The organism is Ruegeria sp. SCP10, from assembly GCF_040329495.1.
GTDB lineage: Bacteria > Pseudomonadota > Alphaproteobacteria > Rhodobacterales > Rhodobacteraceae > Ruegeria.
On the sequence record NZ_JBDZYF010000001.1, the window covers coordinates 564,173 to 675,612 of the forward strand.

At 56.6% G+C, this 111,440-nt stretch carries 118 protein-coding genes, 1 tRNA gene, 1 other RNA gene and 1 pseudogene (1 of these 121 cut by a window edge); 71 read left to right on the forward strand and 50 right to left on the reverse strand.

Translation table 11 applies throughout. The features are described 5' to 3' along the window. On the reverse strand, positions 1-754 hold the 5' portion of the coding sequence (locus ABLN87_RS02860; RefSeq protein ID WP_353007375.1) for a LysR family transcriptional regulator. 155 nt of this gene lie to the left of the window's left edge; only the first 754 of its 909 coding nucleotides appear in the window; its start codon is at positions 752-754; the stop codon falls past the left edge of the window. A gap of 169 nt (positions 755-923) precedes the next feature. Between ABLN87_RS02860 and ABLN87_RS02865 the strand changes: the two genes are divergently transcribed. The 10 genes from ABLN87_RS02865 to ABLN87_RS02910 all read left to right on the forward strand — a co-directional run bounded on the left by ABLN87_RS02865 (position 924) and on the right by ABLN87_RS02910 (position 12,367). Further along, a complete protein-coding gene (locus ABLN87_RS02865) occupies positions 924-4,343 on the forward strand; it encodes an indolepyruvate ferredoxin oxidoreductase family protein (RefSeq protein ID WP_353007377.1) in 3,420 nt (1,139 codons plus the stop codon). A 78-nt stretch (positions 4,344-4,421) separates the two neighbouring features. Next, positions 4,422-5,300: a lysophospholipid acyltransferase family protein gene (locus tag ABLN87_RS02870; RefSeq protein WP_170536929.1), complete on the forward strand. Its 879-nt coding sequence runs from the start codon at positions 4,422-4,424 to the stop codon at positions 5,298-5,300. 8 nt (positions 5,301-5,308) lie between these two features. After that, the gene (locus ABLN87_RS02875; protein WP_353007381.1) at positions 5,309-6,118 is read left to right on the forward strand and encodes a glutamate racemase; all 810 of its coding nucleotides are present in this window, start codon (positions 5,309-5,311) and stop codon (positions 6,116-6,118) included. A 94-nt stretch (positions 6,119-6,212) separates the two neighbouring features. After that, the gene (argC, locus tag ABLN87_RS02880) at positions 6,213-7,241 is read left to right on the forward strand and encodes an N-acetyl-gamma-glutamyl-phosphate reductase (protein WP_353007384.1); all 1,029 of its coding nucleotides are present in this window, start codon (positions 6,213-6,215) and stop codon (positions 7,239-7,241) included. A gap of 7 nt (positions 7,242-7,248) precedes the next feature. Continuing rightward, positions 7,249-7,695 (forward strand): cytochrome c maturation protein CcmE, encoded by a 447-nt coding sequence (ccmE, locus tag ABLN87_RS02885; RefSeq protein WP_353007387.1) that lies wholly within the window; start codon positions 7,249-7,251, stop codon positions 7,693-7,695. A gap of 149 nt (positions 7,696-7,844) precedes the next feature. Next, on the forward strand, positions 7,845-8,456 hold the full coding sequence (locus ABLN87_RS02890) for a holin-associated N-acetylmuramidase (RefSeq protein ID WP_353008371.1): 612 nt from the start codon (positions 7,845-7,847) through the stop codon (positions 8,454-8,456). Then, positions 8,447-9,025, forward strand: a complete 579-nt coding sequence (locus tag ABLN87_RS02895; protein ID WP_353007390.1) for a holin family protein — start codon at positions 8,447-8,449, stop codon at positions 9,023-9,025. The genes ABLN87_RS02890 and ABLN87_RS02895 overlap by 10 nt, the downstream gene beginning before the upstream one ends. A 75-nt stretch (positions 9,026-9,100) precedes the next feature. Then, entirely contained in the window at positions 9,101-11,065 is a 1,965-nt protein-coding gene (locus ABLN87_RS02900; RefSeq protein ID WP_353007393.1) for a heme lyase CcmF/NrfE family subunit, read from the forward strand. After that, the gene (locus ABLN87_RS02905; RefSeq protein WP_353007396.1) at positions 11,062-11,517 is read left to right on the forward strand and encodes a cytochrome c-type biogenesis protein; all 456 of its coding nucleotides are present in this window, start codon (positions 11,062-11,064) and stop codon (positions 11,515-11,517) included. The genes ABLN87_RS02900 and ABLN87_RS02905 overlap by 4 nt, the downstream gene beginning before the upstream one ends. Positions 11,518-11,590: 73 nt before the next feature. Continuing rightward, positions 11,591-12,367, forward strand: coding sequence for an enoyl-CoA hydratase-related protein (locus ABLN87_RS02910; protein WP_353007399.1), 777 nt, complete (start codon positions 11,591-11,593; stop codon positions 12,365-12,367). Between the two features lie 6 nt (positions 12,368-12,373). Here the strand turns inward: ABLN87_RS02910 and bmt are convergent, their stop codons facing one another. Then, positions 12,374-13,387, reverse strand: a complete 1,014-nt coding sequence (gene bmt / locus ABLN87_RS02915; RefSeq protein ID WP_353007402.1) for a betaine--homocysteine S-methyltransferase — start codon at positions 13,385-13,387, stop codon at positions 12,374-12,376. Positions 13,388-13,511: 124 nt separating this feature from the next. Continuing rightward, complete coding sequence (locus tag ABLN87_RS02920; RefSeq protein ID WP_353007404.1) at positions 13,512-13,832, reverse strand: DUF1476 domain-containing protein; 321 nt, start codon at positions 13,830-13,832, stop codon at positions 13,512-13,514. Positions 13,833-14,018: 186 nt separating this feature from the next. Between ABLN87_RS02920 and purC the strand changes: the two genes are divergently transcribed. From purC to ABLN87_RS02955, 7 genes are all read left to right on the forward strand, one after another. Further along, on the forward strand, positions 14,019-14,774 hold the full coding sequence (purC, locus tag ABLN87_RS02925; RefSeq protein ID WP_353008372.1) for a phosphoribosylaminoimidazolesuccinocarboxamide synthase: 756 nt from the start codon (positions 14,019-14,021) through the stop codon (positions 14,772-14,774). A gap of 142 nt (positions 14,775-14,916) precedes the next feature. Continuing rightward, a complete protein-coding gene (locus ABLN87_RS02930) occupies positions 14,917-15,582 on the forward strand; it encodes a MarC family protein (protein ID WP_353007406.1) in 666 nt (221 codons plus the stop codon). A 114-nt stretch (positions 15,583-15,696) separates the two neighbouring features. Continuing rightward, positions 15,697-15,927, forward strand: coding sequence for a phosphoribosylformylglycinamidine synthase subunit PurS (purS, locus tag ABLN87_RS02935; RefSeq protein WP_117872765.1), 231 nt, complete (start codon positions 15,697-15,699; stop codon positions 15,925-15,927). Positions 15,928-15,952: 25 nt separating this feature from the next. After that, complete coding sequence (gene purQ / locus ABLN87_RS02940; RefSeq protein WP_353007408.1) at positions 15,953-16,621, forward strand: phosphoribosylformylglycinamidine synthase subunit PurQ; 669 nt, start codon at positions 15,953-15,955, stop codon at positions 16,619-16,621. 36 nt (positions 16,622-16,657) lie between these two features. Beyond that, positions 16,658-18,436 carry a sensor histidine kinase gene (locus ABLN87_RS02945; protein ID WP_353007410.1) on the forward strand — a complete coding sequence of 593 codons (1,779 nt, stop codon included), beginning with the start codon at positions 16,658-16,660 and terminating at the stop codon, positions 18,434-18,436. Between the two features lie 11 nt (positions 18,437-18,447). Next, the gene (locus ABLN87_RS02950; protein ID WP_353007413.1) at positions 18,448-19,782 is read left to right on the forward strand and encodes a sigma-54-dependent transcriptional regulator; all 1,335 of its coding nucleotides are present in this window, start codon (positions 18,448-18,450) and stop codon (positions 19,780-19,782) included. 513 nt (positions 19,783-20,295) lie between these two features. Further along, positions 20,296-23,025 (forward strand): Rne/Rng family ribonuclease, encoded by a 2,730-nt coding sequence (locus tag ABLN87_RS02955; protein ID WP_353008373.1) that lies wholly within the window; start codon positions 20,296-20,298, stop codon positions 23,023-23,025. A gap of 59 nt (positions 23,026-23,084) precedes the next feature. Here the strand turns inward: ABLN87_RS02955 and ABLN87_RS02960 are convergent, their stop codons facing one another. Continuing rightward, complete coding sequence (locus tag ABLN87_RS02960; protein ID WP_353008374.1) at positions 23,085-23,318, reverse strand: sulfurtransferase TusA family protein; 234 nt, start codon at positions 23,316-23,318, stop codon at positions 23,085-23,087. 105 nt (positions 23,319-23,423) lie between these two features. On the opposite strand from ABLN87_RS02960, the gene ABLN87_RS02965 reads away from it, so the two are divergent. The 4 genes from ABLN87_RS02965 (at position 23,424) to ABLN87_RS02980 (ending at position 27,744) form a co-directional block, all read left to right on the forward strand. Continuing rightward, entirely contained in the window at positions 23,424-24,176 is a 753-nt protein-coding gene (locus ABLN87_RS02965; protein ID WP_353007416.1) for a cytochrome c biogenesis CcdA family protein, read from the forward strand. Positions 24,177-24,231: 55 nt separating this feature from the next. Beyond that, positions 24,232-25,446: a hypothetical protein gene (locus ABLN87_RS02970; protein WP_353007418.1), complete on the forward strand. Its 1,215-nt coding sequence runs from the start codon at positions 24,232-24,234 to the stop codon at positions 25,444-25,446. Beyond that, on the forward strand, positions 25,443-26,792 hold the full coding sequence (locus ABLN87_RS02975; RefSeq protein WP_353007421.1) for a cytochrome P450: 1,350 nt from the start codon (positions 25,443-25,445) through the stop codon (positions 26,790-26,792). The genes ABLN87_RS02970 and ABLN87_RS02975 overlap by 4 nt, the downstream gene beginning before the upstream one ends. Before the next feature lie 70 nt (positions 26,793-26,862). Next, entirely contained in the window at positions 26,863-27,744 is an 882-nt protein-coding gene (locus tag ABLN87_RS02980) for a fructose bisphosphate aldolase (protein WP_353007424.1), read from the forward strand. 3 nt (positions 27,745-27,747) lie between these two features. Here ABLN87_RS02980 and ABLN87_RS02985 read toward each other — a convergent pair whose 3' ends face one another. The 4 genes from ABLN87_RS02985 to fumC are packed head-to-tail and all read right to left on the reverse strand — an operon-like array spanning position 27,748 to position 30,198. Beyond that, the gene (locus tag ABLN87_RS02985; protein WP_353007426.1) at positions 27,748-28,350 is read right to left on the reverse strand and encodes a DNA-3-methyladenine glycosylase I; all 603 of its coding nucleotides are present in this window, start codon (positions 28,348-28,350) and stop codon (positions 27,748-27,750) included. Positions 28,351-28,409: 59 nt separating this feature from the next. Beyond that, positions 28,410-28,631 (reverse strand): ribbon-helix-helix domain-containing protein, encoded by a 222-nt coding sequence (locus ABLN87_RS02990; protein ID WP_170536890.1) that lies wholly within the window; start codon positions 28,629-28,631, stop codon positions 28,410-28,412. Then, positions 28,628-28,804 carry a DUF4169 family protein gene (locus ABLN87_RS02995; protein ID WP_353007429.1) on the reverse strand — a complete coding sequence of 59 codons (177 nt, stop codon included), beginning with the start codon at positions 28,802-28,804 and terminating at the stop codon, positions 28,628-28,630. Before ABLN87_RS02995 ends, ABLN87_RS02990 begins: the two co-directional genes overlap by 4 nt. After that, the gene (gene fumC, locus ABLN87_RS03000; RefSeq protein WP_353007432.1) at positions 28,804-30,198 is read right to left on the reverse strand and encodes a class II fumarate hydratase; all 1,395 of its coding nucleotides are present in this window, start codon (positions 30,196-30,198) and stop codon (positions 28,804-28,806) included. The genes ABLN87_RS02995 and fumC overlap by 1 nt, the downstream gene beginning before the upstream one ends. A 205-nt stretch (positions 30,199-30,403) precedes the next feature. On the opposite strand from fumC, the gene ABLN87_RS03005 reads away from it, so the two are divergent. Further along, positions 30,404-30,967: a hypothetical protein gene (locus ABLN87_RS03005; protein WP_353007435.1), complete on the forward strand. Its 564-nt coding sequence runs from the start codon at positions 30,404-30,406 to the stop codon at positions 30,965-30,967. Positions 30,968-30,995: 28 nt separating this feature from the next. Here the strand turns inward: ABLN87_RS03005 and ABLN87_RS03010 are convergent, their stop codons facing one another. The 8 genes from ABLN87_RS03010 to ABLN87_RS03045 all read right to left on the reverse strand — a co-directional run bounded on the left by ABLN87_RS03010 (position 30,996) and on the right by ABLN87_RS03045 (position 36,514). Continuing rightward, a complete protein-coding gene (locus ABLN87_RS03010) occupies positions 30,996-31,454 on the reverse strand; it encodes an SspB family protein (RefSeq protein WP_353007438.1) in 459 nt (152 codons plus the stop codon). A 76-nt stretch (positions 31,455-31,530) separates the two neighbouring features. Next, the gene (gene chrA / locus ABLN87_RS03015; protein ID WP_353007442.1) at positions 31,531-32,784 is read right to left on the reverse strand and encodes a chromate efflux transporter; all 1,254 of its coding nucleotides are present in this window, start codon (positions 32,782-32,784) and stop codon (positions 31,531-31,533) included. Further along, on the reverse strand, positions 32,781-33,596 hold the full coding sequence (locus ABLN87_RS03020) for a sulfurtransferase/chromate resistance protein (RefSeq protein ID WP_353007445.1): 816 nt from the start codon (positions 33,594-33,596) through the stop codon (positions 32,781-32,783). Before ABLN87_RS03020 ends, chrA begins: the two co-directional genes overlap by 4 nt. Positions 33,597-33,725: 129 nt before the next feature. Next, positions 33,726-34,157: an ester cyclase gene (locus ABLN87_RS03025; RefSeq protein WP_353007448.1), complete on the reverse strand. Its 432-nt coding sequence runs from the start codon at positions 34,155-34,157 to the stop codon at positions 33,726-33,728. A 102-nt stretch (positions 34,158-34,259) separates the two neighbouring features. Continuing rightward, positions 34,260-34,607: a transfer-messenger RNA gene (gene ssrA, locus ABLN87_RS03030) on the reverse strand. A 36-nt stretch (positions 34,608-34,643) separates the two neighbouring features. Beyond that, positions 34,644-35,006: a DUF4345 family protein gene (locus ABLN87_RS03035; protein ID WP_353007451.1), complete on the reverse strand. Its 363-nt coding sequence runs from the start codon at positions 35,004-35,006 to the stop codon at positions 34,644-34,646. 2 nt (positions 35,007-35,008) lie between these two features. Next, entirely contained in the window at positions 35,009-35,671 is a 663-nt protein-coding gene (locus ABLN87_RS03040; protein ID WP_353007454.1) for a TenA family protein, read from the reverse strand. A 111-nt stretch (positions 35,672-35,782) separates the two neighbouring features. Beyond that, the gene (locus ABLN87_RS03045; RefSeq protein WP_353007456.1) at positions 35,783-36,514 is read right to left on the reverse strand and encodes a FadR/GntR family transcriptional regulator; all 732 of its coding nucleotides are present in this window, start codon (positions 36,512-36,514) and stop codon (positions 35,783-35,785) included. A gap of 86 nt (positions 36,515-36,600) precedes the next feature. Here ABLN87_RS03045 and ABLN87_RS03050 point away from each other — a divergent pair, with 86 nt between their 5' ends. The 18 genes from ABLN87_RS03050 to ABLN87_RS03135 all read left to right on the forward strand — a co-directional run bounded on the left by ABLN87_RS03050 (position 36,601) and on the right by ABLN87_RS03135 (position 52,796). Continuing rightward, a complete protein-coding gene (locus ABLN87_RS03050) occupies positions 36,601-37,392 on the forward strand; it encodes a DUF2182 domain-containing protein (protein WP_353007458.1) in 792 nt (263 codons plus the stop codon). A 4-nt stretch (positions 37,393-37,396) separates the two neighbouring features. Continuing rightward, entirely contained in the window at positions 37,397-38,101 is a 705-nt protein-coding gene (locus tag ABLN87_RS03055) for a DUF1326 domain-containing protein (RefSeq protein ID WP_353007460.1), read from the forward strand. After that, positions 38,101-38,628: a DinB family protein gene (locus ABLN87_RS03060; protein ID WP_353007462.1), complete on the forward strand. Its 528-nt coding sequence runs from the start codon at positions 38,101-38,103 to the stop codon at positions 38,626-38,628. The genes ABLN87_RS03055 and ABLN87_RS03060 overlap by 1 nt, the downstream gene beginning before the upstream one ends. Then, positions 38,629-39,732: a dimethylsulfoniopropionate demethylase gene (locus ABLN87_RS03065; RefSeq protein ID WP_353007464.1), complete on the forward strand. Its 1,104-nt coding sequence runs from the start codon at positions 38,629-38,631 to the stop codon at positions 39,730-39,732. A 104-nt stretch (positions 39,733-39,836) separates the two neighbouring features. Next, on the forward strand, positions 39,837-40,832 hold the full coding sequence (acuI, locus tag ABLN87_RS03070; protein ID WP_353008375.1) for an acryloyl-CoA reductase: 996 nt from the start codon (positions 39,837-39,839) through the stop codon (positions 40,830-40,832). 179 nt (positions 40,833-41,011) lie between these two features. Continuing rightward, entirely contained in the window at positions 41,012-41,575 is a 564-nt protein-coding gene (gene frr / locus ABLN87_RS03075) for a ribosome recycling factor (protein WP_353007466.1), read from the forward strand. Between the two features lie 9 nt (positions 41,576-41,584). After that, complete coding sequence (locus ABLN87_RS03080; protein WP_353007469.1) at positions 41,585-42,316, forward strand: isoprenyl transferase; 732 nt, start codon at positions 41,585-41,587, stop codon at positions 42,314-42,316. After that, positions 42,313-43,110 (forward strand): phosphatidate cytidylyltransferase, encoded by a 798-nt coding sequence (locus ABLN87_RS03085; protein WP_353007471.1) that lies wholly within the window; start codon positions 42,313-42,315, stop codon positions 43,108-43,110. Before ABLN87_RS03080 ends, ABLN87_RS03085 begins: the two co-directional genes overlap by 4 nt. Further along, positions 43,110-44,282, forward strand: coding sequence for a 1-deoxy-D-xylulose-5-phosphate reductoisomerase (gene dxr, locus ABLN87_RS03090; RefSeq protein ID WP_353007473.1), 1,173 nt, complete (start codon positions 43,110-43,112; stop codon positions 44,280-44,282). The genes ABLN87_RS03085 and dxr overlap by 1 nt, the downstream gene beginning before the upstream one ends. Positions 44,283-44,286: 4 nt before the next feature. Beyond that, positions 44,287-45,639 carry an RIP metalloprotease RseP gene (gene rseP / locus ABLN87_RS03095; protein ID WP_353007475.1) on the forward strand — a complete coding sequence of 451 codons (1,353 nt, stop codon included), beginning with the start codon at positions 44,287-44,289 and terminating at the stop codon, positions 45,637-45,639. A 79-nt stretch (positions 45,640-45,718) separates the two neighbouring features. After that, positions 45,719-45,847 carry a hypothetical protein gene (locus tag ABLN87_RS03100; RefSeq protein WP_353007477.1) on the forward strand — a complete coding sequence of 43 codons (129 nt, stop codon included), beginning with the start codon at positions 45,719-45,721 and terminating at the stop codon, positions 45,845-45,847. Positions 45,848-45,974: 127 nt separating this feature from the next. Beyond that, a complete protein-coding gene (gene bamA / locus ABLN87_RS03105; protein WP_353007479.1) occupies positions 45,975-48,335 on the forward strand; it encodes an outer membrane protein assembly factor BamA in 2,361 nt (786 codons plus the stop codon). Between the two features lie 6 nt (positions 48,336-48,341). Continuing rightward, positions 48,342-48,926, forward strand: a complete 585-nt coding sequence (locus tag ABLN87_RS03110) for an OmpH family outer membrane protein (RefSeq protein ID WP_353007481.1) — start codon at positions 48,342-48,344, stop codon at positions 48,924-48,926. A gap of 77 nt (positions 48,927-49,003) precedes the next feature. Then, on the forward strand, positions 49,004-49,477 hold the full coding sequence (gene fabZ / locus ABLN87_RS03115; RefSeq protein ID WP_353007483.1) for a 3-hydroxyacyl-ACP dehydratase FabZ: 474 nt from the start codon (positions 49,004-49,006) through the stop codon (positions 49,475-49,477). Then, on the forward strand, positions 49,474-50,259 hold the full coding sequence (gene lpxA / locus ABLN87_RS03120; protein ID WP_353007485.1) for an acyl-ACP--UDP-N-acetylglucosamine O-acyltransferase: 786 nt from the start codon (positions 49,474-49,476) through the stop codon (positions 50,257-50,259). The genes fabZ and lpxA overlap by 4 nt, the downstream gene beginning before the upstream one ends. A gap of 4 nt (positions 50,260-50,263) precedes the next feature. Then, entirely contained in the window at positions 50,264-51,058 is a 795-nt protein-coding gene (locus tag ABLN87_RS03125) for an LpxI family protein (protein ID WP_353007488.1), read from the forward strand. After that, the gene (gene lpxB / locus ABLN87_RS03130; protein ID WP_353007490.1) at positions 51,058-52,215 is read left to right on the forward strand and encodes a lipid-A-disaccharide synthase; all 1,158 of its coding nucleotides are present in this window, start codon (positions 51,058-51,060) and stop codon (positions 52,213-52,215) included. The genes ABLN87_RS03125 and lpxB overlap by 1 nt, the downstream gene beginning before the upstream one ends. Further along, a complete protein-coding gene (locus ABLN87_RS03135; protein WP_353007491.1) occupies positions 52,215-52,796 on the forward strand; it encodes a cadmium resistance transporter in 582 nt (193 codons plus the stop codon). The genes lpxB and ABLN87_RS03135 overlap by 1 nt, the downstream gene beginning before the upstream one ends. Here the strand turns inward: ABLN87_RS03135 and mnmA are convergent. Beyond that, complete coding sequence (gene mnmA / locus ABLN87_RS03140; protein ID WP_353007493.1) at positions 52,793-53,938, reverse strand: tRNA 2-thiouridine(34) synthase MnmA; 1,146 nt, start codon at positions 53,936-53,938, stop codon at positions 52,793-52,795. The two genes, ABLN87_RS03135 and mnmA, sit on opposite strands and share 4 nt — an antisense overlap. Before the next feature lie 128 nt (positions 53,939-54,066). Between mnmA and ABLN87_RS03145 the strand changes: the two genes are divergently transcribed. From ABLN87_RS03145 to ABLN87_RS03165, 5 genes are all read left to right on the forward strand, one after another. Beyond that, a complete protein-coding gene (locus tag ABLN87_RS03145; RefSeq protein ID WP_353007495.1) occupies positions 54,067-54,360 on the forward strand; it encodes a DUF1153 domain-containing protein in 294 nt (97 codons plus the stop codon). 84 nt (positions 54,361-54,444) lie between these two features. Next, on the forward strand, positions 54,445-55,161 hold the full coding sequence (gene ctrA / locus ABLN87_RS03150; RefSeq protein ID WP_353007498.1) for a response regulator transcription factor CtrA: 717 nt from the start codon (positions 54,445-54,447) through the stop codon (positions 55,159-55,161). 123 nt (positions 55,162-55,284) lie between these two features. Continuing rightward, positions 55,285-57,411, forward strand: a complete 2,127-nt coding sequence (gene ligA / locus ABLN87_RS03155) for an NAD-dependent DNA ligase LigA (protein ID WP_353007500.1) — start codon at positions 55,285-55,287, stop codon at positions 57,409-57,411. After that, entirely contained in the window at positions 57,408-59,498 is a 2,091-nt protein-coding gene (gene recG / locus ABLN87_RS03160; RefSeq protein WP_353007502.1) for an ATP-dependent DNA helicase RecG, read from the forward strand. Before ligA ends, recG begins: the two co-directional genes overlap by 4 nt. Before the next feature lie 112 nt (positions 59,499-59,610). After that, complete coding sequence (locus tag ABLN87_RS03165) at positions 59,611-59,733, forward strand: hypothetical protein (RefSeq protein WP_353007504.1); 123 nt, start codon at positions 59,611-59,613, stop codon at positions 59,731-59,733. A 187-nt stretch (positions 59,734-59,920) separates the two neighbouring features. On the opposite strand, the gene ABLN87_RS03170 is transcribed toward ABLN87_RS03165, so the two are convergent. Both ABLN87_RS03170 and ABLN87_RS03175 read right to left on the reverse strand, forming a co-directional pair. Next, on the reverse strand, positions 59,921-60,559 hold the full coding sequence (locus ABLN87_RS03170; RefSeq protein WP_353007506.1) for a MarC family protein: 639 nt from the start codon (positions 60,557-60,559) through the stop codon (positions 59,921-59,923). A 60-nt stretch (positions 60,560-60,619) separates the two neighbouring features. Further along, positions 60,620-61,072, reverse strand: a complete 453-nt coding sequence (locus ABLN87_RS03175) for an iron-sulfur cluster assembly scaffold protein (protein WP_353007508.1) — start codon at positions 61,070-61,072, stop codon at positions 60,620-60,622. A 48-nt stretch (positions 61,073-61,120) separates the two neighbouring features. On the opposite strand from ABLN87_RS03175, the gene hisI reads away from it, so the two are divergent. Continuing rightward, a complete protein-coding gene (hisI, locus tag ABLN87_RS03180) occupies positions 61,121-61,510 on the forward strand; it encodes a phosphoribosyl-AMP cyclohydrolase (protein ID WP_353007511.1) in 390 nt (129 codons plus the stop codon). Positions 61,511-61,561: 51 nt separating this feature from the next. Here hisI and gluQRS read toward each other — a convergent pair whose 3' ends face one another. The 4 genes and pseudogenes from gluQRS to ABLN87_RS03200 form a co-directional block, all read right to left on the reverse strand. Next, positions 61,562-62,443 carry a tRNA glutamyl-Q(34) synthetase GluQRS gene (gluQRS, locus tag ABLN87_RS03185; protein WP_353007513.1) on the reverse strand — a complete coding sequence of 294 codons (882 nt, stop codon included), beginning with the start codon at positions 62,441-62,443 and terminating at the stop codon, positions 61,562-61,564. Then, complete coding sequence (locus ABLN87_RS03190) at positions 62,440-63,054, reverse strand: class I SAM-dependent DNA methyltransferase (RefSeq protein ID WP_353007515.1); 615 nt, start codon at positions 63,052-63,054, stop codon at positions 62,440-62,442. The genes gluQRS and ABLN87_RS03190 overlap by 4 nt, the downstream gene beginning before the upstream one ends. Positions 63,055-63,091: 37 nt before the next feature. Next, the gene (gene trmFO, locus ABLN87_RS03195; RefSeq protein ID WP_353007517.1) at positions 63,092-64,432 is read right to left on the reverse strand and encodes a methylenetetrahydrofolate--tRNA-(uracil(54)-C(5))-methyltransferase (FADH(2)-oxidizing) TrmFO; all 1,341 of its coding nucleotides are present in this window, start codon (positions 64,430-64,432) and stop codon (positions 63,092-63,094) included. Positions 64,433-64,689: 257 nt separating this feature from the next. Next, a pseudogene (locus ABLN87_RS03200) lies at positions 64,690-65,484 on the reverse strand (enoyl-CoA hydratase); the annotation flags it as partial. 49 nt (positions 65,485-65,533) lie between these two features. Here ABLN87_RS03200 and ABLN87_RS03205 point away from each other — a divergent pair. After that, a complete protein-coding gene (locus tag ABLN87_RS03205) occupies positions 65,534-65,977 on the forward strand; it encodes a PaaI family thioesterase (protein WP_353007519.1) in 444 nt (147 codons plus the stop codon). A 60-nt stretch (positions 65,978-66,037) separates the two neighbouring features. Here the strand turns inward: ABLN87_RS03205 and ABLN87_RS03210 are convergent, their stop codons facing one another. Further along, entirely contained in the window at positions 66,038-66,265 is a 228-nt protein-coding gene (locus ABLN87_RS03210) for a DUF1127 domain-containing protein (RefSeq protein WP_353007521.1), read from the reverse strand. 99 nt (positions 66,266-66,364) lie between these two features. On the opposite strand from ABLN87_RS03210, the gene ABLN87_RS03215 reads away from it, so the two are divergent. The 5 genes from ABLN87_RS03215 to ABLN87_RS03235 all read left to right on the forward strand — a co-directional run bounded on the left by ABLN87_RS03215 (position 66,365) and on the right by ABLN87_RS03235 (position 70,334). Then, positions 66,365-67,768, forward strand: coding sequence for a PLP-dependent aminotransferase family protein (locus ABLN87_RS03215; protein WP_353007524.1), 1,404 nt, complete (start codon positions 66,365-66,367; stop codon positions 67,766-67,768). Positions 67,769-67,781: 13 nt separating this feature from the next. Further along, positions 67,782-68,303: a GNAT family N-acetyltransferase gene (locus ABLN87_RS03220; RefSeq protein ID WP_353007527.1), complete on the forward strand. Its 522-nt coding sequence runs from the start codon at positions 67,782-67,784 to the stop codon at positions 68,301-68,303. A gap of 150 nt (positions 68,304-68,453) precedes the next feature. Further along, positions 68,454-68,912: a 50S ribosomal protein L13 gene (gene rplM / locus ABLN87_RS03225; RefSeq protein WP_039536983.1), complete on the forward strand. Its 459-nt coding sequence runs from the start codon at positions 68,454-68,456 to the stop codon at positions 68,910-68,912. Positions 68,913-68,918: 6 nt separating this feature from the next. After that, positions 68,919-69,404: a 30S ribosomal protein S9 gene (gene rpsI / locus ABLN87_RS03230; RefSeq protein WP_010440030.1), complete on the forward strand. Its 486-nt coding sequence runs from the start codon at positions 68,919-68,921 to the stop codon at positions 69,402-69,404. A 210-nt stretch (positions 69,405-69,614) separates the two neighbouring features. Next, positions 69,615-70,334, forward strand: a complete 720-nt coding sequence (locus ABLN87_RS03235) for a class I SAM-dependent methyltransferase (RefSeq protein ID WP_353007530.1) — start codon at positions 69,615-69,617, stop codon at positions 70,332-70,334. 38 nt (positions 70,335-70,372) lie between these two features. On the opposite strand, the gene ABLN87_RS03240 is transcribed toward ABLN87_RS03235, so the two are convergent. The 9 genes from ABLN87_RS03240 to ABLN87_RS03280 all read right to left on the reverse strand — a co-directional run bounded on the left by ABLN87_RS03240 (position 70,373) and on the right by ABLN87_RS03280 (position 79,372). Beyond that, on the reverse strand, positions 70,373-71,533 hold the full coding sequence (locus ABLN87_RS03240; RefSeq protein ID WP_353007533.1) for an ABC transporter substrate-binding protein: 1,161 nt from the start codon (positions 71,531-71,533) through the stop codon (positions 70,373-70,375). Positions 71,534-71,825: 292 nt separating this feature from the next. Next, on the reverse strand, positions 71,826-73,712 hold the full coding sequence (locus ABLN87_RS03245; RefSeq protein ID WP_353007535.1) for an AMP-dependent synthetase/ligase: 1,887 nt from the start codon (positions 73,710-73,712) through the stop codon (positions 71,826-71,828). A gap of 5 nt (positions 73,713-73,717) precedes the next feature. Beyond that, positions 73,718-74,491 (reverse strand): ABC transporter ATP-binding protein, encoded by a 774-nt coding sequence (locus ABLN87_RS03250; RefSeq protein WP_353007537.1) that lies wholly within the window; start codon positions 74,489-74,491, stop codon positions 73,718-73,720. Then, on the reverse strand, positions 74,488-75,252 hold the full coding sequence (locus ABLN87_RS03255) for an ABC transporter ATP-binding protein (protein ID WP_353007540.1): 765 nt from the start codon (positions 75,250-75,252) through the stop codon (positions 74,488-74,490). Before ABLN87_RS03255 ends, ABLN87_RS03250 begins: the two co-directional genes overlap by 4 nt. Beyond that, a complete protein-coding gene (locus tag ABLN87_RS03260) occupies positions 75,249-76,346 on the reverse strand; it encodes a branched-chain amino acid ABC transporter permease (RefSeq protein WP_353007543.1) in 1,098 nt (365 codons plus the stop codon). The genes ABLN87_RS03255 and ABLN87_RS03260 overlap by 4 nt, the downstream gene beginning before the upstream one ends. A gap of 3 nt (positions 76,347-76,349) precedes the next feature. Beyond that, positions 76,350-77,225, reverse strand: coding sequence for a branched-chain amino acid ABC transporter permease (locus ABLN87_RS03265; protein ID WP_353007546.1), 876 nt, complete (start codon positions 77,223-77,225; stop codon positions 76,350-76,352). Between the two features lie 69 nt (positions 77,226-77,294). After that, the gene (locus ABLN87_RS03270) at positions 77,295-78,323 is read right to left on the reverse strand and encodes an alcohol dehydrogenase catalytic domain-containing protein (RefSeq protein ID WP_353007549.1); all 1,029 of its coding nucleotides are present in this window, start codon (positions 78,321-78,323) and stop codon (positions 77,295-77,297) included. A 196-nt stretch (positions 78,324-78,519) separates the two neighbouring features. Beyond that, positions 78,520-79,065: a hypothetical protein gene (locus tag ABLN87_RS03275; protein ID WP_353007552.1), complete on the reverse strand. Its 546-nt coding sequence runs from the start codon at positions 79,063-79,065 to the stop codon at positions 78,520-78,522. Positions 79,066-79,282: 217 nt separating this feature from the next. Continuing rightward, positions 79,283-79,372: transfer RNA gene (locus tag ABLN87_RS03280), tRNA-Ser, on the reverse strand. Positions 79,373-79,495: 123 nt separating this feature from the next. Between ABLN87_RS03280 and ABLN87_RS03285 the strand changes: the two genes are divergently transcribed. The 10 genes from ABLN87_RS03285 (at position 79,496) to ABLN87_RS03330 (ending at position 87,462) form a co-directional block, all read left to right on the forward strand. Beyond that, a complete protein-coding gene (locus tag ABLN87_RS03285) occupies positions 79,496-80,338 on the forward strand; it encodes a DUF2059 domain-containing protein (protein ID WP_353007554.1) in 843 nt (280 codons plus the stop codon). After that, the gene (locus tag ABLN87_RS03290) at positions 80,338-81,138 is read left to right on the forward strand and encodes a DUF2059 domain-containing protein (protein WP_353007556.1); all 801 of its coding nucleotides are present in this window, start codon (positions 80,338-80,340) and stop codon (positions 81,136-81,138) included. The genes ABLN87_RS03285 and ABLN87_RS03290 overlap by 1 nt, the downstream gene beginning before the upstream one ends. A gap of 208 nt (positions 81,139-81,346) precedes the next feature. Beyond that, positions 81,347-82,006 (forward strand): 50S ribosomal protein L21, encoded by a 660-nt coding sequence (locus ABLN87_RS03295; RefSeq protein ID WP_353007558.1) that lies wholly within the window; start codon positions 81,347-81,349, stop codon positions 82,004-82,006. A gap of 11 nt (positions 82,007-82,017) precedes the next feature. After that, complete coding sequence (rpmA, locus tag ABLN87_RS03300; RefSeq protein WP_039535512.1) at positions 82,018-82,287, forward strand: 50S ribosomal protein L27; 270 nt, start codon at positions 82,018-82,020, stop codon at positions 82,285-82,287. Positions 82,288-82,370: 83 nt separating this feature from the next. Beyond that, complete coding sequence (locus tag ABLN87_RS03305) at positions 82,371-82,874, forward strand: GNAT family N-acetyltransferase (protein WP_353007562.1); 504 nt, start codon at positions 82,371-82,373, stop codon at positions 82,872-82,874. Further along, entirely contained in the window at positions 82,871-83,479 is a 609-nt protein-coding gene (locus ABLN87_RS03310; protein WP_353007565.1) for a LysE family translocator, read from the forward strand. The genes ABLN87_RS03305 and ABLN87_RS03310 overlap by 4 nt, the downstream gene beginning before the upstream one ends. Beyond that, positions 83,476-84,012, forward strand: coding sequence for a GNAT family N-acetyltransferase (locus ABLN87_RS03315; RefSeq protein ID WP_353007568.1), 537 nt, complete (start codon positions 83,476-83,478; stop codon positions 84,010-84,012). The genes ABLN87_RS03310 and ABLN87_RS03315 overlap by 4 nt, the downstream gene beginning before the upstream one ends. 37 nt (positions 84,013-84,049) lie before the next feature. Next, the gene (gene obgE / locus ABLN87_RS03320) at positions 84,050-85,084 is read left to right on the forward strand and encodes a GTPase ObgE (protein ID WP_353007571.1); all 1,035 of its coding nucleotides are present in this window, start codon (positions 84,050-84,052) and stop codon (positions 85,082-85,084) included. Further along, positions 85,072-86,178, forward strand: coding sequence for a glutamate 5-kinase (gene proB / locus ABLN87_RS03325; RefSeq protein WP_353007574.1), 1,107 nt, complete (start codon positions 85,072-85,074; stop codon positions 86,176-86,178). The genes obgE and proB overlap by 13 nt, the downstream gene beginning before the upstream one ends. A gap of 21 nt (positions 86,179-86,199) precedes the next feature. Continuing rightward, complete coding sequence (locus ABLN87_RS03330; RefSeq protein ID WP_353007577.1) at positions 86,200-87,462, forward strand: glutamate-5-semialdehyde dehydrogenase; 1,263 nt, start codon at positions 86,200-86,202, stop codon at positions 87,460-87,462. Here the strand turns inward: ABLN87_RS03330 and ABLN87_RS03335 are convergent. Then, entirely contained in the window at positions 87,459-88,055 is a 597-nt protein-coding gene (locus ABLN87_RS03335; protein WP_353007580.1) for a histidine phosphotransferase family protein, read from the reverse strand. The genes ABLN87_RS03330 and ABLN87_RS03335 overlap by 4 nt on opposite strands. 43 nt (positions 88,056-88,098) lie before the next feature. Between ABLN87_RS03335 and ABLN87_RS03340 the strand changes: the two genes are divergently transcribed. From ABLN87_RS03340 to tsf, 5 genes are all read left to right on the forward strand, one after another. After that, positions 88,099-88,281, forward strand: coding sequence for a DUF3553 domain-containing protein (locus ABLN87_RS03340; RefSeq protein WP_050602459.1), 183 nt, complete (start codon positions 88,099-88,101; stop codon positions 88,279-88,281). A 100-nt stretch (positions 88,282-88,381) separates the two neighbouring features. Then, positions 88,382-89,137: a GNAT family N-acetyltransferase gene (locus tag ABLN87_RS03345; protein ID WP_353007583.1), complete on the forward strand. Its 756-nt coding sequence runs from the start codon at positions 88,382-88,384 to the stop codon at positions 89,135-89,137. Continuing rightward, entirely contained in the window at positions 89,124-89,999 is an 876-nt protein-coding gene (locus tag ABLN87_RS03350) for a lysophospholipid acyltransferase family protein (protein WP_353007586.1), read from the forward strand. Before ABLN87_RS03345 ends, ABLN87_RS03350 begins: the two co-directional genes overlap by 14 nt. A 186-nt stretch (positions 90,000-90,185) precedes the next feature. After that, entirely contained in the window at positions 90,186-90,986 is an 801-nt protein-coding gene (rpsB, locus tag ABLN87_RS03355) for a 30S ribosomal protein S2 (protein WP_353007589.1), read from the forward strand. Between the two features lie 76 nt (positions 90,987-91,062). Beyond that, a complete protein-coding gene (tsf, locus tag ABLN87_RS03360; protein ID WP_353007591.1) occupies positions 91,063-91,938 on the forward strand; it encodes a translation elongation factor Ts in 876 nt (291 codons plus the stop codon). Positions 91,939-92,276: 338 nt separating this feature from the next. Here the strand turns inward: tsf and ABLN87_RS03365 are convergent, their stop codons facing one another. The 3 genes from ABLN87_RS03365 to ABLN87_RS03375 form a co-directional block, all read right to left on the reverse strand. Further along, positions 92,277-93,032, reverse strand: a complete 756-nt coding sequence (locus ABLN87_RS03365) for a LuxR family transcriptional regulator (RefSeq protein WP_353007594.1) — start codon at positions 93,030-93,032, stop codon at positions 92,277-92,279. Continuing rightward, positions 93,029-93,478 carry a type II 3-dehydroquinate dehydratase gene (gene aroQ, locus ABLN87_RS03370; RefSeq protein WP_353007596.1) on the reverse strand — a complete coding sequence of 150 codons (450 nt, stop codon included), beginning with the start codon at positions 93,476-93,478 and terminating at the stop codon, positions 93,029-93,031. Before aroQ ends, ABLN87_RS03365 begins: the two co-directional genes overlap by 4 nt. A 123-nt stretch (positions 93,479-93,601) precedes the next feature. Further along, positions 93,602-94,603 (reverse strand): NADPH:quinone oxidoreductase family protein, encoded by a 1,002-nt coding sequence (locus tag ABLN87_RS03375; RefSeq protein WP_353007598.1) that lies wholly within the window; start codon positions 94,601-94,603, stop codon positions 93,602-93,604. Positions 94,604-94,726: 123 nt separating this feature from the next. On the opposite strand from ABLN87_RS03375, the gene ABLN87_RS03380 reads away from it, so the two are divergent. Further along, the gene (locus ABLN87_RS03380; RefSeq protein WP_353007601.1) at positions 94,727-95,545 is read left to right on the forward strand and encodes an SDR family NAD(P)-dependent oxidoreductase; all 819 of its coding nucleotides are present in this window, start codon (positions 94,727-94,729) and stop codon (positions 95,543-95,545) included. Positions 95,546-95,558: 13 nt separating this feature from the next. After that, positions 95,559-96,587, forward strand: coding sequence for a phosphotransferase family protein (locus ABLN87_RS03385; protein ID WP_353007603.1), 1,029 nt, complete (start codon positions 95,559-95,561; stop codon positions 96,585-96,587). 27 nt (positions 96,588-96,614) lie between these two features. On the opposite strand, the gene ABLN87_RS03390 is transcribed toward ABLN87_RS03385, so the two are convergent. Continuing rightward, positions 96,615-97,220 carry a 2-hydroxychromene-2-carboxylate isomerase gene (locus ABLN87_RS03390; RefSeq protein ID WP_353007606.1) on the reverse strand — a complete coding sequence of 202 codons (606 nt, stop codon included), beginning with the start codon at positions 97,218-97,220 and terminating at the stop codon, positions 96,615-96,617. A 167-nt stretch (positions 97,221-97,387) separates the two neighbouring features. Between ABLN87_RS03390 and ABLN87_RS03395 the strand changes: the two genes are divergently transcribed. After that, on the forward strand, positions 97,388-98,620 hold the full coding sequence (locus ABLN87_RS03395) for a serine hydrolase domain-containing protein (protein ID WP_353007608.1): 1,233 nt from the start codon (positions 97,388-97,390) through the stop codon (positions 98,618-98,620). Between the two features lie 49 nt (positions 98,621-98,669). Further along, a complete protein-coding gene (locus ABLN87_RS03400; RefSeq protein WP_353007610.1) occupies positions 98,670-99,533 on the forward strand; it encodes an acyl-CoA thioesterase in 864 nt (287 codons plus the stop codon). Here ABLN87_RS03400 and ABLN87_RS03405 read toward each other — a convergent pair. The 12 genes from ABLN87_RS03405 to ABLN87_RS03460 all read right to left on the reverse strand — a co-directional run bounded on the left by ABLN87_RS03405 (position 99,530) and on the right by ABLN87_RS03460 (position 111,331). After that, positions 99,530-100,297 (reverse strand): SDR family oxidoreductase, encoded by a 768-nt coding sequence (locus ABLN87_RS03405; protein WP_353007612.1) that lies wholly within the window; start codon positions 100,295-100,297, stop codon positions 99,530-99,532. The two genes, ABLN87_RS03400 and ABLN87_RS03405, sit on opposite strands and share 4 nt — an antisense overlap. 157 nt (positions 100,298-100,454) lie before the next feature. Then, complete coding sequence (locus tag ABLN87_RS03410; protein ID WP_353007614.1) at positions 100,455-101,684, reverse strand: acyl-CoA dehydrogenase; 1,230 nt, start codon at positions 101,682-101,684, stop codon at positions 100,455-100,457. A 131-nt stretch (positions 101,685-101,815) separates the two neighbouring features. After that, entirely contained in the window at positions 101,816-102,505 is a 690-nt protein-coding gene (phoB, locus tag ABLN87_RS03415; protein ID WP_170536733.1) for a phosphate regulon transcriptional regulator PhoB, read from the reverse strand. A 12-nt stretch (positions 102,506-102,517) separates the two neighbouring features. After that, positions 102,518-103,219, reverse strand: a complete 702-nt coding sequence (phoU, locus tag ABLN87_RS03420; protein ID WP_353008377.1) for a phosphate signaling complex protein PhoU — start codon at positions 103,217-103,219, stop codon at positions 102,518-102,520. A 25-nt stretch (positions 103,220-103,244) separates the two neighbouring features. Then, on the reverse strand, positions 103,245-104,042 hold the full coding sequence (pstB, locus tag ABLN87_RS03425) for a phosphate ABC transporter ATP-binding protein PstB (protein WP_353007616.1): 798 nt from the start codon (positions 104,040-104,042) through the stop codon (positions 103,245-103,247). Between the two features lie 13 nt (positions 104,043-104,055). Next, positions 104,056-105,387 (reverse strand): phosphate ABC transporter permease PstA, encoded by a 1,332-nt coding sequence (gene pstA / locus ABLN87_RS03430; protein ID WP_353007618.1) that lies wholly within the window; start codon positions 105,385-105,387, stop codon positions 104,056-104,058. Next, on the reverse strand, positions 105,384-106,856 hold the full coding sequence (gene pstC, locus ABLN87_RS03435; RefSeq protein ID WP_353007620.1) for a phosphate ABC transporter permease subunit PstC: 1,473 nt from the start codon (positions 106,854-106,856) through the stop codon (positions 105,384-105,386). Before pstC ends, pstA begins: the two co-directional genes overlap by 4 nt. Before the next feature lie 86 nt (positions 106,857-106,942). Beyond that, entirely contained in the window at positions 106,943-107,983 is a 1,041-nt protein-coding gene (locus ABLN87_RS03440; RefSeq protein WP_353007622.1) for a substrate-binding domain-containing protein, read from the reverse strand. Positions 107,984-108,185: 202 nt separating this feature from the next. Next, positions 108,186-109,232: a sensor histidine kinase gene (locus ABLN87_RS03445; RefSeq protein ID WP_170536724.1), complete on the reverse strand. Its 1,047-nt coding sequence runs from the start codon at positions 109,230-109,232 to the stop codon at positions 108,186-108,188. A gap of 28 nt (positions 109,233-109,260) precedes the next feature. Continuing rightward, positions 109,261-109,785: a gamma carbonic anhydrase family protein gene (locus ABLN87_RS03450; protein WP_353007625.1), complete on the reverse strand. Its 525-nt coding sequence runs from the start codon at positions 109,783-109,785 to the stop codon at positions 109,261-109,263. After that, complete coding sequence (gene gmk / locus ABLN87_RS03455) at positions 109,785-110,423, reverse strand: guanylate kinase (RefSeq protein WP_353008378.1); 639 nt, start codon at positions 110,421-110,423, stop codon at positions 109,785-109,787. The genes ABLN87_RS03450 and gmk overlap by 1 nt, the downstream gene beginning before the upstream one ends. Before the next feature lie 17 nt (positions 110,424-110,440). Continuing rightward, positions 110,441-111,331, reverse strand: a complete 891-nt coding sequence (locus ABLN87_RS03460) for a YicC/YloC family endoribonuclease (protein ID WP_353007627.1) — start codon at positions 111,329-111,331, stop codon at positions 110,441-110,443. Positions 111,332-111,440: the final 109 nt, after the last annotated feature.

The following is a 111,440-nucleotide window of genomic DNA, read 5'->3' on the forward strand; positions in this document are numbered from 1 at the left end:
GCAGCAAATGCGGGAAGTCCTGGGTCACGTAATCAGGTAGAACACCAATTCCCAGATTATGCAAAACCCCCTGAAGCACACCAAAGTAGTTGTTCACAGTCAAAAGTGACCTCGGATTGTAGGTCATCAGGTGCTGCACCATCGAGGCACTAGCACCCACCTGGGGGGCCGCGGGCGTTTGACAGATCAGGCGATGATCCTTGATGTCCTCCAGCGCATTCAACATCCCGCCATGTGTTTCGATGTATTCCTGTGTTGCATAAAGCATCATCTGAACGGTCATAAGGCGTTTGCGTACCAGATCAGCTTGGCTGGGCTCTTTCATGCGAATGGCCACGTCCGCTTCGCGCATGGGCAAGTCCAGTACACGTTCTTCCAACATGAGGTCGATGTTCAGATCGGGGTATTCCTCGTAAAGCTTGGGTAGGCGCGGGGCGAGCCACAATGTGCCAAAGCCAAAGGTCGTGGTAACGCGCAAAACGCCAAACACTTCTTCTTCACTGTCGCGGATACGGGCAGCTGCTGTATCAAGACGTTTGGACATGGCGGAGGTGGCGTCGAACAGCAACTCACCCTGTTCGGTCAGGATCAGGCCGCGGGCATGGCGGTGAAACAGGGTTGCGTCGAGTGATTCTTCCAAAGCGCGGATTTGTCGGCTCACGGCGGATTGAGACAAATTGAGCTTGTCGCCCGCATGGGTCAGGCTGCCCGCGTCCGCAACTGCGTGAAATATTCTAAGCTTGTCCCAATCCATCGCCGCAACTTTCGTTATCCTCGGGAAGACCTATATGAAATAGGTAACAAGTTCCACAAACAAACCACGAAATGCTTAGGTTTCAGTGGATAAACTCTATACAGGTCAGCAATTATGACCTAATATGCGCGAAGATAAAGCACACTGATCTGACGAAGGGAGACGTCTGATGAGTCAGCCACAAATTTCGCTGAATGACCGGTTCGATCTTGAGAAATCACCTGTTCTATTGAACGGGACGCAGGCGCTTGTGCGGCTGATGTTGATGCAGAAGGCACGCGACCAGCATACGGGCCTAAATACAGCGGGTCTGGTGACAGGGTATCGTGGTTCGCCGCTCGGGGCGGTCGATCAGCAGATGATGCGCGCTCAAAAATATCTGACCCAGAGCGATGTAACTTTTCAATTCGGATTGAACGAGGATCTGGCCGCGACTGCGCTATGGGGCAGTCAGCAGGCGGGTCTGCGTGGCGATGGCAAATACGATGGGGTTTTTGGCCTTTGGTATGGCAAGGGTCCGGGCGTTGATCGGTCCGGCGACGTGATGCGCCATGCGAATATGGCGGGCACTGCACAGCATGGCGGTGTGCTGATGGCCATGGGCGACGACCACACGGGCGAAAGCTCGACCGTGTTGCACCAATCGGAATGGTCTCTGGTCGATATGTATATGCCGGTGGTCAGTCCGGCAGGCGTTCAGGAAATACTGGATTACGGCATCTATGGCTTTGCGCTTAGTCGCTTTGCCGGTGTCTGGGTCGGGTTGAAGACCATGAAAGACACGATCGAGGTTACCTCGGTTGTGGATGGCAGGCCGGATCGGATGCAACTGGTGATGCCTGAATTTGATATGCCGGAGGGTGGGTTGAACATCCGGCTGGGCGATACACCGCATCTGCAAGAGGCGCGGGTCATTGATTACAAACGCTTTGCGGCCGAGATGTTCTGCAGGGCCAACAAGCTGGACAAACGGGTTTGGGGCAAACCAGGTGCCAAGGTCGGGTTCGTCGCGGCAGGCAAAAACTGGCTGGACCTGACCCATGCGCTGTCGCTGCTGAATATCGATGAAGCCGAAGCTGAGCGTCTGGGCATCACGACCTACAAGATCGGTCAAACCTTCCCGCTGGATATGACCAGCTTCCATGAATGGGCCGAGGGGCTGGACCTGATTGTGATCGTTGAAGAAAAACGAAAACTTATCGAGGTTCAGGTCAAAGAGGCCATCTTTGACGATCGGCGTGGTCGTCGGGTCTATGGCTGGTACAAAGGTGGTGCGGGCGCGCTGCATCGGGAAGAATTGTTCCCGACCCGAGATGCGCTTGATCCGATCATGATTGCCGAGAAGCTGGGCGAGATTCTGATCGAAGAAGGCCGCGACACAGACGGGGTGCGCGCCGGTCTGTCAAAACTGTCCGAGGCGCGCCGGGCCGACAATGCACAGGAAATCGCAACGCGTCTGCCGTACTTCTGTTCGGGCTGTCCGCATAACAGCTCGACCAAAGTACCCGAAGGCAGCCGCGCCTATGCGGGCATCGGTTGCCACTACATGGTGCAGTGGATGGATCGAGAGACGACCGGTTTCACCCAGATGGGGGGTGAGGGCGCGAACTGGATCGGTGAAGCACCGTTTTCGACCACCAAACACGTGTTCCAGAACCTGGGCGATGGGACTTATAACCATTCGGGCGTTCAGGCGATCCGAGCGGCGCTGTCGGCGGGGACCAACATGACGTTCAAGATCCTGTTCAACGACGCGGTCGCTATGACCGGTGGGCAGGGGAACGAAGGTGATCTGACCGCCGAGCGGATCGTCGCTGAGGTAAAGGCCATGGGCGTTCAGCATGTCGCACTTGTCTATGACGAAAAGGAAGACGTGAACCTGAGCGCGTTGCCTGCGGGCGTGGAAAGCTTTGAACGCGCAGAGTTGATGAAGGTTCAAGACCGGTTCCGCGAGATCGAGGGTGTCTCGGTCATCGTCTATGTGCAGACCTGTGCTGCCGAGAAACGTCGCAGGCGGAAGCGAGGCGAATTCCCAGATCCGGACAAGCGCGTGTTTATCAACACCGATATCTGCGAGGGCTGCGGCGATTGTGGAGTGCAGTCGAACTGTGTTTCGATTGTACCGAAAGAGACCGAACTGGGCCGTAAACGGGCGATTGATCAATCCAGCTGTAACAAGGATTTCTCGTGCTTGAACGGGTTCTGCCCATCTTTCGTCACGCTGGAAGGTGCGAAAATCCGGAAAGAGGCAACGAAACAGCTTGATCTGCCTGATCTGCCTATGCCTGATCTGCCCGAGATCGACGGGACGCATAATGTCGTCATCACTGGTGTTGGCGGCACGGGTGTTGTCACGCTTGGGGCCGTCCTGGCGCAGGCTGCGCAAATCGACGGTAGAGGCGCCGGCATGATGGAGATGGCCGGTCTTGCCCAGAAAGGCGGCGCTGTGCATATCCATTGCCGTCTGGCCAACAGGCCCGAGGATATCAGTGCCATTCGTGTGGCCACTGGTGAGGCGCATGCGCTGATTGGCGGCGATCTAGTTGTCTCTGCCGGGGCCAAGACTTTGGGCCTGACACGGACGGGTCAAACCGGCGCCGTAGTGAACAATCACGAAACGGTGACAGGTGATTTCACCCGCGATACCGAGTTCCGTATCCCCAGCGATCAGTTGGAACTGGCGTTGCAGGCACGTCTGAAGGATGGGGTGAGCCTGTTTGACGCGACCGATCTGGCCAAAACCGTCATGGGGGATTCGATCTACTCAAATATGATGGTGTTCGGGGCCGCTTGGCAGCGGGGCATCTTGCCGGTTAGCCATTCGGCAATCTTGGCTGCGATCGAACTGAACGGCACAGCGGTCGAACGGAACAAACGCGCCTTTGATATCGGCCGTTGGGCGGTTCTGTTTCCGGCTGATGTTCAATCGATCCTGTCTCGGTCTGTTGCTGAGATGCCAAAGACTCTGGATCAAATGATCGATTTCAGGGCCCAGCATCTGACCGATTATAAATCGGCTCGTCTGGCTAAACGCTACCGCAAGCTGGTCGATGACATTCAGGATGAAACGGTGCGTGAAGCCGTTGCAAAAGGCTATCATAAGCTGTTGTCCTACAAGGATGAATATGAAGTTGCACGGTTGTTGCTGAGCAGTCGCGACAAGGCCACGGCAGAGTTTGACGGCGATTTCAAAATGACCTTCCACCTGGCTCCTCCGATCCTGGGCGGGACGGATGGCACTGGCAGACCCCGCAAACTTGCCTTTGGCGAATGGATGATGGGGCCACTGAAATTGTTGGCGCGGATGAAAACGCTGCGCGGCACGCCGCTGGATATCTTTGGCTATACAGCCGAACGACGGATGGAGCGTGCGCTGATCAAGCAATATGAAGATGATATGAAACAGGTTCTGCCTCTTCTGTCGCAGGACACGCACGACGCCATCGCCGCCCTAGCGCGTTTACCGCTGGAAATCCGAGGTTTCGGCCCTGTTTTGCTGGAAAATGAGGCCAAAGCCGCCAAACGGCGCGAAGAATTGCTGGCAAGCATCCGCAGCGGAGGCCCCGAACTGCGCGCTGCGGCGGAATGAGGCGTCACAAATCTGTCACAAGAGCTAGGCAAAAGTGCCGCTTAATTTATAGTGCAGGCGAAATACCGGAGATCTTAGATGCCCTCGCGTCGTCATGCTGTTCGTGACATTTCTTATGCCCATTCTGCCGAAACCAAGGGTGGCCGGATGGTCATCAAGCTTATGGAAAACACGACTGGTCGGATCCGTCTGATCAAACGTGCGGATGGGTACGAAAAAGACGTCGCCAGCGGGCGTGACTTCTGGGCCGTCATGGTTGAACGCTATGGTCTGACACTGGATGTCGTTGGCGGGGCGCTGTCGAACATCCCCAAAGACGGTCCACTGATCCTGATTGCCAACCATCCCTATGGCATCCTGGACGGGTTGATGATGGGTCACATGCTGTCCGAGATGCGCGGCGATTTTCGCATTTTGGCGCATCGGGTGTTTCGCAAAGCCGAAGAGCTGAACCGCATTATCCTGCCGATCTCGTTCGACGAGACGAAAGAGGCGATGAAGCTGAACCTCGAAACCCGCAAAACTGCGCTGAACTATCTGAGCGATGGCGGGGCGATAGGCATTTTCCCGGGCGGGACGGTGAGCACGGCAGTCAACCCGTTCGCCTATCCGATGGATCCGGGTTGGCGAGGGTTCACCGCGCGGATGGTGGCCAAATCAAATGCGACCGTAGTGCCGGTATTCTTTGACGGCCACACCTCGCGCCTGTTCCAGATCGCCAGTCATTTGCACAATACATTGCGCATGGGGCTTTTGATCAAAGAGTTCAAGAAACGCGTCGATACCCCGGTAAAAGTAGTGATTGGCGAGCCGATCGGGCGTGATGTTCTGGACCCGCTTGGCAAGGATACGCGCAAGATGATGGATTTCCTGCGCAAAGCCACGTATGAGCTGTCTCCGAAGCCGTTGAAGTCTTATGACTACGGCTATGAATTCGAGGAACGGCATCGCGCCTGAAGGGGCAAATGGCAGTAGGCATCTTTGATTCCGGTTTGGGCGGTCTGACCGTCTTGAACGCCGCGCAGAAACACCTGCCGGACGTTGATTTCTTGTATTATGCGGACAGTGCGCATGCGCCTTATGGCGTGCGCGATTCCGACGATATCTATCAGCTGACCCGTAAGGCCGTGCACGACCTGTGGGATCGCGGCTGCAATCTTGTGATTCTGGCCTGCAACACCGCAAGTGCGGCGGCGCTGCGGCGGATGCAGGAGGCCGGTGTGCCCGAGGGCAAGCGGGTTCTGGGCGTCTTTGTGCCCCTGATCGAGGCGCTGACAGAACGGCAATGGGGCGACAATTCACCCCCGCGTGAAGTGGCCGTCAAGCATGTGGCGCTGTTCGCAACACCAGCCACCGTATCCAGTCGCGCGTTTCAGCGGGAATTGGCGTTCCGGGCGATTGGTGTAGATGTCGAGGCGCAGGCCTGCGGCGGTGTGGTCGATGCCATCGAAGATGGCGATATGATCCTGGCCGAAGCGCTGGTGCGCAGCCATGTGGATGCGCTGAAGCGGAAGATGCCAGACCCTCAGGCCGCCATTCTGGGCTGTACACATTACCCGTTGATGGCCGAAACCTTTCAGGCGGCTTTGGGCCCGGATGTGCAAGTGTTCAGCCAGGGTGATCTGGTTGCCGAAAGCCTGGCGGACTATCTGCAGCGCCACCTGAATATGCTGGGCGAGGGCGCTGGCGGGTTCCTGACCACGGGTAAGCCGGGTTTTGTCAGCGACCGTGCGACCCAGTTCCTCCGACGACAAATCACGTTCGAGGCGGCCTGACCTAGGTCAAGGCGCATCCTTTCCGGAATTCTGAATATAAAGACCGTCACATCGGCGGTCACATCCCGTGACACATGAAAAGAAGAGGTCTGATATGACCCATAAAATCGCAATTCTGGGTGCCTCTGGATATACCGGCGCTGAACTGGTGCGGCTGATTGCAGAGCATTCGAATATGGACATCGTTGCCCTGGCCGCCGAGCGCAAAGCCGGGCTGTCTATGGCGCAGGTCTTCCCGCATCTGCGCCACATGGACCTGCCGGATCTGTGCAAGATCTCGGAAATCGATTTTTCTCAGATCGATCTGTGTTTCTGCGCCTTGCCGCATAAGACCAGTCAGGAGGTGATCCGGGAACTGCCAAAAAACCTGAAGATTATCGACTTGTCTGCAGATTTCCGGCTGCAGGACCCGGATGAGTATGAGAAATGGTATGGTAACCCACACAGCGCGTTGGAGCATCAGGAAGAAGCTATTTATGGACTGACCGAGTTCTATCGGGATGACATCCGCACTGCGCGGCTGGTTGCTGGCACGGGGTGCAACGCGGCAACCGGGCAATATGTGCTGCGGCCGCTGATTACTGCCGAAGTGATTGATCTGGATGATATCGTTCTGGACCTGAAATGCGCAGTGTCCGGGGCAGGGCGGTCGCTTAAGGAAAACCTGTTGCATGCTGAATTGAGCGAGGGCGCAAATGCCTATGCTGTCGGAGGCACGCATCGGCATCTGGGGGAGTTTGATCAGGAGTTTTCCAGACTTGCTGGCCGGACCGTGCATATACAGTTTACGCCCCACCTGATCCCGGCCAATCGGGGTATTCTGGCGACCAGCTACCTAAAGGGCGATCCGCTAAGCGTCTATGAAACGCTTGTGAAGGCCTATGCGGACGAGCCTTTCATCGAAGTGCTGCCAATGGGCGAGGCTCCATCGACCCACCATGTGCGCGGCTCGAATTTCTGCCATATCGGTGTGGTCGCTGATCGGATCGAGCGGCGTGCGATCGTGGTTGCGGCATTGGATAACCTGACAAAAGGTAGCAGTGGTCAGGCCTTGCAGAACGCCAATCTGATGTTAGGTGAGGACGAAACCAAAGGCCTGATAATGGCCCCGCTTTTCCCGTGAGGACGGTATGAAATCGCTCAAGAAACGTCGTCGGATACAGGTTATTCTGGTCGCGGTGGTTGCTTTGGCGGCCTCAACGGCGTTGATTGGGTGGGCCTTACAGGATGGGATCAATTTCTTCCGGTCGCCAAGCGAAGTGATCGCCGAGCCGCCCGAGCCTACGGAAGTTTTCCGGATTGGCGGCCTGGTCGCGGAAGGCTCGATCCAGCGTGGGCAGGGCGAGACTGTGCGCTTTGTCATCACCGATGGTGGTGAAAGCGTGCCTGTGGCCTTCACCGGTGTATTGCCCGATCTGTTTTCGGAAAACCAGGGGATGGTTGGGACCGGGCGTTACGTGAACGGTGTGTTTGAAGCGACTGAAATCCTGGCCAAACATGACGAGACCTATATGCCGAAAGAAGTGATGGACGCGCTGAAAGAACAAGGCGTTTATCAAGAGCCCAGCGACAGTTGAACGCAGCGCTGCTCGTGCCTCCGGCGGAGGTATTGTTGAACAGAAGAACAGGGGGCGTTGCGCGCAAGGGCGAGCAGCGCCCTGTGTTGTTTGAGGATATTAAGCTTACTGACGGACCGTTTCACCTGACAGAGCATTCGGGGGACGACATGCAGACGGTTCGGGATATAGCGACAGAGATTGTAGCGCGCGAAGGTGGATTTGTGGATGATCCGGATGATCCCGGTGGTGCGACGAATTACGGTGTGACCATTCACACCATGCGGCGCTTGGGACTTGATCTGACGGGTGACGGGCAGATTGACACACGCGACGTGAGGGCGCTGAGCAAGCAACAAGCAATCGATATCTTTGTACGGCATTACTTTGAAAAACCTCGGATTTCAGAGTTGCCCGTGGTACTGCACGCGTCGGTTTTTGACATGTATGTCAATGCGGGCAGCCAGGCCGTGAAAATCCTGCAGCGTTTGTTGCGCGAAATGGGGTTTGACGTCGCAGTGGACGGCGTGATCGGTCCGCAGACCACGCGCGTCTGCGCGCAGGCGGCCCTGCCGGGGGAGTTAGCCTTGCGCGATGCATATGGGGTGGCGCGACGGAATTACTATTTTCGTTTGGCCGATCGCAGGCCTGCCTCGCGCAAATATGCGCGTAGCCGTGCGGGAGGCAAAGGGGGGTGGATCAAACGCGCCGAGGAGTTCCTTTCTTCGAAGTACCACCTGAGCGAAGCGCAGTTTCAGGAAAGGGTCGCAGCATGGGGCTGATATCGGGCATTCTGGGTTTTCTGTTTGGTGGCGGGCGCAATGTTGTGCGTGAAACGGCAGAGGTTTTTCGGGAAAACGCCGAAGAGGGTGCGCAACGGGCATTGACGGTTCAAAGCCAGGCGATGGCGCAGTTCGGGGCAGAGTTTCAGGTGCCGCGCAAGGGCAGTTTTGACCGATTTATGGATGGTTTGAACCGTTTGCCCCGCCCAGCGCTGGCGTTGGGGACGTTGGGCTTGTTTGTGGCTGCAATGATTGATCCTTTGTGGTTTGCGGCCCGGATGCAGGGCATTGCGCTGGTGCCGGAACCGCTATGGTGGCTTTTGGGTGTGATCGTTTCGTTCTATTTCGGAGCGCGCCATCAGGCCAAGGCGCAGGAGTTGCAGCGTGAGATTTCGGATACGATGATGCGTGCACCCAAGGTGCTGGCCAATCTGCGCAGCCTGGCTCAGATGCGCAGTGACAGCCCAGGCATTGCTGATCCGGGTCCGGATGCGGGTTTGCAGATTGAGGTCGCACAAGCGGATGAGAATCCGGCCTTGACCGAATGGAAACGGCTGAGGCACGCCTGAGCCGCGACACTATGTTCGGAAGAATTGGGCGAAAGTGATTGGCGCAGCACGTAGCTGAGCGATATATCCTGAGGCATGATTACAGAGCTTGGTCACTTCACCCTCATCCTCGCCTTTATGATTGCCATCGTTCAAAGCGTGGTCCCCCTGATCGGGGCCGCGAAACGCTGGACCGGATGGATGGTCTTTGCCGAACCTGCGGCGATCTCTCAATTTCTGCTGACGGCGTTTTCCTTTGGGGCGCTGGTCTGGGCATTCACAACCTCGGACTTCTCGCTTCGGATCGTGGTGGAGAACAGTCATTCGGCGAAACCGATGATCTATAAGATCAGCGGAACCTGGGGCAACCACGAAGGATCTATGCTGTTATGGGTTCTGATCGTGACCTTGTTCGGGGCCATGGCGGCGCTGTTTGGCGGCGGGCTACCACCTACCTTGAAAGCGCGTGTTCTGGCGGTTCAATCGGCCGTCGCCGTAGCGTTTTTTGCGTTTATTCTGTTTACATCGAACCCATTTGATCGGCTGGCAATTGCGCCATTTGATGGGCGTGATCTAAACCCGCTGCTGCAGGACCCCGGCTTGGCGTTTCACCCGCCGTTTCTGTATCTGGGATATGTGGGCCTGAGCATGTCGTTCAGTTTTGCCGTTGCAGCACTGATCGAAGGTCGGGTTGATGCGGCCTGGGGTCGGTGGGTTCGGCCGTGGACACTGGCGGCCTGGGTGTTTCTGACGATTGGTATCGCACTTGGGTCCTGGTGGGCCTATTACGAGCTTGGCTGGGGCGGGTTCTGGTTCTGGGACCCGGTTGAAAACGCCTCGTTCATGCCCTGGTTGCTGGCGGCAGCATTGTTGCATTCGGCCATCGTTGTTGAAAAACGTGAGGCGTTGAAAAGCTGGACCATTCTTCTGGCGATCATCGCCTTCGGATTCTCGCTGATTGGAACATTCATTGTCCGCTCGGGGCTTCTGACATCGGTCCACGCCTTTGCCACCGACCCGGAGCGGGGTGTGTTCATTCTGATGATTCTGGTCTTTTTCACCGGCGGTGCGCTGACCCTGTTCGCGGCCCGCGCCCAGACGATGGAGGCCAAGGGTGTTTTTGGCGTCGTCAGCCGCGAAAGCGCGCTGGTGGTAAACAATGTCCTGCTGGCGGTCAGCTGTTTCGTGGTCTTCGTGGGAACGATGTGGCCAATGGTCGCCGAGATGATGTTTGACCGGACGCTCTCGGTCGGGCCGCCGTTTTTCAACTTTGCCTTCACTCCCTTCATGGTGCTGCTGGGGCTAGTTCTGCCAATCGGTGCATTGCTCCCTTGGAAGCGCGGCAGACTTGGAAAAACCGCATGGTCTTTGCGCTATGCGTTCCTGCTGGCGCTGGCTTTGGCGCTGCTGGTTTGGGCCATGCAGACAGGCCGCAGCGCGCTGGGGCCTGTGGGGTTGTTTCTTGGGGTCTGGATCACCTGCGGCGCAATCATCGATCTTTGGAGCCGCACGGGCCGAGAGGGCAGCCTCAGGCGCTTGTTCCGCCTGCCCGGTGCGGATTGGGGTAAGGCGATTGCCCATACCGGTTTGGGTGTCACGATCTTTGCGATTGCTGGCCTGACCGCGTGGGAGGTTGAAGACATCCGTGTTGCCCAGCCCGGAGCACCTTTTGAAGTTGGACAGTTCACCCTGACGCTGGAAGATGTGCGGCGTGTTCAAGGGCCGAACTATTTCTCGACCATGGCCGATATCTCGGTCGAGACAAACGGTCGGTCCTTGGGAATGCTGCATCCTGAAAAGCGGGATTATCCGGTTGCACGTATGCCCACGACCGAAGCCGCGATTGACTATCGCATTTGGCGAGACCTCTATGTGGTGATCGGGGACCAACAGGCCGATGGGGGTTGGGTGGTGCGGACCTATATCAAACCTTTCGCCAACTGGATTTGGGCAGGATGTATCTTGATGGCGTTGGGTGGCGTTTTCAGCCTGTGCGATCGGCGCTTTCGGGTGGCTGCTGGCGCACGTAAGACGCCTGCGTCCGGGGTGCCTGCGGAATGAAACGCCTGATACTGATCCTAATTCTGTGGGCTGCCCCGGCATATACTGTCCAGCCCGATGAAGTTCTTGATGATCCGGTTCTTGAACAGCGGGCACGTGATCTGAGCGCCGAATTGCGGTGTCTGGTCTGCCGGAACGAAAGCATTGATGAAAGCAACGCGGATCTGGCTCGCGATCTGCGTCTTTTGGTCCGCGAGCGTCTGGTTGCCGGAGATACTGACGAAGAAGCGATGGCCTTTATCGTCGACCGATATGGTGAATACGTGCTTCTTAGGCCGCAAATTTCAGGCGCCAACCTAGTGCTGTGGCTTGCAGGGCCGTTCATGTTGTTGGCTGCAGCGGGCATGGGATGGGCGTTTGTCCGCAATCGGTCAAGGGCTCAAGCAGTTGAGGCTGATGATACGCTCAGCGATGAAGAAAAAGAGCGGCTGCGCAAGATTCTCGACGGCTGACGTTCGGTTCCACTTTCCCTTGTTGTTCGAATAGGTCAGGGTTCGCAAAACCTGGCGCGAGGGGAGGCTTTACATGAATTACGAAACGATCCTGTTGGATATCACTGACGGTCTGGCCGTTCTGACATTCAACCGCCCGGACAAAATGAACGCACTGACCACTCAGATGCGGGCAGAGATCACCCATGCGATGAAAGAGGCTGCTCGCAATGCGCGCTGCGTGGTGCTGACAGGGGCTGGACCGGCTTTTTGCTCGGGTCAGGATCTTGGCGACGCCTCATCAACCGGAAAAATCGACCTGGAGCGGTCCTTGCGCGACGAATATGAACCGATGCTCGAAGCGATCCACGATTGCCCGGTGCCAACCATTGCAGCAGTAAACGGCGCGGCTGCGGGGGCAGGGGCAAACCTTGCCTTATGCGCCGATGTGGTGATCGCAAGTGAAAGCGCATACTTCCTGCAGGCCTTTGCCCGGATCGGCCTGTTGCCTGATGCTGGTGGCACCTGGTTCATGCCGCGCCAGATGGGTTTGGCCAAGGCCATGGGCGCAGCGCTTTTTGCCGAAAAGATCAGTGCCCGTCAGGCCGATGACTGGGGCCTGATCTGGGAAGCGGTCGCCGATGATGATTTCGCCGCGCATTGGCGCAAGCGCGCCGAGTATTTGGCGAATGGCCCAACGGCTGGCTTCGCGGCCATAAAAACGGCCCTGCGCGGTACATATGAAAACACGCTGACCCAGCAGCTCAAGACCGAGGCGAGCTTGCAAGGTGAATGCGGGCGCTCGCGTGACTTTGCCGAAGGTGTGGTGGCCTTTCTGGAGAAGCGCCCCGCCAAGTTCGAGGGGCGCTGAGCGCAATCAGGCCCGGCGGCGCCGACGCGTGCGCCGTTCCGGGGCCGCTTCCTCTCCAGTACCGTCCGAGGCCGACGAAAATGGCCCCAACGCATCGGTGATCTGATCCAGCGTCGGGCGTTCGGCCCTTGGGGTCGTATCCAACGCCTCGCGCATTTTCGCGACATGGGCAGGCATTGTGCCACAGCAACCGCCGATGATCTTTGCGCCCGCATCCCGCGCCATGACGGCGTACTGGGCCATCAGATCAGGCGTTCCGTCATACTTGATGCTGCCATCTACATATTTCGGGATGCCTGCATTCCCTTTGGACACCAGCGGGCGCTGAGTGCCCTGCGCTACAAATCCCAGAACGGTGCGCATAATATCCGATGAGCCGGTGCCGCAATTGGCCCCAAAGGCCAGTGGCGGGTTCTCAAAAGTTTCAACCAGCTGCGCCAGATCGGCGGAGGTTACGCCCATCATCGTGCGACCTGCAGTGTCAAAGCTCATGGTGCCGCACCATGGCATGTCGGCCAGTGCAAAGGCCTCGGCCGCCGCGCGAAATTCTTCTGGGGCGCTTATGGTTTCGACCCACAGGACATCTGCGCCGCCTTCTTTCAATGCGGCGGCCTGCTCGTGAAACATCTCGACCGCGTCGCTGTGCGACAGGCTGCCGACCGGTTCCATGATCTCGCCCGTTGGTCCGACAGAACCGGCCACAATAACGGTGCGCCCGGACGCATCGGCCACTTCGCGGCCAAGCTCGGCCCCGATCCGGTTCAACTCGGTCACGCGGTTCTGCGCATCATGCAGTTTCAAACGCGCCGCTGTTCCGCCGAATGTGTTGGTCAGGAACAGATCGCTGCCAGCATCGACCCAGCCCTGATACAAAGCCTTGATTTTTTCAGGTGAATCCACGTTCCAAAGCTCGGGCGCATCACCCGATTGCAGACCCATGTTGAACAGGTTGGTCCCCGTTGCACCATCGGCCAGAATTATGTCGGCGGTGTTTAGAAGGTCGGTGAGCGCATTTGTCATGAGAGAAGCCCGAAAATTGGCGCAAAGCGCCATTATGAATAACAGGCGCCCCGTGTCACATGACCGGGGCGTCGAATCAAATTCATAATACTCATGAACATCATGAGCGGTGCTGCAAAGAGACTTAGATGTCGGCCTCGGCCACCACTTGTTCTTTGGCTTCGACCAGAAGTTCCGCCATCTTTGCGCGAATTTTGGCTTCATCGGCAAGATCGCCCAAGTAGCCTTTGACCGCATTGACGACGTCATCTTCGTTGACGTGCTTCAGGTCGGTTTGAACCAGCTCCTGACCGTATTTGCGCGCCTGTTCTACGGTTTCGCCTTTCAGGGTCGAGGCCCAGACAGCCATGAACCGGTTGCGGCGCATACGGGCGATGAACTGCATTTTTTCGTCATGCGCAAATTTCGTTTCAAACGCATTTTCACGTTCGTCAAAGGTGGTCATGAGACAGGGACCTCTTGGGTTGCGATTACTCTGTTGATGATATGACCATACGGCAGCACGGGTGCAAGGGATTTGCGCTGTGTCAAAGTCTCGCTGCCTTGCAAACTTGCGGGGAAGGGGGGCATGGACTATGAGGGCGCCAACCGGCGGGACTCATTCCCACTGCTCAGACTGGAAAGGTCGCTTATGGCGCGTCGCAAGAAAATCTACGAAGGCAAAGCCAAGATTCTGTATGAAGGTCCTGAACCGGGGACAATCGTGCAGTATTTCAAGGATGACGCCACCGCGTTCAACGCGGAGAAGAAGGACGTGATCGACGGTAAGGGCGTTCTGAATAACCGCCTGTCTGAATTCTTCATGAATGGTCTGAACCAGATCGGTGTGCCGACCCATTTCATCCGTCGCCTGAATATGCGGGAACAGCTGGTGCGCAATTGCGAAATTGTGCCGCTGGAAATCATCGTGCGCAACTATGCTGCCGGGACCATGTCGAAGCGTCTTGGCATCGCCGAAGGCACGCAGCTGCCGCGCCCGATTGTCGAATATTGCTACAAAGACGATGCTCTGGGTGATCCTTTGGTCACCGAGGAACATATCGCCGCCTTTGGCTGGGCCAGCCAGCAGGATATGGAAGATATCCTTAGCCTTGCCCTCCGCGTGAACGATTTCATGAGCGGTGTCATGATGGCCGTTGGCATTCGACTGATCGACTTCAAGATCGAGATCGGCCGCGTCTTTGATGGTGACTATCAACGATTGATCGTCGCCGATGAGATCAGCCCCGACAGCTGCCGCCTGTGGGATATTGAAACAGGCCAGAAACTGGACAAAGACGTCTTCCGCCGCGATCTGGGCAATCTGACAGATGCCTATTCCGAGGTCGCGCGTCGTCTGGGCGTTCTTCCCCAAAGCAATGTGACCAAGCCGACGCTGATCAACTAAGCGATATTGGTCTGAATTCCATGAAGGCGCCGCTTATCCTTAGCGGCGCTTTTTCTGTTTCAGAACGTTTGACAGCTTATGCGTTCCTGATCATGTTTGGATGCAAGCAGCCAAATAGCTTGCGATCGGGGTGATCTAACGCATGACGGAATTGTTCGATCAGGCAGTTTTCCTGAAGTTCCTGGCCGCTGTGCTGGCAATTTTTAACCCGCTCTATAACATTCCGATCTTTCTGAGCATGACCAAGAACTGTTCTGCAGCGGAACGGCGTCATGTTGCGATTGTTGTTGCGATTTCTGTCACGATAATCGCGTTGGCCGCCGTGCTGACAGGCGAAAGAATCCTTGGGATTTTTGGAATAGATGTCCCGTCTTTCCGGATCGCGGGCGGTATCATCATTTTCGGAATAGGTATGTCGATGCTGAAGGCCGAGGATCGCACCCCTGGCGATCAGGCCGCCGTAGCGGACGGACATCAAAGAAAGCTGAACTTTGCTGTTGTTCCGCTGGCGATCCCTTTGACCATCGGACCCGGCACGATTGCAATTACCATTGTGTTTTCGCATCAGCTGTCTGACGGTAAGGAAATCCTGACGCTGGGTGCTGCCATATTGATTGCCTGTGCAATTGTCGGGTTGGGATTGTTGTTCGCAGACCAAATCTCGCGCCTTGTAGGCGAGACGATGATCAACGTTGTGACCCGTATCATGGCGATATTGTTAATGGCCGTTGCGGTCGAGATGGTTTTGACCGGCACATTCCATGCGATTGATGCGCATTATCCTGCATTGTCCAAGGGTGACGGCTAGGGCACCACCTGCGGCAAACTGCGGATCATACAGGGTTGTTCAACGCACCCAACCACGCTATCCCCCGCGCAACGGAATAGGGCCGACCTGCGGCCCCCAGGTGGAGTTGCGAAAATGAAAGCACGGGTGCATGTGATGCTCAAGAATGGGGTGCTTGACCCCCAGGGCGAGGCGGTGCGGCACGCACTAGGCGCCATGGGCTTTGATCAGGTCGAAGGCGTTCGGCAGGGCAAGGTGATCGATCTGGAGCTTGCAGACGGCGCGACCGAGGCGGATGTGACCGAGATGTGTGAAAAGCTGTTGGCTAATACGGTCATCGAGCGTTACGAGATCGAACTGGTCTGATCCAGGCTCATAAGGAGGGTTTGCCATGCGCGCTGCCGTTATCGTCTTTCCCGGATCGAATTGCGACCGGGATCTTGCTGTGGCTTTCAAGCAAGCCGGTTTTCAGGTCGATATGGTCTGGCACAAGGATGCGACGCTGCCTGACGGCGTTGATATCGTCGGTGTTCCGGGCGGATTCTCCTATGGCGACTATCTGCGCTGTGGAGCCATCGCGGCCCAGTCGCCGATCTGTCAGGCGGTGGTCGATCACACCAAACGCGGCGGGTATGCAATGGGGGTCTGTAACGGCTTCCAGATCCTGACCGAAACCGGAATTCTGCCGGGCGCATTGCTGCGAAATGCGGGCCTGAAATACATCTGCAAGACCGTGGGCCTGAAAGTTGAAACCAGCAGCAGCCCGTTCACCGAAGGCTACAACGCAGGTGACGTGATCGGAATCCCGATTGCCCATCATGACGGCAACTATTTCGCCGATGACGATACATTGTCCACGCTGCGGGACCAGGACCGCGTCGCGTTCACCTATACCGAGAATCCGAATGGCTCGGTCGGGGATATCGCGGGCATCCTGTCGGAAAATCGCCGCGTTCTCGGCATGATGCCGCATCCGGAACGGGCCGCGGATCAGGGGCATGGTGGCACCGACGGTACGGCATTGTTCCGCGCATTGTCGGGCGTCCTGTCGCCAGCGTGACTTGAGGTCAGATCATAGCGCGCGTACCTTCTGGGGATGAGTACAGAGGTTCGCACTGGCTGGTCCAAACTTCTACGACCCTTTCGCGGCGCGCCGCTTGGTTGGCGATTGCGACTGGCCGTTTTTGTCCTATTGGCCGCCACGGTTGTAACGGTCTGGACAACGAACCGTTTGCTGACGGATCGTTTTACCCAAGATACGCGAAATCGGGCCGAGCTCAGGCTGACACTCGACTCGGGCAACCTAGTCAGTGAGCTACGCCGCAATGCCATTGTGCCGCAATTGTTGGCACGCGATCCGACGCTGATTTCCGCCCTGCGCTCCAGCGACTATACGCTGTCGACCCAGCGCCTGATTTCATTTGTGGAAGAGATTGGCGCTGCGTCGCTGATGCTGCTTGACAGTGATGGGCGGTCAGTTGCCGCCACTGATCGCAACCGTTTGGGCGAGGCACATCGCAACGCGCCTTATTTCGTTGATGCGATACGGTCAAATTCGACGATTTTCTCGGTCATCCCGCGTGAGGCCGGTGGCTATAGTTTTGTCTATTCACGCCGTATCCAGGGCAACTCGGACATACTCGGCGTGATCGTGGTCGAGGTCGATCTGCAGAAGTTCGAAACTGCCTGGGCGCGGATTGCACATGCGGTGCTGGTCACTGACAGCGCTGGCAACATCATCCTGTCGACCGAACCACAATGGCGCGGGTTGGATGAAGAGGCGGCGATGCTGCGCCAACCACCGCTCAGCGCCATTCAACGCGCGATCCGCGTGACCACGGATTGGACCGCGCTGCCACCGGATGCCTATCTTCAGGGTGAGGCGGTGATGCGGATGGAAAAACGCATTCCGTTTCGCGGCTGGCAGATGACATCCTTCACCACATTCGAGTCGGTGCGCGAGCGGGTGAACAGCGTTTTGGCGCTCGAGATTATGGGATTTGCGATTCTTCTGGCGCTTGCCTTCTATGCGCTCAGCCGTCGGGCCACCTTGCGGATGACGCTTTTTCAGCGCGAGTCGGCAGAGCTTCGCGCATTGAACACAAGGCTACAGCGGGAAATTGCTGAGCGGGAACGGGTTGAAAAGACGCTGGATTTGGCCGAACAGACGCTTGCCCAAAGCTCGAAATTGGCGGCATTGGGAGAGATGTCAGCAGCGGTGAGTCACGAGTTGAATCAACCGCTGGCTGCAATGAAAACCTATCTGGCGGGTGCGCGGCTGCTGTTGCGCCGAAACCGGCCCGAGGAGGCATTGGCCAGCTTTGGCCGCATCGACGGTCTGATCGAGCGGATGGGCGCGATTACCCGGCAACTAAAATCCTATGCACGCAAGGGGGCGGATGCGTTTTCGCCCGTAAATCTAGGGGAGGCGCTGGCCTCGTCGCTGTCGATGATGGAGCCGCAGTTGCGGCAAAGACATGTTAAGATCACTCAGATTCTGCCCGAGGAGCCCGTGCTGGTGAACGGAGATCGGATGCGGATCGAACAGGTCATGGTCAACCTGTTGCGCAATGCTCTGGACGCCACCAAATCGGTGGCAGAGCCGGATGTGGAGATCATCCTGGCGGCGGGAGATATGGCGGTGCTGACCGTGCGCGACAATGGCTATGGGATCGATGACATCGAGAATCTGTTCGAGCCGTTCTATACTACCAAGCAGCCTGGCGATGGCGTCGGGCTGGGGCTTGCCATCTCGTCCGGGATCGTGAACGACCATGGCGGACGGCTGACTGCGCGCAACGGCCAGCACGGCGGCGCGGTGTTTGAAATGCAATTGCCCATCTTGGGCAGCGACGGCCTTGAGGCCGCAGAATAAAAGGGAAGACTATGGCCCAAGCCATGAAGATCGCCATTGTTGATGATGAACAGGACATGCGCCAGTCGATCAGCCAATGGCTGGCATTGTCAGGGTATGACACCGAAACCTTTGCCAGCGCTGAGGATGCGCTGAAGGTTCTGGGGCCAGAGTATCCGGGTATTGTGATCTCGGACATCAAGATGCCCGGCATGGACGGCATTCAATTGCTGAAGAAGCTGATGGGGGCAGACAGCACTCTACCGGTCATCATGATCACTGGCCATGGGGATGTCCCGATGGCGGTTGAGGCGATGCGCGTTGGCGCGTTCGATTTCCTTGAGAAACCCTTTAACCCGGACCGCATGTCGGAATTGGCTAAGCGGGCCAGCAATGCCCGCCGTCTGACCTTGGACAACCGAGCCCTGCGCCAAGAGCTATCGGGTGGTACGCAGATCATGAATAAGCTGATCGGCGCCAGCCCTGTGATGGAGCGTTTGCGCGAAGATATTCTGGATCTTGGTCAAGCCGATGGCCATGTGCTAATCGACGGTGAAACCGGGACGGGTAAGACCCTTGTTGCGCACGCTCTGCACGCGGTGGGCAGCCGGGCGGGCAAGAAATTCGTTCTGGTCTCCTGCGCGGCGCTGGAAGAAGAGGCTTTGTCCAAACGCCTGTTCGGGCCGATGATGCCCGAGGACGCGCAACTGCCCGCGATTGAAGAGGCGCGCGGTGGAACACTGGTTCTGGAAGACGTCGAAGCGCTGAGCGACACGCTGCAGGCGCGCCTGCTGAGCGTGATGAACGAACAGGGCACCCCGGCAGAAACGCGGATCGTTGCCATTTCGAACCTCCAGGAGGCCGGTAAGACCTCGGAAGATGTGCTGCGGCCTGATCTGTTCTATCGGCTGGCGGCCTTGCGTATCACCATGCCGCCACTGCGGCAGCGGGGCGAAGATATTCTAACGCTGTTCACGCGCCTGAGCGAGCAGTTTGCCGAGGAATACGGCTGCGAGGCACCGCAGGTCAGTGCGCAGGAAGCCGCACAATTGTTGCAGGCCCCGTGGCCGGGCAATGTACGTCAATTGATCAACATCGCCGAACGCGCCGTGCTGCAATCGCGGCGTGGGTCGGGCACGATTGCGTCATTGCTGATGTCGGATCACGAGGAAATGCAGCCGGTGATGACCACCGAAGGTAAGCCTTTGAAGGAATATGTCGAAGCGTTCGAGCGGATGCTGATCGACAACACCATGCGCCGCCACAAGGGGTCGATCGCGTCGGTAATGGAAGAGCTATGTCTGCCACGCCGGACGCTGAACGAGAAAATGGCGAAGTACGGGCTTCAACGGTCGGATTATTTGTGAGCAAGGGGAGGGGGGTCAGCCCCCTCTTGAGCCTTACTGCCCAATTCACCCTCCAGGTATTTGTAGCCAGATGAAGAGATCCTGCACAGCGTTTGTGTGCGGGATGCAGTTTGCCCATTGTGTTTTCCACAGGACTGCTTTTATTGTGTCCGGACGGGCCGGACCTTTTTCGTGTCTTTAAGTCCCGATTTTTTGAGTTTCGCTGTTTTGCCGAAGGTGAACGTTGGTTTTCATCGCAAAGCAGACCGATTGTGCCCCTTTCCCCGGGGCAGTGGAGTGCCTGAGCCCGATGCGTCGGGCGAAAGGAATAAATGGGCAGGCAGCGGTGAGCCGCGCCTGTCGGAGAAGAACCGCGATGACGCGCGCGCAACGTTTGAGAAACCGGGCAGGGGGCCAGAGCGCCAGACCCTGCCGCGCGCCGTCTGATATCGCCCTGACAAGACACCTTCCCAAATGCGCCTGTCCGCCTGGACGGGTCAGGACAACGCGTTTGGCGCGGTGCACCAAGGACACATGGCTAAGAAAATGCTTATCGATGCCACCCACGCGGAGGAAACCCGCGTCGTGGTGGTCGACGGAAACAAGGTCGAGGAGTTCGATTTTGAATCCGAAAACAAGCGCCAGCTTGCTGGCAACATCTATCTTGCAAAAGTAACCCGGGTCGAGCCGTCACTGCAGGCGGCCTTTGTGGATTATGGCGGGAACCGGCATGGATTCCTGGCGTTTTCCGAGATTCATCCTGACTACTACCAGATCCCCGTCGCTGACCGTGAGGCGCTGATGGAGGAAGAGCGCGCCTATGCTGAGGCCATGAAGGCGCGGGATGAGGCGGAAGAGGTCAAGCCGAAAAAGCGCCGCCGCTCGCGCGCCAAAGCGGCGGATGTGAAATCCGATGATGCGGTTGAGTCGATTGAAGTGTCGAACGAACCGACCGGCATGGAAACCATCGACCTGGAAGAGGGTGAAGAAGCGGACCTGGCGGTTGAGGAAGGAACCTCGCCGGCGGATCGTGTCGCCGAAAAACCCGTCGAAGAACCGGTTGATGAGGTTGAGACCTCCGATGATGCGGTTGCCGAGGAGGTAGCGCAAGAGGGCGTGGAAGACACTGCGCCGGAAGAAGCATCTGAGGCCGAAGCAGAAGCTGTGGTTGAAGAGACCGTGGAACCTGAACAGGTGGAGCCTTCCAACGAGATCGAAGAGGCGAAACCTGACTCTGATACCGATGAAGGTGAAGAGGGTGAAGCACTGACGGACGCGGCTGAAAAAGACGCATCCATCGAATCTGTGGCTGACGAGGATGACAGCGAAGATATTCGCCCGCCGCGTAAGCCCCGCCCGCGCCGGTACAAAATTCAGGAAGTCATCAAAGTCCGTCAGGTTCTGCTGGTACAGGTCGTGAAGGAAGAACGCGGCAACAAAGGCGCGGCTCTGACCACCTACCTGTCTCTGGCAGGGCGCTATTGTGTTCTGATGCCGAACACAGCCCGTGGCGGCGGCATTAGCCGTAAGATCACCAACGCACCTGATCGTAAGAAACTGAAGGAAATCGCTGCTGAGATTGATGTACCAACAGGCGCTGGATTGATCATCCGGACCGCAGGAGCCAAGCGTACAAAATCCGAGATCAAGCGCGACTATGAGTATTTGCAGCGTCTCTGGGAGCAGATCCGCGAGCTGACGCTCAAATCCATCGCGCCTGCGAAAATCTATGAAGAAGGCGATCTGATCAAACGGTCGATCCGAGATCTGTATAACCGTGACATTGATGAGGTTCTGGTCGAAGGCGAGGGTGGGTATCGCATCGCCAAGGACTTCATGAAGATGATCATGCCGTCGCACGCCAAGAACGTGAAACGGTATGAGGACGCGCTGCCTCTGTTCGCGCGCTATCAGGTGGAAAGCTATCTGGCGGGGATGTTCAACCCGACCGTTCAGCTGAAATCCGGTGGCTACATCGTGATCGGCGTGACCGAAGCGCTGGTAGCGGTCGATGTGAACTCAGGCCGGGCGACCAAGGAAGGCTCGATCGAGGAAACGGCGCTGAAAACCAACCTTGAGGCTGCCGAGGAAGTGGCACGCCAGTTGCGTTTGCGCGACCTTGCCGGTCTGATTGTGATCGATTTCATCGATATGGACGAGCGCAAGAATAACTCGGCTGTCGAGAAGCGCCTGAAAGACAAGCTGAAAACCGACCGTGCGCGCATTCAAGTGGGCCGTATTTCGGGTTTTGGACTGCTGGAGATGTCGCGCCAGCGTCTGCGCCCCGGCATGCTGGAGGCGACCACGCAGCCGTGCCCGCATTGTCATGGCACCGGTCTGATCCGCTCGGATGACAATATGGCGCTTTCGATTCTGCGTCAGATCGAAGAGGAAGGCACCCGTCGCCGCTCGCGCGAGGTTCTGGTGCGTTGCCCGGTTGGCATTGCCAACTTCCTGATGAACCAGAAGCGCGAGCATATCGCTCAGATCGAGGCCCGCTATGGTCTTTCGGTCCGCGTTGAAGGGGATTTGCATCTGGTCAGCCCGGATTTCTCGATGGAGAAATTCAAGACGGCCAGCCGGATTGTGCCCGAGGCGACAGCCCCGGTCGTATCTGTTGATGCGTCGCTGATGGATATGGTTGACGAGACCGATGGGGACGAGGTCGAGGACGAAACCGTTCAGGTCGAAGAAGAGGTCAAGCCCAAGCGCAAACGCCGCCGCCGTCGCCGCAAGAAGGGTGGAAATTCTGCCGAGCAACAGGATGGCGAGACTGACGCGTCCGAGGCAACGCCCGAAGAGGTAACGCCGGAAGACATCCCAGCAGAAAGCGTTCAGGAAGACCCAGAGGCCACAGGCGAAGAGGAAAAAACCGCCAAGCCGAAACGCCGCCGGTCGCCGCGTCGCAAGAAAAAAGACGACGAACCCGTTGCGGCAGAGGTTGAGGTGGCGGATGCCGAGGTTCAGCAAGACCCTGAAGTGCAAGCGGCTGAGGAAGCGTCGGTTGAACCGTCAGAGCCTGCGACAGAGCCCGATGTAGCTGAGGTAGCAGTCGAGGAAACACCTGCACCGGCAGAGCCCGAACCGGAACAGGCTGAACCCGAAGTAGCCGCTGAAGAACCGGCAGCGGTGGAAGAGGTTGCAGAACCCGTTGCCGAAGAGGTTCAGGCCGAACCCGTTCTGGAAACGGTGGCAGAAGAGCCAGAGCAACCAAGCGAACCTGCTAAGCCCAAGCGGCGCGGTTGGTGGTCGCTGGGCAGCTAAACGAAATACGAAAAGGCGGGCCTGGTGCTCGCCTTTTTCGTTACCTCTTCGGGGCGCGATCAGCCTTGTTTCTGGATCAGATAGACCTGATGCCCGTTCTCTTCGCCTTGCGAGACCAGTTTGTGACCAGACTCAGTACAGAAATGCGGAACATCGATGATTGCGGCCGGGTCATCGGCCAATACGCGCAGCACCGCTCCGCCGGGCATGGATTTCAGCCGTTTCCGTGCTTTCAGCACAGGCAGGGGGCAAAGCAGCCCAAGCGCATCAAGGGTCTCGGTTGGATTTGACATAAGGGTCAGATATTTCCACTTTGCCATGGTGTCCAGCGCGCAACCACGAGGTTGTGACCGAATGGCCCCGTGACGAAGCCGCTTTCATACCATATGTGCAGGTCTATGTTCGGAATAGATATCATCGACGCGGGACTTCTGCCTGCCATGTTCATCGCCATGATCGGCGGGTTGATCAGCTTTCTCTCACCCTGCGTTTTGCCGATTGTGCCACCCTATCTGGCCTATATGAGCGGTGTGACCATCAACGAGATGCAGGATGAGGCGCGGGCCCGACGCAAGGCGACGCTGTCTGCGCTGTTTTTTGTGCTGGGTCTGTCGACCGTCTTCTTGCTGCTTGGGTTCACTGCATCGGCCTTTGGGGCGTTTGTTCTGAAGAATCAGGAGCTTTTTGCCAAAGCTTCCGGCGCGGTGGTGATCATCTTTGGGCTACATTTCCTGAACGTGTTCCGTATCCCGCTCTTGGATCGTGAGGCGCGAGTCGAAACTGGTGATTCCGGAGGGTCCGTATTTGGGGCCTACATTCTGGGTCTCGCCTTTGCCTTCGGGTGGACACCTTGCATTGGACCGCAGCTTGGCGCGATCCTGTCACTGGCCGCATCTGAGGCCTCGGTCGCACGCGGCACGCTTCTTCTGGGCGTATATGCGGCAGGTTTGGGCATTCCATTTCTGCTGGCAGCGATGTTCCTGAACCGCTCGATGCATGTGATGAACAAGATCAAACCCTATATGGGCACGATTGAAAAGGTGATGGGCGGGCTGTTGCTGTTTGTTGGCATCATGTTGATCACCGGTCTGTTCACCGAATTCAGCTGGTGGCTGCTGGAAACTTTCCCGGCGCTGGCGGTACTGGGCTGATCCATCTTACCTTGGCCGCAATGCTGCGTTAAGCTGCGCAGCAGAAGGTAAGGTCATGAGCAGTCAGACAAAACAGCCACAGGTGCGCAGGCGGCGGGTGTTCTACATCCCCGGCTACGACCCGATTCCTGCCAGGCGCTATCGTGAGCTGTATCGGACCGAATCCCACCAACAGGCTGCGATTTCAGGATATGACATCTCTATTGCACCGAAATCGGGTGAGGGGCCGTTTGGCTGGCATGTCACCTCAACTCAGGATGGGGTTGAGGTGCAAACGGACATCGTGGTTCTGGTCTGGTCTGACATCGTGCGCGACAGCATGTCCGGGTCGATCCTGGGGACCTACCTACAGCTTGCCCGCACGGCCTGGATTTATATCTCAACCGGAACGCTGCGACGTCTTCGTAAGCTGAGAAAAGGGCCAGTGATAGCAGCGCTTTATCCTGTCGGGATGCTGCTGTTACAACTGTTTGCCGCATTGGGTGTTGTGGCCGGAGTAACGGCATTACTGGGGATTTGGATTGGCGTTTGGGCGCTGTTGCCCGCGCTCGCCTTGGCCTATGCGCTGCTGCGCTGGTTCCGCCAGATCGACAACCGCTTGTTTGCTTACTACCTGATGCATGACTACGCCTATTCCGCGCGGTCGAATGGGGAAACGCCAACGGAACTACAAAGTCGTCTGGATGAGTTTGCGGGGCTGATCCGCGCATCCTTGAAAGACGATGTGGATGAGGTTCTTGTCGTTGGCCACAGTTCCGGGGCGCATCTTGGCGTGTCGGTATTGTCCGATGTTATCCGTGGCCGAAAGGAAGCGTCGCATGGTCCAGCGTTATCATTCCTGAGCCTGGGGCAGGTGGTCCCGATGGTTTCTTTCCTACCTGATGCAGCGAAATTGCGGGGTGATCTGCGGTTTCTTTCGACGCAAGACACGGTGACATGGGTGGATGTCTCGGCCCCCGGTGATGGGTGTTCCTTTGCGCTTTGTGATCCGGTCGCGGTCAGCGGCGTTGCCGGGCCGAATAAGATCTGGCCTTTGGTCCTGTCGGCAGCCTTTACACAAACGCTTTCACCTGAGCGCTGGCACGCGCTGCGTTGGAGGTTTTTCAGGCTGCATTTCCAATATCTCTGTGCTTTTGATCAACCTGGCACCTATGACTATTTCCGCATCACCGCTGGGCCACAGTCGCTGGGTGCGCGATTTGCGGGGCGGCAACCGTCTAAAACGCGGATCGAAACCCCGGTTTCCAAGTACAGAAACGTTAGCTCATGACGCCGCCCAAGCCAAAATCCCGCCCGGATCGCGTTTCGCTGTGGCGTTACCTGAAACTGTTTCGGCAGGATTTGCTATCAGCGCAGCCTCAGCGCCTTTATCGCGCCTGGATGGCTGAGTTTCGTACGCCGTTCTTTCGATCCTACATGATCAACCAGCCTGATCTGATTGATACAGTCCTTAAGAAAAGACCAGATGATTTTCCAAAATCCAGTCGGATCAGCGAAGGGCTGCGGCCGTTGTTGGGTAACTCAGTATTCCTGACCAACGGCGAGACCTGGAAACGGCAGCGGCGCATTATTGATCCGGCCTTCGAGGGCGGTCGTCTGAAAGACACGTTTCCAGCCATGCGAGAGGCTGCCGAGGCCTGCGTAGAAAGACTGCGCGACAAAACAGGCCAGCAGATCGAATGTGAAGAAATCACCAGCCACGCCGCAGCCGATGTGATTTTTCGCACGTTGTTTTCTGTGCCAATCGAGAACGAAATCGCCACTGAAGTCTTTCAGAAATTCCGCGCCTATCAGCGGGCGCAGCCTTTGTTGAACCTGGCCGCTTTTGTGCCTTTGCCACACTGGTTGCCCCGGTTTCATTCCAGGAACACCCGCCGAAGTGCACAGGATATTCGCTCACTGATTGGTCGGCTGACAGCCGAACGGGCGAACGCGATCGAACAGGGCCGGGCACCAGATGATCTGGCCACGAAGATCATGACCACGCCTGATCCCTATACGGGTAAGCGGTTCAGCACAGATGAGATGGTCGATCAGGTGGCCATATTCTTTCTGGCAGGGCATGAAACCAGCGCCTCTGCCCTGGCGTGGACGTTATACCTGATGGCGCTTTATCCCGAGTGGCAGAACAAGGTTGCATCCGAGGCACAGGCGCTGGACGATCACACATTCGCGGCGATGTCACGCCTCAAGATCAGCAGGGATGTCTTCCGCGAGGCGCTGCGCCTTTATCCACCCGTCCCGATGATGGTGCGGCAGACTACGTGCCCCGAACAGTTCCGAAACCGCGAGGTCCGTAAAGGCTCACAAATCGTCATCAGCCCCTGGCATCTGCACCGGCAGGAGAGGTTATGGGACAATCCGGATGCGTTCGACCCCGCCCGCTGGAGCACAGAGAATGGCAAGACCTGTCAGCGAGAGGCTTACATTCCGTTCTCATCCGGCGCCCGCGTTTGCACAGGTGCCGGCTTTGCGATGGTTGAAGGGCCGCTGATCCTGTCCATGCTGCTACGCGCCTACAAATTCGAAACAATCCCCAGCAAAACACCTGTTCCCGTCGCACATCTGACCGTCAGATCAAAGGATGGCATCTGGTTGCGTATGGTTGAGCGCTAACAAACTACCATCCCCTCACGCCGTACTGTATTCGAAGGACAACGGAATCAGTTTTGAACGGGAATGCATTATGTCCAAAGCAGAACAGCGCGCACAAATGACAGGTGGCGCAGGGTTTATCGCAGCACTGGATCAAAGCGGCGGGTCGACACCAAAGGCGCTGGCGCTTTATGGCGTGGAAGCCTCGGACTACGGATCGGACGCCGAAATGTTCGGCGAGATCCAGAAGATGCGTGCGCGGATCATTCTGGCGGATGATTTCACCAAGGACAAAGTGATTGGTGCGATCCTGTTTGAACGCACGCTGGGTGAGCAGATCGAAGGCCGCAAAGTGGCTGACTACTTGTGGTCGGTCAAAGGCATCGTGCCGTTTCTAAAAATCGATAAAGGTTTGGAAGATCAGGCAAATGGTGTTCAGTTGATGAAGCCAATTCCCGGTCTGGCAGAAACTCTAGGCAAGGCTGAAGGTGTGTTCGGGACCAAGGAACGCTCGGTCATTCACGAAGCAAATGCCGAAGGTATCGCAGCTGTGGTTGCTCAGCAATTCGACGTAGCACGCGAAGTTCTGGCCGCCGGAATGGTTCCCATCATCGAGCCCGAGGTGAACATCCATTCCGAAACCAAGGCCGAGGCCGAAGACATTCTGAAGACAGAGATCATCAAGAACTTGGACCAGCTGGGCGAAGGCCAGGATGTGATGCTGAAACTGACGATACCCAGCGCTGCGGGTCAGTATGATACGGTTGCGGATCACCCGCGTGTCGTACGTGTTGTCGCCCTGTCTGGCGGTTACTCGACCGAACAGGCCTGTGATCTGCTGGATCAAAACAGCAAGATGATCGCGTCCTTCTCGCGCGCGTTGACCGAAGGGCTGTCTAAGCAACAGACTGATGCGGAATTCAACGCAGCCCTGGGCGGGAACATCGACAGGATTTTCAAAGCTTCCTGCTAAGCCTCAGACGGGTTTGACAAAATCGCGGCGCGTCTGCGCCGCTTTTTCCCGGAAGGCACAACCTTCTGCGTGATCGTTAACTAGCCCCATCGCCTGCATAAAAGCGAAGACGGTGGTTGGACCCACGAACTTCCACCCGCGTTTCTTCAAATCCTTCGACATGGCGATGGATTCCGCTGATGTTGAGGCGGTTTGCGGCGGCGGAGGGGTTTCTGGCTCGAACCGCCAGACATAGGCCGCAAAGGAGCCTTCAGAGGCGACCAGCTCCTGCGCCCGACGCGCGTTGTTGATGACAGCCTCAATTTTGCCGCGATGACGGATGATGCCGGTGTCCTGCAGCAGACGTTCGACATCCGCATCAGAAAACGCGGCCATCTTGTTGAAATCAAAGCCACAAAAGGCTGCGCGAAAATTCTCGCGCTTGCGCAGGATCGTCAACCAGCTGAGACCGGACTGAAAGCTTTCGAGGCAGATCTTTTCGAACAACCGTTGGTCATCGGCGACCGGGTAACCCCATTCATTGTCGTGATAGTCCAGATATTCTGGCGCGGACATGCACCATGTGCACCTGGCTTTCCCGTCTGGCCCGATCAATGTCTTGCTCATGAATGTACCCTTTTTGTTCCATCTCAACGCTACACCTAGTAGGGCGCGGCTGGCAAGGATCAAAGCTTATTGCGGTACCAATTCAGGATGAAAACACGAATGGCCGAGGCAAGACCCGTTTCTGGATCCCGGTCAACATCAATCTCGGCGGCCAAGGCGTTGATTGGTTGATCTTTTTCAAGTGCGATATCGCGAAAGGCTCGCCAGAATTCATCTTCCAAAGACACCGATGTCCGATGTCCTTTGAGGGTCAGAGAGCGTTTGACAGGCCGACCGCTCATTCATCCAACTCGTGATTGTCGAGGTCGCGTTTCTGCTTGTCTTGCCGCAGTTTCAAGACGTCTTTCTCGGCTTTGCTCCGCCCAAAGGAGACAGAGTTCTGGTCCGCGCGGGCCTTTTTCTCGGCCCGCGCTTTTTCCTTTCGATACCGGTTCAGATTGACCGGCTTGCCCATCAGTCTTTCGGACCGATCATTTGCTCGGGCCGGACAACCGCATCAAAGGTTGCCTCGTCCACAAAGCCCAGCGCGATGGCTTCTTCCTTGAGGGTGGTGCCGTTCTTATGCGCGGTTTTCGCAACCTTGGTGGCGTTGTCATAGCCGATGGTCGGCGCCAATGCGGTCACCAGCATCAGCGATTCCTTCATCAGCTTGTCGATCCGCGGCTCGTTGGCCTTGATGCCCAGCAGCATACGCTCGGTAAAGCTGTCGGCGGCATCGCCCAGCAGTTGGATCGACTGCAGCAGGTTATAGGACATCATCGGGTTGTAGACGTTCAGCTCGAAATGACCCTGAGATCCCGCAAATGTCATGGCGGCGTTGTTGCCCATCACATGGGCTGCGACCTGTGTCAGTGCTTCGGCTTGTGTCGGGTTTACCTTGCCCGGCATGATCGACGAGCCGGGCTCATTTTCAGGCAGGATCAACTCGCCTAGACCGGATCGGGGGCCAGAGCCGAGGAAGCGAATGTCATTGGCGATCTTGTAGCAGCTGCCCGCAATCGTCGCCAAAGCGCCGGACATGAAGACCATGGCATCATGGGCGGCCAGCGCCTCGAACTTGTTGGGCGCTGTCACAAAGGGCAGGCTGGTGATCTCGGCCATGTGGCCGGCAACGGCTTCGCCCCAGCCGTTTTGCGTATTCAGCCCGGTGCCAACCGCCGTACCGCCCTGCGCCAGTTCATAAATCCCCGGCATCGCGGCATGAACGCGGGCGATTCCCTGACGGATCTGATGGGCGTAACCGCCAAATTCCTGACCTAGCGTCAAAGGCGTCGCGTCTTGCGTATGCGTCCGTCCGATCTTGATGATGTCTTTGAATTCCGTGGCCTTCTGTTCCAGGCCCGAAGCCAGCTTCTCAAGACCCGGCAGCAGCACATCGCGTACGCTCATGGCCGTGGCGATATGCATGGCGGTGGGGAATGTGTCGTTCGACGACTGGCCCATGTTGCAGTGATCGTTCGGGTGAACCGGGTCTTTCGAGCCGATAACGCCGCCCAAAATCTCGATGGCTCGGTTGGCGATGACCTCATTCGAGTTCATGTTGGACTGCGTGCCCGAGCCGGTCTGCCAGACGACCAAAGGGAAGTTGTCGTCAAACTTGCCTTCAATCACCTCACCTGCGGCCTGAATGATCGCATCGGCGATCCTGGCATCCAGTTTGCCGGTCGCTTTGTTTTCCATCGCACAGGCTTTTTTGATCACGCCCAGCGCACGCACGATGGCCACCGGCTGTTTCTCCCACCCGATGGGGAAGTTCATGATCGAGCGCTGCGTCTGCGCGCCCCAATATTTATCGGCAGGAACCTCTAGCGGGCCAAAGCTGTCAGTTTCGGTGCGGGTCTGAGACATCGGGTACTCCGTCTGGTATGCAGTCGTATGCCGTTTAGCTGCCATATGCTTATGGCGCAATCGGCCAGTTGCGCGCACCTTAGACCGATGGCTGCCAAAGGTATAGCGCCGGACTGCGTCATTTTGTTCTTGCAACAAGGGATTGTGGCATTGTGCAGCGATCATGCTTAGCTAGAATAAACAGGCTTCGGTTGAGGAGGACGAGATGCCCGGTACCCAACGGTTTGTGCCCTTGAAATCCATGGCGGCGGTTTTGGTTGCAACGCTATGGCTTGGGCTGCTGAGCATTGCTGCCCATGCCGCCAACATCGAGCCCTTTGTCGGGGACTATATCGGATCGGCGAATGTGGTGGATGCGGATGGTACATCAACCCCCCGGGATATGAGCGTTTCCATCCACGACACTAAAAACGGGTTCAATGTCAGCTGGAAAACCATCACCTACAAGGCCGATGGACGGGTGAAAGAGCAGAAATTCTCGATTGATTTCCAAACCTCAGACCGGCCCGATGTGTTCTCAGCTGCGATGAAACGCAATGTATTTGGCCATGAGGTGCCACTTGACCCGATGCAGGGTGAACCTTTCGTCTGGGGCCGGATCGAAGGTGATACTCTGACCGTGTTTTCGCTGTTTATCGACGAATCCGGTGGGTACGAATTGCAACAATATGACCGGACATTGGCCGAAGGCGGGCTGAACCTGTCATTCTCGCGCTTTATCGATGGAGAAAAGTCGCGATCGGTCGAAACTTTCCTGAAAAAGCAATAAACCCCGCGTTGCGGCGGGGTTTTGAGGATTATTTGCGGAAGCTGTCCAGCGAGACCACATCCGCGTCGTGATGTTCTTCGGGTTCTTCAACCTCGATCGTCTCTTCGACCAGTTCATCCTCGTCCAGCTCATCCTCGGGGCTTTCAAACCGTAGGCCAAATTCAACCGAAGGATCAACGAATGTCTTGATCGCGGCGTAAGGGATATACAGCGGTTCGGGCGCGTCACCGAAATTCAGTGTGATGGCAAAACCGGTATCCCCGACCTCAAGGTTTTCGAACCAGTGCTGCATGACAATTGTCATCTCTTCGGGATAGCGCTCATGCAGCCATTCCGCGATTTGCACACCCGGTTCGCGGGTGTCAAAGGTAATGAAAAAGTGGTGAGCACCGGGTAGCCCGGTTTCCGACACGTCGGTCAAAACGGTTTTGATGAGACCGCGCATGGCAGTGTGCATCAGGTTTCCATAGTCAATGTCTTGCGACATGGGGCATCCTCGAAAGTGGTCGTCCCCAGCATAGGCGTTTTAACCGGAAACGAAAGGGCAGGAATCGCCGGATTGATCAGAGCAGATGAAAGCAAATTCCCGCGACCATCATCAGCGTCAACACCGTGGCCATTCCCAGATTTGCCCTAAGAATCAACACCCCAGCTACAAAAGTGAGCAACAGCGCGGTGAAATTCAGTGATCCGAAACCTGGAACAGGAAGCGAAAGTGGGCCCCATTGAAACTGGGATATACCATGAAACAAGACGTTCAGGGCAAACCATAGTGACAGGTTCAGAATCACGCCTACGACCGAGGCCGTGATTCCATGCAGCGCTGCGGCCAGCCGTGGCTTTGTCGCAAGCCGGTCCAGATAGGGGGCGGCTAGGAAAATCCAAAGAAAACAGGGCACAAATGTTGCCCATAGCGCCACCGCACCTGCGGCGAGTGCCAACGAAAGCCCACCGCTGATTTGCCCCGTCAGCATCGCCACAAACTGGGTAACCAGGATCAGCGGGCCAGGGGTGGTCTCTGCAAGTCCCAGCGCATCGATCATTTGACCCGTGCTGATCCAGTTGTATTGGTCCACGACGGTCTGGGTCATGTAGGCAAGTACAGCATAGGCCCCGCCAAAGGTTACAACGGCCAAGCGAGCAAAGAACCAACCCAAATCGCTCAGCAATTGCTGCCCGGAGAGCGACAGCGCGATCAGTGGGCTTAACCACAGGGTCAGCCAGATCGCTGCAGTGCGAAAGGGATTGGCAATTGCTGGGGCAGGTGCCGCTTGTTCTTGCGACGCAGCACCTTTGAATGAGGCATAGCCCCAACAAGCTGCTGCCAGAATAATCAGCGGAAACGGTATGTTGAACAGGAATATCCCCAGAAAACCCAAGCCTGCGAGAACGCGGTGCTCGGTGTCATTCAAAGCCTTGCGCGACAGGTTTCGCAGGGCTTGCAGAACGATAACGATCACGGTGGTCTTGATCCCGAGAAACCCTGCCTGAACCAGTGGCAGATCGCCAAAGGCTGCATAAAGCGTGACAAAAACCGCGATCACTAGGGCTCCTGGTAGCACAAACAGCGTTCCAGCGATCAATCCACCCATGACCCCGCGCAACCGCCATCCAGCATAGGTGGCAAGCTGCATAGCTTCGGGGCCCGGAAGCAACATGCACAGCGATAAGGCGCGCAGATAGGTTTGTTCATCCAACCAAGACCGGCGTTCGACCAGTTCCTGATGCATCAGCGAGATCTGCGCGGCTGGACCACCAAAGGACAGCAGCCCGATCCTGCCGAACACGCGTATCAGATCGCGGTGTGTTGGCGTCATGACTTCTGGTCCGTTGGCCAATCATGGGTTTCATCAAACCCGTCACGGGCCCAACGGTATAAGGCATCGTAAAGATGCATTCCCGCCTCAAGGTTTTGGTGATCGTCTCGGTATTGCCGGGACAAACCAACCGAAACCGCCAGTAAGCCAGCGGCCTCAGGTGCGAGGTCGTGGCGATTTGTATCAGCCGCCCGAACCACAGTCGAAAGCCGGTCCAGTGCATCCGATCGCAAGCATAGCTTGTCGAGTATGGTGTCGAACGTGCAGCGGTCGCCTTGATGGCTCCATTCTGTGTTTTCAACATCAAACGGCGTCGCGTTGAACTTTTCCGCGACGCTTTCCACTTCGGAGGGCGCGACGAATAAAAACCTTGCTTTCGGGTCAACAAAACGTCGGATCAGCCAGGGGCAGGCGATACGATCTATCTTTGGTCGGTGCCGCGTGACCCAGACAGTATGTCCATCTATTGAGGGCGGCAAAGATTCCGCTGGGATACGCAGATTTCCCGGCAATTCCCGCCAGGCGTATATGCCACCTTCAAGATACTCAGCTTTGCAACCCTCGCTACGCAGCCACGAAACGATACCTTGGCTGAGTTTCTTGCCCTTTTGGCAGATAATCACGCTGTGATGGTTCCCAACACGTGTTATCAGGCCGTCAATATCGGAAGCCGGATGTCGGCCCGATCCGGGGATCAGAAACGGGTCGGCCTCAAAATCTTCGTCTACGCAGATATCGATAAGCACCGGGGCTTGAGGTGTTCCGATCAGACGCAACAGTTGCTTGGGGGTAATAGAGTTCGGCGATGCCATGGCATGTTTCCTTGCAATCTCGGATACATGCGAAACTTGGGCTGGCGCCTCACGGGGCGTTCGCAATCTTACCCCATGGCCCTTGCTAACGTGCAAGCAACCAAAGGGTCAAGATTGTACGGCGGTGACTTAGGCCCAATCCAACCGTTGGCCGGTCATACAAACGGGCAGCGTATCCTGTGGAAACTGACCAAGTTGTTCGAAAAGCGAGACAAAATCAAACTGATTATAGGCTTCGACCATCTTGTCACCTTTAAAGCGCGCCATGACTTGGCCTGTCACCTCCAGCGGTGCGCCATTGTCGGCGCGGAAGGTTTTGACATGCAGGATCGCCGATACCCAGTTACCGTTTTCGATGATTTTGGGCATTTCGACAGAAATCTCACCCAGAACATGCCGAAATGCCATAACGAGATCGCGGAAGTCATCCGCGCCGACCTGCATTTCAGGGATCAACCCTTCTGCCATTGTATCCGGTGCGAAATACTGATCGATCGCGTCGGTATTTCCCTGTTCCCAAACCTCAGCATACCATGCTTTCAGGATATCAGTGTGAGTCATCCCGGCTCTCCTATCTGTTTGGGACGACCATGAGCAAAAGGGATGAAGAAACTCTAAATCTTTGCAGAAAAAGAATTAAACTCAGACATAAGGTGTTTAGGAAATGCAGGTTTCTGTTGCCAGGTACCTGCGAACCCCGCCTTACGCGGCTAGGCGCAAGGGCTTAAGTTTCGGTCTTGCTACTGCTTACGCAGCAACTGCAACCGGAGCACGATTGTCGTTTGCAATTGTACTAGTTTCGCCGATAACGGTGGCAGACAGCCGAGACAAAGCTAACCCCTTTAGACGTTCGTCGATCCTATTTCGGCCCCAAAATCCCCAAACGAAGGATGGTTGGTGGAGCCGCCGGGTACCGCCCCCGGGTCCGATCCGCTTATTACGAGCGCGTTTATGTCCATAGTCCCGAAGGACATACCCTATATAGGTGAGGTTTCTTCGGGTTGCAAATCCCGAATAAATGAACGCTGATCATTATTTAACAGTGTGTTACGCAGTTTTGTTGAAGTTCGCTGCAATCAGCCAGATCGCCAACACAAGCTCGATTCCACCAAACGTCGCGGCTTTAACAAACGGTGGGTTGTCCAGCACAAGAGACACGAACCGACCCAATGCAGCCCCGGCATAGATCACGCCCAGCATGGTATAGGCCATCGGCGTGTTCAACCAGATCACCGCGATCCCGGTAACAACAAACAACCCGCCGACCGAGGCGCGCATCTCGCTTAACCCCATTGTGCTGCCCGTTGGCACCAGATCCAACGCGTTGGCTGTGTAGGCCGGAGCCAGAAATCCAAAGAGACCAAAGCCGATCGTCAAAACAGCGGCCAGAATGTTAAGTGTTGAAACCATGATTATTCCTCAGGAAGCGCCGCATATGAGGCGTCAAAAAACGATACCTCCAACTCGACCGCGCGATTGAACAACTGTGTCACCTCTGCCTGCGCATTCGCGTCAAGTGTGGGCCAAACCTTGTCTAATTGACTGCGCAGATATTCGACAACACCTTCAAACTCTTCTCCTGCATGTAGAGTGATCCACTCCGCATACCAGAAAGGCAATTCCGTATTGGGGGGATTCACAGGTGTGGCCCAGCTTAGATAAACCCATTCAGCCACGACAAGCACCGCAAGCATGTTTTCATATTGGCCTGAAGCCGCCGCACGCGCCATCAGCTCCTGAAAAGCTCGCGTGGCAGGGGCAGGTTTGTCGGATGGCTCAGTTCCAAGTGCCTCCATCGCGCGCAGGAAATATGTATTCTCTGGACCGGTAATAACCGCCAGAAACTGCGCGGCCGGTACACTGTCAGCCAGGCTCGGTGCATGTGCGATTGCACTTGCCAGAAGGCGAACAAAGCCGTCGACGAATTGATAGTCTTGCTGCAAATACCAACGCATCTTATGGGCGGGCAATGTGCCTTGGGCCAGTTCGCGGGTAAATGCATGATCGGTTGCCGCCTCCCATAGTTCCAGCTGACCCTGACGCAATGACTCTGTCGGGCGAATAGGGTTTTGCATGTAGGAAGCTCCTTGTATCAAACGGCGCAGTGAAAGCCGGTTTTCAACAGGATTACAAGGCGGGTAACCAATGATCTATGCTTAGGAAAGCCGATTTGAACAAAGCTTAGTTTAGGCTGGCTTGCGCTTGCGTTCGGCCACATCCTGAGCCAGTTGCCGTGTATAGGTTTCCAACTCAACCAATGCGAAATCGACGGTTTCGGCGTCCTTGGCTTCCAGCGCATCTGCGATTTTTGTGTGGTAGGCGATGATCGCTTCGCGGGATCGGGCCGTAAAAGTGATCATGTTCATCAGGGGCTGCATAGCCTCAACCGCACCGGCCAGTTGATAAGACAGAACCGGATTGTCGGCCCCATCGACAAGCGCCCGGTGAAAGGCCACATCTGATGCGCAGAATGCTTCGTCTGTCAGGCCGGGCTGGGCTTGTCGAAAAATCTCGGCCCGCATCGTGGCCAATTGATCCGCTGTGCGGCGCGTAGCCGACAGGGGCGCACAGGCCCGTTCTAGCGCGTACCGAGCCTCGCACGCCGTATCGAACCGCACCGCATTCATCGACAAAAGCAAAGTCGAGGTGGTGATCTGCTGAGAATACGCATCCTCAAAGCTGAGCCGATTAACAAATGCTCCGCCCGTCGCCCCGCGTTGCGTGCGGATCAGTGATTGCGCTGCCAGTCGTTTCAATGCCTCACGCACTGTGGGGCGTGACACCTGAAACTGCTCGGCCAGTTCCGCCTCAGAAGGCAGGCGTTCATCGACGATCAATTGGCCGGAGACTATAGCGTCCCGTATGGCCTGTGCGATTTGCGCAGATAGATCAGCCGGTTTCTGAGGATCGATTTTCATAATTACTTGCCCGAAAGTCAGATTTTATTTGTCTGACATTTAAAAGTCTGACATTTGAAAAGCAAGGACTGAGTCGGGAGGAGCGCATGAGTCGCGCGGTTCTACGCACTGGAATGTGGCTGGGCTTTTACGCAGCCATTCTGTGGGCGTGGTGGATGATGTTCTCGATGAGTCGCGAGATGGATCTGGATTGGATCGGTCGGCCCGGCCCAATGGGACAGGCCATGGCGGCGATGGACCCGCGGATGGACATGTATATGCCCATGGCCGAGTTCGGGCCGTTGTTCTGGATGTGGGCCATCATGATGGCAGCGATGATGCTGCCGACGCTGGTGCCAACCCTGCGCAGTTACGATGATCTGATACACAGCGCCAATGGAACGCGTGCCGGATGGCTGGGCGTTCTGACCGGATTTGGGGTCGTTTGGGTGGGATTTGCGGCTCTGATCACCGGAATTCAGCTGGTTTTGCTGTTCGGCGGGGTGGTCGATATGCTCGGGATTGCCAAATCCGGCTGGGTCGCCGGTGGGCTAATGATTGTCGTCGGCGCATTCCAGTTCTCGCGCGTGAAAGAGGTGTGCCATGGGGTGTGCCACGCGCCCATGACTTACTTTCTGGGACATTGGAAAACAGGCTTTACGGGCGGTTTGCGTATGGGCTTGGGCCTGGGCACGTTCTGTGTTGGATGTTGCTGGGGCTTCATGGTGCTTGGCTTTGTGGGCGGCGTCATGAGCTTGCTTTGGATGGGGCTAGCGACGGTGTTCATGGTGTTGGAGAAGTTGCCCCAGATCGGGCATCGCGTGACGCGGCCCATGGGTTTTCTATTGATTGCAGGTGGTGTGCTGTTGCTGGCGTTCCCCTTGAGCTACGGAGGATAAGCGAATGGCTAAGAACAGAAAGATTGATGCCGACAGGCTGCCGATCAGCCAGCGGATCGACAGTCGAATGCCCAATCCCAAGCGGCGCGAGATGAGCCCGACGGAGTGGAGCATTAAAGGCGAGCTGATCCTAAACTGTTCCTGTGATGTGTTTTGTCCTTGTGTGGTGTCATTGGGCGCACATCCCCCGACCGAGGGCCATTGCCACGCGTGGATGGGCGTGATCATCGACGAAGGCCATTACGAGGGCGAAGACCTCAGCGGTTTGAACGTGGGTCTGCTGGTCGATATTCCCGGTCGCATGGGTGAGGGGCAATGGAAGGTTGCCGCCTATGTCGATGAGCGCGCCAGCGGCAAGGCCTATAACGGGTTGCTGCAGATCTTCAGCGGTCAAGCGGGCGGCACCACCGGCCTGTTTACCATGCTGGTGAGCGAGATTATCGGGGCTGAGCGTGCTCCGGTCCAGATCGAACGCGATGGCACCAAGCGCCGGATTGTGATCGGTCGTAAAATTCAGGGCGAGATTGAAATGCTGGGCGGGAAAGACCCCGAACATCCGGTGATGGTCTCGAATTCGAAGTACTGGATGGGTCCGGACATCATCGTTGCACGCGGAGTCAAATCGAAGGTTCGGGACTATGGTCGCGTTTGGGATTTCGGGGGCAAATCCGCCGAGATTTGCCCGATCGACTGGCATGGACCAAAGTGATGATCACCGGAGCCTATGCCCGCGAAATGGCGCGGTATAATCATTGGCAAAACAACCAGTTGTCAGAGTTCCTTGAGGCGCTGACCGAAGAAGAGTTGACCCGCGAACGCGGCGCGTTTTTTGGTTCAATCCTGGGTACCGCGAACCATCTTCTCTGGGGCGATTGGATCTGGATGTCACGTTTCGACAAGGGCGATGGACCCGAGGCCAATATCCATCGTCCCGGCGGCGGGATCCATGAAAGCGTGTATCTGTGCCCTGATCTGGAAAGCTGGCTAAGCCTGCGAAACCCTATGGACACTCGTATCTCAGACTGGGCAGAGACGCTGGGCAATGATCCCATATCAGGGCCATTTACCTGGTATTCAGCGTCAAAAGAGGCCGAAGTTACATTGCCTTATGCGCAATGCATCATGCACTTTTTCAACCATCAGACGCATCACCGCGGTCAGTTACACAAGATGCTGACCGAGACCGGCTCTGGCGCGCCGGTCAGCGATCTGTGTTTCATGCCAACGGAGGGCTGAATGCCGCAAATATCATTGTCTCGCCGTCTGCGGCGCACACCATTCTCGGAAGGTGTTACGGCTGCAGGGGTCAAAGGCTATACGGTCTACAACCGTATGCTGTTGCCGACGGTGTTCGAAAGCGTCGAGGCAGACTACCATCATCTTAAGTCCCACGTTCAAGTCTGGGATGTCTCCTGCGAACGACAAGTGGAATTGCGCGGACCGGATGCGGCGCGGTTGATGCAGATGCTGACACCGCGCGATCTGCGGGGCATGCTGCCGGGGCAGTGCTATTATGTGCCTATCGTGGATGAGACCGGCGGCATGCTGAACGATCCGGTGGCGGTGAAACTGTCTGAAGATCGTTGGTGGATATCCATTGCCGACAGCGATTTGCTGTTGTGGGTCAAAGGCTTGGCCAATGGCTATCGGCTGGACGTGCTGGTGGATGAGCCCGACGTATCACCTCTGGCCATTCAGGGTCCCAAGGCAGACGAGCTGATGGCGCGGGTGTTCGGGGACCGGGTGCGTGATATTCGGTTCTTCAAATTCGATATGTTCGAATTCGAAGGACGCGATTTGGCCGTCGCCCGCTCGGGCTATTCCAAGCAGGGCGGGTTTGAGATTTATGTTGAAGGCGGCGATATCGGGATGCCTCTGTGGAACGCGCTGTTCGACGCGGGCGAAGACTTGCAGGTGCGCGCCGGCTGCCCGAACCTGATCGAACGGATTGAGGGCGGGTTGTTGTCTTATGGCAATGACATGACGGACGACAACACGCCGCATGAATGTGGGTTGGGCAAGTTCTGTAACACGCATACGGCCATTGGCTGCGTGGGCAGGGACGCTTTGTTGCGCGTTGCCAAAGAAGGTCCGGTGCAGCAGATTCGCCCGATTGCGATTGAAGGTGATGCGGTGCCTCCCTGCGTGGAACCGTGGTGTGTTTTTTCAGACGGAAAGCAGGTTGGTCAGGTGACATCCTCTGCATGGTCTCCTGATTTCACGACCAATGTTTCGATTGGGATGATGCGGCTAAGCCATTGGGACACTGGGACCAAGCTTGAGGTGGAAACGCCTGATGGGATGCGGAACGCAACAGTACAGGGTCATTTTTGGATCTGACATGGGGAAGGGGGCTCTGCCCCCGTCGCTGCGCGACTCCCCCGGGATATTTTGGGCCAGGTGAAGTGATGGACCGGTCGAGAGAAAGCGAAAGGATTATGAACATGTTCAATGCGTTGGTGATGGACAAGGATGAAGAAAGCGGACTGGCGAGCGCGACGGTTAAACAGCTTTCAACCGAGGATCTGCCGCATGGTGAGGTGACCGTTGCGGTGGAATACTCGACGGTGAACTACAAGGACGGGTTGTGCCTGTCACCCAAAGGCGGTGGTCTGGTCCGGAATTACCCTCATGTACCGGGGATCGACTATGCCGGGACGGTCGAGGCCTCGTCGGATAATCGCTACAAGCCGGGCGACAAGGTTGTTTTGACTGGTTGGCGCGTGGGTGAGGCTCATTGGGGCGGATTTTCGCAAAAAGCCAATGCGCGGGCCGATTGGCTGGTTCCCTTGCCCGATGGTTTGGATGCCCGGCAGGCGATGGCAGTGGGTACGGCGGGTTTTACCGCGATGCTGGCTGTTATGGCGCTGGAAGATCATGGGCTGCAACCGGGCCATGGGCCTGTGCTGGTAACCGGGGCCGCGGGGGGTGTCGGATCAGTGGCGACCGCGATCCTGGGACAGCTTGGCTATGAGGTTGCGGCTGTGACCGGGCGACCTGAGACCGCGGATTATCTGAAATCGTTGGGGGCAACGACGATTGTTCCGCGCGAAGAGCTCAATGAAACCACCAAGCGCCCGCTGGAAAGCGAAACCTGGGCCGGGTGTGTTGACGCCGTTGGCGGTGACATGCTGGCGCGTGTTTTGGGTCAGATGAAATATGGCTGTTCGGTTGCGGCTGTGGGTCTGGCAGGCGGTGCGGCGCTGCCAACGACGGTGATTCCCTTCCTGCTGCGAGGTGTGAACCTGCTGGGCATCGACAGCGTGATGCAGCCCTATGACAACCGCGTTCGGGCCTGGCAGCGGATCGCGACCGATCTGCCGATAGAGAAGTTGGAGGCGATGGTGCATGCAGCAACCCTGTCTGATCTGCCAACACTTGGGGCAGATATTCTCAAAGGTCAGGTCAAAGGGCGCGTTGTGGTCGACGTGAACGCCTGATGTAAGACAGCAGCGAGGGTGGGTCAGGTTATCTGCCTGCCCTTGCTGATCAAAAGCTGGCGAAAAGGACCGAGAGTCTGCTGGTCATTGCCGCAATTCCTGCCCATGATTGCTATACATCCCAAATGCGATGGCGTAAGACCCATCCAAACAGCACTTGAAGACGGGGAGTGAGCAGCATGTCTGACGACTTCGAACTGGACACCGATGATCTGAAGCGCCGCATGGATGGCGCTATGTCCAACCTCAGAACCGAATTTGCCTCTTTGCGGACCGGTCGGGCCTCGGCTTCGATGCTAGAGCCGGTGATGGTCGACGCTTATGGGTCGATGACACCGATCAACCAGGTGGGAACGGTCAACGTGCCAGAACCGCGTATGGTGACGGTGAATGTCTGGGACAAGGGCCTCGTGGGCAAGGTGGAAAAAGCGATCCGCGAAAGTGGTTTGGGGATCAATCCCCAGCTGAATGGCACGATCATCATGCTGCCGATCCCGGAATTGAACGAAGAACGCCGCCGCGAGCTGGGCAAAGTTGCCGGGCAATATGCCGAAAGCGCGCGGGTTTCGATCCGAAATGTACGCCGCGATGGGATGGACCAAATCAAAAAGGCCAAATCAGACGGTATGTCCGAGGATGACCAGAAGTTCTGGGAAAACGAAGTGCAGGATCTGACGGACGAGATGATCAAGGCCGTCGATACCGCACTTGAGACGAAACAGTCCGAAATCATGCAGGTCTGAGCCGGTCTTATGCCCAAAGATCCCCAAACCGAGCCTGGGTCTGGCCCGCGCCATGTGGCGATCATCATGGATGGTAACGGTCGCTGGGCGCAGGCACGTGGGCGGCCTAGGTTGTTCGGTCATCACGCAGGTGCGCGTCGGGTACGCGAGGTGGTTGAAGCCTGTCCGGGGCTGGGGATCAAGTACCTGACCGTCTTTGCCTTTTCGACCGAGAACTGGAAACGTACTCAGGTCGAAGTGGCTGGGCTGATGAGCTTGTTTCGCCGCTATATCATCAAGGAAACCAAGACGCTGGCCGAAAATGGCATTCGTGTGCGGTTTATTGGGGATCGGGTGCGTTTGGATTCAAAGCTGACCGATCTTATGGATTCTTTGGAAGAAGAGACCAAGAACAACGATCTGGTGCATCTGACCGTCGCCCTGAACTACGGCGGTCGGGATGAGGTGGCCCGCGCGACCAAACGGCTGGCACGTGATGTGGCCGACGGGCGCTTGCATCCCGATGACGTGGACGAAGAAACGCTGCCCAGATATCTGGATACACGGGTTCTGCCGGATCCTGATCTGGTGATCCGCACCAGTGGTGAGGCGCGAATCTCGAACTTCTTGCTGTGGCAATCGGCCTATTCTGAGTACGAGTTCATCGACACGTTGTGGCCTGATTTCACCGCCGCCGAGCTGGAGCGCCTGTGCAACAACTTTGGATCGCGTGAGCGGCGTTTCGGGGCAGTTATCGCATGAGCGATGGCCGATGGTCTGATCTGACGACACGCGTTCTGTCTGCCATTGTGCTTGTCGCCATTGGTGCGATTGAGGTCTGGCTGGGTGGTATCTGGTTCGAAACCTTCATCGCGGTGGCCTGTGGGCTGATGGCCTGGGAACTCGTTCGGATGATCGAGCCACAACGCACAAGCATTGCAGTGCAATTGGGGATACTGACCTGCGCGGTGGTGTTTGGCGTCGCAGAGCTTTGGCGTTTTGAGTTTTCTCAGGTTTATACTCTGCCAATCGTTGCCGCGCTTGCTTTAGTTTCAGCCGGGCAGGTCAACCAATCCCGGGGGTTGTGTGCGGTTTTTATGCTGTGGATTGCCGGGGCAGGGCTGGGCTTTATTTCGATCCGCGAGACGATGGGTTTTACCGCGATGATCTGGCTGATTGCCTTGGTGGTGGCAACCGATGTTGCGGGATATTTTGTCGGCAAGGCCGTGGGTGGCCCGAAATTCTGGCCCAAGGTCAGCCCCAAAAAAACATGGGCAGGTACAGCAGGGGGCTGGGTAGCAGCTGCCTTGGTTGGCATCCTGTTCGCCGTCCAGGGCGGGTTTGGCGTGATGTTTGTGGTGATCTCGGTTCTGGCTTCGATGGCCAGTCAGGCTGGCGACATTGCTGAAAGCGCGGTCAAACGCAGGTTTGGGGTCAAGGACAGCTCGAATCTGATCCCCGGTCATGGTGGATTTCTGGACCGGTTTGATGGAATGATGGGTGCGGCGCTGTTCGTGCTTTTGGCGGGTTTGATCTATTCACCCGGGGCGATGTGATGCGCAAGGTTTCGATTTTCGGTGCGACCGGTTCGATCGGCCAGAACACAATTGATCTGATCGCCCGTGCGCCGGATCACTATGACGTGGTCGCCCTAACCGGGGGCGCCAATATCGCTCAGCTGGCCGCAGATGCCCGTCAGTTGCATGCTGATGTCGCTGTGACGGCTTATGAGGATCGGTTGTCCGACCTGTGCGATGCGCTGGAAGGCTCAGGTGTCGAAGCGGCCGCTGGTGCGCAGGCCCTGACCGAAGCAGCGACGCGGCCTGCAGATTGGGTCATGTCGGCCATCGTGGGCGCGGCCGGGCTGGCCCCGGGGATCGAGGCGCTAAAGCAAGGCGCGACGCTGGCGCTGGCCAACAAAGAAACGCTTGTTTGCGCCGGGGCTTTGGTGCTGGACACAGCCAAAACGCATGGCGCGCGTCTGCTGCCAGTGGACAGTGAGCATTCAGCGGTTTTTCAGGCGCTTGTGGGCGAGGATATGAGCGCGGTTGAGCGGATCATCATCACGGCCAGTGGCGGGGCCTTTCGGGACTGGCCCGTCTCGGATCTGGCCAAGGCAACGGTCGAGCAGGCCTCAAGCCACCCGAACTGGGATATGGGGCAGCGGATCACCATCGACAGCGCCTCAATGTTCAACAAGGCGCTTGAGGTGATCGAGACCAAGGAATTCTTTGGATTAGACCCGCAGCGGATCGAAGTTCTGGTGCATCCCGAATCCATCGTGCATGCGCTGGTTGGGTTTCGGGATGGCGCGGTGATGGCCCATATGGGCGCGCCCGATATGCGCCATGCCATTGGTTATGCGCTGCATTGGCCGCACAGACAGCGGCTACCGGTCGAACGGCTCGACTTAGCAGCGATTGGCCAGCTGAACTTTCAGAAACCTGATCTGGCCCGTTACCCCGCGCTTAGACTGGCGTGGGATGTCATGGAACGCGGAGGATTGTCGGGCGCGGTTTTCAACGCCGCTAAAGAGCGGGCGCTGGATCATTTCATCGCGCGTCGGATCGGATTTTTGGACATGGCGGATTGTGTTGCCATGGTTCTGGACAGATTTGATGCGGAACTATGTCTTATTGATGCCCCTTTGACACTTGATAACGTACAGCAAACGGACCATCTGGCACGGCAATGGGCAGATGACGCCGTGCACAAAAGAGCAGGATAGAATATTGGACGTACTTTCCCTGATCCCACAATTCGGCAATTTGCTTTGGACGATTGTGGCCTTTGTGATCGCTTTGTCCGCCATCGTGGCTGTGCATGAATACGGGCATTACATCGTTGGTCGCTGGTCCGGCATTCATGCAGATGTGTTTTCCATTGGGTTCGGCCCGGTGTTGTGGAGCCGGTTCGACAAGCGTGGCACAAAATGGCAGATCGCGCTGCTGCCGTTTGGGGGCTATGTCAAATTCAAGGGCGATTCCAACGCGGCCTCGGGTAAGGACGAAGAGGCGATGGACGAAATCGCCGAACAAAGCCCGGAAGAGTTGCGCAGTACCATGCATGGCGCGCCGCTTTGGGCCCGTGCTGCAACCGTGGCAGCGGGTCCGGCATTCAACTTTGCCATGTCGATCATCGTCTTCGGGATGATCTTTTGGTCGCAAGGCGTCTCGCGCGAACCTCTGACAGTGGGTGAATTGCAACCTTTGCCGGGAACCGTTCAAGGCCTTCAGGTTGGCGATGAGATCGTCGCCATTGCCGGTATCACAACGCCGGATTTCGATGAGGAGAGCAACTGGAGCGAATTCACCGGATCGCTGCCTGTTGAACCTGTTCTGGACTATACCGTAATCCGCGATGGTGAGACGCTGGATGTCGAAGCGCCTTGGTTGTTCCCGCCGCTGATCCGTCAGGTTGCACCGCGCAGTGCCGCGATGGATATCCAGTTGGAACAGGGGGATGTGATCACCGCCGTCAATGGCCAACCAATCTTTGCCTTCGACCAGCTTAAGGAGTTTGTCGAAAGTTCGGATGGGCGCGTATTGCTGCTGAACGTCTGGCGCGATGGGGCTGATCTGGAATTTGCTCTGGCCCCGCGACGCACAGATGAACCGCAATCCGAAGGCGGCTTTGTCACCCATTGGCGTATCGGGATCGTAGGCGGCATGATGCTGGAACCTGCGACCCAACCCGCTGGCATTTGGGATTCGCTGACCGGAGGTGTTAGGCAGACCATCCGCATTATCGACGGATCGCTGTCGGGGATGTGGCATATGATTACTGGCGCAATCAGCACCTGCAATATCTCTGGCCCGATTGGTATTGCCGAAACCTCGGGTGCCATGGCCAGTCAGGGTGCGCAGAACTTCATCTTCTTTATTGCGGTTTTGTCGACTGCTGTTGGTTTGCTGAATCTGTTCCCAATTCCGGCTTTGGATGGCGGGCATCTGGTCTTCTATGCCTATGAAGCTGTCGCCGGAAAGCCGCCTAGTGACCGAGCGCTGAGAATTTTGATGACGGTGGGGATTACCCTGATTCTCAGCCTGATGCTGTTTTCGGTAACAAACGATTTGTTCTGCTGATTGTGACGCCATGCGCACAACAAAGCCGCATTCTTGCCTCAATCTGACGTTAGTATTTTCGCCAGATTGAGGGCGAACAATGACACAAGCACTGCGCAAATCCTATCAAAGCTTCAGTTTCCTGTTCATGCTGAACTGGGATGTGTTGCTGAGTTTTGCAGTCACTGCTTTGGCCCTTGGTTTAGGCGCTTATCTGGCCGGATTCTGATTCTGCCCAGGCGTATCGGCTCAGTGTAGGTGCGATCAAATGCCAGTTGGGCATTTTGGCCTTTTGACAAGCACATCCAGACCCGTTACTCAGCATTAAAGTCTTAGAATTCTGGGTTGAGATAAAAATGACCGACGGGCGAGGCGCGGGCACATCCTGCGGGGGGCGTAAGTCTTCAAACAAGATTTTGTGGCAAACGCTCACGTTTCTTTTCCTTTTTGTTGCGGCAAGTTTACTGGCAATGCCAAACGTTGCGACCGCGCAAAGTTTCACGATCAATTCGTTTGACGTAGATGGAAACCGGCGTATCGAGACCGGTACGATCATCGCGAGAACCGGGATCGAACCGGGCCAGACGGTGACAAGCGGTCAGCTGAACGACGCCTATCAGCGTTTGCTTGACAGTGGTGTTTTTGAAACAGTCGAATTGACACCTCGCGGCACGACACTGGTGATCGAGGTTCAGGAATACCCCACAATCAACCAGATCAGCATCGAGGGGAATCGGCGTGTCAAAGACGACATCTTGCTCGAGGTGATTTCATCGCAGCCCCGTCGTGTCTTCACGCCTCAGGCCGCCGAGGCCGACTCCGATCTGATCGCTGAAGTCTATTCGGCACAAGGTCGTGTGGCTGCGACCGTGATCCCCCGTATCATTCGCCGTAGCGACAACCGGGTTGATCTGGTTTTTGAAATCTCTGAAGGCACCACGATTGAAGTCGAACGTGTCAGCTTTGTCGGCAACCGCGCCTATTCTGATCGCCGCTTGCGTCGCGTGTTAGAGACGAAACAGGCCACCATCCTGCGCACCTTCTTTCGCAGCGATACATTCATCGGTGACCGGATCGAGTTCGACAAGCAGGTCATTCGTGATTTCTACCTATCGCGCGGCTATATCGACTTCCGTGTAAACAGCGCGAATGTAGAGTTCACCCGCGAACGCGATGCGTTTTTCCTGGTGATGAATGTAACCGAGGGACAGCAATTCTCATTCGGCAAGATCACAACGGTCAGTGAAATCCCTGGCGTGGACCCAGCACCCTATCAGGACGCGCTAAAGATCAAGCCCGGCGTGACGTATTCACCTACGCTGATCGAAAATTCGATCGCTCGGCAGGAACGGTTAGGCGTGAAACAGGGCGTTGACTTTCTGCGGGTCGAGCCGCGTGTCACCCGGAATGACCGCGATCTGACGCTGGATATCGAATTCGTACTCAGCAAGGGCCCGCGCGTCTTTGTGGAACGGATTGACATTGAAGGGAACACAACAACGCTGGATCAGGTGATCCGTCGTCAGTTTGACACTGTAGAAGGCGATCCGTTCAATCCGCGTGCAATCCGTCAAGCGTCAGAGCGCATCAACGCTTTGGGTTTCTTTGCCACAGCGAGTGTTGAGCCGCGCGAAGGGTCAAGCCCAAGCCAGGTTATTCTGGACGTGGATGTTGAAGAACAGCCCACGGGTTCGCTTTCGCTGGGCGGTAGCTACTCGGTATCGGACGGTATCGGACTTGCTGTTGCATTGAACGAATCCAACTTCCTTGGCCGTGGTCAGAATCTTGGTTTTTCAATCTCGACTGCGCAGGAATCCGAACAGTACACCATCAATTTTACAGAACCTTACCTGTTGGGTCGCAGACTGCGCTTTGATCTTGGGCTTGGTCTCTCGGGGACCAACTCCGGGTTTGCAAGCTACGACACCCAGCGCGTGTTCTTTAATCCCCAGTTGACCTACTCAATCGGAGAGCTGTCCGCATTGCGCCTTCGCTATGGCTGGGAACGCAGCGAGATGACGCAGCAGGATGATGAGATCAACGGTGCTGTTATTTCGTCTGAAATCGATCAAGGTAAGCGCACAACAAGCTCTCTCGGTGTGTCCTATATTTATGACAGCCGTATCGGCGGATTGAACCCCAATGCTGGCGTTTTGTTCGAGGTCGGTGTGGATGCAGCGGGTCTTGGCGGAGATAATCAGTTTTTCAAAACGACCGCCCGCGGGATCGCGCAGACAAGTGTATTGAGCGAAGAGGTTATCTTACGTGCAACGCTTGAACTTGGTGCGTTGCATTGGTCCGGAGACGATTTTAGCCGTACAATCGACCGATTTCTACTAGGGCCAAGTGTGTTCCGAGGGTTTGAACCTGCCGGTCTTGGCCCGCGCGATCTGTCCAACGGTCAAGATGACGCCATTGGCGGTAACTATTACTGGGTCGCTCGCTTTGAATCCGATTTCCCATTAGGCTTGCCCGAGGAGCTGGGTCTGCGTGGAGGCGTGTTCTATGATGTTGGAAACCTTTACAATATTGACAATGTGAACACAGCTGGTGCGAACATCGTCGGCGCAGATGGCTCAATTCGCCACGTCGTTGGTCTTTCTGTCCTCTGGGATACGCCCTTCGGTCCGTTGCGGTTCAACTTCTCGAAAGCTCTGAAAAAAGAAGAGTTCGACAACGAAAGAAACTTCGACCTGACTGTTCAGGCAAGGTTCTAACTTTTCATGGCTGACCACGGTCTCAACCTCCTACAGGGCCCACTTCGGGCCCTGTGTGTTTTTCTGGCCTGCGTTTGGGCAATCCCAAGCTTTGCGCAACAATTGGGTGTGTCTCAAAACGTCGTAGTGACGATCTCTAGCGATCGCTTGTTTGCGGAGTCCCAATTTGGTCAGCGCGTCCTGCGCGAGATCGAGCAGGAAGGTGCGTCGCTGGGCGAGGAAAATGAACGCATCGTTGCTGAACTGAGCGCTGAAGAAAAAACGCTGACAGAAAAGCGTAGCGAACTGACACCGGAAGAGTTCCGCCCCTTGGCCGAAGCGTTCGACATCAAGGTGCAATCCCATCGCGAGGGGCAGCGCGCCAAGCTGGACGCATTGGCGCGTCTTAGCGAAGAAAGACGACAAAGATTCTATGAACTGGCGCGTCCGGTTCTGATAGATCTACTTCGCGAAAGCGGTGGTTCGATCATACTTGAGCGCTCAAATGTGTTGCTGAGCTCTGATAGCTCGGACATCACGGATGTTGCGATTGACCGGATCAATGCCGCAATCGGGGATGGAACCGGCTTGCAGGACGGGCAGGGCGAATAAACAGGTTTGCTTGCCCTCGAAAGCCTGTATTGCTAACCACGCGAGAACTGAGACTTCCAAGACGGGATTTGTGACTTATGACCTCGGAAACCAAAAGCGCCGACATTCAGCTGATCCAGCGCATATTGCCGCATCGCTATCCGTTTCTTCTGGTCGATAAGGTGGTTGATATCGCAGGCTATCAATCTGCCGTTGGCATCAAGAATGTCACCATGAACGAGCCGCATTTTCAGGGTCATTTCCCCGGCACTCCGATCATGCCCGGCGTCACCATCGTTGAGGCCATGGCGCAAACTGCCGGTGTTATGTTGGGTGTCGGCATGGATGTGATCGACACCGAGTTGCTGATCTACTTCATGAGCATCGACAAGTGCAAATTCCGCCGCAAGGTGGTGCCCGGTGACGTTCTGGAGATGCATGTGGAAACCCTGCGCGGCAAGAAAGGCGGCAAGCTGTTCAAGTTCAACGGCCGCGCCACTGTCGAGGGTGAGGTTGCCGCCGAAGCCGAGTTCTCGGCCTATGTCGATTGGGACATGGAAAAAACGGCATGAGCGGCATTCATCCCAGCGCAATCATAGAAGAGGGCGCTCAGATCGGGCAGGGCTGTTCGATCGGCCCGTTCTGCTATGTCGGGCCTCAGGTGCGGTTGGGCGACCGGGTCGAGTTGAAATCGCATGTGGTTGTCACAGGCGACACTTCGGTCGGTGAAGATACGGTCATCTTTAACTTCTCGGTCATCGGTGAGATCCCTCAAGATCTGAAATTCGGGGGTGAAAACACGCGGCTTGAAATCGGACAGCGCAACAGGATTCGGGAACATGTGACGATCAACACTGGTACCGATGGCGGCGGCGGTGTGACGCGCATTGGCGATGACTGCCTGCTGATGGCGGGTGTGCACGTGGCTCATGATGTGCAGATGGGTGATCGGGTGATCATGGTGAACCACGCGGGCGCGGCCGGTCACTGTATCATTGAGGATGATGTGATCATCGGCGGGATCTCGGGCCTGCATCAATGGGTGCGTGTTGGTCGCGGTGCCATCATCGGCGCGCTGACCATGGTACCGAACGACGTCATTCCTTACGGTTTGGTCCAGGCCCCGCGCGGGGAACTGGACGGGCTCAACCTGGTTGGCCTGAAACGGCGCGGCGTATCGCGCGAAGACATCTCGGCGCTCCGGGCCGCATTCAAGGAACTGACCGGCGGCGAAGGCACCTTTCAGGAGCGTGCCCATCGCGCGGGTGAAGGCAGCAACAGCGAATATGTCCGGCGCATTGTCGAGTTTGTGACCGGTGACACGGATCGTTCTTTCCTGACACCAAGGAAGTAAGCGCATGCTGGCATTGATCGCAGGCACAGGGGTCTTGCCGGATGAGGTTGTCGCCGCTTTGCTTGAGCGCCCGTTGATTTGCGCGATGGAGGGGTTTGAGCCGGATACGCTTAACCCGGACATCGTGTTTCCGCTGGAACAGCTGGGCAGCTTTATCGCAGAGTTGAAAACACGCGGTGTGACCGAGCTTTGTATGGCCGGGGCAGTTCGGCGACCGCGCGTTGATCCCGCGCGCATTGATGCGGCGACCTTGCCATTGGTTCCGATCTTGCAGAAGGCGATGGCCTCTGGCGACGACGGCGCGTTGCGCGCGGTGATAGGTATCTTCGAAGAGGCTGGCCTGACGGTGAAGGCTGCTCATGAGATCGCGCCTGATCTATTGCCGTCTGTGGGTTGTTTGACCGAGGCGCAACCGTCTGAGACTGATCTGGCGGATGCAGACCGGGCCGCAGGTATTCTGCGCGCCATGGGCAGTGCCGATATCGGACAGGCCTGCGCCGTGTCCAAAGGGCAGGCTTTGGTAGTCGAAAGTATTTTTGGCACCGCTTGGATGCTGCAATCCTTGACCCAACGCCCCGATGCAGGCGGCGGCGTTCTGTTCAAGGCTCCAAAACCCGCTCAGGATCGGCGGGTGGATTTGCCTGCCATCGGTCCTGAAACCGTGACCAGCACCGTGGCGGCCGGGTTGACCGGTATCGTCATCGAAAAAGGCGGTGTCATGGTGTTGCAGCGCGACCGGGTGATTGCCGAATGCAACCGTTTGGGCCTGTTCTTGTTCGTCCGCGAAAGGGCGGTTTGATGCGCGTCTTTCTGGTCGCCGGTGAACCTTCGGGTGATCGGTTGGGCGGTGCGCTGATGGAAGGGTTGAAGTCCCTTGTTCCAAACGTTGAATTCAGTGGGGTTGGCGGGCCATTGATGGAGGCACAGGGCCTGAACAGTCAGTTCCCGATGTCCGAGCTCAGCGTTATGGGCCTTGTCGAGGTCCTACCCAAGTTCTTTCATTTGAAACGTCGGATCGCCGAAACCGCACAAGCCGTGCTGGACACGCAGCCGGATGTGCTGATCACCATCGACAGCCCGGATTTCTCGCTGCGTGTGGCCAAGATCGTCAAAGCCTCCAGCGATATTCGCACCGTACACTACGTGGCCCCAAGCGTCTGGGCCTGGCGTCCGGGGCGGGCGGATAAGATGGCCAAGGTGATTGATCACGTTCTGGCGCTGCTGCCGTTTGAGCCGCCCTATATGGAACGCGCGGGGATGGAGTGTGATTTCGTTGGCCATCCGGTGGTGAACGAACCGATTGCATCCGATCAGGATATCCAGAAGTTTCGTGCGGATCATGATCTGGGCGACGCGCCAATCGTGCTGGCTCTGCCCGGCTCGCGGCGGGGTGAGGTTGAACGGCTGGCCCCGATCTTCGGTGCGGCGTTGGATGAGTTCCTGAAAGATCGTACCGACACCCGCGTCGTGGTTCCGGCGGTTGCGCATATGGTTGATGCCGTTACGGATCACATCAAGGACTGGCCCGGTCAGCCGGTTGTTGTTGATCCGCGCAAACTGCCCTCGGACAAGGCGCAGTTGCAAAAAAGAGCGGCCTTTGCCGCCGCCGATCTGGCATTGGCGGCCTCGGGTACGGTCTCGTTAGAATTGGCAGCGCAGGCGACGCCCATGGTGATCGCCTATAATCTGAACTGGCTGACCACGTTGATCGCAAAACGCATGGTCAAGCTGGATACGGTCACTCTGGTTAATCTGGTCTCGGATAGCCATGCCGTGCCCGAATGCCTGCTTGAGGATTGCGATCCTAAGAAGATCGCGGATGCTTTAAAGCAAGTGGCCGCCGCACCGGATGCTCAGAACCGGGCCATGGCAACGACCATGGAGCGTCTTGGGCGCGATGGCGAGGCACCGGGTCTGCGCGCGGCAAGGGCTGTTTTGGACAGAATGAACGCGTGATGTTGGATCATGTGATCTTTGCTGCTTCGGCCTTTGCGGCGCAGATATTGACCAATCTCGACAATCTTGCCGCGTTGGTTGCGCTGATGATGGTATCTGGTCCGCGTCGCGCCATTGCGGGGTTCCTGTTTGCGCAGATAATCGTGATCACCATTGCTTTCCTGCTGGCATTGGGGGTCGATGACGTGGTGCCGCACTGGGCAGGCTATTTGGGATTGATCCCCTTGGGGCTTGGCATCGTCGGACTTCTCCGCCAATTCCGGGGGGAGGAGACGCAGCAGGCTGCGCGCGTATCTGCAGGCGCGTCGACCTTGGTGACCATGCTGCTGTTTGTCAGTATGTCGATGGACACGTTTGCAGTTCTCGCGCCGCTCTTGGCGGATTCCACCCCAAGCTATCGCTTTGCCGGGGTTGCTGGGGCCGTAGCAGCGGCGCTCACCCTGGGTGCGCTCGCACTATTGGGCGCTCGCGCGCCAATCATGACCGGAGGCTTGGCGCAACGGCTTGAGGCGCTTGTGCCTTACGTAATGATCTGCGCCGGGATCTACATCCTCAGTAACTCATGGACTGACGCGATCTAGTAACCGCGCCAGATCCAGCCGCCGCCAAAGATACGGCTGCCTTCATTTGCGTAGAACACACAGGCCTGACCCGGAGAAATGCCCTCCTCGGGCGTTAGCAGTTCCACCTCGGCGGTCGTGTCGGACAGGGGACGGATAATCGCCTCACGCGGAGGACGGGTCGAGCGGACCTTGACCGACAAATGCCATTCGCTGCGCGTGGTGAAGGGCTCATCCCCCAGCCAATTGATCTCGCGCACCGGAATAGTTCGGGTGGCCAGCATTTCTTTGGGGCCGACGACAACCTGTTTCTTGTCCACATCCAGCTTGACCACATAAAGCGGCTCACTCAGGCCGCCAATGCCCAGGCCGCGGCGTTGGCCGATTGTGTAGTGGATCACCCCGTTGTGCTGCGCCAGAACCCGGCCATCGGCGTGAATGATCTCACCCGGTTCGGCCGCACCGGGGCGCAGCTTTTCGATCACGCTGGCATAGTCGCCATTGGGCACAAAACAGATATCCTGACTGTCGGGTTTATCCGCCACTGCCAACCCGTATTGCGCCGCCATCTCGCGGGTCGCATCCTTCGAAGGCAGGTGCCCCAGAGGGAAGCGCAGGAAAGCCAGCTGCTCGGGCGTGGTCGAAAACAGGAAATATGACTGATCGCGGTTCGCATCTTCTGCGCTGTGCAGTTCCGGGCCATTAGGGCCCATCATGCGCTGAATATAGTGCCCAGTTGCCATGCAATCGGCTTCAAGATCTTTGGCGGTTTCCAAAAGGTCCTTGAATTTCACCCGCTCATTGCAGCGGATACAGGGCACCGGGGTCGCGCCTGCCAGATAGCTATCGGCGAATTCGTCAATCACCGCGTCTTTGAAGATATTCTCGTAGTCCAGAACGTAGTGCGGGAACCCACGCTCTTCGGCCACGCGACGCGCATCGTGGATGTCGATTCCGGCACAGCACGCGCCTTTCTTGGCCAACGCGGCGCCATGGTCATAAAGCTGCAGGGTCACACCGACCACGTCATAGCCTTGGTCCGCCAGATAGGCAGCAACGACCGAGCTGTCGACACCGCCCGACATAGCAACCACTACCCGCGTTTCCGAGGGTGGTTTGGCAAAGCCAAGCGAATTGAGTTGGGTCTCGGTGGCGAGGGCCATGGCGATTCCGTTCGGATTAAGAAAGACCGGCAGAATATAGGAAAATTCTACACACTCTCAAGGGGCGGTTTCACCCCACATTAAGTAGGCTGGTGGCAGCTTTGTCGCAGCAGGAAAAGGGTAGAAAGATGTATTTGCACAAAGTTGAAGGACCACGGTCTGTTACCCTGCCAGATGGCACGGTTCTGTCGCGCGCCGATCTTCCGCCTGTGGACACGCGGCGCTGGGTCGCGTCTCGCAAAATCATCGTTGTACGCGGGGTTCTGTATGGCCTGATCACCTTGTCTGATGCCAAGAAACGCTATGGCATCAGCGATGAGGAGTTCAACACATGGGTTTCAGCTGTGGCAGAGCATGGAGTCGATGCGTTGAAAGTGACGGCGTTAAAAAAATATCGACAACCTAAAGATGAAAGTGAATAAATGATTCAACGGTAACGTCAGATTAACCATTTTTGAGCAGGTTTGAATTGAATTGAAGATTTTGACCTAAATTGGAGCAGTTAAATGAGAATACTTCTTGTCGAGGATGATCCAACCACATCCAAAAGCATCGAATTGATGCTGACGCATGCAAACCTGAACGTGTATGCGACGGATTTGGGGGAAGAGGGGATCGATCTGGCAAAACTCTATGATTACGATCTCATTTTGCTGGACCTGAATCTGCCGGACATGAACGGACATGAAGTGCTGCGCCAATTGCGGATCGCGCGGGTGGAAACTCCGATCCTGATCCTGTCAGGGGCCGACGATACGGAAAGCAAGATCAAGGGCTTTGGATTTGGCGCGGATGATTATCTAACCAAACCATTTCATCGTGAAGAACTGGTCGCTCGCATCCATGCGATAATTCGGCGTTCGAAAGGGCACTCACAATCGGTGATTCATACCGGGCGCGTTGCCGTGAACTTAGATGCCAAAACGGTTGAGGTAGATGGCCAGACCGTTCACCTGACCGGCAAGGAATATCAGATGCTTGAGCTGTTGAGCCTGCGTAAGGGCACAACGCTGACAAAAGAGATGTTCCTGAACCACCTTTATGGCGGCATGGATGAGCCAGAGCTGAAGATCATTGATGTCTTCATCTGCAAGCTGCGCAAGAAACTTAGCAACGCAACTGGTGGCGACAACTATATCGAAACGGTTTGGGGCCGCGGTTACGTGCTGCGTGATCCGCAATCCGACAGCATGGACGGTACCCGTATCGCAGTCGGCGCCTGACACCCGAACACTTGTGCCGCTGTTGGTCCAGGGCAGCACTCACACTCACGGCTCAGCACGTCTGGACCTAGCCGTGGCCTCGCCCTATCACTGATGTCCAAGAAGACGTGACAGGGCGAGGCCATGAGCAACTCCATTCCAACAGATGACCTGACCGAAGATCAGGCCCGTGCCGAACTTGCACGGCTGGCCGAGGCTTTGTTGCAGGCCAATCAGCTGTATCACGGCGCAGATGCGCCCGAGATTTCGGATGCAGACTACGATGCGTTGAAACGGCGCAATGCCGAAATCGAGACGCGATTCCCACATCTCAAACGCGCCGACAGCCCCAGTGATCAAGTCGGTGCCCGTGCAGCAGACGGGTTTTCCAAGGTAACCCATGCCGTGCGCATGATGTCACTAGGCAATGCGTTCGACGATGAGGATGTGGCTGATTTTGACCGGTCGATCCGCAAATACCTCGGGCTGGATGACGCAAAACCACTCGCCTATACCGCAGAACCCAAGATCGATGGCCTGTCCCTTTCGCTGCGCTATGAAAACGGTAAGCTGATTCAAGCGGCAACGCGAGGCGATGGGGAGGTTGGTGAGAATGTCACAGCCAACGCTCGAACGCTGGCCGATATTCCCCAAACCATAGAGAATGCACCCGCTATTCTAGAGGTTCGGGGCGAGGTTTATATGTCGCACGCAGATTTCGACGCACTCAATCAGCGTCAAACCGAAAGCGGCGGGAAGACCTTCGCCAACCCTAGAAATGCAGCGGCCGGGTCGTTGCGGCAGTTGGATTCGGAAATCACCCGCGCGCGGCCGCTCCGGTTCTTCGCCTATGCCTGGGGCGAGGTGTCACAACCGCTTTCTGATACTCAGAAAGGCGCGATTGACCGCTTACATGCGTTTGGTTTCTCAACGAATGAGTTAACTCAAGAATGCAAAACCACGGATGAAATGTTGGCCCAGTACCGACAAATCGAAGCACAGCGCGCCACGCTGGGCTATGACATTGACGGTGTCGTCTACAAGGTCAACGATCTGGCGCTGCAGGGGCGGTTGGGGTTCCGGTCAACCACACCCCGTTGGGCGATTGCCCACAAATTTCCGGCCGAACTGGCCTGGACCCGGCTTGAGGCGATCGACATTCAGGTTGGTCGAACCGGTGCGCTTAGCCCGGTTGCACGATTGCATCCGGTTACGGTGGGCGGCGTCGTTGTCTCAAACGCCACATTGCATAACGAAGATTATATCGCGGGCCGTGACGCCAAGGGCGGTGAAATCCGCGATGGTAAGGATATTAGGGTCGGTGATTGGGTGCAGGTGTACCGTGCCGGCGATGTGATCCCCAAGATCGCAGATGTCGACATCTCCAAACGCCCAGATGACGCAGTACCTTACGATTTTCCAACGCGATGCCCCGAATGCGGCAGCGAGGCAATTCGCGAAGAAGGCGATGCAGTCCGGCGCTGCACGGGTGGCCTGATTTGCCCCGCGCAAGCTGTTGAGAAGCTGAAGCATTTCGTTTCGCGCAAAGCGTTTGACATCGAAGGTCTGGGCGCCAAGCAAATTGAGATGTTTTATGACGACCCCGAGTTGCCGATCAAAACCCCTGTCGACATCTTCACGTTGCAACAACGCGATGCGGGTAATCTGACCAAACTGGCCAACCGCAAAGGGTGGGGCGCGCAAAGCGCGGGCAATCTGTGGGCCGCGATCGATGAAAAGCGCACCATTGGGTTTGGGCGTTTGTTGTTTGCTTTGGGCATTCGCCACATGGGGGAGGCCGCGTCAAACCTGATTGCCACTCACTATGGCAGTTGGGCCGAGTTCGAAACCGCCGTGACCGCAGCGGTCACCTTCGATGGACCCGAGTGGGAAGACCTGCTGGGTATCGACGGAGTGGGCGAAGTCATGGCCCGCGCGCTGGTTTCCGCCTTTGCGCAACAAGCGGAACGAGCCAGCATTGATGATCTTGTCGCCCAGTTGCGGGTAGAGGAGGCAAAGCGCCCCGATACAACAGGCAGCCCGCTTGCGGGTAAAACCGTCGTCTTCACCGGCACGCTGGAAAAGATGACCCGCGCCGAAGCCAAAGCCCGCGCCGAGGCTTTGGGTGCTAAGGTATCTGGTTCGGTCAGCAAGAAAACCGATCTGCTTGTCGCTGGTCCAGGTGCCGGGTCCAAGGCCAAGAAAGCCGCTGAGCTGGGGATCGAAACACTGGATGAGGATGGCTGGCTACAGCTGATTGACGGCGCATGAGTGGACGGCCTGAACAGCTCTTCCCGCTGTTTGCCGGGTTGGAAACACTGGAGGGTGTCGGCCCAAAAACGGCGCAAGCCATGGCGCAAAGTGGGATCGAAAGCCCGCGCGACGTGCTGTTTGGTCTGCCTTATGCGGTGGTTGATCGGCGCAGGCGCGAGACCATTCAAGGCGTTGATTTGCCATCGACTTTGACGGTTGAGGTAACCGTTGGCGTGCACAGACCACCACGCAACAAAGGTGGTGCGTATCGGATTCATGTCGAAGACAGTCAGGCCGATTTCCAACTCGTGTTCTTCCACGCGCGGGGCGATTATCTGAAAAAACTGCTGCCGCAGGGATCGCGCCGTGTGATCTCGGGCAAGCTGGAGCTGTTTGATGGTATGGCGCAGATGGTCCATCCCGATCATATGCTTCCGGTTGAGCAGGCACAGGATATCCCGGAATTCGAACCGGTGTATCACCTGACCCATGGCGTCACCCAAAAGACCGCCTTCAAAGCCGCCCGCAGCGCTTTGGCGCGCGCGCCAGACCTGGCGGAATGGATCGATCTGGCCCAGGTGGCACAACAGAAGTGGTCAGGTTGGAAGGGGGCTGTCGAGGCGGCCCATAACCCGCAGGGCGCAGATGATGTGGCGGCGTTTTCACCCGCACGAGAGCGTCTGGCCTATGATGAGCTTCTGGCCCATCAGTTGACGCTGGCTTTGGCGCGCCAGATCGAGCGTAAAGCGCGGGGTATCGTCAGCGTTGGAACCGGAGCGTTGCAATCGAGGGTCTTGGGAAGCCTGCCTTATCGTCCAACCGGGGCACAGACCCGCGCCATTGAAGAGATTTCTGCTGATATGGCGTCGGATGCGCGGATGAACCGTCTGTTACAGGGCGATGTGGGGGCCGGGAAAACACTGGTCGCCTTCATGGCGCTACTGATTGCGGTCGAAGCCGGCGGGCAGGGCGTGATGATGGCCCCGACCGAGATCTTGGCGCGGCAGCATCTGGAGGGATTGCGCCCACTGGCTGAAGAGGCCGGCGTGGTGCTGGAAATCCTGACCGGACGCGACAAAGGGGCCGAGAGGCGGGCGAAGCTGGCAGCGTTGAAGGCAGGGAACATTCAGATTCTGGTTGGAACCCATGCGGTGTTCCAGAATGACGTGGAGTTTCACGCGCTGCGTCTTGCCATCGTTGACGAACAGCATCGGTTTGGCGTGCGCCAGCGGATGGAATTGTCAGATAAAGGGCAGGGGGCGGATGTGTTGGTGATGACGGCCACTCCAATCCCGCGGAGTCTTGCACTGGCGCAATATGGCGACATGGATGTCTCGGTTCTGGATGAAAAGCCGCCTGGTCGGAAGCCAATCAAGACCGCCATTGTCAGCACGGGCCGTATGGATGAGGTTGTCGCGCATCTGCGTCGTGCGATTGATGAGGGGCGGCAATGCTACTGGGTCTGTCCTTTAGTGGACGAATCCGAGGTATCGGACCTCACCGCCGCCGAAGAAAGGTTCAAACGCCTGCGTGCTATTCTAGGTGAAGGAGTTGTCGGTCTTGTTCATGGCCAGATGCCGCCAGCCGAGAAAGACCAGGCCATGGCAACCTTTCAAAACGGCGACACCAAAGTATTGGTGGCCACGACCGTCATCGAAGTTGGTGTAAACGTGCCAAATGCCACGATCATGGTGATCGAACGGGCCGAGATTTTTGGATTGGCTCAACTGCATCAACTTCGCGGGCGCGTCGGTCGAGGTGATGCGGAGTCAACCTGTTTGTTGATGTATCAACCGCCGCTCAGCGAAGGCGGGCGCAAACGATTGGAAGTGCTGCGAGAGACCGAGGACGGCTTTCGTATCTCGGAAACCGATCTGCAAATGCGCGGTGCGGGTGATCTGATCGGAACCGCACAGTCAGGATTGCCAAAGTTTCGCATTGCCGATCTCGAACGGCAGGCCGGATTGATGGCGGTGGCGCAATCAGATGCCCGTGCGCTGCTGAACAAGGACCCGAAATTGACCTCGGACCGAGGGAAAGCCGCGCGTGTTCTGTTATGGCTGATGAAACAGGATCAGGCGATCCGTTTGATTTCAGTGGGTTAGGTAAATAATCCCTTAAAGTTCACAAATGTTCTTAAAAAGTTCTTTACTGACTTGAGGAAATATGAGAACAAAAGGTCAACAAAGGATTAAATCTTCGACCGGAGGTGACCCAATGCTGACCCAGATCAAGACCGCGTTTAGCCGCTCGCACACGACCATCCTGCAGGATGTCGCGGGGGTTGCGTCCTTGGTTGTCATGCTGATGGTTGCCCTTCACCTTCCCGTTGGATTCTAAGCCTTTCTGCCTGCGATCTCGTGCCGATCAACCCGCGCCTGTCATCCCCATTGCGATCAAGGGTGACCTGCCTGTCCCAAACCCCTTGAAGGGGCCATGCCTCGGCCCCGCGCGGTGTTCCGGACCCCACGCGAGACACGCATAGACTGCCGCCGCCCTTTCCGCCCGGAAGGAGCGGCGGTTTTTTTTATAGCTGACCAGTTTTCATGATTTCCAGCATGGCCGATAAAACCGAATTGACGGCGACCGAGGCCAGAATCATGCCCATTACGCGACTGATGATGGCCGCCCCGGAATGACCGATCAGACGAATGATCGGCTCGGCCAGCAACATCAGAACAAAGGCGAACACCAGCACAGTCAGCATGACCAAGGCGGTGATGCCCTGATCTGCGGCGCTGTAGCGGTTGTTGTCGGTCAGAATGACGATCGCAAGCATCGCGCCGGGCGAGGCGAGTGACGGCACCGCCAACGGAAAGATCGCCGGATTGTGCTTATGGGTTTTGTCGTCTTTGTCATCTTCGGCTGCGCGCTGTTCGACATCCTGCTTGCTTTCACCAAAGATCATGGTCAACGCGAACAGGAATAGAATGATGCCGCCAGCGACCTGAAACGAATTCAACCCGATATCCAGCGCTTCGATCAGCAGCTGGCCGAAGACTAGGAAAAACAGCAGGACCCCGGCACTGATCAGTGCGGCCAGAACGGCGACCCGTCTGCGGGCCGATGCCGCAAGACCTGCGGTCACTGCGATGAAAACCGGGATAGTCCCAATTGGGTCGATTACGACCCATAGTGTTACAAAATGCTCAAGTAAATTGTCCACACCAAACCCCTCTAACCAGTTGTTGGCGAGGTTAGACGGGAACGTGTGGAAAAGCTACGCTCAGGCGCAGTTGGCCTGTTCTGCAAGTCCGATCGCTTCGGCTATGGCGTCCAGACACAGCAGGATCGAGGCGTGGCGGTTTTTATACTCACGTGCTGGCATCAGAACCTCAAGCCCGTCAAACGGTGCATCAGGAACCGGGCCGTCCTTTTTCAACATCGCTGCAAGCTGATCCCGCGCTGTTTTGATCTGCGCGCGCGTCGCGCCGATCACTGCGTCACCCACAACAGAAGCCGAAGCCTGACCCAACGCGCAGGCTTTGACATCCTGCCCAAAAGCACTGACACGCCCATCCCGCATGTTCACATCCACGGTTACGGTCGACCCGCACAGGGGAGAGCGTTTCTTAACCGTTGCATCGGGGTTATCCAGCCGTTCGAGATGGGGGATATCTGCGGCCAGCGCAAGAATTCTTGCCGAGTACAGCTTTATCAGATCGTTTTCGCCACTCATGGCTTTCCCTCGTTGCGTGTTCCCCATACATAGTGGCCAGCCCTTGGGATGCAAAAGGTTTTTCTGATGTCTGATCCAATTGTGTTTGACCCCGCAACCTTGAAATTCAACGAGGCAGGGCTGGTTCCAGCCATCGCGCAAGACCATGAATCGGGCGAGGTCCTGATGATGGCTTGGATGAACGCGCAGGCGATTGAGCGCACCTTGGAAACAGGTCGGGTAACTTATTGGTCAAGGTCGCGGCAATCCTTCTGGATCAAAGGTGAGTCTTCGGGGCATACGCAGGCGTTGATCGATTTCCGCGTTGATTGTGACCGGGATTGCCTGCTGGTTTTGGTCGATCAGAAAGGTCCTGCCTGTCACACGAACCGGCGCAGCTGTTTCTATACCGCCATCCGGGACGGGGATGAGACCGAGTTGATGAAACCGATGGAATAAAGGCCCGCGCTCTGCCTTGAGTGCGCTTATTCCTGATTCTAATCAGCGTGGTCAAAGACCAACCATCGCACGGATGTCTTCGGGGCTTGCACCGTCGGATCGGTATTTCGATATCGCGCGGGCGTCGTCTCGTTTCGCCAGACGTTTGCCGTTCTGGTCGCGGATCAGGTCGTGGTGGAAATATTCGGGCACAGGCAGGTCCAAAAGGGCTTGCAGCAGGACGTGGATGCGGGTGGCATCGAACAGGTCCTGGCCTCGGACCACGCGTGTGATGCCTTGTGCTGCATCATCTAAAACGACGGACAGGTGGTACGAGGTCCCCATACCACGGCGGGCGAGGGCGACGTCGCCGATCGTGGTGATCAACTCCTCAGGTGTAAATTTGACCGTTCCGGTTTCGCCATCGGGGCCTGTGCCGTGTTCAACGAACTGCCCGACCAAGGCGTTTCTGTCAAAGATATGGCGCGCCGCTTTGGTCATATCCAGACGCAAGGCTTCTGCCCGAGGGCGAGGGATATCTTCTGAGCCCGGCGCGCGGTGTCGACATGTGCCGGGATAAATCACCCCATCAGGGCCCAACAACGGCGCGCCTTCCTGTGGGGCGCTGACCGCTGCAGCAATATCTTTGCGGTTGCAGCTGCACGGGAACAGAAAGCCGCGCTGCCAGAGTTTATCCAGCGCTGCATCGTAGATTACCTGACGCTCGGATTGGCGCATGACAGGTTTGGGCCAGCGCAGGCCGAGCCAGCTGAGGTCGTTATAGATCTGTTCTTCCCAGTGTGGGCGCGATCTGGATTGATCGATATCTTCAATCCGCAATAGGAATTCACCACCTTCAGATGCCGCCATATCATGGGCCAGCAACGCTGAATAAGCGTGCCCCAGATGCAAAGGACCCGTGGGAGATGGCGCAAAGCGCGTGGTGAATGTCACGTTTTTTCTAATACATACACGTCGGACTTCATACCCAGACCCGGCAAATGAGGACCGTGTTCGCGGAACAAAAGTCGTGCCGCCCCCATATCCAACCAGTCGTTCAGCCGCGCTGTATAGGTGTGATCCGCAAGTGTGTGATCGTTGAAGGAAAACGACAGCATTCCACCTTTGGGTAGTGCGTGCATCAGCATATCCAGTGTCTCAGGTGGGGCTGCACCCGCTCCGATGACACCGATGGCCGTGATCGCGGTATAAACGCCGTTGGTAAGCGGCGCAGGATCGGTGATCTCAAAGCTGGAAAGTGTTCTATAGACGCCTTTGGTTTTTGCAACTGCCAGCATGTTGACGGTTGGGTCCATGCCGTCGATGACTTCGAAACCGGCATTTCGCAACGCGACCCCTGACAGGCCGGTGCCGCAACCATAGTCCAGAACCGGCGTCTGAGATTTGGGCTTTTGCGACCAGAGCGCCTGAGCCACGCGATCCGGAGTGGCATAGCCTTGCTCGGCCACTTCGGCCTCATAAGTCGCAGCCCATTTTTGGTAGTGCGCCTCAGTCTGTTCGGGGGTTTCCAGATCGTAGGTGCTTCTAAAAAATTCGTCGCTCATATGCCGATGGTAGGCTGAACCTTTGCGCTTCGTCCAGTCAGCAAGCGGCTAACCAGTTGTTCCATTCGGTTTTGGCACGATCTGTGTAGGCTTTGTAACGATCCTTGCGCCCCCGGCGACCGCCTTTCAGGCCATCGACCGGGCGAAATAGGCCAAAATTCACATTCATCGGTTGAAAGGTCTTTGCCTCAGCCCCGCCCGTGATGTGGTGGATCAAAGCGCCCATCGCACTGTCTTGCGGCACCTCGGGCAGCGAGTGCCCCAGAATTTCTGCTGCGGCCAGGCGTCCGGCCAGCAAACCCATCGCAGCGCTTTCGACATAGCCTTCGACCCCGGTGATCTGACCGGCAAAGCGGATGTTCGGTTTCGATTTCAAACGCATCTGCCCGTCCAAAAGGGTAGGCGAGTTGATAAACGTATTCCGATGGATACCACCCAGACGCGCGAAGCTGGCGTTTTCCAGGCCAGGGATCATGCGGAACACCTCGGTCTGTGCGCCGTATTTCATCTTGGTCTGGAAGCCTACGATGTTAAACAGCGTGCCCAGGGCATTGTCGCGGCGCAATTGCACAACGGCGTGCGGTTTCACATCCGGTTGATGCGGGTTGGTCAGGCCAACGGGTTTCATCGGACCATGACGCAGGGTTTCGCGTCCGCGCTCCGACATCACTTCGATAGGTAGACAACCATCAAAATATCCTGCCGTCTCACCTTCGTGGAACTCGGTTTTGTCGGCGGCCAGCAGGGCATCGATAAAGGCTTCGTACTGATCGCGTTCCATGGGGCAGTTCAGATAAGCCGTCCGCTCTTCCTCGGTCTCGCCTTTGTCATAGCGGGACTGCATCCAAGCTTTGCTCATGTCGATACTGTCGGCATAGACAATCGGCGCGATTGCATCGAAGAAAGCCAGCGCCTCGGCCCCGGTTTCAGCCTGGATCGCTTTACCCAGAGCGGGCGAGGTCAAAGGACCCGTGGCAAAGATCCAATGCCCATCATCGGGCAGGGTCGTGACCTCTTCATCGGTGACGCTCACACGGGGATGGGCGCGCAACTTGGCGGTGACATCCTCGGCGAACGGATCGCGATCAACCGCCAGCGCACCCCCAGCGGGCAGGCGGTGCGCATCAGCTGTGGTCATGATCAGCCCGTTCGCGGCGCGCATCTCCCAATGCAGCAGACCAACAGCGTTTTGTTCATCATCGTCTGAGCGAAAAGAGTTTGAGCACACCATTTCGGCAAGGTTGCCTGTCTGGTGTGCAAAGGTGCCGATAGTGGGGCGCATTTCATGGATGACTACATCCACGCCCATCTCCGCGGCTTGCCATGCGGCCTCGGACCCGGCCATGCCGCCGCCCACGATATGTAAAACTTGAGTCATGCGCTGCCACATAGGGCAGGGGGCAAGTGGACGCAACTCACCCGTAGGACTGTAGCGCTGAATTTACGGGAGGTCTTGGGGTCGCCGCTGCGGGAATGTCAACGCTGGTGAGAGAAACCAGCTTGGAGGGACCTTCCGCCCACGGCGACCCAAAAGTATGTCCGAGGCCTCAGCCTCGTCTCAGCTTTGCCACAGTGCTGCCCTTTTGAAAAGTGCAAAAATGAAAACAGTGGCAAAAAATATACCTGACAATTGCGTTATTGGGTCCAATTCGGGGGGCGTTTCTCAATAAAGGCGGAAATGCCTTCTTCGGTATCCCGATGCAGCATATTCTGCGCCATTACCTCTCCGGTATAGGAATAAGCCTGATCCAGCGGCATCTGAAGCTGTTGATAAAACGCTTCTTTCCCGATTTTCACCGCACTTCCCAACTTGCTGGCCAGCTGCTCTGCAAGCGAAATTGTTTCATGTTCCAGCAACATTTCAGGCACCACCCGATTGACAAGCCCCAGTTCCGCAGCGCGTTCGGCAGTGATGAAATCACCGGTTGTCAGCATCTCAAAGGCCAGTTTTCTTGGGATATTGCGGCTGAGTGCGACCATAGGTGTCGAACAGAACAGCCCAATATTCACGCCATTCACGCCAAAACGTGTGCCTTCAGCCGCAACGGCCAGATCGCAAGTCGCCACCAACTGACATCCCGCCGCTGTCGCAATGCCATGCACTTGCGCGACAACGGGCTGCGGCAGGGACTGGATTGACATCATCATCTTGGCACAGCGATTGAACAGATCCTGAAAGTAAGCTTTGCCGCCATCCTCGGATTGCCGGCCTGCTGTCATCTGTTTCAAGTCATGCCCGGCGCAGAAGGCTTTGCCCGCACCCGACAGAGTGATGGCGCGGATCGATCTGTCCTCGCGTAGCTTGTCAAACTCAGCTTGCAGGGCCGCCAGCATCTCATCACTCAGGGCGTTCAACCGATCCGGCGCATTCAATCGAAGCTGCGCGACCGCGCCAGTGTCGTTACGTTCCAAAATTGCCATCTTGCCCTCCTGCTGGCTGTTGGGCCAACTCTAAGGCGCAAGATACAGGAGGGGAAGCATGGGATTGGCGCTGAACAAGGACGAACTGTCACAATACCTGGCCGAGGTATTCCCACAGGTCCACAAGGACTTCGTGGTCGAGGCGCTGGATGAGGACAGCATCACCATGCGCCTTGTTGTGGCAGACCGTCATTTGCGCCCCGGTGGCACCGTTTCTGGCCCTTCGATGTTCGGGCTGGCAGATGTTTGTGTTTACGCCATGGTTCTGGCGCGCAAAGGTCGCCAGTCGCTTGCCGTAACCACCAACAGTTCGCTGGACTTTTTGCGAAAACCCGAGGGCGGTAAAGATCTGGTTGCTACATGTCGGTTGCTGAAACTCGGGCGCAGCCTGGCTGTCGGGGATGTGCTGATCTACTCGGAAGGGTCAGATCAGCCCGTTGCTCGGGCCAGTATGACCTATTCGCTTCCACCGGCAGGGTCGGCTGCGGCCAAGTACGGATAAAAAAGGCCGGGGATAAACCCCGGCCCAGGAAGAGGTCCCAAAAATGGGACTGGGGATCAATCAGAGCTGCCAGAAATGGCGGCTTACTTCACGTCTGGCCTGCATTGGGGTCAGACCAACATCCTCAAGAAGCCTGTCATCCAGATAGCTCAGGTTAATGCGACTGCGACGACGGCGTTCCCATTGAGTGACCGCCGCCGCAAACCGCACGGCCAGCGCGGCGATCAGCGGCAACCGTGGGCTGTCGTTCAGCAGCAAGAGGGCGGGGTTGTGCATTGTGCGTGTCATCTCAGTATTCCTTTCCAATTGTATTGACACAAAGCATTGATGTTCGATATGTGTACTTGATACATTCAAGATTGTGTCAAACGCAAAGGAAGAATTGTAATGGATACAATTTGGCCAAGCACGCTGCCAAAGTCCAAGGGGCCAAAGTATACTTTGGTTGCCGACACAATACGAAAAGCTATTGATAACAAAACTTTAGATATCGGCACCAAACTGCCACCGGTGCGGGAACTAGCGTATCGATTGCAGATTACACCCGGCACCGTCGCGCGCGCCTATACGATTCTCACCGATGAGGGGTTGCTACAAGCCGAGGTCGGACGTGGTACATTTGTGGCCCCGCCAAAATCTCCGATTCTGGATGATGTCTGGTCCCGGCAACTTCATCTGGCCGAGGCGCAGAACACCCACCATGTCAGCCTGTTCAGCCCCAGGCTGGTGGATATGGGGCAGGTGTCGTTGATCCGCGAGTGCTTGCAGAAAGTCTCTCAATCCGATCCCGCATTATTCATGAACTACCCCACACGCGATGCGTATCAGCCCATGCGACAGGCTGTGGTTGATTGGCTTTCGGATCTTCCGCTAGGCCCGCTGAACGATGATGACATTGTCCTGACCCATGGGGGGCAGAATGGGCTGTGCCTGGTGTTTCAAACCATCCTGCAAGGGCCCAAGCCGGTCGTTTTGGTCGAGGACCTGTCTTACGCCGGTTTCCGTCGTGCCGGAGAGTTGATGCGCGCCGAGGTGGTCGGCATCCGAATGGACAAATGGGGTATCGATCCCGGCGCAATGGAACATGTTCTGCGCCAAACCCCGGCGCAGGCGGTATGCGTTTCACCCGAAGTGCAAAATCCAACCGCAACACACACGCCCTTGGAAAGGCGCAAAGAAATCGTCGAGATCGCGCGGAAATTTGATGTCCAGATCGTTGAGGATGATTGCTATCGAATGGGGGACGCCAAAGAACCCAGCTTCCGCGCCCTTGCGCCTGAACGTGGGTGGCACGTGTCTTCGATCTCGAAGATTCTGACCCCGGCCTTGCGGGTTGGCTTTGCCATCGCTCCGCGTGAACGCAGCGTGGGTTTGCGACGGTCTGCCGAATATGGGTATTTTGGCTTGGCTCAACCCTTGGCCGAGTTAACCCGTCTGCTTCTGTCTGACCCCCGAACGCGCCAGATTTCACAAGACGTACGTGGTAGGATGACCGAATATGTTCACATCACAGTAAACGCCTTGGGTGGGTTTGATCTGAACTGGGCCCCCGATGTTCCGTTTGTCTGGCTGAACCTGCCGTCAGGTTGGCGCGCCGCCGCATTTAGCCGTGCGGCTGAGCGAGAGGGGATACAGTTGCGGTCTGCGGATGAGTTCGCATTGCGGGATGGTCGCGCACCAAATGCAGTGCGCATTGCCATGAACGGGCATGTCTCGCTGCAACGATTTGAAGACGCCATGATGCGCCTGCGGTCTTTGCTGGACAATCCACCGGAACAGATCTCGGTCTAAGATGAATAGGTTAATGCATATCCCCCAATTGCGCGGCTACGGGTTTGTAATTGACCCAATGACGGAAGCCGATTTCGAGCCGCTCTATGCTGCCGCTAGCGACCCTGTTATCTGGGCCGGTCACCCAGCAAGGACGAGGCATAAAAGAGATGTCTTTGGCCCGTATTTTGAGTTCCTGCTTGAGAAAGAAGGTGCTGTGACGATCCGGGACATAGGTGGTCGGGTCGTGGGATGTTCCAAGTATTACGAGCCCCCCGAGGTTCCTGGTGGGATCGCGATTGGGTATAGTTTTCTGACTGTGGATCATTGGGGCGGCGCCAGCAATCGGGCGGTAAAGGCGCTGATGCTAGATTTTGCCTTTCAGGATTGGGACCAAGTCTGGTTTCATATCGACCCTTCCAACATTCGTTCGCAAAAGGCGACAGCAAAACTAGGGGCCCGTCATGTTGATAGTCAATCACTGGATCTGGGGAATGGCCCTACGATGTGGATGCGGTTGGTTTTGCTAAAAGATGTATGGAACAATATGGGGTAAAATAATACCTATTTTTTAAAGCATTGTTATCTAACAAGTAAATCTATCTTTGCGCGCTTGACCTGCATGCTTTCACCCCATAAAACCCGTCCATCGAATTCGGGCCGCTCCGCTGGGGCGGTCTTTCACATCAAACAGGACTATCCTGCCATGAAAACCTTTTCTGCAACACCTGCAGACATCGACAAGAAATGGATCCTGATCGACGCCGAAGGCGTTGTTCTGGGCCGTCTTGCCTCGATCGTCGCCATGCGCCTGCGTGGCAAGCACAAAGCGTCGTTCACCCCGAACATGGACATGGGCGACAATGTCATCGTGATCAACGCTGACAAGATCCAGATGACCGGCAAGAAGCGCGAAGAAAACTTCTACTGGCACACTGGCCACCCGGGCGGCATCAAGTCGCGCACTAAGCAGCAGATCCTTGAGGGTGCACACCCCGAGCGCGTCGTGACCCAAGCGGTCAAGCGCATGCTGCCGGGCAACCGTCTGGCGCGCCAGCAGATGACCAACCTGCGCGTTTATGCCGGTGCCGAGCACCCCCATGAGGCGCAAGCGCCCGAAGTTCTGGACGTGAAGTCCATGAACAAGAAAAACACCCGGAGCTAATGACCGATGGCTGATCAGATCAATACTCTCGAAGAGCTGAGCGCCGTCGCAGGCGTTGAAACCGTGGCCGAAGAAGTCATCGTGCGTGAACCCGTACGTGACGAGCTGGGTCGTTCCTACGCCACCGGCAAGCGTAAAGACGCTGTTGCCCGTGTTTGGATCAAGCCGGGTTCCGGCAAGGTCACCGTGAACGGCAAAGACCAAGACAAGTATTTCGCGCGTCCCGTTCTGCAGCTGATCCTGCGCCAGCCGTTCCAGGTTGCCGGTGTAGAAGGTGAATTCGACGTTGTCGCAACCGTCAAAGGCGGTGGCCTGACCGGTCAGGCCGGTGCGGTCAAGCACGGCATCTCGAAAGCGCTGCAGCTTTATGATCCGAACCTGCGTGGCGCGCTGAAAGCCGCTGGCTTCCTGACCCGCGACAGCCGCGTTGTGGAACGTAAGAAATACGGTAAGCGCAAGGCGCGTCGTTCGTTCCAGTTCTCGAAGCGTTAATCACCAACTGCTTCCAGATTTCAAATCGGGCGTCTGCAATCGCGGGCGCCCTTTTTTGTTCTGATAGGCAACAATGCGCTGCCTGTCTGAAATTCTGAAACCTGCGCTGCCAATTCGTGTAAACCTGATCTCGAAGAGTACAGACTGTTAGAAGACCGTAGTTTCCTTTCAAAGCGGTGGCCTAGGGTTGTCGCGTAGATCGAGGCACCCATGGACACGGCAGAGCTTGACGAAATTATTGAACAGGCGATCGGGGTTAGTCAGGACCGGCATCAATTGTGGGTCAATCTCAGCTCGCGGCTGAAGTGTAGATCTGTTTGTGAGGTTGGGGTCTGGAAAGGCCAGTTTGCCGAAACCCTGCTGACACAGGTCGCCCAAATTGAACACTATACCCTGATCGATCCATGGCGGAATCTGCCGGACTGGAACAAGCCTGCCAACAAAACGGATATCGAGTTCGAAGAAATCCGAAACGAAGCGCTCAGACGGGTCAGCCCGTTTCTGGACAAGGTGACTGAAATTCGCGACACAACACGCAACGCCCAGTCGCAGATACCAGACCGCTCACTGGACTTGGCGTATATCGACGGCGATCACACCTTGCGTGGGATCACCATTGATCTTCATGCGATGCTACCGAAGATCCACAAGGATGGGTTCATTGGCGGCGATGATTTCACCAAGACGATCTGGCAGCATAGCCAAGAATACAGCCCAAGCGAGGTTTTTCCCTATGCCATTTATTTCTGCGAGGCGCAGGGGCTGCCGATCTATACGCTTCCGTTCAACCAGTTTCTGATCGTCAATGCCCAGACGGGATTTCGCGTCATTGATCACGGAGGGTATGCAACTCTGACGCCTGCTCAGATCTATGCCCGGCCCAGAGCGCAGAAATTGCGGAAAAAACTAAAGAAATTTCTTAAGGCCTGAAAGTGCGAAAGGGGCCGCAGCCCCTTTCATTGGATGGCCTACTCCTCGTAGACGAGGTTCCAGGCTCCGTTTTCCACGACATTCACAAAGACTGTATCGGCGCCCTGATGATCATCCGCGCTGTAAGAGATGTGGTTGCCGACCAACTCATCCGTGTAGTCCAGCGATTCCATCGCGGCGATAAAGCTATCGTGGGTCAAGTCTGGGCCGGCAGCCTCTAGCGCTTTGACCATCATCTCAGCGGCGGAATAGCCCAGCATTGCAAAGCCAACTGGATCTTCGCCCGTTGCGGCCTTGTATTCATCAACAAACGCGGCAGGGACGGGCTCATCCGCGCGCGCCCATAGGTCTTGCCAGGATGCAGCGGCGTAAAATCCGTCAGTCACACCACCCGGAACCTGTGCCACAACGGTCAGGAAGCTGGCCGATGTACCCAGGAATTTCATATCCGTCAGTCCCATCTTCTTGGCAGTCCCAACAACGGTGATAGCCTGACGCACCCCAAGAGCTATGGTGACGATGTCACAGCCATCTTCCTTAAGTTTGCTCAACGAACCGACAAAATCCGTTTCATCCGGTTTGTGCGTGGTTTCCGAAGCAAATGAGATACCTGCTTCTTCCGCGCCCGATTTGCTACCTTCCAGTATTTCTTCACCGAAATCGGTTGGCAGATACATAGTGCAAACGGCCTGCGATCCGAACTCGCCCGCCAGGTATTTCACGCCAACGCGCGCCTGGTCGTAATAGGTTGAGAATGACGTGAACTTGTTCCTGACCGGCTCTTGCAGCATTTGCCGTGCAGCGGTCAGGGGGGCAACGTTGGGAATGCCTTTTGGGTCCAGCAGTTTGAACCCGGCCAGGTTCATCGGCGTACCCAGCGATTGCAGCATGGCGAATACCTTGTCGCGGTTCAGCAGCTTGTTATAGCCCTGCATCGCGCGCGGCATCTGATAGCCGTTGTCTTCGACCACATAGCGGATCGTGCGACCATGCACGCCGCCTGCCGCATTGACCCGATCAAAGACCACATTAGCGCCTTTGGTCGCCGGAACGCCCACGGCGGCGAAAATACCGCTGAGGTCATTGACCGCACCGATCACGATCTCATCATCGGTCACACCCTGCGTTTGTGCCCAGCCCATCGTGGCCGACGCGGTCAAAGCCGCCGCGACCGTTAGCCGGTTTATTAGCTCGCTCATAGTTTTTCTCCTATTTGCTATTTATAGAATTAGAATTGACGGACTGCCGCTCATGCTTCACGAAATACCAAATCAACGAGATCATTATCACTGGCATCAGAACAAGAATACAAAAGTCTGCATATCCAGACCAACCTGATGAATAGTAGATGTCTGGATACATAAACTTCCAAACAACAACTGGGCTCATGCAAACCAGAACTCTTAGTGGGCCCGAGTTAAACACAAGGAACCGCTTAATGAGTGAGCTTAATTTCCCTACCACTGTGCTGTCTCCAATTAATTCCGTTGCCTAAGAGTACATTTCTTCAATGAGATGCGCGTGCTTCTTTTCTACTAGCCCTCGTTTCAACTTCATCGTGGCAGTCAGTTCGTCATCTTCTGCTGTCAGCAAGACGTCGATCAGCCTGAAATCCTTGACCTGTTCGACGCGGGCGAAATCCGCGTTTACCGAAGCGACCTCGGCTCCGATCAGCTCTTTGATCTCAGGTGCGGCGCAAAGCGAGGCAAAATTCGAGAAAGGGATCTTTCGGTCCTGCGCGAATTTCTCGACATTCTCCTGATCGATCATGATAAGCGCTGTCAGAAACTTGCGCTGATCACCAACAATCACAGCGTCCGAGACGTAGTGGCTGAACTTCAGCCGGCTTTCGATCTCAGCAGGGGTGATGTTCTTGCCGCCAGCCGTGATGATAATGTCCTTCATTCGACCGGTGATCGAGACATAGCCATCCGCGTCAATCGTTCCAACATCGCCGGTGCGCAGCCAGCCATCATCGGTGAAGCTTTCAGCCGTCTTGGCGTTGTTACGCCAATAGCCCTGAAAGATGTTCAGACCTTTGATCTGCAACTCACCTTCGTCTGATACCCTGATATCGCAACCCTCAGCCGCACGCCCGATGGTTCCGATACGGTTCTCATCAGTGGTGTTCAGCGATGCCAGACCCGCGGTTTCGGTCATACCGAACCCTTCGACCAGCGGTACACCAATCGCCCAGTACCATTTCAACAGCTCGGGCGAGATTGGGGCCGCACCAGACCCGCCTCGGCGCATCTTGTCCATGCCCAGCATTCGCCGCAGATTGCGCAGGACCAGATGATCCCAAACCCAGAATTGGGCGGCGATACCCGCTGGGACAGGCTGTCCTTTGCTCAGATACTCAGCCCGCGCCAGACCGGCCTTAACTGCCAGACCAAATGCAACCCGCCCAAAGGGTGTTGCGTCCTGTGACATGATCTGGACCTGAGCATAAATCTTCTCCCACACGCGCGGCACAGCGGTGAAGGTGGTGGGTGAGACCTCTTGCAGGTTCGCAAACACCGTTTCCGGGCTTTCCGCGAAGTTCACCGTGCATTTGGAGGCCAACGGGAAATAGACCGAAACATCGCGCTCCAGAATATGACATAGCGGCAGGAAGCAGAGCTGTTCGTCACTGGCCTTGGCAGGCAGGGCCCGCGCGCCACTTTCCATGGCGGCCAGAATGTTCTCATGGCTCAGCATCGCACCTTTGGGCTGGCCCGTTGTGCCAGAGGTGTAGACCAGCAAGGCGGTGTCGGATGGTCTGGCTTGGGCGATTTCGGCTTCGAACCGGCCTGGGTCCTCTGCTTCTGCCCGCTGACCAAGGGCGTAAAGCTGGTCGATCATCATACAGCGCGGGTGGTCGAGGTCATGCAGACCTTCACCTTCAAGGATGATGACCTTCTTCAAATCGGGAACCGCGTCTTCGACCTCAAGAAACTTGTCTAGTTGCTCTTCGTTTTCAACAATCAGAAAGCGGCTGGTGCTGTCGTTGATCAGATATTGCACCTGACTGGCCGCATCGGTCGTATAGATGCCGGATGAAATCCCGCCGACACATTGAATGCCCATGTCGAACCACGCCCACTCCTTGCGGTCCTCGGACAGGATCGAGACGACCTGACCGCGCTCAAGTCCCAGCTTGCGCAGGCCAAGCCCGATCCACTTGGCGTGCTGCCAATAGTCGGCCCACGAGTAGGACCTCCAGATCCCCAGATCTTTTTCCCGATGCGCCGTCCGTTTCCCCAAATCGGCGCAGCGGTTCCGGAACAGTTCCGAGATCGTGACAGCCCCGTCGACCCGAACGGGTCGTTGACCTGCGGTCGCGTTGAACCGGACGCCGTTGATGTCGATCTGCGGGGGTAGGGGGGTGCTGTCCATCCGCGTCACCTCCATGTCTTTTTGCGTTTCCAGCGGCGGTTTTCACGCGCGCCTTCTTCCTGCACGCCCAGATAAAAGTTCTGGATGTCCTCGGATTGCAAAAGCTTGTTGGCTGCACCGTCCATCACGATCCGCCCAACCTCCATCACATAACCATGATGGGCCAGTTCCAACGCGGCGTGGGCGTTCTGTTCGACCAGCATCATTGTCATGTTCTGTTCTTCGTTCAGACGTTTCAGAATGCCAAAGATTTCCTGAACCAACAGCGGCGACAAGCCGAGGGAAGGTTCGTCCAGCAGCATGATCTTGGGGCTGGCCATCAGCCCCCGGCCGATCGCCAGCATTTGCTGCTGCCCGCCTGACAGCGTCCCGGCCTCTTGCCCGCGCCGGTCTTTCAGGACCGGGAAGTAGCTGAACACCATGTCTCGGTCTTGTTCGATCTGGGATTTGTCTTTGGCCGTGTAGGCCCCGAGGCTGAGGTTTTCATTGACAGTCAACAGAGGAAACACCTCGCGACCTTCGGGGACATGCACGATACCCTGTTGCACGACCTTATGCGGCTCAGATCCCTGAATATCCTGCCCGTCGAAGGTGATCTTGCCCTTTTCCGGGTCCATGACGCCGGACACTGTTTTCATCAGCGTGGTCTTACCCGCGCCATTGGCCCCAAGGATCGAGACGATCTGACCCGGATGTACATCCAGCGAGACACCGCGAATGGCCATGATCGGGCCATAGAAACTTTCGATATTGCGTATCTTCAGGATCGGATCGCTCATGAGGCTTTACCCAGATAGGCCTCAACCACGGCGGGGTGGGATTGCACCTCGGTAGGTGTTCCAAGGGCCAGTTTTGCCCCGTCCGCCATCGCCAGAACTCGATCAGACACGCCCGAGACCAGACCCATGTCATGTTCGACCATAAGCACGGTGATCCCCATCTGTCGCCGGATGTCATAGATCCACCAGCGCATATCCGTGGTTTCCTCGACCGACAGGCCTGAGGCTGGCTCGTCCAGCAGCAGCAGCTTGGGATCGGTGGCCAGCGCACGCGCGACCTCGACCACTTTGCGAACCCCATAAGGCAGGCCCGAAATCATCTTGTCGCGGTAAGCCTGCAGGTCGAGGAAATCTATGATCTCCTCGACCTTCTCGCGGTTTTCCAGCTCTTGTCGGCGGGCGGAGGGTAAGAACAGAACCTCGGACAAAAGGTTGGTTCTGCGGTGGCGGTGTCGACCGACCAGCAGGTTCTGAAGTACCGTGGCATGTTCGAACAGTTCGATATTCTGAAAGGTCCGCGCCACACCGAATGCAGCAACGCCTGAGGGTTTCACCCGCAACAGATCATGACCGTCAAACCGGACCGACCCGGCAATAGGGTCGTAGAAGCGTGAGATCAGATTAAATACCGTCGACTTGCCCGCGCCGTTCGGGCCGACGATGGCAAAAACTTCGCCTTCTTCAACCTCGAAGGACAGATTATCAACCGCGGTGACGCCGCCGAATTTCAGGGTGACGTTTTCAAACTCCAGCAGACTCATCTAAGACGCTCCGTCTTGAGATAGGATTTCTGCCGTTTGAACATATCCTTGCGGTAGAAGGGAAACAGCTCGAACCAGGTTCGGATTTTCAGCCAGCGGCCATACATGCCCAGGGGTTCGAACAGGATGAAGGCGATCAGGATCATGCCGAAGATGCCGAATTCTAGCCCCGGAATAGCAACTGTGTTGCCGCCGAACATTGCTCCGACATATTCCTTCGAGATCGACAGGAATTGCGGCAGGAAGCCAATCACGATGGCCCCCAGAAACGCACCGTGGATCGAGCCCAACCCGCCGATCACGATCATCATCAGCAGCTGAATCGAAATCAGGACAGAGAAGGTCTCGTTATTGAACGCCCCGGAGAACATGCCCATCAGCGCACCCGCCCAGCCGGTCACCGCGCAAGATAGCGCGAAAGAGATCATCTTGGTTCGAGCAATATCGACCCCCATCGCCTGAGCGGAAACTTCGGAATCCCGCACTGCGATGAAGCTGCGCCCCAATGGCGCGCGCAGCAGGTTGATATAGCCCAGCGTGACCAGAACAGCGACACAAAGCACCAGCCAGAAGAACGGGGCAGGGGTGCCCCAACGATCCACGCTCAGCCCGAAGATATCGACACCGCCGATGAACTTGCCTGCCACGCCGCCGGTAAGGGGCTCGCTTAGAACAATCACGTCATCCATCAGGATCGACAGCGCCATGGTGAAGATAGCCAGATAGATGCCATGAAGGCGCAGGGCAGGGATGGCGACGGTGACTCCGGCAATTCCGGTCAATATGCCCGCCAGCGGGAAGGCGATCAGAAAGGGTACCCCGGCTTCGATCAGGATCACATTGGCATAGCAACCAAAGGCCAGAAATGCGGCGTGGCCCAGGCTGACTTGCCCGGTATGCCCGGTCAGGATCATCAGGCCCAAACCAGCGATGGCCCAGATCAGAACATTGGTCAACTCACCAAGATAGAAGTCGTCCAGCCACCACGGGGCCGCTGCGACGACAACAAGCAAGATCAGATAGAGGCTCAGCTGATAGCTGTCTTTCCAAGGGCGGATATCCTGCATGTAATCGGTTTTGAAAACGATACGCATGGCTCAGACTTTCTTGACCCGAACCTGACTGAACAGCCCGTTGGGGCGGAAGATCAGCACGGCCAGCAGCAGCGCATAGGGGGCGATCTGGCTGTAGCCGGCGGCGATATAGCGGCTGGCAAAGGGTTCGATCACGCCGACGATCAACCCGCCCGCGAGTGCACCGGGCAGGCTGCCGAACCCGCCGATCACGGCAGCCGCGAAGGCCTTGATCCCCAGCAGGCCGGTGGTCGGGTCCACCGATCCTTTGGCAGCGAAGAGAATGCCCGCAATCCCGGCAACAACCCCGGCAAGCGCCCAGATGAAACCTTGCACGCGCTTGACCGGAACGCCCATATAGTAGGCCGCCAACTGGTTCTGCGAGGCGCCTTGCATCGCCAGCCCCAGCTTGGTTCTGCTGAAGAACACATAAAGACCCCAGGTCAGCAGAATGGTGACGACGATGACAGCAACGTCCTCCATCCCCAGAACAAGCCCGCCAAAGCGGACCTCTTTCCCCGCCAGCGGGTTTTGCAAGGTATGAGGTTCGTGCCCCCAGATCAGACCAGCGACAAAGCGGATCACAAAACCCAAAGCGATGGTCAGGATCACAACGGCGGTCTGGCTTTCCCCAAACATGCGGCGGATGATCAGCCGATCCAGCAGATACCCCAGCGTACCCATGATCCCGAGTGAGATCGGCAGCGCCATCCAGAAGGGTACTCCCATATATTCGGTATTCGTCAGGCCAATGGTGACAAAGGCCCCCAGCATCATGAAGTCGCCCTGGGCGAAATTCACAGCTTCGGTCGCTTTGTAGATCAGAACAAAGCCAAGCGCGATCAGGCCATACACACACCCGTTCGCCAGCCCGCTGATCAGCAGCTGCGCGTTATCCAAGCTTTCCTCCCCATGCCGGTGATCCGGTTCATGTCTGATCCGCACAGCGAACGCGCGGCGTTTGTTCTACTATGGCGTGATAATCACCTTCCCGTCACTCTTTTTCAGCGCATCGGCCAGATTTGGGATCAGATTTCGGAGTGTAAGCTGTTCCGATACATCGGTTTTCCACCGCCCGTCGGCAAAGCGCGCTTGCACTTCAGCCACAACGCGCATTCGATCGGCGGGTGGCGTGGACATCATCCATTGGGTCAACCAGAACCCTTCGATCTGCTTGCCCATAAAGATCAACTGGCCGGTTTGTGTCAGGGTAGGGGCTTCGCTGCCCAGCTTGCCATAACAGACCCAGCGCGCTCTGTTTGGCATCGCGCAAAAGATCTGTTCCGAGAGTTGATCCATCACCGCATCCAGGAACATGCGGGGTTTGAGTTTGGCGCTAAGTTCGGAGAATTTCTGCGCAACATCTGTATCGGTGGTAACCAACACCTCAGCCGCGCCAAGGCCTTTGAGCATATCAACCGCCTCGGCCCGTCGGACCAGAGCAATGGGCTTCAGACCCAGATCGCGCCCCAAGCTGCACATCAGTTTGCCCAGCTGGCTGGTCGCGGCCGAAAGGACAAAGGCGTCTCCAGCCTCTTTCGCCATGTCGACCATTGCCATCGCGGTCAGCGGATTGACGATTTGCGCCGCGCCGTCATCGTCCGAGATATCGGGGCGCAGCGGGATGCACATCTGCATCTGGGTCACGACATACTCGGCCCATGCGCCAGAGCCTGCTGCGACAAATGCCACGCGCTGCCCTTGCAGGGCCTCGGCTCCCTTGCCGGTGACCACGACGTCTCCGCAGCCTTCAAACCCAGCAGCGGCGCCTTTGACCCGAGGTTGGCCATATTCGCCCTTTATAAAATGCAGATCAGACGGGTTCACCGATGCGGTGCGCAAGCGGATCAGAACCTGCCCAGGGCCAGGTTGGGGAACGGGCAGTTCCGCTTCGGCAAGCCAGTCACCAGCATTCTCGATCACCGGTCCGGTCATGGTGCCGGAATACCCACCATGTTTGAGAATAGTTGCGAACATCGTATCGGGAATTTCAGTCACAGATGCGCCCTCAGTTCTGCGCGCTTTCCAATGAGTTCCGAAATCAAATGACGACGAGGGAAAGCAACGCGGTTGGTTTGAAGACAAGCCAAACAAATGGGCGGTGCGGCGTCAATCACGTGTCACGCTGACGTAGCGGAATTGGCAATTTCTTACATAGAAGCAGGGCCAGCCCTTAGGGCTGGCCCAATATCTTTTATTGTTGAGTCAGCAGGTTGCGCAGGTCCTGGATCTTCTGCAGCAGGGTTTCTGGCGACGCTTTGATTTCGTCAAAGATCTGGATAGCCTGCGTTTTTATCTCTTGTGTCAGATCGCTGTCCTGAACAGAAGCGACCATCGCGTCATAGTCGAATTCTCCGGCGGTCAGCAGCCCGTCCTGCAGCCAGGAATTGAACAACTCCTGCCCCTGATTGGCCAAGGCGGCCACTTGCTCGCCGGCCTGATCCGCGGCATCCGAAACCGAAGACGCGGCTTCGTTGGCCTGATCTGCAGCCGCGCCCAACGCGTCCGAGGCGGCATCCTGAGCGGTGTCTACGGCGTCATTTACAGCCTCCTGCGCGTCTGTGACCGCGTCATTCGCAGCTTCCCCAACAGCATCAGCGGCATCATCCACAGCATCGGCAGTATCTTGCGCCGCGTCCTGCAATTGCTCACCTGGAGTTTGCTCTGCCTGGTTAAAATAGAAATAGCCGCCAGCGCCGATTGCAGCGATGACAATGGCCAGAATAAGTGTACGCGACATGAGTCTCTCCTTTGAAATATGTGTCGCCGAGATGGGGCAAAACTATCTGTTCTCAAAGGGGAATTCTTTGTGTTTTTCTGCAACTGCGAGATATGGGCCAAGCTACGCTGATCCCACGCCACCCGCGTGGCAAGAACACGCCCAACGTGAGATAGGATTGGGTTAAACCATGGTTTTGTATTGAGAAGAACGATGGATTTTGCTGGGCAAAACAAGCTGGCGGAGAGACAGGGATTCGAACCCTGGGTGGGCTTGCACCCACAACGGTTTTCGAGACCGCCCCGTTCGACCACTCCGGCACCTCTCCGCGGGGGTCTGTGAGGGGGGGATTTAGTTAGGAACGGGCAGGGGTGCAAGCAGAAAATTCCGGATTTCGGCAAAGCCGCGTTTTTCCATTGCCTAAAGGGGTAAAACACCTAGGCTCATCCATATGACACATCAACCACGCCGCTTCGCCATCGCCTTTTTCGCCCCGTTTGTCGCGCTGATCCTGTTGCCGTCGCTTGTTATTGCCGCCAATCGGGATCGGATTGAGGCGTTTCTGACCACAACCGGATTTGACGTTGCATTAGAAAGTATCGCTTTGGCATCCGGTTCAGCACCGCAAATGCTGGGGATTGATCCAGAAGGGTTCGGGTCTGATTGGACGCGCTTGACAGAAGAGGTGTTCGACACCGAGGGCATGCATGAAACTGCCGTTTCGATCCTGGAAGAGACGCTAAGCGACGATGCCCTGAACCACGCAGTCGATTTCTACGCATCAGATCTGGGTCAGCGTCTGGTCGAGGCTGAAAACGCCTCGCACATGGAAGAGGATGACGACGTCAAACAACAACAAGGTCAGGAGATTTTTGCCGCGCTGGTGCAGGCTGGATCGCCGCGGGTTGAAAGCTACAAACGCATGAATGCGGCCATTGATTCCTCGGGCACTTCCTTGCGAGCGTTGCAAGAAATTCAGGTGCGGTTTTTGCTGGCTGCAAGCGCGTCCGGCGTGATCGAATTGCAGTTGAGCGCTGAAGAGCTGAGGCAGATGTTAAAAAGCAACGAAGCCGGGATGCGACAATCGCTGCAGCTTTCTGGTTTGGCGGGGGCGGCCTATACCTATCAGGCGTTCTCGGATACCGAAGTTGACGACTATGTGGACGCTTTGGAACATCCGCTTATGCAGGAAGTCTACGAACTGCTGAATGCCATTCAGTATGAAATCATGGCTATGCGTTTCGAAGTGCTGGCCGCCCGCATGGCTGAATTGCACCCCGCTCAGGATATCTGATGCGCCTACTGTGCCTGTTCTCAGTGCTGCTTGTCGGGGCGTGGCCTGCGTTCGCCAGTGAGAAAGCCGAACAACTGGCCGAGGCCATGCGGCTTGACCAAGTGGCGCAAATTCTTGCGGAAGAGGGTGACATATATCGGCGCGAAGTGGATGAAACGCTGCTGGATAATGCGGGTGGAGATTTTTTTCAGGCCCAGGTGCAGGACATTTATGATCCGACCTGGATGCGCAACCAGATGCGTGACGCGTTTGCCGCCCAAATGTCAGACGGACAGATGGATCAGGCCATCGTCTTTTATAAAAGTGACCTGGGTCAGACGGTCGTTTCGCTTGAAAACTCGGCCCGTCGCGCCTTTCTAACCCCCGAAATCGAGGAGATGGCGCGCGCCACATACAAGGACGCATTAGCTGACTCGGTGTTGTTCGAACTCGTGACAGAGTTCATTGGGGTCAATGATTTGGTCGAGCAGAATGTGCAGGGTACGCTGAGCGCCCAATATAACTTCTTCAAAGGGATGACACTGGGCCAGCCCGGCGACGACGCCGAGTTGTTGGCGCAGCTTTTGGCCGAACAGGACGCCAAAACAGAGGACACGACCGAATGGCTCTATTCCTTTCTGCTAATGGCCTATGCACCGCTGGATGAGGCTGAAATGCGCGAATACATCGCCTTTTCCAGAACCAAGACCGGGCAGGCGCTGAATACCGCTTTGTTTGACGGGTTTGACCAGATGTTTAATACGATCTCGTTCCAGTTGGGCGAGGCTGTGGCGCAAGTCTTGAATGGGTCCGATCTTTAGCACGCTTTGGTATTGACTTTGCCCCCTAATCCATGGATAAGCGCGCATCCCGGCCGGAATACCGCGCCGGGTATCGTTATTATTTGACCCTTGTACTTGGTTCAAAGGTCATTCAACACAGCCCGAAAAGGGCGCGCTGTTCGAGGTGGCGAAAGCCGGCAACACCCACGTGGGGACCACAGAACGCGGTTTGGAAAAGGAAAGACGCATGTTTGCGGTCCTCAAGACTGGCGGCAAGCAGTACAAGGTTCAGGCGGGCGATGTGCTCCGCGTTGAAAAACTGGCTGCCGACACAGGTGAAAAAGTTCAATTCAACGATGTTTTGATGCTGGGCGGCGACGCCCCGGTTGTTGGCTCACCTTTCGTTGAAGGCGCAGGTGTACAGGCCGAAGTGATCGACCAGATCAAAGGTGACAAGGTCATCAAGTTCGTCAAACGTCGTCGTAAGCACAGCTCGAAGCGTACCGTTGGCCACCGTCAGAAGCTGACCCTGGTCAAGATCACCGACATCCTGTCGTCGGGCGCTGAAAAGTCGGGCATCAAAGCGGCAACCGGTTCGGTTTCTGCGGCGGCTGTCGAAGCAGCTGCGCCGAAGAAAGCACCGGCCAAGAAAGCTGCTGCGAAAAAAGACGCGGCACCCAAGGCTGAAGCACCCGCTGCTGACGCTGGTGCAGACGATCTGAAGAAACTGTCCGGTGTTGGTCCGGCGCTCGAGAAGAAGCTTCTTGCAGCTGGCATCACCACCTTTGCCCAGATTGCGGCATGGACGGAAGAAGACGTTGCTGCTATGGACGAGAAACTGTCGTTCAAAGGTCGGATCGAGCGTGAAGGCTGGATCGAACAGGCCAAAGAACTGGCTAAAGGCTAAGGAGAGAGAGAATGGCACATAAAAAAGCTGGCGGTTCCTCCCGTAACGGTCGCGACTCAGCGGGTCGTCGCCTTGGCGTGAAACTCTATGGTGGCCAGGCCGCCATCGCAGGCAACATCATCGTACGTCAGCGCGGCACCAAATTCTGGCCGGGCGAAGGCGTTGGCATGGGCAAAGATCACACCATCTTTGCAACCACCGATGGCGCCGTGAAGTTCCACAAGGGACTTAAAAACCGCACCTTTATTTCGGTCCTGCCAGTGGCGGAGGCCGCAGAGTAAGCCGAAACCCAGAAGGTTTAAGAAAAATTCATGGGGGACCGGCACAAAGTGCCGGTCCCTTTTTCGTTTTCAGGAGTGGTCTTATGACCGAGGTGATCAAAACAGAACGTCTGATCCTGCGCCGGTTTCGGGGCGAGGATGCGTCGCGCCTTGTTGTACTCTTGAACGATTTGGATGTGGTTCGCTGGGTAAACAGCATACCCTTTCCTTTTTCTATTGAAGATGCAGAGAACTTTGTCACCAACCTTGCCACACAGGTCTATGATGCGTTTGCGATTGAAAAAGAAAACCAACTGATCGGCACTGTTTCTGCGGGCGAAGAGCTTGGGTACTGGTTGGGTCAACCCTATTGGGGCCAAGGCATTGCGACCGAAAGTGCTCGTGCGGTTGTGCATCGCCATTTCGCAAACCGCAGTGAAAAGCTGAAAGCGTCTTACCATCTTGGAAACGAACGCTCTCGCTCCGTACTGTCCAAGTTGGGTTTTATTGCGACCTCGCAGTCCGAAGCCGTTGCCCGGTCAACGAAGGAAACCGTAACGCTTCAATGGATGGAGCTTAGCGAAAGTAACTGGGAGGCCGCGAAATGACAGTCGCAACCACCAGTTTCCTTCTGTTTGCCGCCAGTCAGGTCGGCACGCCGGGACCAGCCAATATGGTCCTGCTGGGGACAGGTGCGCGCTATGGCTTTCGGGCGGCCTTGCCGTTTGTCGCAGGGGTCATCCTGGGCAAGCAGTTGATCATCTGGCCCGTTGGTTTTGGCCTGATGCAATTGGCGGATCGGGTGCCCTTGCTGTTTGAGGTGCTCAAATACGCCTCGGCTGCCTATATCATCTGGCTCGCGTGGAAAATCGCCAATCTGCGCCTGTCGCGTGGTCAGGGCGATGTTGCGGTGCCGGGATTTTGGTCAGGGCTGATCGTGCATCCGCTGAACCCCAAGGCCTGGGCGATGATCATTGCAGGCTTTACCGGCTTTGTTGCGGCTGGAACATCGACCTTTCAGGCGACTTTAACAATCGCGCTTTGTTTGTTGGTTTGTCAGGTAATTCTTCACCCGATTTGGACTTTTGCAGGCGATAGAATCGCCCATGCGGTTGAAGGACGGCCTATGGAAAAATATCTGATGTGGACGTTAGCGAGTGTCACAGTTGCGTCCGTACTTTTCGTGTTGTTCGGAGGAGGAGCACAGACATGAAACTTGAGACGATAATCAACCAGCCGGTCATCGAAACCGAGCGGTTCGACCTGCGCCCACTGCGCCGGTCGGATATGGGTCTCATTGAACATTACGCAGGCGATGAGCGCGTGGCGCGTATGACCACGACGATTCCGCATCCTCTGCCGCCCGGCTCGACTGAGGCTTTTGTAACCCGTGCCATGGCGGATGAACGGGATGAGGATGTATGGGCGCTGGATGCCACCAAGGATGGTGGGCCGGAACTGATCGGCTTGATCTCATTGCAACGGCTGGATCGCAATCAGGCCGAGGTCGGCTATTGGGTCGCGCCGGTCTATTGGAACTCCGGCATCGCCTCATTGGCGGTTGAGGCTTTGGTTCTGGCCAACCCCCTGCAGCATTCCAGCATGTTCGCCAGTGTGTTTCAGGACAATCCAGCCTCGGCGCGAGTGCTGACGCATTGCGGGTTCGAGTATCTTGGCGATGCCGAGACCTATTCGGTGGCACGCGACGCAAATGTGCCCACCTGGACATATAGCAAAAAACTCTGACTTGTGGCCAATGGGGCCTTTGCAGTAGGGGACAGTTATGAAATTTCTCGATCTTGCAAAGGTCTACATCCGGTCCGGGGCCGGCGGTAGCGGCTGCGTCAGCTTTCGACGCGAAAAATACATCGAATATGGCGGTCCTGATGGCGGGGACGGCGGCAAAGGTGGGACTGTTTGGGCTGAAGTCGTGGATGGGCTGAACACCCTGATCGACTTTCGCTATCAGCAGCATTTCTTTGCTAAGAACGGACAGCCCGGTCGTGGTCAGCAGCGCACCGGCAAGGATGGTGACGACATCATCCTGCGCGTACCCGTTGGAACAGAAATTCTGGACGAAGACGAAGAAACCGTCATTTGTGATCTGACCGAGGTGGGGCAGAGGTTCCTGCTCGCCAAAGGCGGCAATGGCGGGTTCGGCAACCTGCACTTCAAATCAGCCACCAATCAGGCCCCGCGCCGCGCCAATCCGGGGCAGGCGGGGATTGACCGCACCATCTGGTTGCGGCTGAAACTGATTGCGGATGTTGGCCTGCTGGGGATGCCCAACGCGGGCAAATCGACCTTTCTGGCGGCGACATCGAATGCGCGCCCTAAGATCGCGGATTATCCGTTTACGACTCTGCATCCCAATCTGGGCGTTGTGGGCGTCGACAATGTCGAATTCGTCGTGGCGGACATCCCCGGCCTGATCGAAGGGGCGCATGAAGGGCGTGGGATCGGCGACCGGTTTCTGGGCCATGTGGAACGCTGTGCCGTGCTGCTACATCTGGTTGATGGCACCTCGGAAACCGTGGCAGAAGATTACCGAACTATCATTCATGAGCTCGAAGCCTATGGCGGTGAACTGGCTGATAAGCCACGCATTACCGTGTTGAACAAGGTGGATGCGCTGGATGAAGAAGAACGTGACCTTGCCAAGGCCGAATTGGAAGAGGCGGTTGGCGGCCCTGTCATGACCATGTCCGGTGTCGCCCATCTGGGTGTGACCGAGGTGTTGCGGGCGCTGCGGGCTGAAATCGATGAAAACCGCCTCCGCCAGAAACCCACGGAGGAGGCCCAATCGTGGCAGCCCTGACCGCAGCCCGTCGTTTGGTGGTCAAGATCGGGTCGGCCTTGTTGGTGGACCGGCAGTCAGGCGTGCTGCGTTCGGACTGGTTGAAATCGCTGGCACAGGATGTGGCCTGGCTTAAAGGGCAGGGGGCTGATGTCATTCTGGTATCCTCGGGCTCAATCGCCTTGGGCCGTGGCGTTTTGGGCCTGCCTGCCGCGACACTGCCGTTGGAGCAATCTCAGGCTGCCGCAGCGGTGGGTCAAATCCGGCTGGCCCGTGCTTACGAAGAAGCGCTGACACCGCATGAGATCACCACGGCGCAGGTTCTGGTCACGCTGGAAGACAGCGAAGATCGGCGCCGCTATTTGAACTCGCGCGCAACGTTGGAAACCCTGTTGGGTCTCGGCGTTGTGCCGATTGTCAATGAAAACGATACCGTCGCCACGGATGAAATCCGCTATGGCGACAATGACCGTCTAGCCGCACAGATCGCGGTGACGGTTGGCGCGGATCAACTGATCCTGCTGTCTGATGTGGATGGGTTCTATTCGGGCAATCCGAACGAAGATGCCTCGGCCAAGCGGTATGACACAATTGAGCACATCACACCTGAGATTGAAGCAATGGCCGGAGATGCCGGGTCTGGCCTGTCCAAAGGCGGGATGAAAACCAAATTGTTGGCGGCCAAGATGGCAACAGCCGCTGGATGCGACATGGCGATTACCGAAGGGTCGATACTTAACCCTCTGCAATCGCTTGAAAATGGCGCAAACTGCACATGGTTTACAGCCAAACTCGACCCGCACGCGGCGCGTAAGCGGTGGATTTCGGCGATGAAGCCCAGGGGCGAGATCACCGTGGATGAGGGCGCGGCCAAAGCGCTTGCAAACGGCAACAGCTTGCTGCCTGCTGGAATTACCGAAGTCACCGGCGATTTCGGGCGCGGCGATCCGGTCGCGGTCCTGGACCCACAGGCGCGACGGTTGGCTCAAGGGATCAGCCGCTACACGGCGCAAGAGGCGGACGCGATCAAAGGGCGCAAATCCTCGGAAATCGAGGCGACGCTTGGCTATCCTGGGCGCGCGGCGCTAATCCACAGGGACGATTTGGCGCTTTAGCGGCGCAGAAAGGTGCACAAGATGAAAGACCTCGACAATATTCCCGCCCTGATGGCCGACATTGGAAAGCGCGCCAAAGATGCAGCGCGTGAGCTCGCCTTTGCCAGTGCCGAACGCAAACATGCAGCCCTGATCGCCGCCGCCGATGCGGTTTGGAAGAACCGTGCCGAGATCATCGAAGCCAACAAAAAAGACCTGGAGTTCGGTCGCAACAAGGGCCTGAGCCCTGCAATGATGGACCGCCTGATGTTGGACGAGACCCGCATTCAGGGCATGGTCGATGGGCTGCGCACCGTTGCTGAACAGACGGACCCTGTGGGTGAGGTGATGACCGAATGGGATATGCCTTCTGGCCTGCATATTCAGCGGGTTCGGACGCCCCTGGGTGTGATCGGGGTGATCTATGAAAGCCGCCCGAACGTGACCGCCGATGCGGGCGCGCTTTGCCTGAAATCCGGCAATGCGGTGATTTTGCGCGGCGGTTCTGAAGGATTCCATTCGTCGACTGCCATCCATGCATGCCTGATCGAAGGTCTGAAAGCGGCAAACCTGCCGGAAGATGCAATTCAACTCGTGCCGACCCGTGATCGTGCTGCGGTTCAGGAATTGCTGACCATGACCGACTATGTCGACGTTATCGTACCTCGCGGTGGCAAAGGGCTGGTTGGGTTAGTGCAGCGTGAGGCGCGTGTACCTGTCTTCGCGCATCTTGAGGGCATTGTTCACATCTATGTCGACAAAGCCGCTGATCCGCAGAAGACGCTTGAGGTGGTATTGAACGCCAAAACCCGACGCACAGGTATCTGCGGTGCGGCGGAATGCCTTCTGATCCATCAGGATATTGCCGAAACTCTGGGTCGTGATCTGATCGCCGCTCTAATCGCTGCAGGCGTCGAAGTTCATGCCGAGGGCGCGTTGGCCGTTGATGGAACGCTCCAGGCGACAGCCGATGATTGGGGCAAAGAGTTTCTGGACAGCATCATTGCAGCCAAACCGGTGGCCGATATTGATGCCGCCATCGCGCATATCCAACAGTATGGCTCGAACCATACTGACTGCATCATGACCGAGGATGATCAGGCGGCATCGCGTTTCTTTGAGCGGCTCGACAGCGCGATCCTGATGCACAATGTCTCGACCCAGTTTGCCGATGGTGGTGAGTTTGGGATGGGTGCGGAGATTGGGATCGCAACCGGCAAGATGCATGCGCGTGGCCCGGTCGGCGCGGCGCAGCTGACCAGTTTTCAGTATCTGGTGCGCGGCAACGGCACGATCCGGAGCTAAAACCTCAACGCAACGCGGGTTGAACTGGTTTCGACCGCGACCCGCCGTCCCATCGTTGCTGCCGATTCTGGCAAAAGAGCAAATTGCACCTGTGCAGGCGTGATATTGCCCGAGATGCGTCCTGTGGACACGCTTTTCCATAAGTCACTGTCAACATTCAGTTTATCAGCAGTTCCGACGACCTGACAGCCTGAGCCATTGGTCGAGACTTCAACCTCCCCCCCCAAGGGCATCGCGCTTTCGCAGCACATCAGTGCCAGAAAGGCCAGCTTGACCTGTTTGCGCGGTATAGGTTCAGTCAGGTTCCACCTTACCCGAACGCGCCCGGCGCGCTCGATATCGTTCAGCAGCTCTGCTATTTCGGTCTTGCCCAAGGGCTGATCGCTGGCCGCACCAAAGGCCACGCGAAAAAACCGGATGCGCGCACCAGCGCTTCCGACGCTGCCCGAGATCAATTCCATCTCGGGGCCTTGAACCGCGCCCACCATCTCGAGCAGTTCCAACCCGTTGTTGATTGCCCCGATCGGGCTGATCAGATCGTGACAGATCCTCGATCCGATCAGTTCGGCCAGGTTGACGTCTGATGCGCCCATGCGTACCTCCTGCTGTATCTGCCGCAGGATACAAGGGACCCGCATGACAGACATGAATGCTATTCTTGCACCGGGCATGTTTGTTCGCCACCCGGATTTCCCCGAATGGGGTGTCGGACAGGTACAGTCCAACATCGCAGGCAAGATCACCGTAAACTTCCGCGAGCAGGGGAAAGTGGTAATCGACGGAACGCGCATCGCCTTGATGCCCGTCTTTGATCCGTGAAACTGGTTTAGGAAAGGTTAACAACCCTGACCAAAGGCGCAACAGTTGCGCCTGGTCGAAAGACTGCGGTATCAGCCCCTAAACGAGAACGGATCACCTTATGCCGGATACTGGCCCGACATTCACTGTAAAACTCGCCGAGACCGAGGCCGAGCTGTGCGCCGCACAACGGCTGCGCTATGACGTCTTTGTGAGTGAACTGGGCGGTGGTGGTGACCTGGTGGATCACGAAGCAGGGCTCGAGAAAGACAGGTTCGATCCGTACTTCGATCATATGCTGGCTTATGACGACGGCACCGGGGAAATCATCGGCGTTTACAGGATGTTGCCTGGGGAACGTGCAGCAGATATCGGGCAGTTTTATTCCGAGGATGAATATGACCTGAGCGTGCTCAAAAACAGCGGACGCCGGCTGTTGGAGCTGGGTCGATCCTGCTTGCACAAGGACTATCGAGGCGGCTCGGCGATGTATCATCTTTGGAACGGGCTGGCCGGCTATGTGGCCGAGCGGCAGATCGAAGTTCTGTTTGGTGTGGCCAGCTTTCACGGCACGGATGTGGCCGCCTTGGCCCAGCCCTTGGCGATGCTGCATCACAACCACCTTGCCCCGCCTGATCTGCGCGTGCGGGCGCAGTCAGATGTGTTCCAATCCATGAATCTTGTCGCGCCTCAAAATCTGGATCGCCGTACCGCGATGGTACAGGTGCCTGCACTGATCAAAGCCTATCTGCGTTTAGGCGGTTTTGTGGGCGAGGGGGCCTTTATCGACCACAACTTTAATACGACGGATGTTTGCCTGATCCTCGACACCGCGCGCATGAACGAACGCCAAAGGCGCATCTATGGTGGAGCGTAACGCGGTGAGCGATCCCCTTTGGAACAGCGAAGACGCCCCGGACCCGATTGAGTTGGGGCCGGTTGGCTGGGTTCTGGTCCTGCTTCGCGGCTTGCCCTTGGCCGTTCTGGTCTTTGGCGGGCTGATCATCTTGGTGCTGGTGCGCCTTGTTGAACGGCCGCTTTGTGGTCTGCACCGCCCGGTCACGCCATTCATCACCCAATTCGTTTGTCGGAACGCCTTTCGCATTCTTGGAATTGCGTTCACGACATCGGGTGAGTTGATGCAGCATTGTGGGGCTGTTGTGGCCAACCATACTTCGTGGCTGGATATTTTTGCCCTCAATGCACGTAAGCGGATCTATTTTGTCTCAAAAGCCGAAGTGGCGCGCTGGCCCGGCATTGGCTGGCTGGCACGCGCGACGGGCACCGTCTTTATCGAGCGGAACCCCCAAAAAGCAAAGGAACAGACCAAGATTTTCGAAGATCGGCTGAAAGCCGGACATAAGCTGTTGTTTTTTCCAGAAGGCACCTCGACCGATGGGCTGCGGGTTTTGCCATTTAAAACAACGCTTTTCGCCGCGTTCTTTACGGATGAATTACGTGATTTCATGTATGTGCAACCGGTCACTGCCGTGTTTCACGCGCCAGATGGACAGCCAGCCCGCTTTTATGGCTGGTGGGGAGACATGGAATTTGGCCCACATCTGCTCAAGACACTCGGCGCGCGTAGGCAGGGGGCGGTAGAGTTGATTTACCACGCACCCGCCAAGGTCAGCGACTTTGAAAACCGCAAAGCGCTGGCTGCGCATTGTGAAGAGGCGGTCAGACACGCGCACAGTTTGGCGCGGGCATCATTAAGTTCTGTGACTATCACAAAATAAGGTTCGAAATCACATTTTAGGGTGATTTTCACCTTGAAGGGTGACGAAACCTGCCGTATACGCGCGCCATTCAAACCCGCAGGCGGGGTTTGGGCTTTTTGAGGGAGACATCCTTATCTGGCCCGCCGGTTGGAGCATCCGCTTCTTTCACCCCCGCCCAGGCGTAAACCGGAAAAGGAAAATAGCATGGCTCTTCCCGAGTTCACCATGCGTCAGCTGCTGGAAGCTGGCGTTCACTTTGGTCACCAGACACAGCGTTGGAATCCCCGCATGGGCCCGTTCATCTACGGCTCGCGCAATGGCATCCACATCATGGACCTGACCCAGACCGTTCCGATGCTGGATCAGGCGCTGCAGGCCGTTCGTGATACCGTCGCAAAAGGTGGCCGCGTTCTGTTCGTTGGCACCAAGCGTCAGGCAGCTCAGCCAATCGCTGAAGCCGCTGAAAAGTCGGCTCAGTACTACATGAACCACCGCTGGCTGGGCGGCACGCTGACCAACTGGAAAACCGTTTCGCAGTCGATCAACCGTCTGAACCAGATCGACGAAGCGATGGAATCGGGCGCCGAAGGCCTGACCAAGAAAGAGCGTCTGGGCATGGAACGTGACCAGGCCAAGCTGCAAGCTTCGCTGGGCGGTATCCGTGAGATGGGTGGCGTCCCCGATCTGCTGTTCGTCATCGATGTCAAGAAAGAAGCACTGGCCATCGCCGAAGCCAACAAGCTGGGCATCCCGGTTGTGGCCGTGGTTGATACCAACTGCTCGCCCGATGGTGTGGATTACATCATCCCTGGCAACGACGACGCAGCGCGCGCCATCGCTCTGTACTGCGATCTGGCCGCACGTGCCGCTCTGGACGGTATGACCGCTCAGATGGGTGCAGCAGGCGTTGACCTGGGTGCATTCGAAGAAGCACCGGTTGAAGAAGCCGTTGCCGAAGAAGCGCCTGCGGAAGAAGCCGCGCCGGAAGCCAAAGCCGAAGCGTAAGCTGCCCGTCACGTTACTGACATATGGGGCAGGGTAGACCTGCCCCAAATCCGTTTGAATTGAGGAGAGCCTAAAGATGGCAATCACAGCAGCAATGGTTAAAGAACTGCGCGACTCGACTGGCGCAGGCATGATGGACGCAAAAAAAGCGCTGACCGAAACCGGCGGCAACATGGACGAGGCTGTTGACTGGCTGCGCACCAAAGGTCTGGCCAAAGCGGCGAAGAAATCGGGCCGTACAGCAGCCGAAGGTCTGGTCGCTGTTCACGTCAACGGCGGCACCGGCGTTGCAGTCGAAGTGAACTCGGAAACCGACTTCGTTGCGAAAAACGCTGAATTCCAGGAAATGGTCGGCAAGATCGCATTTGCTGCAGAAGGTGTTGACGATGTTGACGCGCTGCTGGCGGCTGACCTGGGCGGCAAAAACGTTGCCGACACGCTAACCGACAAGATCGCCACCATTGGCGAAAACATGTCGGTTCGCCGTATGGCCAAACTGTCGGGCGACACGGTTGTGTCCTACGTCCACAACGCGGCCACCAATGGCATGGGTAAAATCGGCGTTCTGGTTGCTCTGACCGGTGGTGACGAGGCGATCGGCAAACAGATTGCGATGCACATCGCGGCTGTGAACCCGGCGGCCCTGTCCGAGGCGGATATGGATCCGGCTATCGTCGAGAAGGAAAAGCAGGTTCAGATGGACATCGCCCGTGAATCCGGCAAGCCGGAGCAGGTGATCGAAAAGATGATCATCGGCCGTATGAAGAAATTCGTCGCCGAATCGACTCTGCTGAACCAGCAGTTCGTTGTGAACCCTGACCTGACCGTAGAAGCGGCGGCCAAAGAGGCAGGTGCAACCATCACCGGCTTCATTCGTCTGGAAGTGGGCGAGGGCATTGTGGTCGAAAAAGAAGACTTCGCAGCCGAAGTCGCCAAGGCGGCTCAGGGCTAAGGCCTTTCAAAGGCCCCGGTCTGGGGCCTTTTCAAAGCATCGAAACGGGTTGCGCGGTCGCAGCCCGTTTTTTTTGTTTTCGTCAAACTGAGAATAGATTGGAGGGCCCCGCATGATGGGGATGGTCGAGGCCCCCCAAATTTCCGACCTAGCGACGCGGACAAATAGGCGCCCCTGTGTCAGAGTGATCAGAGAGCTTTGATATTGCAAAGATCTGATCGAAGTGTTCCCTGGCTAAAGCCACCACTCACGGAACAAGACCAATTTGCAATTTTACGTACCAATTCGGAAGTCATGTTTTCCTTACCTAGGGTAAGCTGTCATGAATACCCCAGCGCTCAGGCTTCCATAAGGAACATCTGATTGTGCAGAGATGCCTTTAGTACGGCCTGTGCTGTGGTCTCAACCGACAGGGATTCACGCGCCAGTCTCAGGTGCTTTTCTACGGTTGCCGAGGTCAGCCCCATCAACAGCGCAATATCCTGCGTAGTCTTGCCATCGCCGACCCATTCCAACGCTTCGCGCTGCCGCTTTGTTAGTGCACGATTGGGCGGGTTGTAGGGCAGGGTCAGGATTTTCAGATGCGCCATATTGTTCATGAGCAATATGTCATCGCCGTGCTCAGCCCAGATCGCGTCAACCTCATCCTGACTAAGCCCATCCTGCGCTGACAGCGAAATGGCGCCTTTTGAGCGCAAAGAAACAGAGTTGAAACTGACCGTGTAGCCGTTCACAACGCCCATTGATCGATTGAAATCGATCACTCTCTGCTCTTCAACACTCATCTGGCCTGTAGACATCATCTGTTGGATCATTTGCCAACTGGCCGCGCCTTCATTATCCAGCGCCCATTTGAGCATTGGGGCGTGAAAATACATCCCATGTTGCAGAAAGCCATCCGTGTAGGCCGGATCATGGTTGGACAGGATCACAAAGTCTTCGGGATCGCCCAACGAGGTTTCGGTCCGGTACTGCGTATAACCATAAATCAGCCGGTCAAAGCCGAACTGCGCCATCTGGCGGCAATGGGCGTCCCACAGCTCTTCCAGCGTTTTGGCATAGCTCACAAAGTGCAGATACTCGTTTAGCTTCATCTGCCACCCGTTGACCCAAGATGGGCCGCGATGGCGTCTAGCGCCAGAACGTAGCTTTGCGCACCAAATCCGCAGATTTGCCCCAGTGCGACTGGCGCGATAAAGGACTTATGACGAAACGCTTCACGGGCGTGAATATTCGACAGATGCACTTCGACCAGCGGTAACCCGACGGACGAGATCGCATCCATCAGCGCCACGGATGTATGCGTATAGCCGCCCGCATTCAGGATCAGCCCATGCTGTGTCTCGCGCGCGGCGTGAATGGCATCAATCAAGGCACCTTCGTGGTTCGACTGGAAATGGGTTACGGTCAGACCAAGCTTAGCGCCATGGTCAACGCACAGATCCTCGACCATCTGCAATGTGGTGCTGCCATAAACCTCTGGCTGGCGGGTGCCAAGCAGGTTCAGGTTCGGACCATTCAAAACCAGAATGTTCGTCATGTCTTTTTATTCCCCATCACTGGTTCATAGCCACGATTAGCCTGAGTTGTCTACTGCGCTTTGTTGCGCAGTGACACAATCCCTGCTGGCTGCAGAACCGTCTTTCACGCCGTTCTGTGACCCTCAGGTCGCGCCCGGTGTGATGACCAGTTTGCCCAACACAGAACGATCCGCCAGTAGCTTCAACGCATCGGCAGCCTGATTCAGGGGGAACTGTGCGCTAATACGGGGTTTGATTTGACTCTTTGCGTAGAGCGTAAATAGCTCTGCCACATTCTGTGCATGACCCTGGGGATCTCGAAACACCGACGCGCCCCAAAAGACGCCAACGATCTGGCACCCTTTGAGCAGAGGTAGGTTCAGCGGAAGGTTGGGGATGCCGGCAGGGAAACCCACCACCAGAAAACGCCCGTTCCACGCCATACTGCGCAATGCGGGCTCAGAAAACGGCCCGCCGACGGCATCATAGACAACATCCACGCCATTGGGACCTGCCAGCGCTTTGATCTGGCCCGAGAACGCCTTTTGGGCGTCTCTATCCATCTCGCGTGGATAAACGATTGTCTCATCCGCACCAATCTGTTTGCAAAATGCGGCCTTGTCCTCTGATGACACGGCGGCGATCACCCGCGCACCCATGGCTTTGCCCAGCTCAATCGCGGCAGAGCCGACACCACCTGCGGCCCCCAAGATCAACATGGTTTCACCGGCTTGAAGCAATGCCCGGTCCTTGAGCGCGTGGTATGAGGTGCCATAGGTGAAAATGAAACAGGCCGCGTCCTCATAGGGCATGTCATCCGGGAACTTGATGGCAGTTGCGGCCTTGATCGTCAGATGAGTCGCAAACCCGCCATGACCCGTCAGCGCCAGAACCCGATCACCCGGTTCAAACCCTGTTACGCCCTCGCCGATGGCCAGAACTTCTCCGGCAATCTCACCGCCGGGGGCGAAGGGGCGCGGTGGTTTCATCTGATAGAGGTCACGAATGATCAGCGTGTCCGGGAAATTCACCCCGGCTGCTTTCACAGCGATCAACAGCTCGCCCTTGCCAGGCGATGGATCGGGCAGGGTGGTCAGTTCCAAAGTCTCTGGCCCACCGGGGGCGACGCTGAGTAATGCTTGCATGTTGACCCTGTTGTCCCTGTTATTCCGGTATCGGAAACTTTTGAGGCTGGGTTATGTATTGTCAACGGCCACCTCTGGTTCCCGTCACGGCAACCGGCACCACGTGTAAGTGAGGAGACACGCATGACCCCCGAAACCCTTTTTTCACTTCAGGGTAAAACCGCGCTGGTCACAGGCGGGGCCACTGGAATTGGCCGCATGGCTGCCGAGGCGCTGGTGCGGGCCGGGGCCCATGTGATGATCGCCTCACGCAAGGGTGAGGCGTGCGCTGCGGTCGCTGAAGAACTCAACGCGCTGGAGGCGCCGGGCAGTGCGGTAGGGTTTGCGGGCGACCTGGGCAGCAAAGAGGGGATCGAGGCGCTTGTTTCTGACATCAACGCGCGGACCGAGACGCTTGATATCCTTATGAATAATTCTGGTGTCAGCTGGGGTGCGCCGATGGGGCAATTCCCCTATGAGGCTTGGGATAAGGTGATGTCTGTCAACGTGACGGGCATCTTCGAGCTGACGCAAAGACTGCTGCCGTTGCTGATGAAATCCGGAACAGCCGAGGACCCGGCGCGGGTCATCAATGTCGGTTCGGTGATGGGTGAGGTTCCAATGGGTGATGGTGCTTACAGCTATGCCGCCTCGAAAGCAGCTGTGCTGCATCTGACCAAAATCCTGGCCAAAGAACTGTCGCCCTATCATGTCACCGTAAACGCCCTAGCCCCGGGGCCCTTTGTGTCTAAGATGACAGCTTTTGCCACCGCGGATGAGGGCACGCGCGAAAAGGTCGGAAAATCGGTGCCTTTAGGGCGCGTAGGTCGGGATGAGGATATTGCAGGCTGTATGCTGTTCCTTTGTGGTCGTGGCGGAGGATACGTAACAGGTGCAGTCATTCCGGTGTCGGGCGGTATTAACGTCGTAACCGCTCCGAATATCTTTGCCGAAGCCCTTTAGGTGAGGATCGGACATGACAACCAACACCGATTTGGACCTGGCTGCTATCGACGCCTATCTGTCAGCGCATCTGACGGGATATAGCGGCCCACTCGAAGCCCGAAAATTTGCGATCGGGCAATCTAACCCGACCTATGAACTGCTCACACCCGATCGATCCTATGTACTACGTCGCAAACCCCCGGGGGTGCTTCTTAAATCAGCCCATGCGGTAGATCGCGAATTTCGCGTGCAAAGCGCCTTGGCCGACAGCCCGGTTCCGGTGCCCAAGATGCTGGCGCTGTGCGAGGATGAAACCGTCATAGGTTCAGCCTTTTATGTCATGGAGCATCTTAAAGGTCGGGTCTTCCTGCAACCCACGCTGGAGGGGGAAAGCAACGAAGTTCGCAGTGCCATTCTGGATGAAATGAACCGCGTTCTGGCCGAGCTTCACATGGTGGATATCGACGCAGTCGGCCTGTCTGACTACGGGCCAACCGGCAATTACTTTGAGCGTCAGATATCCCGCTGGACCAAGCAGTATCGCGCATCTGAAACCTCCGATATTGCTGATATGAACGCGCTTATCGAAGCGCTTACCTCTGCGATCCCCGACGATGATGGGCAACGCACGCTGGTGCATGGAGACTACCGCATCGACAACCTGATGTTTGCCGCAGATGGGACGGACTGTATCGGCGTTCTAGATTGGGAGCTGTCCACAATCGGTCATCCTTACGCCGATCTGGCCGCGGTGATCATGCAATGGCAGATGCCACCGGGCAAAGAGGGGCGCGGCTTGGCTGGTATTGATCGCGATCAGCTCGGCTTGCCCAGCGACGCGGACTTTGTCGCGCAGTATTGTGCACGGCGGGGGTTGCCGGGGATTAATAACTTCGGCTTCTACCTGGCGTTCAACTTCTTCCGAATGGCCGGAATCCTACAGGGTGTCTATAAACGTGCGCTGGACGGAAACGCCTCAGATCCGAAACGCGCCCAAGCATTCGGGGCCTACGTTCCCGTTTTTGCACAGCATGGCTTGGCTGCACTTAAGCAAGATTAATATATCGCGATAGAGCTTTGTTTTGGATCACTTATGTAGCGCGAGTTCCAGATCCAGATTGCCCAGACTGTTCTTTCCAAAGAACATCTCAGACCCTGCAAACATGCTGGGCACGCCAAAGACGCCGCGCCTGACCATAGCCTTGGTTTGCTCTTTCAACATCTGCTTAGTTTGAGGCGCGGCAATCGCCTCACGGATTTTGCGAACGGGCAGTTCTGCCTCACGCAGGATGTCGGTCAGCACACCCAGTTCTTCTACCTTTTGACCATGCACCCAGATTGCATCAAAAACGGCACCTATATATTTGTTTTCCCATGATTTACTCGATGCATAATATGCGCCGCGCATGACGAATTTGCTATTGATCGGGAAGTGCGGGCTCATGTGGAAACTCACGCCGCGCCGCCGGGCAAAGCGATGCAGGTCATGTGTCAGATAGGCCGTTTTCTGACGGTTTTCGGAATACGCCTTGAACGGGCTCTGGTTGTTGGTCGACTTGAAAACACCGGACAACAGCACCGGGATCGGGTTGATCTTCGCCTTGTGCTTTTTGGCAAGTTCCGGCAGCATCTTGTATGCAAGAAACGCGTTTGGGCTGCTGAAATCGTAAACGAAATCTATAGTTTGCACCATGTTGATACTCCAATCCGGGGTGTCAGCAGATTTTAGAACAGGCACACAACGAATCCGCGACAAGGGCCGTCTTTATGTGGAAACAATCGCTTATGGGCAGGGCAAAGCAAAGGCCAATTTTCTCGATTTATCACTGACCAGTTTCACTCAGCAAAGCGACAGATTTCATGACACACCCCGTGCACAGCTTTGACCCAGACCGACTTAACCGAATTCGCAGTTGGATGGAGCGTTACGTCACCGAACGTAAATACGCAGGCAGCGCCTTTCTGCTGCATCACAAAGACGCCGAGGTGTTTTTTCATGCCTGTGGTCAGCGCAGCATTGAAAATAAAGTGCCATTCCAACGCGATACTCTGGCGCGGATTTATTCGATGACCAAGCCCATTACCTCGGTCGGGTTGATGATGCTGGTCGAACAGGGTTTGATCCACCTTGATGCGCCATTGTCTGAATTTATACCGGAATTTAATGATATACAGGCCCTTGTTCCTGGCGCCACCCGACTGGATCAAACCGAAACAGCAACCAGTCCGACGCTGCATCACCTGCTGACGCATACAAGCGGTCTGAGCTACTCGTTCAATCCCGGCGTTTTGCCTGAGGCTATGGAAAGGCAGGATTTGCTGTTCAAACCCAATCAGGGCCTTCTGGCAGATCGGGTCCGTGATCTGGCGCGCTTACCGCTGGCGTTTCAACCCGGTGCGCGTTGGGAATATTCCGTCGGCATCGACGTTCTGGGTCGCGTGATCGAAATTGTCTCGGGCCAACCGTTGGATCAATATTTCGACCGGCAGGTCTTTGCGCCTCTGGGCATGTGGGAAACCGGTTTTTCCGTGTCCAAAGGGGCAGGGGATCGCTTTGCGTCGCTTTATTCTCCCTTATCGGGTGATGCGATGGCGCTGAACTCAGCCGAAAGGGGCGGTGAAACACTGCGAATGGTGGATGAGGCCGGGTCGTCCCCCTTTGAAAACACCTCGACTTTCTCGGGTGGGGGCGGATTGATCGGCACCATCGATGATTATGCCAAATTCGTCGGAATGTTGCGCAATCGAGGGTCAGCAAACGGGCATAGGCTTCTGTGCCCGAGAACCGTAGACTTTATGCTTTGCAATCACTTACCCGGCGATATTGCATCAATGGGTCCCAGCAGTTTTGCCGAACAACCGATGGAGGGGATGGGCTTTGGCATCGGTGGATCCGTGGTTCTGAACCCTGGAAGGATGCGCGTGCCCGGCTCGGTTGGCGATTTCAGTTGGGGCGGCATGGCCTCAACCTATTTCTGGCTGGATCGAGAAAACGATCTGAGTGGTATCTTTTTCACTCAGTCGTCGCCCTCGAGTTCTTATCCGTCACGGGCCGAGTTAAAGGCGCTGGTACTAGGCGCGGTGATTGATTGATCCGAAGGCGACTGATAGGCGGATATCTGTCACACTCAGAGAGCAGAATATGACCGAAGCAGAACGCATTCTTCTTGATCTTTTAGATGTTGAACGTCTGGAAGTTGATCTGTTCCGGGGCACGGGGTCCGGTGGTGAAACACCAACGCGTATCTTCGGCGGCCAAGTGATCGCACAGGCACTGGCCGCGGCCTATAGAACAGTCGAAGATCGGTTATGTCATTCGCTACACGCCTACTTCATCCGCCCGGGCGATCCATCGATACCCGTTATATATCAGGTGGATAGAGCGAGAGATGGAAGTTCCTTCACAACCCGCCGTGTGGTCGCAATTCAGCATGGAAAACAGATATTGAACATGTCCGCTTCGTTCCATGTCCAGGATGAAGGCTGGACGCACCAACATCCGATGCCGGATCTGGATGCGCCCGAAAGCTATCCCGCGCGGTCCGATTTGCGCCATCAATATTTGGAGCGCGTTCCCGAGAAACTGCGCGGTGAATTGCTGCGTGAACGTCCCATCGAGGTGCGTGAGGTGGATCACCTTGATCCGTTCAACCCCGTGGCTGCTGACGACCGCAATCAAATCTGGTTCCGGATGGGGGCTGCGGAAACTGCGGACACGCGCACTCAGCACCTGTTGCTGGCATATGCCTCGGATATGAGCTTGCTGAGTTCTGGCATGCGTCCACACGGGCTCAGCTGGTTTACTGGTCAGGTCAACGGCGCGAGCCTCGATCACGCGCTATGGTTCCATGCTCCAGTGCAGTTCGACAATTGGCATCTTTACGCGATGGATTCGCCGTGGACAGGGCAGGGCCGGTCATTCAACCGGGGCTCTATTTACACACAGGACGGAGTTTTGGTCGCTTCTGTTGCTCAAGAAGGTTTGATGCGTAAACCGAAGACTTAAGTACCTTCCACAAAGGCTTGATTTAGCTTGCGCATTCCGGCCAACCAGCGATCGTAATCTGCCGTTTTGTGTCGCATATAGTCTAGCACCTGAGGGTGCGGGAGAACAAGAAACTGCTCAGCCCGAATGGCCTCAACGCAGGCGTCTGCAACGTCCTCGGGTTCGAGCATTCCATCTATGGAAGCGACCGATGTTTCGTGTCCGCGCGTCATCTCGGACCGAACGGCTTGAGGACATACCGCAGACACACGCAAGCCCTTGTGGCCGTAGGTCAGCGACAACCATTCGGCAAATCCAACAGCTGCGTGTTTTGTGACGCCATACGGAGCGGCCCCTGGCTGGTTCAGTAAACCAGCAGCAGATGCGGTGATCAGAATGTAACCCTGGCCGCGCTCAAGCATTTTGGGCACAAGATGGCGTGCGGCCCAGACATGAGACATCACGTTTATGTCCCAGATGCGGTTCCAGTCTTCATCTGGCACATCCAAACCGCCAAGCGTCAGTATTCCGGCATTGGCGCAAAACAGATCGATCGGCGCGATCTCAGCTTCAACATGGTCGATCAACGCCTTGATTTGGGTTTCGTTTGATACATCACAAGGATAGGCGTGACCACCGATGTGAGTGGCCAACTCTTGCGCGGCCTTAATGTCGATATCTGAACAGACAACCGTGGCACCATCGCGGGCGAAGCGTTCCGCCAGACCTTTGCCAATTCCACCGGCAGCGCCCGTGATGACGACTGTTTTTTCATTCAGTTCCATTTAACGGTTCCAAGGTTAGTTCAGGTTGGTACGGTAAGTCGTTGTTTTCAGGCGTCGCGCTATCCTCAATATTTACCATAATATCAATTATGCGATAATTGTATCTCAATCATCTGGGCCACCTGCCAGGCGCATGGTGGCCCGATTTCAGGTGTTTTCAGTAGAACGCCTGCAGCCCAGTTTGCGCGCGTCCAAGGATCAGCGCATGGACATCATGTGTGCCCTCATACGTGTTCACAGTCTCTAGATTGACCATGTGGCGGATCACGTGGAACTCCAGCGAGATACCGTTGCCGCCATGCATGTCACGCGCCATGCGCGCAATGTCGAGCGCTTTGCCGCAGTTATTGCGTTTGACGATTGAAATCATCTCGGGCGCGGCCTCAGCCTGATCCAACAAACGCCCAACACGCAGACTCGCCTGAAGCCCCAAAGCGATTTCGGTCTGCATATCGGCCAGTTTGCGCTGGAACAGCTGAGTTTGCGCCAGAGGTTTGTCAAACTGTTTGCGGTCCAGACCATATTGCAATGCCGCATGCCAGCAGCTTTCTGCAGCCCCCATGACGCCCCAGCTGATGCCATAGCGCGCGCGGTTCAAACAGCCGAACGGGCCTTTCAGGCCTTGAACATGCGGCAGCAAGGCACCCTGGCCCACTTCGACGCCGTCCATCACAATCTCACCGGTAACGGATGCGCGCAGGCTCAGTTTGTTTTCAATCTTAGGCGCGCTGAGACCTTTGAGGCCTTTGTCCAGAACAAAGCCCCGGATCTTACCGTCATGGGCATCAGATTTGGCCCAGACGACAAACACATCAGCAATCGGGGCGTTTGATATCCACATCTTGCTACCGGTCAAACGGTAGCCGCCATCGATCTTCTCAGCCCGTGTTTTCATACCCGCCGGGTCCGACCCAGCATCCGGTTCGGTCAGGCCAAAGCAGCCAATCCACTCGCCCGAGGCCAGTTTCGGCAGGTATTTCCGGCGCTGATCTTCGCTGCCGTAGGCGTAGATCGGATACATGACCAGAGAGCTTTGCACCGACATCATCGAACGATAGCCGGAATCCACCCGCTCAATCTCGCGCGCGACCAATCCGTACGAGACGTAGTTGCCACCCAGACCGCCATATTCTTCGGGAATGGTTGTGCCCAGCAGGCCCATTTCCCCCATTTCACGGAAAATCTCGGGGTCGGTTTCTTCGTTCTGATAGGCTTGGGTCACACGCGGTTGCAGCTTTTCCTGCGCATAAGCGCGTGCGCTGTCGGTGATCATCCGTTCGTCTTCGTGCAACTGGTCGGTCAGGCGGAACGGATCCTCCCACGAAAATTTACCCAAATCGGGGGCATCCTTTGCCCGCAAGGTCGGTTTCGTCTGAGGCGCGTTCATTGTGCTTCTCCGTTGGATCAATTTTGCCGAACCCTAGCGCGGGTCCGACGCAAACAACAACAGGAGTTTGGCACATTGTGACAATCAAAGACAAAGCGGCGTGAACGACCCCGCGCCCCCTGCCCCTGGCTTTAGCCCAAGGCGTATCCGGCACCACGCACGGTGCGCACCGGGTCTTCGCCACCATGCTGCGTCAGTGCTTTGCGAAGCCGTCCGATATGCACGTCAACGGTGCGCGTATCGACATAGATATCGCGTCCCCAGACCCGATCCAGCAATTGCTCACGGCTCCAGACGCGACCAGGCTTTTCCATGAAAGTGCTTAGCAGGCGGAATTCGGTCGGGCCCAGTTTCAGCGGTTTGCTGTCGCGGCTGACCTTGTGCGTTTCCGAGTCCAGGATGATATCGTCAAATTCCAACAGAATCCCGACCGTTGCCGGACGTACACGGCGCAGTTGGGTGCGCACACGCGCCATCAGCTCGACCACCGAGTATGGCTTGACCACATAGTCATCCGCACCTGTTTCCAGCCCGCGTACCTTATCCACCTCTTCCGAGCGCGCCGACAGCATGATGATCGGGATCGAACGGGTATCGGGCCGCGTTTTCAAACGCCGGCAAACCTCAATCCCGCTGAGATTGGGCATCATCCAATCCAGCACGATGATATCAGGGCAATCTTCGTCGACCAGCAACAATGCTTCGTCGCCGCTGGCCGCTTTGGAGACCCGAAAGCCTTCGGCCTCAAGATTATAGGCCAGCACTTCCCGCTGGGCTAATTCATCCTCGACAACCAGGACAGTCGGTTGATCTGCGGACATGATCTGCGTCTCCTAGACGGTTTGCGACGTGTTATCGGCCTTGGGCCGGGCATCCGCCGGACGCTCACCCGTAACCAGATACACCACCTGCTCGGCAATCGAAGTGACATGGTCGCCCATGCGTTCGATGTTCTTGGCGATGAAATGCAGGTGCATACAGGCCGAGATGTTGCGCGGGTCCTCGGCCATGAAGGTCAGAAACTCGCGGAATAAGCCGTTATACATCTGATCGACTTCCTCATCACGATTGATGACGTCAGTGGCAAGTTCGGCATCGCGCTGAATATAAGCATCCAGCGCATCACGCAGCATCAGTTCAACCTCGCGCGCCATGCGGCGCAATGCGGCAGCACTGCCGTTGATCTCGCCCGCATCGACCAGAACCGTGGTGCGTTTGGCGATATTCTTGGCATAGTCGCCAATCCGCTCAAGGTTGCCCGACACTTTCAGAACCGACAGCACAAGGCGAAGGTCGCTGGCGGTTGGCGCGCGCAGCGCAATCAGGCGCGCTGTCTCTTCATCGATCACCTCTTCCAGCGCATCGATGGCCTTATCCCCTTCGCGCACCTCTTGCGCCAGTTCCACGTCGCGGGATTCAAGGGACCGGGCCGCGCTCATGATGGCCGCTTCAACCAGCCCGCCCATCTTCATGATATGCGCCTGGATCGCCTCAAGGTCGCGGTCGAAGGCAGATGCAATATGTTGTTCGCTCATTTCGGTCATATCTGAATACCTGTGCTCAGCCGATGCGGCCGGTGATGTAGCTTTCCGTGCGCGGGTCTACGGGGTTGGTAAAGATCGTTCCGGTTTCGCCGAATTCGACCAGATTGCCGAGATGGAAGAAGGCGGTTTTCTGGCTTACCCGTGCGGCCTGCTGCATCGAGTGGGTAACGATGACCACCGAATATTGCGCGCGCAGCTCGTCAATCAATTCCTCGACCTGGGCCGTGGCGATCGGATCCAGTGCCGAGCATGGCTCGTCCATCAGCAGAACTTCGGGTTCTGTTGCAACGGCGCGGGCAATACACAGGCGTTGCTGCTGCCCACCTGACAGACCGGTGCCGGGCGAATCCAAGCGATCCTTGACCTCATCCCAAATTGCACCGCGGCGAAGGGATTTCTCAACGATTTCATCCAGTTCAGCTTTGTTCTTGGCCAATCCATGAATGCGCGGGCCGTAAGCGACGTTGTCGTAGATCGATTTCGGAAACGGGTTCGGTTTCTGGAACACCATGCCGACCTTTGCACGCAGCTGAACAGGGTCAACGCGCTTGTCATAAATATCTTCGCCATCCAGCTTAAAGCTGCCCTTCACCCGCGCGATGTCGATTGTGTCGTTCATCCGATTCAGACAGCGCAGGAACGTGGATTTACCGCAGCCCGACGGCCCGATGAAGGCTGTGACAGTCTTGTCTTCGATATCGACATTCACGTCTTTGATGGCGTGAGTGTCACCGTAAAAGACCTGGCAGTCCCGGCACTCCAGCTTGATTTCATTGGTATCCACTTGTCTCTCCACTCGTGACATGTCGTTCATGGGTCTGCCCTTCTTACCAGCGGCGTTCAAAGCGGCGGCGCAGAATGATTGCGATGATGTTCATTGTCAGCAGGAAAATCAAAAGGATGATGATCCCGCCCCAGGCTTTTTCGTAGAAACCGACATCCGCGCGCGCGGCCCAGGTGTAGATCTGGGCGGGCATGGCCGAGTTCGGCTCGGTAAACCCTGCGATGAAACCATCGGGGTAACCACGGGCGACAAAGCCCACCATGCCGATCAACAGCAAGGGTGCGGTTTCACCCAACGCCTGTGCCAGACCGATGATGGTGCCGGTCAGGATACCGGGCGCGGCCAATGGCAAAACGTGATGGAACACCGCCTGCATTTTCGAGGCCCCTACCCCAAGCGCCGCATCGCGGATCGACGGCGGAACCGCCTTCAACGACGCACGGGTTGAGATGATGATGGTGGGCAGAGTCATCAGCGTCAGCACCAGACCACCGACCAAAGGCGCCGATTGCGGCAGGTGCATGAACTGGATGAAGACGGCCAAACCAAGGATGCCAAACACGATCGACGGAACCGCGGCTAGGTTCGAGATATTCACCTCGATCAAGTCCGTAAATTTGTTCTGTGGCGCGAATTCTTCCAGATAGATCGACGCGGCCACACCGATGGGCAGCGACAGGCCCAGCACAACCAACATCATAAAGAATGAGCCCACGACCGAGGCACCAATCCCAGCACCGCCGGGATTATCTACGCCCGAGTCTGCCCCGGTGATGAAGGGCCAGTTAAAGACCTGTTTGATGATGCCAGCCTCTTGCAGCGCATCCACCAGATCCAGGTCGCTTTTCTGCAAAAAGCGACTGTCCTGAATTGTGTCGCGCGATACACGGCCTTTGTAGTAGCCATCGACGCGGCTGGAGGCGGCCAGATCAAATTCGATAGGTTCACCCAATTTGTCCGGGTTGTTTGCATAGAAGGTTCGGATGGTTCCGCCAACCTTACCCAGCAGACGCTCAATCGCGGCTTCGTCGAAATCGACCTGAAGGCCGCTTTCATCAAGTTCTTTGTTGAGGGCCGCGATGAACAGGTCAGAATAGGCTTTGGTCTTGAACAGCGTGCCTTCGGCCTCTTCCTGTTCTTGTTGGGTCAGAGTGAACTCTACGCTGACAACGGTCCGGGTGAAGGCCGGAATACCCTCGGACAGGATTGAGGCGAACAGGACGATCAGGAAGAACAGACCGGTCGCAATCGCGACGATACCATAGGCACGGAAGCGCTTTTCCGCCTTGGCGCGTTTGCGGGTCCGCGCATCATACGCAGTCAAGGAAACAGCGTGGCGACCCGTTTCTGGGTTTTGCATGCTTGCGTCGGTCATTCGTACTGCTCCCGGTACTTGCGCACGATGTAAAGGGCAAAGACGTTCAGCCCAAGCGTGACGATGAACAGCGTCATGCCTAGGGCAAAGGCAACCAGTGCCTCGGGTGAGGCGAAGTCTGCGTCACCTGTCAGCTGGCTGACGATCTTTGCGGTCACGGTTGTCATGGCCTCAAAGGGGTTCAGGCTGAGCCTTGCGGCGGCCCCTGCCCCCAGAACCACGATCATGGTCTCACCAATGGCACGCGAGGCGGCCAAGAGGATCGCGCCGACGATGCCGGGCAAGGCAGCGGGCAAAACCACCTGTCGGATGGATTCGGACTGTGTAGCACCCAACCCATAGGAGCCATCGCGCATCGCCTGTGGCACTGCGTTGATGATGTCGTCGGACAAAGAAGAAACAAACGGGATCAGCATAATGCCCATGACCAGACCGGCTGTCATCACTGCGGTGCCCGCTTTCATCCAGCCCAGCCCGTTGTCCCCGAACACGTCCAGCAACAAGGGACCGACCGTCAGCAAAGCGAATAGACCGTATACAATTGTTGGAATTCCGGCCAGCACCTCAAGCATAGGTTTGGCAATCGACCGTACCGCAGGCGAGGCATATTCGCTGAGGTAAATTGCGGCGAACAAGCCGATGGGCACAGCCACCAGCAGGGCGACGATGGATATATAGAGCGTGCCCCACAGCAGCGGGATGATGCCCAGTTCCGACAAACCGCCACGGCCAGAAAAGCTGGGCGACCAAGTCAGGCCAAAAAAGAACTCTGGCGCGGGGTAGAGCTTGAAAAACTCCCACGTATTGAACACCAGAGATAGAACGATACCTACGGTGGTCAGAATGGCAATCGAGGCTGCAGCTAAAAGCAGAAATCGCACGCCCTGTTCAACAACGTTGCGAGCGCGATAGTCGGGCTTTGTTTGCAACCAACCTGCCCCAGCCCCCACCACCGCCACCATCAGTACGACAACAGTCATTATGCCATACCCGACAGCATTCAGTGCACGATAGCTTTGTGCGGCGTTCAAAACCGGTTGGATGATATCGGAGGTCACCACCTGACCCGAATCTTTCAGACTTTGCGTCACAGCAACCAAGTCAGCAGCGGGATTACTGGCGGAGGCTTCGCTCAGGTTTCCCTGCGCTACAGCCGCTTGTAGGCCAGCAGCGGTACGACGCACCTCGGCCATGACCAAGCTAAGGGAAGATCCCTCTTTCACGGCAGTTTCAGGGATCATCCCAGAAACCTGGGAATTCACATACATAGGCTGCACCAGCAGCCAAACGATCAGAATGCCAAAGGCTGGCACAATCGTCTTAAGAAGTACATTTGCGCCGTAATAGGATGGCAGCGAATGCAATTCTCTTATGTCGCCACCTGCGCTCTGGAGGGCGCGGGACCGTCCAAGGATATAGCCGAGCACAGCGATCACAAACACGATCAGAGTAAGCCAAACTATCGGCATCACACCCCCACAATTTCTGATTGGGCAAAGTCAAAGAAAGGGACGGCGAGATTCGCCGCCCCGGTTTGTTCATCCACAGATCGCGCTTAGCTGCCCGAACCCATGGTGACTTCGTTGGCAATCGCGTCCTGAGTTTTTGCCAGCTCAGGGTCCGCAACCAGGCCGTAGTTCGCCAGCGGGCTGGACGGGCCAGCGATTTCGTCGGCTGTAAAGAACTGCGCATATTCTTTCAGGCCCGGAATGACCCCGATATGGGCTTTCTTCACGTAGAAGAACAGCGGGCGCGACACAGGGTATTCACCGGTTGAGATGGTCTCGGTCGACGGTGCAACACCCGACATGGTCGCAACTTTCAGCTTGTCGGTGTTGTTCTCGTAGAACGCCAGACCAAAGATGCCGATACCGTTCGGGTTGGTGTCGATACGGGCCAGGGTTTCGGTGTAGTCGCCGTCGATATCGACAGACTTGCCATCGGTGCGAACAGCCAAGCAGGCATCTTCTGCGTCATCTTCGCTCATGCCGCCAGCGATCATCGCTTCCATGGCACCAGTTGTTTCACAGCCGATCAGCAGAACTTTTTCTTCGAACACTTCACGTGTGCCGTGCTTGGTGCCGGGGATGAAGCCTGCGATTTCAACATCAGGCAGATCGCCGTTGAACTCGGCCCAAGTGTTGTATGGGTTGTCAACGATCGCGCCGTCTTTCAGAACCTTCGCGCCCAGTGCGTTGAAGATGTCGGCAGGCTCGAACGCGGTGAAAGCGGGGCCAGACTGCTGGCTTGCAAAGACGATGCCGTCATAACCGATGCGAACTTCCATGATGTCGGTCACGCCGTTTTCGGCACAGGCTTTGATCTCTTTTTCGCGGATCGCACGCGACGCGTTTGCGACGTCGATGGTGTTTTCGCCAACGCCTTCACAGAAGCGCTTGAGGCCAGCCGAAGAACCGCCCGATTCAACAACAGGTGTTGGGAAGTCGGTGTTTTCACCAAACAGTTCAGCAACGATCGACGCGTAAGGCAGAACGGTCGAAGAACCGGCAACCTGAACGTTGTCACGAGCAGCAGCAGCAGTGGCCGAAACAGCAGCGATCGCCAGCGCAGAAGCCGACAGTTTTACAAAGGACATTACAGTCTCCCTGAAAAAGGAACATTTGATCACCCCCATGATGATCCTGCGGGCACGTCTAAGTGCGATGCGTAAGCCTTTTGTGACAGGTTTGTAACAGTTGTATGACAGTCGGTGCTAAATCTGCGCTATAGACGCAAAGCGGCCATGCATCGTTCACATAACAACCGCATACACAGATGTATGACTAAGGGTCGCCGCTCTATCTTGGTAGAATAACGGTGAAGACCGATCCTTTGCCGAGATCGCTTTCGACCCGCAACCGCCCCCGATGGCGGTTGACGATGTGTTTCACAATCGCCAGCCCCAGGCCTGTGCCGCCCAGTTGCCGCGAGCGATGGCTGTCGGCGCGATAGAATCGCTCTGTCAGTCGTGGCAGATGCACCGAATCGATCCCCGGCCCTTTATCGACGATCTGAACCCGCACAGCCGGACCACGCACTGCCGTGTCCCGCTCGGACGGTGCGATACGAACCTCGACGCTGCCGCCGCTGCCACCGTATTTGATCGCGTTTTCGACCAGATTGGTGAAGACTTGCCGCAACTGATCGCTGTCTCCGGTGATCGAGACCGGGTCATCAGGCGCGGTCAATGACAGCACAACATCTGCATCTTCAGCCAAGGGTTTCAAAGAATTCAGCGTCGATTCCAGCAAGCCATTCAGCTCCAGCTGTTCTTTCGGACGCACCCGTTCTTCGCTTTCAACACGGTTGAGCGACAACAGATCACCAACCAGACGGTTCATCCGGTTCGCCTCGTCGGTCATGATCTGCAAAAAACGATCCCGCGCCGCCGCATCCTCGCGTGCCGGGCCGCGTAGGGTTTCGATAAAGCCCATCAAAGCGGTCAATGGCGTGCGCAATTCATGGCTGACATTGGCGACGAAATCACGCCGCATCTGACTGGCCTGCTCCAAATGGGTTATATCCTGAAATACGGCCAGAACCGCCCCCCCGGAGACCGCGCCGATCCCGTTCATATAGCGGCACTGCATCTCGAATGTCGTGTCCTGCGCACCATCGTTCGACAAGTGCCGGGTCTTGCGCGGGCCTTTGCTGCGCAGGCTTTGTTCCATCGCGTCGATCACCTGCGGCTGACGCAGAATCGTTGCAAAATGTCGGCCCAACATGTTCTGGCCCAAAAGCGTGCGCGCATCGGTATTGGCTGCAATGATACGTTCAGTCTGATCAACCATCAACGCCGGCATCGGAATGGCCGATACAATTTCCGCAAGTAAATCCTCTGACATCGCCTGTAACCTTGTTCGCTTCGGCCTGTTAGGACTCGGACGTTAGAGTTTCACGAAACCTGCGCATGTTTTCCTGATAGTATTGCGCACTGAAGGTGATCCGCTGCGCTGCGGAGTTGTCCAGTTGGCGCACGACCTTACCGGGCGATCCCATTACCAGAGAATTATCCGGTATCTCTTTGTTTTCGGTGATCAAAGCCCCTGCCCCGATCAAGCAGTTCTTGCCGATCTTTGCCCCGTTCAGAACAATCGCGCCCATACCGATCAGGGTGTTTTCGCCAATAGTGCACCCGTGCAGCATGACCTTATGGCCAATAGTGCAGTTCGCCCCAACGGTCAGCGGAAAGCCCGCATCGATATGCATCACGCAGTTTTCCTGCACATTGCTGCCAGCGCCGACGCGAATTTCTTCGTGGTCCGCTCGGATGGTGCAGCCGAACCAAACCGATGCGCCCTGCTCTAGCACCACTTTGCCGATCAGATTGGCGTCCGGTGCAACCCAAGTGTCTTCGTGTATTTCGGGGGCGTCTTTGCCCAAAGCATAGATTGGCATCACAGGGCCTCGAATTCATTTTGTAGTTTGCGCACGTGGTCTTGCAGCCTGGGTTGCTGAATACGGCGCATGCGTTCGGCGCTGACAATTGTTTTCAGCTTTTCTTCGGTCGCATCCAGATCGTCATTAACCAGAACGTAGTCGTAATAGCCCCAATGGCTGATCTCATCCCAGCTTTTGAGCATGCGTTTGGCGATCACATCCTCGCTGTCTTGGCCGCGGGTTTCCAGGCGGCGGCGCAGTTCCTGGATCGAGGGCGGAAGGATGAAGATCGACAAAGCGTGTTTGCCAAGGTCGGAATTGCGGATCTGAACCTCACCCTGCCAGTCGACGTCAAACAGAACATCTCGACCTGCGTTGATCGACTCGCGCACCGGTCCGGCCGGAGAGCCATAGAAATTCCCAAAGACGTGGGCGTGTTCCAGCATCTGGCCGTCGGCGACCTGCTGTTTGAACGCATCCTCGGTCTGGAAATAATACTCGCGTCCATCCTGCTCGCCGGGACGCGGTGCGCGGGTGGTGGCCGAGATCGAAAACTCCAGCCCCTCATCCCAGGCCATCAAACGCCGCGCCAAAGTGGATTTGCCGGCGCCCGAAGGCGAAGACAGGATGATAAGAAGGCCCCGACGATCTGCCATTTCAATATGTTCCGTCATTATTCAACATTTTGTACCTGCTCGCGCATCTGATCGATCACAGCCTTTAGTTCCAATCCGACCGAGGTTAGGTCGGTGCTTTGCGCCTTGGAACACAAGGTGTTTGCCTCGCGGTTGAATTCCTGCATCAGGAAATCCAGTTTACGACCCACCGCCCCGTCCTGAGCCAGCAGATCACGCGCGGCGGTCACATGGGCGGTCAGGCGGTCAATCTCTTCGGTTACGTCTGCCTTGACCGCGATCAGTGCCAGTTCCTGCGCCACCCGTTCCGGATCGGCGCCCTGCACATTCTCCATCACCCGCGCCAGATTCTCGCGCAGGGCTTCGGCCATTTTGTCCTTGCGCTGTTCTGCCAGATCAGCCGCTTGCGCGGTCAGCGCCGCAACCTGATCCAACTGCGTCGCCAGAACCTCAGCCAAAGCCTCACCTTCGGTTTGACGCATCTGCAGGAACGCGCCCAGCAATGCGGGAAAAGCCTTGATCAGATGCGCGACCAGAGGGGCTGGATCATCGCTATCAGATCCCGCATCCATCATGCCTTTCAGGCCTAGCAAATCCGTCGCTTTGGACGGGGTCAGCGCAATACCTTTGGCCTCAGCCATGTCCTGGGTCTGCTGCAACGCCTCCAGCGCGGCGGACATCGCGGCTGCATTCAACGCAAGCTCGGTAAGCGTTTCGTCCCGACTAATGCGCATCGAAAGCGTTACGTTACCACGGCTCAAAGACTTGGACAGGGTGGCGCGCAACCCGGCCTCAAGCCCGGTCAGCCAATCCGGGACGCGAACGCGCAAGTCCAGCCCCTTCCCGTTAACGCTGCGCAGCTCCCACGTCCAGCTATGCGGGCCAAACTCGCCCGTCCCCGAGGCGAACCCGGTCATGGATTTGATCATGACAGCCCTTTCTTTGGCTTCCGCATTTTTCAACACTTGCCGCACCTAATGCCATTGGCCTTGCAAGGGCAAGAGTTTGCTCAAGCTGCAATTCATCCGCAGAAGTTAA

Excerpts from the sequence above, each read along its gene's own strand:
- ABLN87_RS02955 (WP_353008373.1), top strand. The coding sequence starts at position 20,296 with ATGGCTAAGAAAATGCTTATCGATGCCACCCACGCGGAGGAAACCCGC.
- lpxB (WP_353007490.1), top strand. The coding sequence starts at position 51,058 with ATGCGCGTCTTTCTGGTCGCCGGTGAACCTTCGGGTGATCGGTTGGGC.
- tsf (WP_353007591.1), top strand. The coding sequence starts at position 91,063 with ATGGCAATCACAGCAGCAATGGTTAAAGAACTGCGCGACTCGACTGGC.
- rpsI (WP_010440030.1), top strand. The coding sequence starts at position 68,919 with ATGGCTGATCAGATCAATACTCTCGAAGAGCTGAGCGCCGTCGCAGGC.
- ABLN87_RS03235 (WP_353007530.1), top strand. The coding sequence starts at position 69,615 with ATGGACACGGCAGAGCTTGACGAAATTATTGAACAGGCGATCGGGGTT.
- ABLN87_RS03450 (WP_353007625.1), bottom strand. The coding sequence starts at position 109,785 with ATGCCAATCTATGCTTTGGGCAAAGACGCCCCCGAAATACACGAAGAC.
- pstB (WP_353007616.1), bottom strand. The coding sequence starts at position 104,042 with ATGAACGACATGTCACGAGTGGAGAGACAAGTGGATACCAATGAAATC.
- ABLN87_RS03345 (WP_353007583.1), top strand. The coding sequence starts at position 88,382 with ATGCCGGATACTGGCCCGACATTCACTGTAAAACTCGCCGAGACCGAG.
- ABLN87_RS03040 (WP_353007454.1), bottom strand. The coding sequence starts at position 35,671 with ATGCAAAACCCTATTCGCCCGACAGAGTCATTGCGTCAGGGTCAGCTG.
- ABLN87_RS02945 (WP_353007410.1), top strand. The coding sequence starts at position 16,658 with ATGAGTACAGAGGTTCGCACTGGCTGGTCCAAACTTCTACGACCCTTT.
- ABLN87_RS02985 (WP_353007426.1), bottom strand. The coding sequence starts at position 28,350 with ATGAGCAAGACATTGATCGGGCCAGACGGGAAAGCCAGGTGCACATGG.
- phoU (WP_353008377.1), bottom strand. The coding sequence starts at position 103,219 with ATGAGCGAACAACATATTGCATCTGCCTTCGACCGCGACCTTGAGGCG.
- gmk (WP_353008378.1), bottom strand. The coding sequence starts at position 110,423 with ATGGCAGATCGTCGGGGCCTTCTTATCATCCTGTCTTCGCCTTCGGGC.
- ABLN87_RS03365 (WP_353007594.1), bottom strand. The coding sequence starts at position 93,032 with ATGAAGCTAAACGAGTATCTGCACTTTGTGAGCTATGCCAAAACGCTG.
- ABLN87_RS02990 (WP_170536890.1), bottom strand. The coding sequence starts at position 28,631 with ATGAGCGGTCGGCCTGTCAAACGCTCTCTGACCCTCAAAGGACATCGG.
- ABLN87_RS02870 (WP_170536929.1), top strand. The coding sequence starts at position 4,422 with ATGCCCTCGCGTCGTCATGCTGTTCGTGACATTTCTTATGCCCATTCT.
- bmt (WP_353007402.1), bottom strand. The coding sequence starts at position 13,387 with ATGACAAATGCGCTCACCGACCTTCTAAACACCGCCGACATAATTCTG.
- ABLN87_RS03350 (WP_353007586.1), top strand. The coding sequence starts at position 89,124 with ATGGTGGAGCGTAACGCGGTGAGCGATCCCCTTTGGAACAGCGAAGAC.
- ABLN87_RS03255 (WP_353007540.1), bottom strand. The coding sequence starts at position 75,252 with ATGAGTCTGCTGGAGTTTGAAAACGTCACCCTGAAATTCGGCGGCGTC.
- ABLN87_RS03100 (WP_353007477.1), top strand. The coding sequence starts at position 45,719 with ATGACACAAGCACTGCGCAAATCCTATCAAAGCTTCAGTTTCCTGTTC.
- ABLN87_RS03260 (WP_353007543.1), bottom strand. The coding sequence starts at position 76,346 with ATGCGTATCGTTTTCAAAACCGATTACATGCAGGATATCCGCCCTTGG.
- acuI (WP_353008375.1), top strand. The coding sequence starts at position 39,837 with ATGTTCAATGCGTTGGTGATGGACAAGGATGAAGAAAGCGGACTGGCG.
- ctrA (WP_353007498.1), top strand. The coding sequence starts at position 54,445 with ATGAGAATACTTCTTGTCGAGGATGATCCAACCACATCCAAAAGCATC.
- ABLN87_RS03025 (WP_353007448.1), bottom strand. The coding sequence starts at position 34,157 with ATGACTCACACTGATATCCTGAAAGCATGGTATGCTGAGGTTTGGGAA.
- ABLN87_RS03145 (WP_353007495.1), top strand. The coding sequence starts at position 54,067 with ATGTATTTGCACAAAGTTGAAGGACCACGGTCTGTTACCCTGCCAGAT.
- trmFO (WP_353007517.1), bottom strand. The coding sequence starts at position 64,432 with ATGACTCAAGTTTTACATATCGTGGGCGGCGGCATGGCCGGGTCCGAG.
- ABLN87_RS03035 (WP_353007451.1), bottom strand. The coding sequence starts at position 35,006 with ATGGTTTCAACACTTAACATTCTGGCCGCTGTTTTGACGATCGGCTTT.
- recG (WP_353007502.1), top strand. The coding sequence starts at position 57,408 with ATGAGTGGACGGCCTGAACAGCTCTTCCCGCTGTTTGCCGGGTTGGAA.
- ABLN87_RS03315 (WP_353007568.1), top strand. The coding sequence starts at position 83,476 with ATGAAACTTGAGACGATAATCAACCAGCCGGTCATCGAAACCGAGCGG.
- ABLN87_RS03055 (WP_353007460.1), top strand. The coding sequence starts at position 37,397 with ATGGCTAAGAACAGAAAGATTGATGCCGACAGGCTGCCGATCAGCCAG.
- fumC (WP_353007432.1), bottom strand. The coding sequence starts at position 30,198 with ATGTCTCAGACCCGCACCGAAACTGACAGCTTTGGCCCGCTAGAGGTT.
- purS (WP_117872765.1), top strand. The coding sequence starts at position 15,697 with ATGAAAGCACGGGTGCATGTGATGCTCAAGAATGGGGTGCTTGACCCC.
- argC (WP_353007384.1), top strand. The coding sequence starts at position 6,213 with ATGACCCATAAAATCGCAATTCTGGGTGCCTCTGGATATACCGGCGCT.
- ABLN87_RS02950 (WP_353007413.1), top strand. The coding sequence starts at position 18,448 with ATGGCCCAAGCCATGAAGATCGCCATTGTTGATGATGAACAGGACATG.
- ccmE (WP_353007387.1), top strand. The coding sequence starts at position 7,249 with ATGAAATCGCTCAAGAAACGTCGTCGGATACAGGTTATTCTGGTCGCG.
- ABLN87_RS02930 (WP_353007406.1), top strand. The coding sequence starts at position 14,917 with ATGACGGAATTGTTCGATCAGGCAGTTTTCCTGAAGTTCCTGGCCGCT.
- ABLN87_RS02890 (WP_353008371.1), top strand. The coding sequence starts at position 7,845 with ATGCAGACGGTTCGGGATATAGCGACAGAGATTGTAGCGCGCGAAGGT.
- ABLN87_RS02965 (WP_353007416.1), top strand. The coding sequence starts at position 23,424 with ATGTTCGGAATAGATATCATCGACGCGGGACTTCTGCCTGCCATGTTC.
- rpmA (WP_039535512.1), top strand. The coding sequence starts at position 82,018 with ATGGCACATAAAAAAGCTGGCGGTTCCTCCCGTAACGGTCGCGACTCA.
- obgE (WP_353007571.1), top strand. The coding sequence starts at position 84,050 with ATGAAATTTCTCGATCTTGCAAAGGTCTACATCCGGTCCGGGGCCGGC.
- ABLN87_RS02995 (WP_353007429.1), bottom strand. The coding sequence starts at position 28,804 with ATGGGCAAGCCGGTCAATCTGAACCGGTATCGAAAGGAAAAAGCGCGG.
- lpxA (WP_353007485.1), top strand. The coding sequence starts at position 49,474 with ATGAGCGGCATTCATCCCAGCGCAATCATAGAAGAGGGCGCTCAGATC.
- ABLN87_RS03295 (WP_353007558.1), top strand. The coding sequence starts at position 81,347 with ATGTTTGCGGTCCTCAAGACTGGCGGCAAGCAGTACAAGGTTCAGGCG.
- ABLN87_RS02875 (WP_353007381.1), top strand. The coding sequence starts at position 5,309 with ATGGCAGTAGGCATCTTTGATTCCGGTTTGGGCGGTCTGACCGTCTTG.
- ABLN87_RS03080 (WP_353007469.1), top strand. The coding sequence starts at position 41,585 with ATGCCCAAAGATCCCCAAACCGAGCCTGGGTCTGGCCCGCGCCATGTG.
- ABLN87_RS02970 (WP_353007418.1), top strand. The coding sequence starts at position 24,232 with ATGAGCAGTCAGACAAAACAGCCACAGGTGCGCAGGCGGCGGGTGTTC.
- pstC (WP_353007620.1), bottom strand. The coding sequence starts at position 106,856 with ATGCCGATAGTTTGGCTTACTCTGATCGTGTTTGTGATCGCTGTGCTC.
- ABLN87_RS03110 (WP_353007481.1), top strand. The coding sequence starts at position 48,342 with ATGGCTGACCACGGTCTCAACCTCCTACAGGGCCCACTTCGGGCCCTG.
- purQ (WP_353007408.1), top strand. The coding sequence starts at position 15,953 with ATGCGCGCTGCCGTTATCGTCTTTCCCGGATCGAATTGCGACCGGGAT.
- ABLN87_RS03210 (WP_353007521.1), bottom strand. The coding sequence starts at position 66,265 with ATGACACGCACAATGCACAACCCCGCCCTCTTGCTGCTGAACGACAGC.
- purC (WP_353008372.1), top strand. The coding sequence starts at position 14,019 with ATGGCGCGTCGCAAGAAAATCTACGAAGGCAAAGCCAAGATTCTGTAT.
- ABLN87_RS02920 (WP_353007404.1), bottom strand. The coding sequence starts at position 13,832 with ATGACCACCTTTGACGAACGTGAAAATGCGTTTGAAACGAAATTTGCG.
- ABLN87_RS03060 (WP_353007462.1), top strand. The coding sequence starts at position 38,101 with ATGATCACCGGAGCCTATGCCCGCGAAATGGCGCGGTATAATCATTGG.
- ABLN87_RS03410 (WP_353007614.1), bottom strand. The coding sequence starts at position 101,684 with ATGAACGCGCCTCAGACGAAACCGACCTTGCGGGCAAAGGATGCCCCC.
- fabZ (WP_353007483.1), top strand. The coding sequence starts at position 49,004 with ATGACCTCGGAAACCAAAAGCGCCGACATTCAGCTGATCCAGCGCATA.
- ABLN87_RS03005 (WP_353007435.1), top strand. The coding sequence starts at position 30,404 with ATGCCCGGTACCCAACGGTTTGTGCCCTTGAAATCCATGGCGGCGGTT.
- ABLN87_RS02910 (WP_353007399.1), top strand. The coding sequence starts at position 11,591 with ATGAATTACGAAACGATCCTGTTGGATATCACTGACGGTCTGGCCGTT.
- ABLN87_RS03215 (WP_353007524.1), top strand. The coding sequence starts at position 66,365 with ATGGATACAATTTGGCCAAGCACGCTGCCAAAGTCCAAGGGGCCAAAG.
- ABLN87_RS03290 (WP_353007556.1), top strand. The coding sequence starts at position 80,338 with ATGCGCCTACTGTGCCTGTTCTCAGTGCTGCTTGTCGGGGCGTGGCCT.
- ABLN87_RS02895 (WP_353007390.1), top strand. The coding sequence starts at position 8,447 with ATGGGGCTGATATCGGGCATTCTGGGTTTTCTGTTTGGTGGCGGGCGC.
- ABLN87_RS03165 (WP_353007504.1), top strand. The coding sequence starts at position 59,611 with ATGCTGACCCAGATCAAGACCGCGTTTAGCCGCTCGCACACGACCATC.
- ABLN87_RS03190 (WP_353007515.1), bottom strand. The coding sequence starts at position 63,054 with ATGAGCGACGAATTTTTTAGAAGCACCTACGATCTGGAAACCCCCGAA.
- ABLN87_RS03245 (WP_353007535.1), bottom strand. The coding sequence starts at position 73,712 with ATGGACAGCACCCCCCTACCCCCGCAGATCGACATCAACGGCGTCCGG.
- ABLN87_RS03205 (WP_353007519.1), top strand. The coding sequence starts at position 65,534 with ATGGGATTGGCGCTGAACAAGGACGAACTGTCACAATACCTGGCCGAG.
- dxr (WP_353007473.1), top strand. The coding sequence starts at position 43,110 with ATGCGCAAGGTTTCGATTTTCGGTGCGACCGGTTCGATCGGCCAGAAC.
- ABLN87_RS03310 (WP_353007565.1), top strand. The coding sequence starts at position 82,871 with ATGACAGTCGCAACCACCAGTTTCCTTCTGTTTGCCGCCAGTCAGGTC.
- ABLN87_RS03445 (WP_170536724.1), bottom strand. The coding sequence starts at position 109,232 with ATGTCAGAGGATTTACTTGCGGAAATTGTATCGGCCATTCCGATGCCG.
- ABLN87_RS02900 (WP_353007393.1), top strand. The coding sequence starts at position 9,101 with ATGATTACAGAGCTTGGTCACTTCACCCTCATCCTCGCCTTTATGATT.
- ABLN87_RS03335 (WP_353007580.1), bottom strand. The coding sequence starts at position 88,055 with ATGGGCGCATCAGACGTCAACCTGGCCGAACTGATCGGATCGAGGATC.
- ABLN87_RS03045 (WP_353007456.1), bottom strand. The coding sequence starts at position 36,514 with ATGAAAATCGATCCTCAGAAACCGGCTGATCTATCTGCGCAAATCGCA.
- ligA (WP_353007500.1), top strand. The coding sequence starts at position 55,285 with ATGAGCAACTCCATTCCAACAGATGACCTGACCGAAGATCAGGCCCGT.
- ABLN87_RS03010 (WP_353007438.1), bottom strand. The coding sequence starts at position 31,454 with ATGTCGCAAGACATTGACTATGGAAACCTGATGCACACTGCCATGCGC.
- ABLN87_RS03375 (WP_353007598.1), bottom strand. The coding sequence starts at position 94,603 with ATGCAAGCATTACTCAGCGTCGCCCCCGGTGGGCCAGAGACTTTGGAA.
- ABLN87_RS03395 (WP_353007608.1), top strand. The coding sequence starts at position 97,388 with ATGACACACCCCGTGCACAGCTTTGACCCAGACCGACTTAACCGAATT.
- ABLN87_RS03135 (WP_353007491.1), top strand. The coding sequence starts at position 52,215 with ATGTTGGATCATGTGATCTTTGCTGCTTCGGCCTTTGCGGCGCAGATA.
- bamA (WP_353007479.1), top strand. The coding sequence starts at position 45,975 with ATGACCGACGGGCGAGGCGCGGGCACATCCTGCGGGGGGCGTAAGTCT.
- ABLN87_RS03330 (WP_353007577.1), top strand. The coding sequence starts at position 86,200 with ATGAAAGACCTCGACAATATTCCCGCCCTGATGGCCGACATTGGAAAG.
- hisI (WP_353007511.1), top strand. The coding sequence starts at position 61,121 with ATGCAAAAGGTTTTTCTGATGTCTGATCCAATTGTGTTTGACCCCGCA.
- ABLN87_RS03020 (WP_353007445.1), bottom strand. The coding sequence starts at position 33,596 with ATGGCATCGCCGAACTCTATTACCCCCAAGCAACTGTTGCGTCTGATC.
- ABLN87_RS03250 (WP_353007537.1), bottom strand. The coding sequence starts at position 74,491 with ATGAGCGATCCGATCCTGAAGATACGCAATATCGAAAGTTTCTATGGC.
- ABLN87_RS03340 (WP_050602459.1), top strand. The coding sequence starts at position 88,099 with ATGACAGACATGAATGCTATTCTTGCACCGGGCATGTTTGTTCGCCAC.
- ABLN87_RS03085 (WP_353007471.1), top strand. The coding sequence starts at position 42,313 with ATGAGCGATGGCCGATGGTCTGATCTGACGACACGCGTTCTGTCTGCC.
- ABLN87_RS02960 (WP_353008374.1), bottom strand. The coding sequence starts at position 23,318 with ATGTCAAATCCAACCGAGACCCTTGATGCGCTTGGGCTGCTTTGCCCC.
- aroQ (WP_353007596.1), bottom strand. The coding sequence starts at position 93,478 with ATGACGAACATTCTGGTTTTGAATGGTCCGAACCTGAACCTGCTTGGC.
- pstA (WP_353007618.1), bottom strand. The coding sequence starts at position 105,387 with ATGACCGACGCAAGCATGCAAAACCCAGAAACGGGTCGCCACGCTGTT.
- ABLN87_RS03380 (WP_353007601.1), top strand. The coding sequence starts at position 94,727 with ATGACCCCCGAAACCCTTTTTTCACTTCAGGGTAAAACCGCGCTGGTC.
- ABLN87_RS02980 (WP_353007424.1), top strand. The coding sequence starts at position 26,863 with ATGTCCAAAGCAGAACAGCGCGCACAAATGACAGGTGGCGCAGGGTTT.
- ABLN87_RS02905 (WP_353007396.1), top strand. The coding sequence starts at position 11,062 with ATGAAACGCCTGATACTGATCCTAATTCTGTGGGCTGCCCCGGCATAT.
- ABLN87_RS03125 (WP_353007488.1), top strand. The coding sequence starts at position 50,264 with ATGCTGGCATTGATCGCAGGCACAGGGGTCTTGCCGGATGAGGTTGTC.
- ABLN87_RS03405 (WP_353007612.1), bottom strand. The coding sequence starts at position 100,297 with ATGGAACTGAATGAAAAAACAGTCGTCATCACGGGCGCTGCCGGTGGA.
- ABLN87_RS03275 (WP_353007552.1), bottom strand. The coding sequence starts at position 79,065 with ATGTCGCGTACACTTATTCTGGCCATTGTCATCGCTGCAATCGGCGCT.
- ABLN87_RS03240 (WP_353007533.1), bottom strand. The coding sequence starts at position 71,533 with ATGAGCGAGCTAATAAACCGGCTAACGGTCGCGGCGGCTTTGACCGCG.
- ABLN87_RS03175 (WP_353007508.1), bottom strand. The coding sequence starts at position 61,072 with ATGAGTGGCGAAAACGATCTGATAAAGCTGTACTCGGCAAGAATTCTT.
- ABLN87_RS03220 (WP_353007527.1), top strand. The coding sequence starts at position 67,782 with ATGCATATCCCCCAATTGCGCGGCTACGGGTTTGTAATTGACCCAATG.
- ABLN87_RS03065 (WP_353007464.1), top strand. The coding sequence starts at position 38,629 with ATGCCGCAAATATCATTGTCTCGCCGTCTGCGGCGCACACCATTCTCG.
- chrA (WP_353007442.1), bottom strand. The coding sequence starts at position 32,784 with ATGACGCCAACACACCGCGATCTGATACGCGTGTTCGGCAGGATCGGG.
- ABLN87_RS03460 (WP_353007627.1), bottom strand. The coding sequence starts at position 111,331 with ATGATCAAATCCATGACCGGGTTCGCCTCGGGGACGGGCGAGTTTGGC.
- phoB (WP_170536733.1), bottom strand. The coding sequence starts at position 102,505 with ATGTCCGCAGATCAACCGACTGTCCTGGTTGTCGAGGATGAATTAGCC.
- mnmA (WP_353007493.1), bottom strand. The coding sequence starts at position 53,938 with ATGGCCCTCGCCACCGAGACCCAACTCAATTCGCTTGGCTTTGCCAAA.
- ABLN87_RS03400 (WP_353007610.1), top strand. The coding sequence starts at position 98,670 with ATGACCGAAGCAGAACGCATTCTTCTTGATCTTTTAGATGTTGAACGT.
- ABLN87_RS02865 (WP_353007377.1), top strand. The coding sequence starts at position 924 with ATGAGTCAGCCACAAATTTCGCTGAATGACCGGTTCGATCTTGAGAAA.
- rplM (WP_039536983.1), top strand. The coding sequence starts at position 68,454 with ATGAAAACCTTTTCTGCAACACCTGCAGACATCGACAAGAAATGGATC.
- frr (WP_353007466.1), top strand. The coding sequence starts at position 41,012 with ATGTCTGACGACTTCGAACTGGACACCGATGATCTGAAGCGCCGCATG.
- ABLN87_RS03385 (WP_353007603.1), top strand. The coding sequence starts at position 95,559 with ATGACAACCAACACCGATTTGGACCTGGCTGCTATCGACGCCTATCTG.
- ABLN87_RS03305 (WP_353007562.1), top strand. The coding sequence starts at position 82,371 with ATGACCGAGGTGATCAAAACAGAACGTCTGATCCTGCGCCGGTTTCGG.
- ABLN87_RS02975 (WP_353007421.1), top strand. The coding sequence starts at position 25,443 with ATGACGCCGCCCAAGCCAAAATCCCGCCCGGATCGCGTTTCGCTGTGG.
- ABLN87_RS03050 (WP_353007458.1), top strand. The coding sequence starts at position 36,601 with ATGAGTCGCGCGGTTCTACGCACTGGAATGTGGCTGGGCTTTTACGCA.
- rpsB (WP_353007589.1), top strand. The coding sequence starts at position 90,186 with ATGGCTCTTCCCGAGTTCACCATGCGTCAGCTGCTGGAAGCTGGCGTT.
- ABLN87_RS03285 (WP_353007554.1), top strand. The coding sequence starts at position 79,496 with ATGACACATCAACCACGCCGCTTCGCCATCGCCTTTTTCGCCCCGTTT.
- ABLN87_RS03390 (WP_353007606.1), bottom strand. The coding sequence starts at position 97,220 with ATGGTGCAAACTATAGATTTCGTTTACGATTTCAGCAGCCCAAACGCG.
- ABLN87_RS03440 (WP_353007622.1), bottom strand. The coding sequence starts at position 107,983 with ATGTCCTTTGTAAAACTGTCGGCTTCTGCGCTGGCGATCGCTGCTGTT.